This is a genomic window from Gordonia malaquae (genome assembly GCF_037148075.1).
GTDB lineage: Bacteria > Actinomycetota > Actinomycetes > Mycobacteriales > Mycobacteriaceae > Gordonia > Gordonia malaquae.
In genome coordinates this window covers 621,367-731,611 of the sequence record NZ_JBBCUB010000001.1, presented here as the reverse complement: position 1 = coordinate 731,611, position 110,245 = coordinate 621,367, and the positions used below count along the sequence as shown (strand labels likewise).

The 110,245-nt window shown below is 66.1% G+C and carries 123 protein-coding genes, 1 tRNA gene, 1 other RNA gene, 2 pseudogenes and 1 riboswitch (2 of these 128 running past the window's edge); of the genes and pseudogenes, 54 read left to right on the top strand and 73 right to left on the bottom strand.

Annotated features, from left to right (window positions below; translation table 11 throughout):
• Window positions 1-423, bottom strand: partial view of a glycoside hydrolase family 43 protein gene (locus WFK36_RS03625; RefSeq protein ID WP_336789752.1) — the 5' portion only. Its footprint begins 537 nt before the window's first position; only the first 423 of its 960 coding nucleotides appear in the window; it begins with the start codon at window positions 421-423; its stop codon lies beyond the left edge, outside the window.
• A gap of 47 nt (window positions 424-470) precedes the next feature.
• Window positions 471-911: a VOC family protein gene (locus WFK36_RS03620; protein WP_336789751.1), complete on the bottom strand. Its 441-nt coding sequence runs from the start codon at window positions 909-911 to the stop codon at window positions 471-473.
• Window positions 912-955: 44 nt separating this feature from the next.
• Here WFK36_RS03620 and arr point away from each other — a divergent pair, with 44 nt between their 5' ends.
• Window positions 956-1,366 carry an NAD(+)--rifampin ADP-ribosyltransferase gene (arr, locus tag WFK36_RS03615; protein WP_336789750.1) on the top strand — a complete coding sequence of 137 codons (411 nt, stop codon included), beginning with the start codon at window positions 956-958 and terminating at the stop codon, window positions 1,364-1,366.
• A gap of 11 nt (window positions 1,367-1,377) precedes the next feature.
• On the opposite strand, the gene WFK36_RS03610 is transcribed toward arr, so the two are convergent.
• The 8 genes and pseudogenes from WFK36_RS03610 to WFK36_RS03575 all read right to left on the bottom strand — a co-directional run bounded on the left by WFK36_RS03610 (window position 1,378) and on the right by WFK36_RS03575 (window position 7,586).
• Entirely contained in the window at window positions 1,378-2,055 is a 678-nt protein-coding gene (locus tag WFK36_RS03610; RefSeq protein ID WP_336790945.1) for a glyoxalase superfamily protein, read from the bottom strand.
• A pseudogene (locus WFK36_RS03605) lies at window positions 2,041-2,523 on the bottom strand (peptide-methionine (S)-S-oxide reductase); the annotation flags it as partial. The pseudogene WFK36_RS03605 and the gene WFK36_RS03610, both read right to left, overlap by 15 nt.
• Window positions 2,524-2,990: 467 nt before the next feature.
• Window positions 2,991-3,344 (bottom strand): DUF1801 domain-containing protein, encoded by a 354-nt coding sequence (locus WFK36_RS03600; RefSeq protein WP_336789748.1) that lies wholly within the window; start codon window positions 3,342-3,344, stop codon window positions 2,991-2,993.
• Window positions 3,345-3,650: 306 nt separating this feature from the next.
• Complete coding sequence (locus WFK36_RS03595; RefSeq protein ID WP_336789746.1) at window positions 3,651-3,989, bottom strand: VOC family protein; 339 nt, start codon at window positions 3,987-3,989, stop codon at window positions 3,651-3,653.
• A gap of 111 nt (window positions 3,990-4,100) precedes the next feature.
• Window positions 4,101-4,310, bottom strand: a complete 210-nt coding sequence (locus WFK36_RS03590) for a hypothetical protein (RefSeq protein WP_336789744.1) — start codon at window positions 4,308-4,310, stop codon at window positions 4,101-4,103.
• On the bottom strand, window positions 4,307-5,119 hold the full coding sequence (locus tag WFK36_RS03585; protein WP_336789742.1) for a Rossmann-fold NAD(P)-binding domain-containing protein: 813 nt from the start codon (window positions 5,117-5,119) through the stop codon (window positions 4,307-4,309). The genes WFK36_RS03590 and WFK36_RS03585 overlap by 4 nt, the downstream gene beginning before the upstream one ends.
• Window positions 5,120-5,252: 133 nt before the next feature.
• Window positions 5,253-6,332, bottom strand: coding sequence for a redox-regulated ATPase YchF (gene ychF / locus WFK36_RS03580; RefSeq protein ID WP_336789740.1), 1,080 nt, complete (start codon window positions 6,330-6,332; stop codon window positions 5,253-5,255).
• Window positions 6,333-6,338: 6 nt separating this feature from the next.
• Complete coding sequence (locus WFK36_RS03575; protein WP_336789738.1) at window positions 6,339-7,586, bottom strand: AI-2E family transporter; 1,248 nt, start codon at window positions 7,584-7,586, stop codon at window positions 6,339-6,341.
• A gap of 49 nt (window positions 7,587-7,635) precedes the next feature.
• Here WFK36_RS03575 and WFK36_RS03570 point away from each other — a divergent pair, with 49 nt between their 5' ends.
• The 4 genes from WFK36_RS03570 (at window position 7,636) to WFK36_RS03555 (ending at window position 11,614) form a co-directional block, all read left to right on the top strand.
• The gene (locus tag WFK36_RS03570) at window positions 7,636-9,126 is read left to right on the top strand and encodes an AlkA N-terminal domain-containing protein (RefSeq protein ID WP_336789736.1); all 1,491 of its coding nucleotides are present in this window, start codon (window positions 7,636-7,638) and stop codon (window positions 9,124-9,126) included.
• Complete coding sequence (locus WFK36_RS03565) at window positions 9,123-9,644, top strand: methylated-DNA--[protein]-cysteine S-methyltransferase (protein WP_336789734.1); 522 nt, start codon at window positions 9,123-9,125, stop codon at window positions 9,642-9,644. The genes WFK36_RS03570 and WFK36_RS03565 overlap by 4 nt, the downstream gene beginning before the upstream one ends.
• A gap of 47 nt (window positions 9,645-9,691) precedes the next feature.
• The gene (locus WFK36_RS03560) at window positions 9,692-10,747 is read left to right on the top strand and encodes a DNA recombination protein RmuC (protein WP_336789732.1); all 1,056 of its coding nucleotides are present in this window, start codon (window positions 9,692-9,694) and stop codon (window positions 10,745-10,747) included.
• A 63-nt stretch (window positions 10,748-10,810) separates the two neighbouring features.
• Window positions 10,811-11,614, top strand: coding sequence for a DUF6542 domain-containing protein (locus tag WFK36_RS03555; RefSeq protein WP_336789730.1), 804 nt, complete (start codon window positions 10,811-10,813; stop codon window positions 11,612-11,614).
• 10 nt (window positions 11,615-11,624) lie between these two features.
• On the opposite strand, the gene WFK36_RS03550 is transcribed toward WFK36_RS03555, so the two are convergent.
• Genes WFK36_RS03550 through WFK36_RS03540 form a run of 3 tightly spaced genes read right to left on the bottom strand, consistent with a single transcriptional unit; the run spans window position 11,625 to window position 14,205 of the window.
• A complete protein-coding gene (locus tag WFK36_RS03550; protein WP_336789728.1) occupies window positions 11,625-12,161 on the bottom strand; it encodes a nucleosidase in 537 nt (178 codons plus the stop codon).
• A 1-nt stretch (window position 12,162) separates the two neighbouring features.
• Entirely contained in the window at window positions 12,163-13,086 is a 924-nt protein-coding gene (locus WFK36_RS03545) for an SDR family oxidoreductase (RefSeq protein WP_336789726.1), read from the bottom strand.
• A gap of 30 nt (window positions 13,087-13,116) precedes the next feature.
• Window positions 13,117-14,205 (bottom strand): N-acetylmuramoyl-L-alanine amidase, encoded by a 1,089-nt coding sequence (locus tag WFK36_RS03540; protein WP_336789724.1) that lies wholly within the window; start codon window positions 14,203-14,205, stop codon window positions 13,117-13,119.
• Window positions 14,206-14,328: 123 nt separating this feature from the next.
• Here WFK36_RS03540 and WFK36_RS03535 point away from each other — a divergent pair, with 123 nt between their 5' ends.
• Window positions 14,329-14,769 (top strand): TIGR02611 family protein, encoded by a 441-nt coding sequence (locus tag WFK36_RS03535; protein ID WP_336789722.1) that lies wholly within the window; start codon window positions 14,329-14,331, stop codon window positions 14,767-14,769.
• Between the two features lie 8 nt (window positions 14,770-14,777).
• Here WFK36_RS03535 and WFK36_RS03530 read toward each other — a convergent pair whose 3' ends face one another.
• Together WFK36_RS03530 and trhO are read right to left on the bottom strand one after the other, a co-directional pair.
• On the bottom strand, window positions 14,778-15,806 hold the full coding sequence (locus tag WFK36_RS03530; RefSeq protein ID WP_336789720.1) for a CobW family GTP-binding protein: 1,029 nt from the start codon (window positions 15,804-15,806) through the stop codon (window positions 14,778-14,780).
• Window positions 15,803-16,645 (bottom strand): oxygen-dependent tRNA uridine(34) hydroxylase TrhO, encoded by an 843-nt coding sequence (trhO, locus tag WFK36_RS03525; RefSeq protein ID WP_336789718.1) that lies wholly within the window; start codon window positions 16,643-16,645, stop codon window positions 15,803-15,805. Before trhO ends, WFK36_RS03530 begins: the two co-directional genes overlap by 4 nt.
• Before the next feature lies 1 nt (window position 16,646).
• Here trhO and WFK36_RS03520 point away from each other — a divergent pair, with 1 nt between their 5' ends.
• Window positions 16,647-17,408, top strand: coding sequence for a hypothetical protein (locus WFK36_RS03520; protein ID WP_336789716.1), 762 nt, complete (start codon window positions 16,647-16,649; stop codon window positions 17,406-17,408).
• Window positions 17,409-17,463: 55 nt separating this feature from the next.
• On the top strand, window positions 17,464-17,799 hold the full coding sequence (locus WFK36_RS03515; protein WP_008375698.1) for a histone-like nucleoid-structuring protein Lsr2: 336 nt from the start codon (window positions 17,464-17,466) through the stop codon (window positions 17,797-17,799).
• Between the two features lie 72 nt (window positions 17,800-17,871).
• Here the strand turns inward: WFK36_RS03515 and WFK36_RS03510 are convergent, their stop codons facing one another.
• Entirely contained in the window at window positions 17,872-18,564 is a 693-nt protein-coding gene (locus tag WFK36_RS03510; RefSeq protein ID WP_336789714.1) for a TetR/AcrR family transcriptional regulator, read from the bottom strand.
• 63 nt (window positions 18,565-18,627) lie between these two features.
• Here WFK36_RS03510 and WFK36_RS03505 point away from each other — a divergent pair, with 63 nt between their 5' ends.
• The 4 genes from WFK36_RS03505 (at window position 18,628) to WFK36_RS03490 (ending at window position 22,357) form a co-directional block, all read left to right on the top strand.
• A complete protein-coding gene (locus WFK36_RS03505; RefSeq protein WP_336789712.1) occupies window positions 18,628-19,383 on the top strand; it encodes an SDR family oxidoreductase in 756 nt (251 codons plus the stop codon).
• Window positions 19,384-19,407: 24 nt separating this feature from the next.
• The gene (locus WFK36_RS03500; protein ID WP_336789709.1) at window positions 19,408-19,734 is read left to right on the top strand and encodes a nuclear transport factor 2 family protein; all 327 of its coding nucleotides are present in this window, start codon (window positions 19,408-19,410) and stop codon (window positions 19,732-19,734) included.
• 76 nt (window positions 19,735-19,810) lie between these two features.
• A complete protein-coding gene (locus WFK36_RS03495; RefSeq protein ID WP_336789707.1) occupies window positions 19,811-21,589 on the top strand; it encodes an ABC transporter substrate-binding protein/permease in 1,779 nt (592 codons plus the stop codon).
• Between the two features lie 6 nt (window positions 21,590-21,595).
• A complete protein-coding gene (locus tag WFK36_RS03490; RefSeq protein ID WP_336789705.1) occupies window positions 21,596-22,357 on the top strand; it encodes an amino acid ABC transporter ATP-binding protein in 762 nt (253 codons plus the stop codon).
• Window positions 22,358-22,367: 10 nt separating this feature from the next.
• Here WFK36_RS03490 and WFK36_RS03485 read toward each other — a convergent pair whose 3' ends face one another.
• Genes WFK36_RS03485 through WFK36_RS03460 form a run of 6 tightly spaced genes read right to left on the bottom strand, consistent with a single transcriptional unit; the run spans window position 22,368 to window position 27,646 of the window.
• Window positions 22,368-23,291 (bottom strand): hypothetical protein, encoded by a 924-nt coding sequence (locus WFK36_RS03485; protein ID WP_336789703.1) that lies wholly within the window; start codon window positions 23,289-23,291, stop codon window positions 22,368-22,370.
• Complete coding sequence (locus WFK36_RS03480) at window positions 23,288-24,133, bottom strand: Cof-type HAD-IIB family hydrolase (protein WP_336789701.1); 846 nt, start codon at window positions 24,131-24,133, stop codon at window positions 23,288-23,290. Before WFK36_RS03480 ends, WFK36_RS03485 begins: the two co-directional genes overlap by 4 nt.
• Before the next feature lie 9 nt (window positions 24,134-24,142).
• Window positions 24,143-24,859, bottom strand: a complete 717-nt coding sequence (locus tag WFK36_RS03475; protein WP_336789699.1) for a (2Fe-2S) ferredoxin domain-containing protein — start codon at window positions 24,857-24,859, stop codon at window positions 24,143-24,145.
• Window positions 24,856-25,647, bottom strand: coding sequence for an ABC transporter ATP-binding protein (locus WFK36_RS03470; RefSeq protein ID WP_336789697.1), 792 nt, complete (start codon window positions 25,645-25,647; stop codon window positions 24,856-24,858). Before WFK36_RS03470 ends, WFK36_RS03475 begins: the two co-directional genes overlap by 4 nt.
• Window positions 25,644-26,645 carry a FecCD family ABC transporter permease gene (locus WFK36_RS03465; protein ID WP_336789695.1) on the bottom strand — a complete coding sequence of 334 codons (1,002 nt, stop codon included), beginning with the start codon at window positions 26,643-26,645 and terminating at the stop codon, window positions 25,644-25,646. Before WFK36_RS03465 ends, WFK36_RS03470 begins: the two co-directional genes overlap by 4 nt.
• Window positions 26,646-26,680: 35 nt before the next feature.
• On the bottom strand, window positions 26,681-27,646 hold the full coding sequence (locus tag WFK36_RS03460; protein WP_336789693.1) for an ABC transporter substrate-binding protein: 966 nt from the start codon (window positions 27,644-27,646) through the stop codon (window positions 26,681-26,683).
• 34 nt (window positions 27,647-27,680) lie between these two features.
• Window positions 27,681-27,880, bottom strand: a riboswitch (cobalamin riboswitch).
• A gap of 31 nt (window positions 27,881-27,911) precedes the next feature.
• On the opposite strand from WFK36_RS03460, the gene WFK36_RS03455 reads away from it, so the two are divergent.
• Window positions 27,912-29,060 carry a CapA family protein gene (locus tag WFK36_RS03455; protein WP_419717337.1) on the top strand — a complete coding sequence of 383 codons (1,149 nt, stop codon included), beginning with the start codon at window positions 27,912-27,914 and terminating at the stop codon, window positions 29,058-29,060.
• Here WFK36_RS03455 and WFK36_RS03450 read toward each other — a convergent pair.
• Window positions 28,943-30,064, bottom strand: coding sequence for an iron-containing redox enzyme family protein (locus tag WFK36_RS03450; RefSeq protein WP_336789689.1), 1,122 nt, complete (start codon window positions 30,062-30,064; stop codon window positions 28,943-28,945). The genes WFK36_RS03455 and WFK36_RS03450 overlap by 118 nt on opposite strands.
• Before the next feature lie 159 nt (window positions 30,065-30,223).
• Here WFK36_RS03450 and WFK36_RS03445 point away from each other — a divergent pair, with 159 nt between their 5' ends.
• The 5 genes from WFK36_RS03445 to WFK36_RS03425 are packed head-to-tail and all read left to right on the top strand — an operon-like array spanning window position 30,224 to window position 32,685.
• Entirely contained in the window at window positions 30,224-30,805 is a 582-nt protein-coding gene (locus tag WFK36_RS03445; protein WP_336789687.1) for a hypothetical protein, read from the top strand.
• Window position 30,806: 1 nt separating this feature from the next.
• Entirely contained in the window at window positions 30,807-31,511 is a 705-nt protein-coding gene (locus WFK36_RS03440) for a HemK2/MTQ2 family protein methyltransferase (protein ID WP_336789686.1), read from the top strand.
• Window positions 31,508-31,726, top strand: coding sequence for a CDGSH iron-sulfur domain-containing protein (locus WFK36_RS03435; protein ID WP_336789684.1), 219 nt, complete (start codon window positions 31,508-31,510; stop codon window positions 31,724-31,726). The genes WFK36_RS03440 and WFK36_RS03435 overlap by 4 nt, the downstream gene beginning before the upstream one ends.
• The gene (locus WFK36_RS03430; protein WP_336789682.1) at window positions 31,723-32,334 is read left to right on the top strand and encodes a DJ-1/PfpI family protein; all 612 of its coding nucleotides are present in this window, start codon (window positions 31,723-31,725) and stop codon (window positions 32,332-32,334) included. Before WFK36_RS03435 ends, WFK36_RS03430 begins: the two co-directional genes overlap by 4 nt.
• 33 nt (window positions 32,335-32,367) lie before the next feature.
• Window positions 32,368-32,685: a GlsB/YeaQ/YmgE family stress response membrane protein gene (locus tag WFK36_RS03425; RefSeq protein ID WP_336789680.1), complete on the top strand. Its 318-nt coding sequence runs from the start codon at window positions 32,368-32,370 to the stop codon at window positions 32,683-32,685.
• On the opposite strand, the gene WFK36_RS03420 is transcribed toward WFK36_RS03425, so the two are convergent.
• A complete protein-coding gene (locus tag WFK36_RS03420) occupies window positions 32,682-33,320 on the bottom strand; it encodes a response regulator transcription factor (RefSeq protein ID WP_336789678.1) in 639 nt (212 codons plus the stop codon). The genes WFK36_RS03425 and WFK36_RS03420 overlap by 4 nt on opposite strands.
• 74 nt (window positions 33,321-33,394) lie before the next feature.
• Here WFK36_RS03420 and WFK36_RS03415 point away from each other — a divergent pair, with 74 nt between their 5' ends.
• The gene (locus WFK36_RS03415; protein ID WP_336789676.1) at window positions 33,395-34,051 is read left to right on the top strand and encodes a PAS and ANTAR domain-containing protein; all 657 of its coding nucleotides are present in this window, start codon (window positions 33,395-33,397) and stop codon (window positions 34,049-34,051) included.
• 7 nt (window positions 34,052-34,058) lie between these two features.
• On the opposite strand, the gene WFK36_RS03410 is transcribed toward WFK36_RS03415, so the two are convergent.
• The gene (locus WFK36_RS03410) at window positions 34,059-34,526 is read right to left on the bottom strand and encodes an SRPBCC family protein (protein WP_336789674.1); all 468 of its coding nucleotides are present in this window, start codon (window positions 34,524-34,526) and stop codon (window positions 34,059-34,061) included.
• A 179-nt stretch (window positions 34,527-34,705) separates the two neighbouring features.
• Between WFK36_RS03410 and WFK36_RS03405 the strand changes: the two genes are divergently transcribed.
• Window positions 34,706-35,077, top strand: coding sequence for a hypothetical protein (locus WFK36_RS03405; RefSeq protein WP_336789672.1), 372 nt, complete (start codon window positions 34,706-34,708; stop codon window positions 35,075-35,077).
• A gap of 6 nt (window positions 35,078-35,083) precedes the next feature.
• Here the strand turns inward: WFK36_RS03405 and WFK36_RS03400 are convergent, their stop codons facing one another.
• The 4 genes and pseudogenes from WFK36_RS03400 to WFK36_RS03385 form a co-directional block, all read right to left on the bottom strand.
• Complete coding sequence (locus WFK36_RS03400) at window positions 35,084-35,839, bottom strand: SigB/SigF/SigG family RNA polymerase sigma factor (protein WP_336789670.1); 756 nt, start codon at window positions 35,837-35,839, stop codon at window positions 35,084-35,086.
• A 182-nt stretch (window positions 35,840-36,021) separates the two neighbouring features.
• On the bottom strand, window positions 36,022-36,447 hold the full coding sequence (locus tag WFK36_RS03395) for a ChaB family protein (protein WP_336789668.1): 426 nt from the start codon (window positions 36,445-36,447) through the stop codon (window positions 36,022-36,024).
• A 51-nt stretch (window positions 36,448-36,498) separates the two neighbouring features.
• Window positions 36,499-37,349: pseudogene (locus tag WFK36_RS03390) on the bottom strand (SDR family oxidoreductase).
• Window positions 37,350-37,385: 36 nt separating this feature from the next.
• On the bottom strand, window positions 37,386-37,940 hold the full coding sequence (locus WFK36_RS03385) for a hypothetical protein (protein ID WP_336789666.1): 555 nt from the start codon (window positions 37,938-37,940) through the stop codon (window positions 37,386-37,388).
• 205 nt (window positions 37,941-38,145) lie between these two features.
• On the opposite strand from WFK36_RS03385, the gene WFK36_RS03380 reads away from it, so the two are divergent.
• From WFK36_RS03380 to WFK36_RS03365, 4 genes are all read left to right on the top strand, one after another.
• Entirely contained in the window at window positions 38,146-39,192 is a 1,047-nt protein-coding gene (locus WFK36_RS03380) for an ABC transporter substrate-binding protein (RefSeq protein ID WP_336789664.1), read from the top strand.
• Between the two features lie 135 nt (window positions 39,193-39,327).
• Entirely contained in the window at window positions 39,328-40,707 is a 1,380-nt protein-coding gene (locus tag WFK36_RS03375; protein ID WP_336790943.1) for a CitMHS family transporter, read from the top strand.
• A 30-nt stretch (window positions 40,708-40,737) separates the two neighbouring features.
• A complete protein-coding gene (locus WFK36_RS03370; RefSeq protein WP_008375718.1) occupies window positions 40,738-42,387 on the top strand; it encodes an ATP-binding protein in 1,650 nt (549 codons plus the stop codon).
• Complete coding sequence (locus WFK36_RS03365; RefSeq protein WP_336789661.1) at window positions 42,380-43,039, top strand: response regulator; 660 nt, start codon at window positions 42,380-42,382, stop codon at window positions 43,037-43,039. The genes WFK36_RS03370 and WFK36_RS03365 overlap by 8 nt, the downstream gene beginning before the upstream one ends.
• A gap of 18 nt (window positions 43,040-43,057) precedes the next feature.
• Here WFK36_RS03365 and WFK36_RS03360 read toward each other — a convergent pair whose 3' ends face one another.
• The gene (locus WFK36_RS03360) at window positions 43,058-43,630 is read right to left on the bottom strand and encodes a TetR/AcrR family transcriptional regulator (RefSeq protein WP_336789659.1); all 573 of its coding nucleotides are present in this window, start codon (window positions 43,628-43,630) and stop codon (window positions 43,058-43,060) included.
• Window positions 43,631-43,695: 65 nt separating this feature from the next.
• Between WFK36_RS03360 and WFK36_RS03355 the strand changes: the two genes are divergently transcribed.
• Window positions 43,696-44,268, top strand: coding sequence for a dihydrofolate reductase family protein (locus WFK36_RS03355; RefSeq protein ID WP_336789657.1), 573 nt, complete (start codon window positions 43,696-43,698; stop codon window positions 44,266-44,268).
• A 19-nt stretch (window positions 44,269-44,287) separates the two neighbouring features.
• On the top strand, window positions 44,288-44,863 hold the full coding sequence (locus WFK36_RS03350; RefSeq protein ID WP_336789655.1) for a dihydrofolate reductase family protein: 576 nt from the start codon (window positions 44,288-44,290) through the stop codon (window positions 44,861-44,863).
• Here WFK36_RS03350 and WFK36_RS03345 read toward each other — a convergent pair.
• From WFK36_RS03345 to WFK36_RS03325, 5 genes are all read right to left on the bottom strand, one after another.
• Window positions 44,845-45,192, bottom strand: coding sequence for a thiamine-binding protein (locus tag WFK36_RS03345; RefSeq protein WP_336789653.1), 348 nt, complete (start codon window positions 45,190-45,192; stop codon window positions 44,845-44,847). The two genes, WFK36_RS03350 and WFK36_RS03345, sit on opposite strands and share 19 nt — an antisense overlap.
• A gap of 4 nt (window positions 45,193-45,196) precedes the next feature.
• Window positions 45,197-46,402: an acyltransferase gene (locus tag WFK36_RS03340; protein ID WP_336789651.1), complete on the bottom strand. Its 1,206-nt coding sequence runs from the start codon at window positions 46,400-46,402 to the stop codon at window positions 45,197-45,199.
• 112 nt (window positions 46,403-46,514) lie between these two features.
• The gene (locus WFK36_RS03335; protein ID WP_336789649.1) at window positions 46,515-46,793 is read right to left on the bottom strand and encodes a hypothetical protein; all 279 of its coding nucleotides are present in this window, start codon (window positions 46,791-46,793) and stop codon (window positions 46,515-46,517) included.
• 69 nt (window positions 46,794-46,862) lie between these two features.
• Window positions 46,863-47,351, bottom strand: a complete 489-nt coding sequence (locus tag WFK36_RS03330) for a carboxymuconolactone decarboxylase family protein (RefSeq protein WP_336789647.1) — start codon at window positions 47,349-47,351, stop codon at window positions 46,863-46,865.
• 2 nt (window positions 47,352-47,353) lie between these two features.
• Window positions 47,354-48,463, bottom strand: a complete 1,110-nt coding sequence (locus WFK36_RS03325) for an NAD(P)H-dependent amine dehydrogenase family protein (RefSeq protein ID WP_336789645.1) — start codon at window positions 48,461-48,463, stop codon at window positions 47,354-47,356.
• Window positions 48,464-48,544: 81 nt separating this feature from the next.
• Between WFK36_RS03325 and WFK36_RS03320 the strand changes: the two genes are divergently transcribed.
• Window positions 48,545-49,141 (top strand): DUF1707 SHOCT-like domain-containing protein, encoded by a 597-nt coding sequence (locus WFK36_RS03320; protein WP_336789643.1) that lies wholly within the window; start codon window positions 48,545-48,547, stop codon window positions 49,139-49,141.
• Between the two features lie 16 nt (window positions 49,142-49,157).
• Here WFK36_RS03320 and WFK36_RS03315 read toward each other — a convergent pair whose 3' ends face one another.
• The 3 genes from WFK36_RS03315 to WFK36_RS03305 form a co-directional block, all read right to left on the bottom strand.
• On the bottom strand, window positions 49,158-50,813 hold the full coding sequence (locus WFK36_RS03315; protein WP_336789641.1) for an ABC-F family ATP-binding cassette domain-containing protein: 1,656 nt from the start codon (window positions 50,811-50,813) through the stop codon (window positions 49,158-49,160).
• Window positions 50,743-51,504, bottom strand: coding sequence for a cytochrome c oxidase assembly protein (locus WFK36_RS03310; RefSeq protein ID WP_336789639.1), 762 nt, complete (start codon window positions 51,502-51,504; stop codon window positions 50,743-50,745). Before WFK36_RS03310 ends, WFK36_RS03315 begins: the two co-directional genes overlap by 71 nt.
• Before the next feature lie 142 nt (window positions 51,505-51,646).
• Window positions 51,647-53,092: an MFS transporter gene (locus WFK36_RS03305; RefSeq protein WP_336789637.1), complete on the bottom strand. Its 1,446-nt coding sequence runs from the start codon at window positions 53,090-53,092 to the stop codon at window positions 51,647-51,649.
• A 96-nt stretch (window positions 53,093-53,188) separates the two neighbouring features.
• On the opposite strand from WFK36_RS03305, the gene WFK36_RS03300 reads away from it, so the two are divergent.
• The gene (locus tag WFK36_RS03300) at window positions 53,189-53,899 is read left to right on the top strand and encodes a TetR/AcrR family transcriptional regulator (protein WP_336789635.1); all 711 of its coding nucleotides are present in this window, start codon (window positions 53,189-53,191) and stop codon (window positions 53,897-53,899) included.
• Here the strand turns inward: WFK36_RS03300 and WFK36_RS03295 are convergent.
• Window positions 53,883-55,259 carry an aminotransferase-like domain-containing protein gene (locus tag WFK36_RS03295; protein WP_336789633.1) on the bottom strand — a complete coding sequence of 459 codons (1,377 nt, stop codon included), beginning with the start codon at window positions 55,257-55,259 and terminating at the stop codon, window positions 53,883-53,885. The genes WFK36_RS03300 and WFK36_RS03295 overlap by 17 nt on opposite strands.
• A gap of 130 nt (window positions 55,260-55,389) precedes the next feature.
• Between WFK36_RS03295 and WFK36_RS03290 the strand changes: the two genes are divergently transcribed.
• A complete protein-coding gene (locus tag WFK36_RS03290; RefSeq protein WP_336789631.1) occupies window positions 55,390-55,854 on the top strand; it encodes a GNAT family N-acetyltransferase in 465 nt (154 codons plus the stop codon).
• An 80-nt stretch (window positions 55,855-55,934) separates the two neighbouring features.
• On the opposite strand, the gene WFK36_RS03285 is transcribed toward WFK36_RS03290, so the two are convergent.
• Together WFK36_RS03285 and WFK36_RS03280 are read right to left on the bottom strand one after the other, a co-directional pair.
• On the bottom strand, window positions 55,935-56,213 hold the full coding sequence (locus WFK36_RS03285; protein ID WP_008375743.1) for a hypothetical protein: 279 nt from the start codon (window positions 56,211-56,213) through the stop codon (window positions 55,935-55,937).
• 1 nt (window position 56,214) lies between these two features.
• Window positions 56,215-56,535 carry a hypothetical protein gene (locus WFK36_RS03280; protein WP_161897315.1) on the bottom strand — a complete coding sequence of 107 codons (321 nt, stop codon included), beginning with the start codon at window positions 56,533-56,535 and terminating at the stop codon, window positions 56,215-56,217.
• Window positions 56,536-56,756: 221 nt separating this feature from the next.
• On the opposite strand from WFK36_RS03280, the gene WFK36_RS03275 reads away from it, so the two are divergent.
• A complete protein-coding gene (locus WFK36_RS03275) occupies window positions 56,757-57,098 on the top strand; it encodes an HNH endonuclease (RefSeq protein WP_336789625.1) in 342 nt (113 codons plus the stop codon).
• Between the two features lie 55 nt (window positions 57,099-57,153).
• Here the strand turns inward: WFK36_RS03275 and WFK36_RS03270 are convergent, their stop codons facing one another.
• Complete coding sequence (locus WFK36_RS03270) at window positions 57,154-58,002, bottom strand: 3-hydroxybutyryl-CoA dehydrogenase (RefSeq protein WP_336789623.1); 849 nt, start codon at window positions 58,000-58,002, stop codon at window positions 57,154-57,156.
• 173 nt (window positions 58,003-58,175) lie between these two features.
• Between WFK36_RS03270 and WFK36_RS03265 the strand changes: the two genes are divergently transcribed.
• The 4 genes from WFK36_RS03265 to WFK36_RS03250 are packed head-to-tail and all read left to right on the top strand — an operon-like array spanning window position 58,176 to window position 61,819.
• Window positions 58,176-58,961 carry a hypothetical protein gene (locus WFK36_RS03265; protein WP_336789621.1) on the top strand — a complete coding sequence of 262 codons (786 nt, stop codon included), beginning with the start codon at window positions 58,176-58,178 and terminating at the stop codon, window positions 58,959-58,961.
• 40 nt (window positions 58,962-59,001) lie between these two features.
• Window positions 59,002-60,276: an MFS transporter gene (locus tag WFK36_RS03260; RefSeq protein WP_336789619.1), complete on the top strand. Its 1,275-nt coding sequence runs from the start codon at window positions 59,002-59,004 to the stop codon at window positions 60,274-60,276.
• Between the two features lie 17 nt (window positions 60,277-60,293).
• On the top strand, window positions 60,294-60,803 hold the full coding sequence (locus WFK36_RS03255; protein ID WP_008375751.1) for a nitroreductase family deazaflavin-dependent oxidoreductase: 510 nt from the start codon (window positions 60,294-60,296) through the stop codon (window positions 60,801-60,803).
• Window positions 60,800-61,819, top strand: coding sequence for an LLM class flavin-dependent oxidoreductase (locus WFK36_RS03250; protein WP_336789617.1), 1,020 nt, complete (start codon window positions 60,800-60,802; stop codon window positions 61,817-61,819). Before WFK36_RS03255 ends, WFK36_RS03250 begins: the two co-directional genes overlap by 4 nt.
• 1 nt (window position 61,820) lies before the next feature.
• Here the strand turns inward: WFK36_RS03250 and WFK36_RS03245 are convergent, their stop codons facing one another.
• The 5 genes from WFK36_RS03245 to WFK36_RS03225 form a co-directional block, all read right to left on the bottom strand.
• Window positions 61,821-62,366 carry a YdeI/OmpD-associated family protein gene (locus WFK36_RS03245; RefSeq protein WP_336789615.1) on the bottom strand — a complete coding sequence of 182 codons (546 nt, stop codon included), beginning with the start codon at window positions 62,364-62,366 and terminating at the stop codon, window positions 61,821-61,823.
• A 25-nt stretch (window positions 62,367-62,391) separates the two neighbouring features.
• A complete protein-coding gene (locus WFK36_RS03240) occupies window positions 62,392-62,793 on the bottom strand; it encodes a hypothetical protein (protein ID WP_008375754.1) in 402 nt (133 codons plus the stop codon).
• Window positions 62,790-63,701, bottom strand: coding sequence for a LysR family transcriptional regulator (locus tag WFK36_RS03235; protein ID WP_336789612.1), 912 nt, complete (start codon window positions 63,699-63,701; stop codon window positions 62,790-62,792). Before WFK36_RS03235 ends, WFK36_RS03240 begins: the two co-directional genes overlap by 4 nt.
• 8 nt (window positions 63,702-63,709) lie before the next feature.
• Window positions 63,710-64,510: a hypothetical protein gene (locus WFK36_RS03230; RefSeq protein ID WP_336789610.1), complete on the bottom strand. Its 801-nt coding sequence runs from the start codon at window positions 64,508-64,510 to the stop codon at window positions 63,710-63,712.
• A gap of 123 nt (window positions 64,511-64,633) precedes the next feature.
• Window positions 64,634-65,923, bottom strand: a complete 1,290-nt coding sequence (locus WFK36_RS03225; protein ID WP_336789608.1) for a glutaminase — start codon at window positions 65,921-65,923, stop codon at window positions 64,634-64,636.
• A 125-nt stretch (window positions 65,924-66,048) separates the two neighbouring features.
• Between WFK36_RS03225 and WFK36_RS03220 the strand changes: the two genes are divergently transcribed.
• Complete coding sequence (locus WFK36_RS03220) at window positions 66,049-66,579, top strand: Ltp family lipoprotein (protein ID WP_336789606.1); 531 nt, start codon at window positions 66,049-66,051, stop codon at window positions 66,577-66,579.
• A 13-nt stretch (window positions 66,580-66,592) separates the two neighbouring features.
• Here WFK36_RS03220 and WFK36_RS03215 read toward each other — a convergent pair whose 3' ends face one another.
• From WFK36_RS03215 to WFK36_RS03200, 4 genes are all read right to left on the bottom strand, one after another.
• Window positions 66,593-68,338, bottom strand: coding sequence for a hypothetical protein (locus WFK36_RS03215; RefSeq protein ID WP_336789604.1), 1,746 nt, complete (start codon window positions 68,336-68,338; stop codon window positions 66,593-66,595).
• A 38-nt stretch (window positions 68,339-68,376) separates the two neighbouring features.
• Window positions 68,377-68,574: a hypothetical protein gene (locus WFK36_RS03210; protein ID WP_336789602.1), complete on the bottom strand. Its 198-nt coding sequence runs from the start codon at window positions 68,572-68,574 to the stop codon at window positions 68,377-68,379.
• Between the two features lie 49 nt (window positions 68,575-68,623).
• Complete coding sequence (locus tag WFK36_RS03205; RefSeq protein WP_336789600.1) at window positions 68,624-69,028, bottom strand: ankyrin repeat domain-containing protein; 405 nt, start codon at window positions 69,026-69,028, stop codon at window positions 68,624-68,626.
• A gap of 442 nt (window positions 69,029-69,470) precedes the next feature.
• Window positions 69,471-70,004, bottom strand: a complete 534-nt coding sequence (locus tag WFK36_RS03200) for a hypothetical protein (protein WP_336789598.1) — start codon at window positions 70,002-70,004, stop codon at window positions 69,471-69,473.
• Between the two features lies 1 nt (window position 70,005).
• On the opposite strand from WFK36_RS03200, the gene WFK36_RS03195 reads away from it, so the two are divergent.
• Together WFK36_RS03195 and WFK36_RS03190 are read left to right on the top strand one after the other, a co-directional pair.
• Complete coding sequence (locus WFK36_RS03195; RefSeq protein WP_336789596.1) at window positions 70,006-70,227, top strand: hypothetical protein; 222 nt, start codon at window positions 70,006-70,008, stop codon at window positions 70,225-70,227.
• Window positions 70,220-71,686 (top strand): hypothetical protein, encoded by a 1,467-nt coding sequence (locus WFK36_RS03190; RefSeq protein WP_336789594.1) that lies wholly within the window; start codon window positions 70,220-70,222, stop codon window positions 71,684-71,686. Before WFK36_RS03195 ends, WFK36_RS03190 begins: the two co-directional genes overlap by 8 nt.
• 175 nt (window positions 71,687-71,861) lie before the next feature.
• Here the strand turns inward: WFK36_RS03190 and WFK36_RS03185 are convergent, their stop codons facing one another.
• The 5 genes from WFK36_RS03185 to WFK36_RS03165 all read right to left on the bottom strand — a co-directional run bounded on the left by WFK36_RS03185 (window position 71,862) and on the right by WFK36_RS03165 (window position 76,666).
• The gene (locus tag WFK36_RS03185) at window positions 71,862-73,037 is read right to left on the bottom strand and encodes a hypothetical protein (RefSeq protein ID WP_336789593.1); all 1,176 of its coding nucleotides are present in this window, start codon (window positions 73,035-73,037) and stop codon (window positions 71,862-71,864) included.
• 103 nt (window positions 73,038-73,140) lie between these two features.
• Window positions 73,141-74,136 (bottom strand): NADP-dependent oxidoreductase, encoded by a 996-nt coding sequence (locus WFK36_RS03180; RefSeq protein WP_336789591.1) that lies wholly within the window; start codon window positions 74,134-74,136, stop codon window positions 73,141-73,143.
• Window positions 74,133-75,077, bottom strand: coding sequence for a polysaccharide deacetylase family protein (locus tag WFK36_RS03175; protein WP_336789589.1), 945 nt, complete (start codon window positions 75,075-75,077; stop codon window positions 74,133-74,135). Before WFK36_RS03175 ends, WFK36_RS03180 begins: the two co-directional genes overlap by 4 nt.
• Window positions 75,078-75,168: 91 nt before the next feature.
• On the bottom strand, window positions 75,169-76,116 hold the full coding sequence (locus WFK36_RS03170; protein ID WP_008375766.1) for a helix-turn-helix domain-containing protein: 948 nt from the start codon (window positions 76,114-76,116) through the stop codon (window positions 75,169-75,171).
• 477 nt (window positions 76,117-76,593) lie between these two features.
• Window positions 76,594-76,666: transfer RNA gene (locus WFK36_RS03165), tRNA-Ala, on the bottom strand.
• A 230-nt stretch (window positions 76,667-76,896) separates the two neighbouring features.
• Here WFK36_RS03165 and WFK36_RS03160 point away from each other — a divergent pair.
• Window positions 76,897-78,435, top strand: coding sequence for an HNH endonuclease signature motif containing protein (locus tag WFK36_RS03160; RefSeq protein WP_336789586.1), 1,539 nt, complete (start codon window positions 76,897-76,899; stop codon window positions 78,433-78,435).
• Window positions 78,436-78,450: 15 nt separating this feature from the next.
• On the opposite strand, the gene WFK36_RS03155 is transcribed toward WFK36_RS03160, so the two are convergent.
• Window positions 78,451-79,167 carry a DsbA family protein gene (locus tag WFK36_RS03155; protein WP_336789584.1) on the bottom strand — a complete coding sequence of 239 codons (717 nt, stop codon included), beginning with the start codon at window positions 79,165-79,167 and terminating at the stop codon, window positions 78,451-78,453.
• A gap of 72 nt (window positions 79,168-79,239) precedes the next feature.
• Window positions 79,240-80,883, bottom strand: coding sequence for a phosphoglucomutase (alpha-D-glucose-1,6-bisphosphate-dependent) (gene pgm, locus WFK36_RS03150; protein WP_336789582.1), 1,644 nt, complete (start codon window positions 80,881-80,883; stop codon window positions 79,240-79,242).
• 66 nt (window positions 80,884-80,949) lie between these two features.
• Between pgm and WFK36_RS03145 the strand changes: the two genes are divergently transcribed.
• From WFK36_RS03145 to WFK36_RS03130, 4 genes are read left to right on the top strand one after another with little or no spacing between them, the layout of a single operon-like run.
• Window positions 80,950-81,579, top strand: a complete 630-nt coding sequence (locus tag WFK36_RS03145) for an alpha/beta hydrolase (RefSeq protein WP_336789580.1) — start codon at window positions 80,950-80,952, stop codon at window positions 81,577-81,579.
• Window positions 81,576-82,448 (top strand): ABC transporter ATP-binding protein, encoded by an 873-nt coding sequence (locus WFK36_RS03140; RefSeq protein WP_336789578.1) that lies wholly within the window; start codon window positions 81,576-81,578, stop codon window positions 82,446-82,448. The genes WFK36_RS03145 and WFK36_RS03140 overlap by 4 nt, the downstream gene beginning before the upstream one ends.
• A gap of 3 nt (window positions 82,449-82,451) precedes the next feature.
• A complete protein-coding gene (locus tag WFK36_RS03135; RefSeq protein WP_336789576.1) occupies window positions 82,452-83,510 on the top strand; it encodes an ABC transporter permease in 1,059 nt (352 codons plus the stop codon).
• On the top strand, window positions 83,507-83,851 hold the full coding sequence (locus WFK36_RS03130) for a DUF488 domain-containing protein (protein WP_336789574.1): 345 nt from the start codon (window positions 83,507-83,509) through the stop codon (window positions 83,849-83,851). The genes WFK36_RS03135 and WFK36_RS03130 overlap by 4 nt, the downstream gene beginning before the upstream one ends.
• On the opposite strand, the gene WFK36_RS03125 is transcribed toward WFK36_RS03130, so the two are convergent.
• Complete coding sequence (locus WFK36_RS03125) at window positions 83,812-84,396, bottom strand: QsdR family transcriptional regulator (protein WP_075052056.1); 585 nt, start codon at window positions 84,394-84,396, stop codon at window positions 83,812-83,814. The two genes, WFK36_RS03130 and WFK36_RS03125, sit on opposite strands and share 40 nt — an antisense overlap.
• 144 nt (window positions 84,397-84,540) lie before the next feature.
• Here WFK36_RS03125 and WFK36_RS03120 point away from each other — a divergent pair, with 144 nt between their 5' ends.
• From WFK36_RS03120 to WFK36_RS03110, 3 genes are all read left to right on the top strand, one after another.
• A complete protein-coding gene (locus WFK36_RS03120) occupies window positions 84,541-86,202 on the top strand; it encodes a long-chain fatty acid--CoA ligase (RefSeq protein WP_336789572.1) in 1,662 nt (553 codons plus the stop codon).
• 373 nt (window positions 86,203-86,575) lie between these two features.
• Complete coding sequence (locus WFK36_RS03115) at window positions 86,576-88,594, top strand: PhoX family protein (protein ID WP_336789570.1); 2,019 nt, start codon at window positions 86,576-86,578, stop codon at window positions 88,592-88,594.
• A 43-nt stretch (window positions 88,595-88,637) separates the two neighbouring features.
• Window positions 88,638-89,663, top strand: coding sequence for an alpha/beta hydrolase family protein (locus tag WFK36_RS03110; protein ID WP_336789568.1), 1,026 nt, complete (start codon window positions 88,638-88,640; stop codon window positions 89,661-89,663).
• Between the two features lie 265 nt (window positions 89,664-89,928).
• Here WFK36_RS03110 and ssrA read toward each other — a convergent pair.
• Window positions 89,929-90,301, bottom strand: a transfer-messenger RNA (tmRNA) gene (ssrA, locus tag WFK36_RS03105).
• 121 nt (window positions 90,302-90,422) lie between these two features.
• On the opposite strand from ssrA, the gene WFK36_RS03100 reads away from it, so the two are divergent.
• Window positions 90,423-92,174, top strand: a complete 1,752-nt coding sequence (locus WFK36_RS03100; RefSeq protein ID WP_336789566.1) for a CocE/NonD family hydrolase — start codon at window positions 90,423-90,425, stop codon at window positions 92,172-92,174.
• A 22-nt stretch (window positions 92,175-92,196) separates the two neighbouring features.
• On the opposite strand, the gene smpB is transcribed toward WFK36_RS03100, so the two are convergent.
• From smpB to WFK36_RS03065, 7 genes are read right to left on the bottom strand one after another with little or no spacing between them, the layout of a single operon-like run.
• A complete protein-coding gene (gene smpB, locus WFK36_RS03095; RefSeq protein ID WP_008375784.1) occupies window positions 92,197-92,670 on the bottom strand; it encodes an SsrA-binding protein SmpB in 474 nt (157 codons plus the stop codon).
• 24 nt (window positions 92,671-92,694) lie between these two features.
• Complete coding sequence (ftsX, locus tag WFK36_RS03090; RefSeq protein WP_008375785.1) at window positions 92,695-93,600, bottom strand: permease-like cell division protein FtsX; 906 nt, start codon at window positions 93,598-93,600, stop codon at window positions 92,695-92,697.
• Between the two features lie 31 nt (window positions 93,601-93,631).
• Window positions 93,632-94,318 carry a cell division ATP-binding protein FtsE gene (gene ftsE / locus WFK36_RS03085; RefSeq protein WP_008375786.1) on the bottom strand — a complete coding sequence of 229 codons (687 nt, stop codon included), beginning with the start codon at window positions 94,316-94,318 and terminating at the stop codon, window positions 93,632-93,634.
• A gap of 29 nt (window positions 94,319-94,347) precedes the next feature.
• A complete protein-coding gene (locus WFK36_RS03080) occupies window positions 94,348-94,791 on the bottom strand; it encodes an Rv3103c transmembrane domain-containing protein (protein WP_336789561.1) in 444 nt (147 codons plus the stop codon).
• The gene (locus WFK36_RS03075) at window positions 94,788-95,705 is read right to left on the bottom strand and encodes a mechanosensitive ion channel family protein (RefSeq protein ID WP_336789559.1); all 918 of its coding nucleotides are present in this window, start codon (window positions 95,703-95,705) and stop codon (window positions 94,788-94,790) included. The genes WFK36_RS03080 and WFK36_RS03075 overlap by 4 nt, the downstream gene beginning before the upstream one ends.
• A 9-nt stretch (window positions 95,706-95,714) precedes the next feature.
• Window positions 95,715-96,827 carry a peptide chain release factor 2 gene (gene prfB, locus WFK36_RS03070; protein WP_205329192.1) on the bottom strand — a complete coding sequence of 371 codons (1,113 nt, stop codon included), beginning with the start codon at window positions 96,825-96,827 and terminating at the stop codon, window positions 95,715-95,717.
• Between the two features lie 4 nt (window positions 96,828-96,831).
• Window positions 96,832-97,200 (bottom strand): hypothetical protein, encoded by a 369-nt coding sequence (locus tag WFK36_RS03065; RefSeq protein WP_336789557.1) that lies wholly within the window; start codon window positions 97,198-97,200, stop codon window positions 96,832-96,834.
• Window positions 97,201-97,250: 50 nt separating this feature from the next.
• On the opposite strand from WFK36_RS03065, the gene hisN reads away from it, so the two are divergent.
• Window positions 97,251-98,048 (top strand): histidinol-phosphatase, encoded by a 798-nt coding sequence (gene hisN, locus WFK36_RS03060; protein ID WP_336789555.1) that lies wholly within the window; start codon window positions 97,251-97,253, stop codon window positions 98,046-98,048.
• 2 nt (window positions 98,049-98,050) lie between these two features.
• On the opposite strand, the gene WFK36_RS03055 is transcribed toward hisN, so the two are convergent.
• Window positions 98,051-98,710 (bottom strand): MBL fold metallo-hydrolase, encoded by a 660-nt coding sequence (locus WFK36_RS03055; protein WP_336789553.1) that lies wholly within the window; start codon window positions 98,708-98,710, stop codon window positions 98,051-98,053.
• A gap of 138 nt (window positions 98,711-98,848) precedes the next feature.
• On the opposite strand from WFK36_RS03055, the gene WFK36_RS03050 reads away from it, so the two are divergent.
• The gene (locus tag WFK36_RS03050; RefSeq protein WP_008375793.1) at window positions 98,849-100,216 is read left to right on the top strand and encodes an acyl-CoA dehydrogenase family protein; all 1,368 of its coding nucleotides are present in this window, start codon (window positions 98,849-98,851) and stop codon (window positions 100,214-100,216) included.
• 31 nt (window positions 100,217-100,247) lie between these two features.
• The gene (locus tag WFK36_RS03045; protein ID WP_205329197.1) at window positions 100,248-101,468 is read left to right on the top strand and encodes an acyl-CoA dehydrogenase family protein; all 1,221 of its coding nucleotides are present in this window, start codon (window positions 100,248-100,250) and stop codon (window positions 101,466-101,468) included.
• A gap of 57 nt (window positions 101,469-101,525) precedes the next feature.
• On the opposite strand, the gene WFK36_RS03040 is transcribed toward WFK36_RS03045, so the two are convergent.
• Window positions 101,526-101,966, bottom strand: a complete 441-nt coding sequence (locus tag WFK36_RS03040) for an Lrp/AsnC family transcriptional regulator (RefSeq protein WP_336789549.1) — start codon at window positions 101,964-101,966, stop codon at window positions 101,526-101,528.
• A gap of 80 nt (window positions 101,967-102,046) precedes the next feature.
• Between WFK36_RS03040 and WFK36_RS03035 the strand changes: the two genes are divergently transcribed.
• The 4 genes from WFK36_RS03035 (at window position 102,047) to WFK36_RS03020 (ending at window position 105,162) form a co-directional block, all read left to right on the top strand.
• Window positions 102,047-102,745, top strand: coding sequence for an AzlC family ABC transporter permease (locus WFK36_RS03035; protein WP_336789547.1), 699 nt, complete (start codon window positions 102,047-102,049; stop codon window positions 102,743-102,745).
• Window positions 102,738-103,064 (top strand): branched-chain amino acid transporter permease, encoded by a 327-nt coding sequence (locus WFK36_RS03030; protein ID WP_336789545.1) that lies wholly within the window; start codon window positions 102,738-102,740, stop codon window positions 103,062-103,064. The genes WFK36_RS03035 and WFK36_RS03030 overlap by 8 nt, the downstream gene beginning before the upstream one ends.
• An 82-nt stretch (window positions 103,065-103,146) precedes the next feature.
• Window positions 103,147-104,529: a lipase family protein gene (locus tag WFK36_RS03025; protein ID WP_336789543.1), complete on the top strand. Its 1,383-nt coding sequence runs from the start codon at window positions 103,147-103,149 to the stop codon at window positions 104,527-104,529.
• 9 nt (window positions 104,530-104,538) lie between these two features.
• On the top strand, window positions 104,539-105,162 hold the full coding sequence (locus WFK36_RS03020) for a TetR/AcrR family transcriptional regulator (protein WP_336789539.1): 624 nt from the start codon (window positions 104,539-104,541) through the stop codon (window positions 105,160-105,162).
• Here WFK36_RS03020 and WFK36_RS03015 read toward each other — a convergent pair.
• The 4 genes from WFK36_RS03015 to WFK36_RS03000 are packed head-to-tail and all read right to left on the bottom strand — an operon-like array spanning window position 105,159 to window position 109,759.
• Window positions 105,159-107,042: a propionyl-CoA synthetase gene (locus WFK36_RS03015; RefSeq protein WP_336789537.1), complete on the bottom strand. Its 1,884-nt coding sequence runs from the start codon at window positions 107,040-107,042 to the stop codon at window positions 105,159-105,161. The genes WFK36_RS03020 and WFK36_RS03015 overlap by 4 nt on opposite strands.
• A gap of 45 nt (window positions 107,043-107,087) precedes the next feature.
• Window positions 107,088-108,620, bottom strand: a complete 1,533-nt coding sequence (locus WFK36_RS03010) for a hypothetical protein (RefSeq protein ID WP_336789535.1) — start codon at window positions 108,618-108,620, stop codon at window positions 107,088-107,090.
• A gap of 10 nt (window positions 108,621-108,630) precedes the next feature.
• A complete protein-coding gene (locus tag WFK36_RS03005) occupies window positions 108,631-109,056 on the bottom strand; it encodes a hypothetical protein (RefSeq protein ID WP_336789533.1) in 426 nt (141 codons plus the stop codon).
• Window positions 109,057-109,087: 31 nt separating this feature from the next.
• Window positions 109,088-109,759, bottom strand: a complete 672-nt coding sequence (locus tag WFK36_RS03000; RefSeq protein ID WP_336789531.1) for a hypothetical protein — start codon at window positions 109,757-109,759, stop codon at window positions 109,088-109,090.
• 137 nt (window positions 109,760-109,896) lie between these two features.
• Between WFK36_RS03000 and WFK36_RS02995 the strand changes: the two genes are divergently transcribed.
• A protein-coding gene (locus WFK36_RS02995) for a dioxygenase family protein (protein WP_336789529.1) crosses the window boundary here: on the top strand, window positions 109,897-110,245 show its start. 551 nt of this gene lie beyond the right edge of the window; the window shows 349 of its 900 coding nt (coding positions 1-349); it begins with the start codon at window positions 109,897-109,899; the stop codon falls past the right edge of the window.

Below are 110,245 nucleotides of genomic sequence, written 5' to 3'. Positions count from 1 at the left end.
GCTCCCCAAACCTGGGACCGACGCGTGACCGTCGCCGGTGCCCGGCAGGAGGAAGCAGCAGAACGGCACGGGATAATCGGCGATCTTCGTCCAGTGGACGCGGTCGCTGCTGCGTGCGAACCCGATGTTGGCACCGTTGGCCGTCGTGTAGGTGATGTAGTACTCGCCCGCTGCACTCCGGAAGATGCTTGGATCACGGACCCGTCCCGTCGGTGGGCGGTAGGCCGACTTCTGCAGCAGCGTGAAGTCGGTCGCGTCGCCGGACTCGTACACATCCATCACTCGGTCGGACGTGTTGCTGAACGCGACCATCGTGTACTTCCAGCCTGCGGCCTGACTGGTCGCAGGGAGCGCCGACAGCAGGCTGATCGCGATGAGCAGCGCCGTAGCGAGGGCAGTCGTGTTCCGAACGATTCGCGTCACCCGTCGTAGTATTCGCGATCGATGTCGATTCGGCCAGGCCCGAATCGTTACCGTTCGCGCGTGAGATCCTCGGCGAGCATCACGATGATGCCGCTCGGGCCGCGCAGATAGGCGAGTTTGTACACGTCCTGGTAGTTCGCGACACCACGCAGCGGATGGCACCCGTGCCGGGCCGCTATCGCCAGCGCATCGTCGATGTCGTCGACGGAGAACGCCACACGGTGCATGCCGATCTCGTTCGGCAGAGTCGGCGCAGTCGGGATCGCGTCGGGGTGGATGTACTCGAACAATTCGAGTCGCCCGTGCCCGTCGGGGGTCTGCAGCATTGCGATCCGCGCATGATTGCCGTCGAGCCCGACCGCGGTGTCGGCCCACTCCCCGCTCACTTCGTCGCGCCCCAGCAGCGCCAGACCGAGGTCGGTGAAGAAGGCGACGGCGGCGTCGATGTCGTCCACGGCGATTCCGACGTTCTCGAACTTGATCGGCATGCCGACCACGGTACCGCCGAACCGTCCTCGGCTACCCTGCGATCATGGACGACGTACTGGACGCGGGACCGTTCTTCCACGGCACCAAGGCCGATCTGCCGGTGGGCGGTGCTCTGACGGCCGGGCGACGCTCGAACTATCGTCCCGAGATCGTCATGAATCACATCTACTTCACCGCGCTCGTCGACGGCGCAGGCCTGGCTGCCGAGTTGGCCGCGGGCGACGGCGAACCCCGCGTCTACCTGGTCGAACCGACGGGTGACTTCGAGAACGACCCGAACGTGACGGACAAGAAGTTCCCCGGCAATCCGACCCGGTCGTACCGCAGCACCGAACCGTTGACCGTGGTCGACGAGGTGACCGACTGGACTCGTCTATCGCCCGAAGCACTGCAGGCGTGGCGAGATCGGCTCGCCGAAGGCATCGCCGACGGTACTGCTCAGATCATCAACTAGGTGGCCACCGATCACTCTGCGGATTCGCAGAATCTCAGTTCATTGCCGGACGGGTCGGTGAGCTGAATCGTCGGGCCGCCGGGAGCGTCGCGATCGATCCCCGGGCGCAGTCGCCGATGCGGGCGCGTGCCGAGATCGGCATGGAAAGCGTCAGCGTCGACGATCGGGATCCATACGACGGAACCAGGTGTTCCGTCCCCATGGTGTTCAGACAAGTCGAGGACGGCCGAGCCTCGTCGGATTCGCATGTACAGCGGCAAGTCCGGCTCGAAACGGTGCTCCCACTGGACGTCGAACCGCAGATAGTCGACGTAGAACTCGCGTGCCGCCGCCTCGTCGAACATCCGGAGAACGGGCACCGGAGCACCGACACCGAGCGGTTCCCGCTCTGAGACGACGTAGTCACGCGTGATCCCGGCTGTCGCCTCGGCCCAGGCGCTGCCGGTCACCCGCTCCTGGTGTGCGTCGAATGCGGCCCGGTCGACGAATCGCTCCGACACCGACCACACCAGTGGATCGTCGGTCGGTTCGACGTCGAACGCCAGGCAGCCGGGCTCGGCGCGTGTCAGTGCCACGTGCGCGGGCAGATGTCTCCGGACACGCTCGGCCTCGTCGGCTGTGGTGCAGACCAGTCGGCCGGTGAGTACGACGAGGTCGGGCGTGGAAACGTTGACGCGATACTTGTCCAACAGTTCTCGTGGCAGGTGGCACGAGTCGTCGGGGCAGCGCGCGAGCCGGTCCTGATGCTCGTCCGCGCTGCGCACATAGTTCGTGAGCGGCAGTACTTCGACTGCGATGAGCGCAGCGTCGTCGCGTGCGGTGATGAACGCCCGAGCGAGGTCGAGGTGCCCTGGATTCTCCGAGTACAGACCTGTTCGGTACTTCACCCCGACGTCCGGTCCCTGCCTGTTGACGCTGTACGGATCGATGATCTCGAACAGGTACGTCATCAGCCGGTCGACGCTCACCACGGCAGGATCGATGCGAATCCGCACGCATTCGGCGTATCCGTCGTAGTCGCCGTCGAGCGAGTCGCTCGTTCCGTTGGCCCTGCCCGCCTCGGTGAACACCACTCCCGGCAGAGTCTCGACGAACGCCTGTACTCCCCAGAGACATCCGCCCGCGACGTAGAGTTCCTCAGTCGCGGTGTCGTCCATACCCCCGATGGTACGGCCGCGGCTTCGCCGATCACCCGATCGTGTAAACATCCCCTGCCCGTTCGCGGCAAGAGTGGCCATGAATTCACGCGCCTGGCACAGATACGAAAGCACGTACTGGGCCCCTGTCGCCGGGATCTCGATAGACCGGATGTGCACGAACATCGGCCGCCACATCCTCATCGTCGATCGTCGCGAGGTCTGCCGCGATCGCCTGCACTTCTGCCGCGCCCAAGGCCCGCTCGAACGGCAGGTACCCGTAGTCGGTATCGGTGACCGCCCCCGCGAACAGCCATACCGCCTACAACGGACAACCTTGTGGATCAATCTGCCCCGCACACGCCTCTGTCCACAGGCCCATGATCAGCGGAATCGTTCGCGTGCAATCACTCAGACGGAGTCGAGAAAGGTGGCCCGGGCGTCGCGTCGACGGCCCGGGCCACCCGGGTCACCGATCCCGAAACACGTCAGTCGACAACCGACCGGACGATCTCGGCGATCCGCCGCTCAGTATCGGAGTCCACGGTTTCGAAGAACCACGCCGCAGGCATCAGCAGCCCGTCGGCGCCACCCGCCGACTGAAAGCGGGCCTTCTCGGTGATCGCAAGGTTCAGACGGTCGTCATTACGCAGTGTGACCAGGGCCGGAGTGCTCGCCGACGCTGCATACGCAGGCATCCCGTACCAGATTCGCGGCTTCAACTCAGGCGCGGCAGCCATGATGACAGCGTGAACCCGCTGGACGATCGAGCGCCGAGGCTCATCCATCTTCGCGATCTTCTCGATGACCTGGGTGAGGTTCTTCTGGTCTTTCGACGACATGGCATGTCCTCTCGTGTCGGCCGATGCGACACATCGGCACGCTGAAGTCGGCGCAGATCAGTGCGCCGCACTCCATCCGGACATGTCCTGAGTGGCTCAAGCCTCTCCGAGATGATTCACGTGCTCGACACGTGGAAGTGCTGTCGGCGGCCAGACACCGCCGGAACCAGGATATCTGAGTGTTTCGGATGCCGATCGCTCTTCCCGTGGCGCAGATCAAACGCCCCTTCGGAACAGGCCTCACGCAGCGCCCAGAGGAGCAATTGCAGCAATCTGCTCCCCAGCGATGTCCCTATGAGGCTCGGCTCAGACGTCGCCAACGACGTTGATTCGGTTGCCCGCCGGATCGGCGAACACCGCGAATGCCATCGCGATCTCGGGTATCTCCACTCTCCTCGCAATGACCGCGCCACCTGCGGCCTCCACCTGCGTCAATGTGCCGTCGATGTCCGAGACCCTGATCACCGGACGCGGTTCGCGAAGGTCCTCACTGCGTGGGACTACCTCTCCGTAAATCGCTCCAGGCCGCGGCTCGTTCGCGTACGCCGTCTCCGGCGACCAACCGAACACGCGACCATAGAACTCCCACACACCCTCGACGTCGTCGGCTGGGATCTGTAGCCACGTCACGAGATTCTGATCCATACCGCGATGCTAGCGACCTGAACCCTGGTCAGTTCGTGCGTTCAAGCGGGCAGACCGGACTCGTGTCCGCCTGACACTCGCCGCGCGTTCAGGCTGGTCGGCCTGAACGGCTCAGCCGAGCATGCTCGCGAACGACATGCCACCCTGGACCTTTCGACGCATCGGCTGCAGACGCTGTGCCTCGTAGCGACGAAGGGCGACATGCACCGCGTCACGATCGTTGCCGGCCAGCGCTGCGGCGGGCTCCCCGAGGGGACCGCCGATCGCGTCACCGATCGCCGCCGCGTCGGCGACGTACTCGGTGATGGGTGTGGCGATCACATCGTGGTCGCCGAACGCCTTGGTGAGGCCGCTTCGCCACGGCTCCGACCCTTGCGGGCGCGACGTTGCATCGTCTCGTACACCTCGTCGGGAATGGCCGTGGTGCGTGGCGTGTGCAGGACCTCGTCGCCGTCGATCGCGCCGATCTCACGGAGCAGGTCGTTGTGGCTGGTGTCGAACCACGCCCATCCGTACCGCGGGATGGTTCCGTCCCCCTGCACCATCGGGTACAGCGCGAGCAGTTCGGGTCCGCCGGATTCGAAGTCGACACGGTAATCCTTGCCGTTCACCTCGGGCGGGAAGTCTGACTGGCCGAGCCACACGATGTAGCCTGCGTAGTTCGCGTATGGATGATGAGCGGCGACGTGCCGTCGGACTACGCTGCGGTAGCCGTCGGCGCCGATCAGGACTCGCGCGGCGAACCGCCGTCCGTCATCTGTGATCGCCCACGCCGACTCGTTGTCCTCACCGACCTCGATCACGTGAGCACCGTCTATGAGGGTGATGTCGGGGAGTTCTTCGGCGGTAGCGCGAAGCGCGGTATAGACGTTCCACCACGGGTGCGGGTACGGGCCCTGCCGCAGCGAGTCTTCACCCAGATGCTCGATGACCCGCGTCGACAGCTCAGTCCCCACCGCGGCGTCGAGGTCGGTGCGACCCAAGCCGATCGCCACCCCGCGCTGGGTGCGTCCCCGAGTCCGTTCGAGGACCGTCACCGGCCGCTCACGCGCTGCGAGGGCGATCGCGGTGGTCAGTCCGGCGAGAGAACCGCCGACGATGATGGTCTCGACCAAGTCTGGCTCGGACACGAAGTCTCCTTGACGTAGAGCGCGGACGGCGCTCTCGCCGTCGACATCCACCATGCCGAGGATCCGTCGGCGTATACAGGTTCGCCCTCTACCCCCTACAGGCGACCTCTCGAAGCCGACGGTACGAGGACGCCTACACGTTGAACCGGAACTCGACCACGTCGCCGTCGGCCATGACGTAGTCCTTGCCTTCCATTCGGACCTTGCCCGCGGCCTTGGCGTCGTTCATCGAACCGTAGGTGTCGAGGTCGTCGAAGGAGACGATCTCCGCCTTGATGAAGCCCTTCTCGAAGTCGGTGTGGATCACGCCTGCCGCCTTGGGAGCAGTGTCGCCCTGGCGGATCGTCCACGCGCGAGCTTCCTTGGGGCCTGCCGTCAGGTAGGTCTGCAGGCCGAGGGTGTGGAAGCCTGCGCGCGCGAGCTGGTGCAGGCCTGCCTCGTCCTGACCGATCGACTCCAGAAGTTCCTTGGCGTCGTCCTCGTCCAGTTCGAGGAGCTCACTCTCGACCTTCGCGTCGAGGAAGACGGCGTCGGCGGGAGCGACGGCCGCACGGAGCTCGCCCTTTCGCGCGTCGTCGGTCAGCACACCCTCGTCGGCGTTGAAGACGTACAGGAACGGCTTCGCGGTCAGCAGGTGCAGCTCACGGACCGACGACAGGTCGAACTCGCCCTTCACCGAGAACAGCGTCTTGCCGTCGTTCAGGTAGCCTTCGGCCTTCTTCGCGGCATCGAGCAGGACGGCGAGATCCTTGTTCTTGCGTGCATCCTTCTCCAGACGCGGCAGCGCCTTCTCGAGTGTCTGCATGTCGGCGAGGATCAGCTCGGTCTCGATCACCTCGATGTCGGCGAACGGATCGACGCGGCCGTCGACGTGCACGACGTCGTCGTCGGAGAACACGCGGACCACCTGGCAGATCGCGTCCGCCTCGCGGATGTTGGCGAGGAACTGATTGCCCATGCCCTCACCGACCGAGGCGCCCTTCACGATGCCCGCGATGTCGACGAACGACACCGTCGCAGGAAGGATTCGCTCGCTGCCGAAGATCTCCGACAGCCGCGTCAAGCGGGCGTCGGGCAGTTCGACCACGCCGACGTTGGGTTCGATGGTCGCGAACGGGTAGTTCGCGGCCAGCACGTCATTACGCGTCAACGCGTTGAAGAGGGTCGACTTTCCGACGTTGGGCAGGCCGACGATTCCGAGGGTAAGACTCACGGGAGGTCAGTCTATCTGGCGCTCGGCGGCCTTCGCCGCCGCCTCGGCGTCTTCCTCGGCTATCTGTTCACCCGCGGCCTTCCCCACCTGCTCCAAGATGTACCGCAACGCGACTGCGAGGCACGACGCAGCGGGCACCGCGAGGAAGGCTCCGGTGATGCCGTACAGCGATCCACCGAGCGTCACCGCGAGCAGCACGATCACCGCGTGGAGGTCCATCGACTTCGCCTGCAGCCACGGCTGGAGGACGTTGCCCTCCAGCTGCTGCACCACGAGGATGATCGCGAGCACGATCAACGCCTTCGTCAAACCGACCGAGACGAGCGCGATGAGCACGGCGAGGGCGCCCGCAACGAACGCACCGACGATCGGGATGAAACCGCCGATGAACGTGATGACGATCAACACGCCGGCCAGGGGGACGTTCAGCACGAGAAGACCGATGCCGATCAACGCGGCATCGACGAAGCTCACGATCGCCTGCGTGCGAATGAAGCCGCCGAGGGTGTTCCACATGCGCATCAGCACCTCGCCGATGTGCGAGGCGCCGTGCTTGACGCCCATGGTCCGATTGAGCCACGGGATGAAGCGTGGCCCGTCCTTGAGGAAGAAGAACACGAGCACGGCCGTCGTGAACAGCGTGACAAGGGCAGAGGTCGCGACGCCGACACCGTTGAAGACACCCGACGCGATCGTCGACGCACTCTTCTGCAGCTTGTCGGTGATCTCGTCGACCATCGACGAGATCTGCTCGTCGCCGACGTTCAGCGGCGGGCCCTGCGCCCAGTCCTGAACCTTCTTCACGCCGTCGACGGCGGAGTTCGCGAGCTCCGGGGCCTGATCGACGATCGACGGGACGATGAGTCCGATAACGCCCGCGACCACACCCAGCCCGAGCAGGACCACAAGAACCGTCGCCGCTGCCGCCGGCACGCCTTTGCCGCGCAACCAGCGAACGGGAGGCCACAGCACTGTCGACACGACGATCGCGAGAATCACCGGCAGCAGGACCACCCAGAACTTCGCGAGCAGCACCATCAACGCGTAGAGGAACGCGAGGACGAGGAGCATCTGCAGGCAGACCGTCGCCGTCGACCTCAGCCCGGCCAGGAACACCCGACCGCGTGTCGGGTGCCGACCCTCTCTCAGATCGTCGGCCGCAGGGGTTCCGGCCTGGTCAGCTGGCTCGTTCTGCTCGGTCACGCCCACATCGTCACACAGACCCCCGACAAAAGCCGGGCGGCGCACCGTCATGTCTGTTTTCCGCTAGACACGGTCCTCGTCGCACCGGCATCGTGGAGTGGTGATCAGCACAACACCCCGACCGCCGCGGCTCGACTTCGACAGGTGTTACCGCGCGCTCGCCGCCCGGGACACCCGGTTCGACGGTCAATTCGTGACCGTGGTGCACACCACCGGCATCTACTGCCGGCCGTCGTGCCCGGCGCGGACCCCCAAGCCCGAGAACGTCGACTTCGTCCTGACGGCGGCGGCCGCGGCCGTGCGGGGGTTTCGCGCATGCCGGCGTTGCCTGCCGGACGCGACTCCCGGCTCACCGCTGTGGAACACCGACGCAGACCTCGCAGCCCGGGCGATGCGGCTGATCGCAGACGGTGTGGTCGACCGCGCCGGAGTCGGTGGGCTAGCCACTGCTCTCGGCTACACCGAACGCCACCTCAGTCGGGTCTTGACCGCCGAACTCGGCGCGGGCACGGTGGCGCTGGCGCGCACACACCGAGCGACGTCGGCGCGCATCCTCCTGACCGGTACCGACATGTCGATCACCGACGTCGCCTTCGCTGCGGGATTCTCAAGTGTTCGACAATTCAACGACACGATTCGTGAGATGTACGCAGCCACACCGACAGCCCTTCGTGCCTCCGTCAAGAACGGATCGCCACGGAGGTCGACGGCAGGCGACGGGATCTCCCTCAAACTCCCGTTCCGCAAGCCGTACGACGCCGCCTGGACTCAGTACGGGCTCGCATCGCACGCAGTGCCGGGCCTGGAGCATTGGGACGGAACCACGTACCGCCGCAGCCTGTCACTTCCGCACGGTCCGGCAGCGGTGCGGCTCACGTTTCACGACGACCACATCGCGGTCCGCTTCGATCATCTCGACATGCGCGATCTCGGAGCCGCGGTCAACCGCATCCGCAGGCTCTGCGATCTCGACGCCGACCCGGTCGCCGTCGACCGCATGCTCGGCGCCGACCCGATGCTCGGTCCGCTCATCGCCGCGAATCCCGGCATCCGAATTCCCGGAAGCGTCGACGGCCCGGAGACGCTGATACGTGTGATGATGGGCCAGCAGGTGAGCGTCAAAGCCGCACGCACTCGGATCGGAGCCCTGGTGGCGGCACTCGGCGAACCGCTCCCGTGGGACGACGAACATCTGACCCACCTCTTCCCCGCCGCCGAAGCGATCGCCGCCGACGGCCCGCGGGTCCTGACCGGACCCGCCCGCTCGATCGCGGCTATCACCGCGGCCGCGCACGCCTGTGGACAACACATGGAACTTCATGCGGGGGCCGATGCGTCCAACTTACGAGCGGACCTGCTGCGCCTGAGCGGCGTCGGCGACTGGACCGCCGACCAGGTGATCATGCGAGTGACGGGCGATCCGGACGTCCTCACCCGATCCGACCTGGTGATCGATCGGGCTCTCGCCGAACTCGGTGCGGCCCCGGAGATCACCGGAGCATGGCGCCCCTGGCGGTCGTACGCGTCGATGCACCTGTGGCGCAGACAGCTCGCTCACTTGATCGACGAACCACAAGGAGAACTCCCATGACGACCACCTCTCGGACGCTCGGCTGGGCCGGCGTAGACACCCCGGACGGACGTTTCACTGCGATCTTCGACGAGGACGGCGTGGTGTACGCATCCGGATGGACCGACGACCCCGCATACCTGCACAACCTCGTCGCGCCGTCGTTGCGCGGCGACGCATTGGAGGACCGCGACGGGCGCGAGGTGATCGCAGCCGTCGAGGCGTACTACGCGGGAGACCTCGACGCCCCGTCGCGCATCCGGGTCCGCCAGATGTCGGGCCCATTCCTCACCGCGGCGTGGGCCGCCCTCCGCCAGGTGCCCGCGGGTCCTCCGGTCACCTACACCGAACTCGCCGAGCTCGCAGGCAACCCGGCGGCGATCCGCGGCGCGGCATCGTGCTGTGCTCGAAACGCCGCAGCACTGTTCGTGCCGTGCCACCGGGTGGTCCGAATCGGCGGAGCACTCGGCGGCTTCCGCTACGGGCTGGACGTGAAGCAGTCCCTGATCGACCGCGAGGTCGCCGCCGCAGCAGCCTGACCTGCAAAGGCGACGAAATTGTCAGAGGCGGGGTCCATGATGGCCGCATGACTACGACAGCAGCCGTCATCGGGCCCGTCTGCCTCGTCATCGGCGCACTTCTCGGGTGGTGGGCACGCGGTGCGGCGGGTCATCGAGACGTCGGTGCACCATCGGCCGACATGGTCGCGCCTCTGCGCGACACGCTCGGACAGTTGTCCGACGAACTGCGTCGATCCGAACACAACCGGGTCCACGCGTTCGCCGGCCTGAGCGAACAGGTTCGTGGGATGCAACTGACGTCGCACCGCTTGCACGAGCAGACGGCGCGCCTCGCGGGTGCTCTCCAGGCCCCGCAGATCCGCGGCAGGTGGGGCGAGATCCAGCTCGAACGGGTCGTCGAACTCTCCGGGATGTCGCGGCACTGCGATTTCTCGACGCAGGTCCACGGGCAGACTGCCGACCGGGTGGTCCGCCCGGACATGGTCGTCCACCTCGCGGGCGGACGAACCATCGTCGTCGACGCCAAGGTGCCGCTGCAGGCGTTCCTCGATTCGACATCGGCCGGCATCACCCCCGAAGCTGCTCGCGACAAGGCGGTGCGCCACGCCCAAGCAGTCCGCGCTCACATCAACTCGTTGTCGGCGAAGGCCTACTGGTCCGCGCAGACCAGTTCCCCCGAGTTCGTCGTACTGTTCCTTCCCGGCGACGGCGTGCTCGACGCCGCGATGCAGCACGATCCCGAGTTGCTCGACTACGCCTTCGCCCGTGACATCGTTCTCGCGACACCGGGCACCCTCATCGCATTGCTGCGGACCGTCGCCCTCGGCTGGCGTCAGCACGCGATGGCCGAGGACGCCGAGCAGATCCAGACGCTCGGTCGGGAACTGTACCGGCGAATCGACCAGGTCCTCGGCCATCTCGACAAGGTCGGGTCGGCTCTCCGACGATCCGTCGAGAGCTACAACTCGGCGATCGGCGCGGTGGACACCCGGCTGGGCGTCACCGCTCGAAAGTTGTCGGAATTGGAGGCACTCGCCGTGTCCACCGGACAGACGACGTCTGACCGGACCCGACTGAAACCAGTGGACTCCACGGTGAGATCCGTGTCACCGCGCACATAGTTTTCAGGAAACTCACGGGCTCGGATGAGGTGGGTGAGCACGCACAACCGGTAACGTCTAGGTGTGTTTCCCCGATCGCTCGCAGGCTCGGCCCTGCCCGCAGACCAGCAGTCCGTCATCCCGTCGGTCCGCGGTCTGCCCTGGTGGGGTGCCGTCCTCCTCGCAACGGGCTTCACTGTGGTCGGAGCCGTCATCAGCGCGGACTCGACCCCTCCGCTGGGCCGAGTCTTCAAGGTCTTCCTGGTCGTCGGCGTTGTGCTCGCTGCGCTCGCCGTCCGGCGGCGGGCATTGTTCACCGCCGCGGTCCAGCCTCCGCTGATCGCTTTCATCGTCGGCATCGTGGCCCTGTTCAGCCAGCATGAGGGCGGCACCGACAAGAAGACGATCATTCTCAAGGTGGTCCTCCCGATCGCGACCGCGTTCCCGTGGATGGTCATCGCGTTCGTCGCGGCTCTGCTCGTCGTGCTTGTGCGACTGTTCTTCACAGGCCCCGAGAGCAAGCGGCCGTTCGGCGGTGTGGAGGGTCTCAAGAAGCGACTCGCAGGCGGAAAGGCAGCCAAGCCCGCCCCCGCCAAGCGGAAGCCGACCACCGACCGCACCAGCACCACCAAGGCCAGGGCGGACTCCCGACCTCAGAAGCCCGGCCGCGCACCCCGCTCGGCAGCGCCCTCCGAGAGAGTCCCGGCCAAGGCCGCCGCTAAACCGGCACCGCAGCCGCAACGCCGCCGCCCGGCACCCGAACCCTCACCTGCCGAACGCACTCGGGCCACGCCCCAGAAGATCCCTGCGTCGCAGCGTCGGACGGCCGGTCAGCAGCTGCGTGAGCGCGGCCAGATCGAAGACCTCGCGGCCGGGCTCGACGACTGAACAGGACAGTTCAGACGTTCGAACACAGCCACCGCGCGAGATCGCGAGCAGCCGCTTCGACGGCCTTCGGCCAGTCCATCGCCGTGTCGTCCGCCTGGTCGCTGACAACTTTCACCAGGGTCAGCGGAATGTTGTAAGCGTCGCAGACGTGAGCGAGAGCCGCGCCTTCCATGTCGACCAGATCAGCTCGCGCCGCCAACACCGACCGGTGAGCCGCATCGGTGACAAACGTGTCACCGGTCGCGAGAACAGTCCCATCCCCGCCAGTGATCTCCCACCGGTCCGTCATCGGGTAGCCGATGGCGGTGAGCTCGGCGGAGCTGATGTCGTGCTCGACGACAGCCGATGGCAGGTACAGGCCTGCGTGGTGATCGTGCAGAGCACCCGCCGTCCCGATGTTGACGACCGACGTGTGGCTTCCGCGTTCGAAGGCTCGCGTCAACGCGATCGTGGCACGTACCTTGCCGATGCCGGTGATCAGGACATCCATGCCCGCCGGAACATGCGCGGCCTCGGCCTTCGTCGCAGCGACGACGAGCAGCGACACGTCAGTCGACCTGCCCGACACCCGACAGGCGCGAGAGATGATCGAAGCGATTGTTCGCGATCCGCATCGCAACCTCGTACGGCAGCGCGAACTTGCGTGCCCACCAGTATCCGAACCGGACGTCGAAGGACGTGTACACCATGTACGTGTTCTTGGTGACCCCGCGGATGATCGCCGCAGCGGCCTTTTCCGGAGTCACCGCGATCTTGTGGAATCCGTCGACCTGCTTGGCGACTCGCGGGTCGCTGCGATCGAGGCCGACGATCTCCACCGTGCCGACGAGCGGTGTGGCGACGCCGCCCGGGCAGACCAACGAGACACCGATTCCGTGCCTGCGCAGGTCGTATCGCAGTACTTCGGAGACTCCGCGGATACCGAATTTGCTCGCGCTGTAGGCGCTGTGCCACGGCAGAGCGAGCAGACCTGCCGCTGACGAGACGTTGACGAGCTGGCCGCCGCTCCCCCGCCGGACCATCTGGGGCACGAAGCACTCGATCACGTGGATCGGGCCCATCAGGTTGACGTCGACGATCTTGCGCCAGTGGCGATGCTGCAGGTTCTCGACGGTCCCCCACGCCGAGATGCCCGCGACGTTCATGACGACATCCATCACCCCGACTTCGGCGTCGACGGCGCGCGCGAACGACGCGACCCATTCGTAGTCGGAGACGTCGCCCGCCGAGTGGTACGCGACCACACCGCCATGCCCGGCGACCTCGGCGACGACCTCGTCGAGTGCGTCGACCTGGAGGTCGGTGAGCACGAGTCGGGCGCCCTCACGGGCGGCGGCGACCGCCGTCGCCCGTCCGATGCCGCTCGCTGCACCGGTGATGAGGACCGTCCGTCCGCGTAGCGACGGAACGGGTGTGCGGACCCAGAACAGTTCGCGGACAGCGGTCAGGCGTCGACCCAGGTTGAGACCCATGCCACTGAGCCTACTCACGGCCTGCGGCGATCAGATCGGGAGCTTGCCGCCGAACACCGCGTAGACGACGGAGAGGATCGCTTTGAGGACGTCGGCGGTCACGTCCTGGCCCTGCGTCATCAGGATGCGCTGTGCCTCCTGGGGACTCTTGGCCTTGGTGATCTGGTCGATCAGCGGGCCGATGGCGGCGAGGCCCGCGAGGTCGACGCCGGATGCGGAGTCGTCGGCCGGAGCCTTCTGATCGGAGGGCGTCACTCCGGTGTTCGAGTTGTCGGTCCCCGGCGCTGGAACCGGCGCGGTCGGGTTGGCCGAGGCGCCCTTGCCTCCGACGTACGAGGTGATGCCGTTGGTGATGGCCACGGCGTAGCGCGCCGCGCCTTGCGGCGACGCCAGAGCTGCGGCCTCCACCGGGTCGGACAGGTTGCCCATCTCGACGAACACCGCGGGCACACGAGTGAGGTTGACCGCGGCGATGTCCGAGCGGGTCTGAATGCCGTCGACTGCGCCGGCGTAGTTCGCCGGACTGAATCCGGCGCTCTTGAAGGCGTCACGCATGGTGTTCGACGCCTTGCGTCCCTCACCCGACTGAACCGAGTCGACGGCCTTGTCGAGGATCGGCAGCGTCGGCACGATCATGTGGAAGCCGGCCTTGCCCGCATCTGCTCCAGTGCTGGTCGAGTCGGCGTGCAGGCTGACCGCGACGTCGGCGCCTGACCGACTGGCGGCCTCGGCGCGTTCGTCCACGCAGCCGCCCCAACCGGTGTCGTCGTTGCGGCTGAGGACGACGCGGGCGCCCTTGCTCTCCAGCGCCGCCTTCACCAGCTGGGCGACGTCCCAGTTGATGGTGTGCTCGGCCTTACCCGTGACCGACGTGGCACCGGTCGTCTGGCACTCCTTCGTGCCGCCGCGACCGTCGGGAACCTGCTTGCCGAGGTCGTGGCCCGCCGCCGAGCCCTGATGTCCGGGATCGAGGAAGATCGTCTTGCCGGTAAGCGCCTTGGCGGTCGGAGTCTTCGGCGCGGCATCGGAGTTCGGTGCGACAACACCGAGCACGAGGGTCGTCGAGGCGACGAGCGAGGCTGCCGCGATTGCTCCGCGGCGAACACGTACAGCGTTCATCGGCGCTGGTTCCTTCCATACGACACATCAGTGGTCACACTGATCACTTGCGTAACAGTGAACCAGTAGTCGAGGGTCGCTGTCGAACGGGAACTCTTCGCGATCGGAAATCGTTAACGTGCCGTGACCAGACCACTCGATTCATCCGAGAAGCGTGAGAAGCCCGGCATGTTCTCGCGTCTCGGCACCAGGTACCAGCACCTTCGGCACAATCATCGGTATGGATTCGTCCTTCGATATGTGACGATCACCGTGGGAATCCTCGTCACCGCGGCAGGCGTGGTGGCCATCCCGTATCCCGGCCCCGGTTGGGCGATCGTGTTCCTCGGCCTGCTGATCCTGTCGCAGGAGTTCGAATGGGCCGCCCGTCTCCGCCACTGGATCATGTCCAGGCTGACCGAGTTCTATCGCCGTTTCATCGACGGCAACCGTCTCGCGCAAGTGGCCCTCGGCATCGCGACCTGTGCCATCGTCCTCGCCACGCTCTGGGTGACCAATGCACTCGACCTCGCAGCGGGCTGGGTCGGCGTGGAGGCCGCCTGGCTGGACTCGCCGATCTTCTGACAGCGGAGTCAGGCGAGGTGTCGCGTGAGATGCAGAATGCCGTGCTCGTCGTCGGCGTCACGACCGAGCACTCCGGCGAGGGCCGCCTCCGCCGATGCGACGTCGAGCCCTGAGCCGATCACCACGAGAGACGTCGCGGGTCCAAGGTCGCCCCACGGTTGCCGCGAGACCCGGACGACGCCCCCGACTGCTTGGATCACGTAGGCCTGGTCGGCGTGACCGGGAAGGTCGACCAGAACGGTGCCCTTGATCCGGTACGCCCCGGCCGGCGGACGTTCGAGGAATCGTGCAAGGCGGCGCGGGTCGACGGGACCGACTCGGTCGAGCGACACCGACTCGAACTCGGCGTGCAAATGCGAGTGGTCGTGGTGGTCGTCGTGCAGCAGTTCGTCGAGTGAGAGCTGCCGCGGGCCGTCGTCCATCGGGCGGTCCGGAGCATCGTCGAAGAGCAGGCCCGGATCGATCAACGCATCGCTGACGCTGATCAGCGACGCCGTCGAGTTGACTTCGCGGACCACGTCGCGGACGCGTGCCATCTCGTCGCCGTCGACCAGGTCGGCCTTGTTCAGAACCACCAGGTCCGCGACGGCGACATGCCCGCCCACCATCGGATGTCCGGCAATCGTCGAGAGGAACTGCGCGGAGTCGATCACATAGACGAGTCCGCCGTACGACGCCGTGGCCGACCGGGCTGCCAGCACCAGTCTGATGAGTGCAGGCGGCTCGGCGATTCCGCTGGCCTCGATGAGTATCGCGTCGAGGCCGACCTCGGCGGCCGAAAGAGCTGCGATCGCGTCCCCGAGGTCCTCGGCGTCGGTCGTGCAGCACATGCATCCCCCCGGGAGGCTGACAGTTCCACCCGACGCACCCGACACGAGCAGAGAATCGATGTCGACCGAGCCGAAATCGTTGACGAGCACGCCTATTCGTCGACCACCCGCATTCCGCAGAACATGATTGAGCAGTGTCGTCTTACCCGCGCCGAGGAATCCTGCGAGGACGACTACCGGGATGTGACGCTCGTTGCGACCAGTCACGTGGCGCAGCTGACACACAGAACCGCCAGGTCCCGGCCGTCGCGATCGGGGTGATTCACCACATTCGACGTCGGTTCGCCGCATTCGACACACTTGCCGATCACAGCGGGCGAACCGAAATCGACAGTCATTCTCTTGTCGAAGACATAGAGCGACCCTTCCCATAGCCCGGAGTCTGCGAACCGCTCGCCGTATCGGACTATTCCACCGTCGAGTTGGTACACCTGAGAGAATCCCCTGTTCACCATCAGGGCGCTGAGGACCTCACAACGGACACCGCCGGTGCAGTACGTGACCACCGGCTTGTTCTTCAGGTGATCCAGTGCGCCGCTCTCGAGGAGCGGAATGAAGTCCCGAGTGGTGTCGATGTCGGGAACGATCGCGTCCCGGAATCGACCGATCTGAGCTTCGATGGTGTTTCGACCGTCGAGAAATGTCACCTCGTCGCCACGCTCGGCGACGAGTTGGTGGAGTTCGTCCGGCGACAGATGCGTGCCTCCTCCGATCACCCCGTCGGAATCCACCCGGATCTCGTCCGGGGCGCCGAACGTGACGATCTCTGGTCGCGTCTTGACCGAGAGTCGAGGGAAGTCGTCCCCCACTCCGTCTGACCATTTGATGTCTGCGTTCTTGAACGCGGGGTACCCGCGGGTCGCTTTCACGTAGCGTTTGACGTCGCGGATGTCGCCACCCACTGTTGCGTTGATGCCGTGGGATGACACGATGATTCTGCCGCGCAGGCCGAGCGAGGAGCACACGGAGTGCTGCCACAGGCTGATGGCCTCCGGGTCGGGCAGCGGCGCGAACACATAGAACAACACGATTTTGGGAGTCGCCACAGTGCAAGGGTACGGATCCCGCGGCGCGATCGTCAGCGTCGCCCTCTTCGGAGCGCTCAGCGTCACACTCTCCGGCTGCAGCCTGCTCAGCGAGAACGCCGGACCGAACCGGATCGTCATCCCGAGCACCGACGAGCTGTCGACGGAGACCAAACCCGCGTCGATCTCGGCGACGGCGGCGTCCCGATCGAACGACAACACGGTGCCGTCCGAGTGGAGTTACGAGCGGGTCATCAAAGGCGCTCCGCGAGTGAGCAATTCAGACTTCCACGAGGGCGCGACCACTGAGGACGGCGAACGTCAAGACGTGTCGGGTTATCACTTCTCCTCATCGGATCGCAGCATCAGGTGTTCTACCGGGAACAATGGGGCCGATGCGCTCGTCTGTTTCTCCGACGATGTCGAAGGCCCCCTCCAGGCGCCTGCAGGTGAAGACGCGGCGTGCAAATGGGACCGAAACCTGGTTGTCCTCTCCGGCGAAGGCGTAAGCGAGGGAGGATGTTCGAATCGCTATCCGGTGCTCTACCGCACCCCGACGATCGCTCCGGGATCTGCCATCACCATCGATCGCTTTGCGTGCCTGTCCGATGCCGAAGGTCTCTATTGTGTCGAATCCGGTTCCGGTTCCGGATTCTCGGTGACGTCGGACGGATTCACCTCGATTCGCGCCGCGGATAGAGCGCCGGAATCACTCACCGGGGTAACCGACCAATCATCCGAATCACCGTCTGCCTCCTCTTCGACGGTCGTCCCGACCCGCTGAAAGTGTGTAGAGTAGGCGCTGAATAGCAGCCTGAATTCGCGGTGAGAGGAAACCAATGGCAAAGAAGACCGTCATCAAGATCGTCGACGACATCGACGGCGCAGAACTGGACGATAACGAGTACGAGACCGTCCGCTGGAGCATCGACGGCAAGAACTACGAATTCGACACCTCCCCTGCCCACGCCGAAGAATTCCGCGATCACGTCGCAACCTACGTTGCGGCATCGCGCGCGGTGAGCCGTGGACCCCAGCGCCGCACCGCCGCTGCAGCACGACCGGCCGCGAACACCCGAGTGATCCGAGAATGGGCGAATGCGAACGGCTTCACCGTGAGCGATCGCGGCCGAATCCCCGCCGATGTCCTCGCCGCCTACGAAGCCGCCAACTGACACTGCGCTGTAACGAACGAACGCCTCGAACCAGTCCTGGTTCGAGGCGTTCTTCTGTTCACCCACTCACGGTCAAGCCTGCGCGGCGATGAGCCGATGCAGCCATTCCACAAGGAGCGAGGTCTCAGGTCTTCCGAGAATCGACGGATCCGTTGACGCGAGGCGCGCGACTCGGAGCACCGCGTCCCGGTCGTCGGTCGACGCGGTCCCGGCCCCGGTGATGCCCGCGAGTACCGCATCCCGAACCGCCGCAGACAACTCCGAATCGGGTCGGCCCTGAATGATCTGCCGCAACGTGACGCCGATATTGGTGGCCAGCACATGCGCCGCGGCCTGCTCAGCAGAGACCACGAGCAACCCCTGCGCCGCTGCCCGCTCAGTGATCCCGCGCAGGAGTTCGGTCGGCCTCGCCTGAGCCGCGGGCGCGTATCCGGGCCGCACCTTTCCGTACATCAACGTGTAGAAGCCGGGGTTGGCCAAACCGAACCTCACGTGTGCATCCCAACCGTCACGCAGGTCGAGGATCGGGTCCCCACTCGGCTCGGCGGCCCCTTTCTCCGCCAGATACAGGTCGAATCCCCGCTCCACCACGGCGTCCACGAGGCCCTGTTTGTTGCCGAAGAAGTGATAGAGGGTCGGCATCCTCACCCTCACCCGATCGCACACCTCGCGCAGCGAGAAGTCCTCACCGGGTGACGACGCGATGAGGTCGGCTGCCGCGTCCAGCAGCCGTTCCCGTGTATCGCCTCGCGAATTCTCTGTCATGCCGCTACAGTAGTCCTGTATCGACGATATGTTGATACATACCAACGCTATAGGGAGGCTGCCATGCAGAAGCGAACACTCGAGGGACAGGCCGTACTCGTATCCGGTGGAGGAAAGAACCTCGGAGGTCTGATCAGTCGGCAGGCCGCCGCGGCCGGAGCCGACGTGGCGATCCACTACAACAGCGAGTCGTCGCGGGCCGAGGCCGAAGCGACGCTGGCCGCCATCGAAGCGTCCGGACGCACCGGCGTGCTGCTGACCGGCGATCTCACCGATCCGAGTGCGGTGACCCGACTGTTCGACGACGCCAAAGCGGCCCTCGGTCGGATCGACGTCGCCGTGAACACCGTGGGCAAGGTCCTCCGCAAGCCGATCGCCGATACGTCCGAGTCCGAGTACGACGAGATGTTCGACGTGAACTCGAAGGCCGCCTACTTCTTCATCAAGGAGGCCGGCCGCACTCTGAACGACGGCGGAAAGATCATCACCATCGTCACGTCGCTGCTCGCCGCCTTCACCGACGGATATTCGACATACGCGGGCGGAAAGAGTCCGGTGGAACACTTCACGCGTGCCGCCGCGAAGGAGTTCGGCGGTCGCGGGATCTCGGTCACTGCGGTCGGTCCCGGCCCGATGGACACTCCGTTCTTCTACGGTCAGGAGACACCCGAACGTGTCGCCTTCCACAAGTCCCAGGCGATGAACGGGGAGTTGACGAGAATCGAGGACATCGCTCCGATCGTGGAGTTCCTCGCGACCGACGGCTGGTGGATCACCGGCCAGACGATCTTCGCCAACGGCGGCTACACGACCCGCTGACACCCACAGATGAAGGGAGACACCATGACGAGCGAGATTCCTGCCACCGTCACCGAGTTCGTCGACGCGGTGAACAGACACGATGAGACGGCCGTGCTCGACGCCTTCACCGACGACGGCTTCGTCGACGACTGGGGGCGGATCTTCCCCGACCGCGCGTCGATCAAGGCGTGGAGCGACGTCGAGTTCATCGGCGCGAACGGCACCATGACCGTCACCAGCACCGCCGTCGATAAGAACACGGTGACGGTCATCGCCGATTGGCGCAGTTCTCACGCCAACGGCCTGTCGTCGTTCGTGTTCGATGTCGCAGGCGACAAGATCGCGTCCATGACAATCCGCGAGGGGTGATCTGAAACTCGGGGTTTCGCCTCACTCTGACTTTAAGTCGTCGGGTCGGACGACAGGACAGCTATTCTGACGAACCATGACTGTCCTCTCCTCGGCCCGACGACGCCTGTCGTCGTCGCCGTCTCGACGCCTGTGGTTGCCACTGCTGATCGTGGTGCTCCTGATCGGCGCTCTGACCGCCTGCGGTTCCTCGTCCGATTCAAGCGACGGTGACGACGCCGGCCTGTGTGCGCCTCCCGGTGTGAACAGTGCGTCCGCGGCACCGACGAACCTCGCCAAGAGCGCTCAGGCACCCGACAAGTTCACAACGGCGAACGTCACCCCGCTCGACCAGATCAACACGTCGGACCTCGGGCTGATCAACAACGGGAAGATCATCGTCGGCACTCTCGGTGACGCACCGCCGAGCATCTGCGTCAACAACGACAAGCAGTACACGGGCATGGACAACGAGATGCTCCGTGCGATGGCCGACAAGCTCGGCCTGCAGGTCGAGTTCGTCGGCACCGAGTTCTCCGGCCTCCTCGCCCAGGTCGCGGGAGGACGGTTCGATGTCGGCTCGTCGTCGATCACCACGACCGACGAGCGTCGGAACACGGTGGCCTTCACCAACGGCTACGACTTCGGGTACTTCTCGCTCGCAGCCAAGGTCGGGGGCCCGATCAAGGGTTTCGGCGACCTCAGCGCGTCGACCCGCATCGGCGTGGTGCAGGGCACCGTCCAGGACGACTACGTCGTCAACACGCTGAATTTGAACCCGGTGAAGTTCCCCGACTACGCGACCGCGTACGCGAACTTGAAGTCGGGCCAGATCGACGCGTGGGTCGCGCCGAGCCAGCAGGCCGAGGGCACTGTTCAGCCGTCCGACGGCATCGGCATCCTCGAGAACACCTTCAGCATCAACAACTTCACCGCCTGGGCCGTCAACAAGGGCAACCCGAAGCTGGTGGAGGCGCTGAACAGCGCCCTCGACGCGATCATCGCCGACGGCACGTGGGCCAAGCTCTACCAGGACTGGGCGCCGCGGACTCTTCCCGCCGGCTGGAAGCCCGGGTCGAAGGCCGCGCCCGCGCCGAAGCTGCCTGATTTCGAAGCCATCGCGAAGGCGAACGAAGGCAACAAGGAACAGGCTCAGGAAGTCGCCCCGAAGGGCACGCTCGCGCAGTTGGGCGAGACGTTCTTCAACGGAGAGGCGTTCCGCAAGGCGATTCCCGACCTGTTCACGACCGGCCTCCCGAACACCCTGAAGATCGCGTTGACATCCGGCATCATCGGCACCGTGCTCGGCATGCTGCTCGCCGTCGCGGGCATCTCCCGGACTCGCTGGCTGCGCTGGCCGGCCCGGGTCTACACGGACATCTTCCGCGGTCTGCCCGCCGTCGTCGTCATTCTCATGGTGGGTCTGGGATTCGGTCCGGTCGTCCAGAACCTCACCGGCGGCAATCCGTTCTGGCTCGGCTCGATCGCGCTCGGCCTGCTCGCCGCCGCCTACATCGGTGAGATCTTCCGGTCCGGCATTCAGAGTGTCGAGGCCGGGCAGATGGAGGCGGCACGCGCGCTCGGCTTCTCCTACAGCTCGTCGATGAACCTCGTGGTCATTCCCCAGGGCGTCCGGCGGGTGCTTCCGGCCCTGATGAACCAGTTCATCGTGCTGATCAAGGACTCGTCGCTGATCTACTTCCTCGGACTCACGGTGATGCAGCGCGACTTGTTCGCGGTCGGCAAGGACTTCAACGCGGGAAGCGGCAACCTGACACCTCTGCTCGCCGCGGGCCTGCTGTACCTGATCCTGACAGTCCCGTTGACGCACCTGGTCAACTACATCGACAAGCGCCTGCGCGTCGGAAAGGCCTGATTCCTCGTGAGCACATCCACCACTCCGCTCGCGGCTACCGAGGCGGCGGTCTCTCTGACCGGCAAAGACCTTCACCTGGCGTTCGGTGACAACAAGGTGCTGCGGGGCGTCGACATCCAGGTCGACGCCGGTACGACGACAACTGTGATCGGCCCGTCAGGGTCGGGCAAGTCGACCCTCCTGCGAGTCCTGAACCGTCTCCACGAACCCCAGCAGGGCGACATTCTCGTCGACGGCCGGTCCGTTCTCGGCGACAACCCGGACGAGCTCCGACGGCGCATCGGCATGGTGTTCCAGCAGTTCAATCTGTTCCCCCACAAGACGGTGGCGCAGAACGTCGCCCTTGCGCCGCAGAAGCTGCGCGGGCTCGGCAAGGACGAGGCGTACTCGCTCGCCCTCGAACAGTTGGACGCCGTCGGCCTCAAGCACAAGGCCGACGTCCGGCCGTCCACTCTCTCCGGTGGACAGCAGCAGCGTGTCGCCATCGCACGTGCACTGGCGATGCGGCCGCAGATCATGTTCTTCGACGAGGCCACCAGCGCCCTGGACCCCGAATTGGTGAAGGGCGTCCTGTCGCTGATGGCGGAGCTGTCGAAGGAGGGCATGACGATGGTCGTCGTCACGCACGAGATGGGCTACGCCCGCGACGTCTCCGACAACGTGCTGTTCATGGACGAGGGACGAGTCGTCGAGACCGGGACGCCGGAGAAGTTGTTCACCGCCGCCGAGAGCGAACGCCTTCAGACGTTCCTGTCGCAGGTGCTCTGATCTGGGGCGTTCACCGCACGGCCGCGGTGAACGCCTCCGACCGGTAGAACGGCGCGAGCCTGCGTCGAAGGGCCGCTTCGATGAATCCGTGCCTGTCGATCTGCGCGATCACGTGCGGGCCGAAGCGGAGCGCCTCTTCGACGAGGTCGTCGTAACCCACGCCCAGTTCGGCGAGGAGTTCGTCGAGAGGCGTGTCGCCGTACGCCTCGAACACTTCGTCGACGCCTTCGGACAGCAGCGCCGCGAAGTAGTCGGTGTCGCGGAACGTCCGCCAGAACTCGAAGATCAGGACGACGACGTCTTCGACGTCTCCCGGTTCGACGAGAGTGCTCATCTCGCCGATGCTCTGATCGGCATTCGCCGCCCAGAGATCGCGGATGGTGGCGACGACGAGTTCGTCGGAGTCGGCTTTGTTCGCTTGCAACACGAATCGAGCGCCGCGACGCGTCACGTTCTCGACCGTCCCGTCGACCAACCGCCCGAGCTTCTCGGGCAGTCGTGACGAATCGACGGCGCGGTGCATCACGTCGACGGCGGCGTCGACTGTCGCCGGGCTGTCCAGGATCCGCTCGACGAGGCGTCGGGTGATGCCGAGGTCGGCGACGCCGGTGGCGAGGTCGTCGAAGTGTTTGCGATCGATGATGTCCGAGAGTCGGAGGTCGTCGTTCCGCGAATGCGCGTACAGCCGGGCCGCGACCTGCCCGACGAGTTCGGGGATGGCGCCTTCGACGGGGAATGCGATCGCGTATTTGTGGGCGACTGCTTTGATCATGTCGCGGGACACCGCTTGCGACAGCGTCAGGTGCGACGCGTCGGCGAGGAACGACGTGATCTCCTCGCGCGCCAGTTCGGTGAACGCCTGCGGATCGGCCAGCTGGCCTCGCAGGTACTCGACCTGCGCCTCGAGGAGCCGGGCTGCCAGGTCGTCGGTCATGCCTGAACTCTACCCAGCAGGCCCGTGAGCACGGTGACGACGCCGTGCTCGACGTTGGACGGCGCGCGGTGGCGGGCGGCGGCGGCGACCGTCGGGTGCGCGTTGGCCATCGCATACGAGCCGGCGGCCTCGCCGAGCATCTCGAGATCGTTCAGGTAGTCGCCGAACACGACGGTCTCTTCTGCGCTCACGCCGAGTTCACGCTGGAGACTGCGCACACCGACGGCCTTGTTGACGCCCTGCGCCGTGATGTCGATCCAGTGCTCCCCCGACACGACCAGGCTGTGGTGTTCGCCGAGCGGCGCGAGCACGTCGCGCGCGGTGGCCGCGGCATTCCCGAAGTCGTAGATCGCGATCTTCACGACGCCTTCGGGGTGCGCGGCGAGATCGTCGACGAGTGCGAGCTCCGCGCAGTACTCGGCAGCGTGCACGGCGAACGCCGGGTCGTCCGACTCGACGATCGCGCCGGCCACTCGACACAGGATCGCGCGGATGCCGCGGCCTCCGGCGTTGGCCTCACGGATGGTGTGGACGACGCTGGCGACGAAGTCGGGTTCCATCGTCGTCGAGTGCAGGAGTTCACCGCGGTGCATCGTCACGCCGCCGTTCTCGGCGACGTACGACAGCGTGTGCGGCACTGCATCGAAGAGCCTTGCGAGGCTTTGGTACTGCCGGCCGCTGGCCGGGACGAAGGCGATCCCCCTGGCCGTCATCTCATCGAGTAACGGCCAGAATCCGTCGGGGACGTCTCCGTTCTCGTCGAGAAGTGTGCCGTCCATGTCGCACACGACGAGCCGGACTCCATGGGACGAGCCGCCGCCGTCCGCTGTGCTTCCTTCCACGTCTCGATCCTATCGACGCCGCGGCGCGGACCATCGAGTGATCGGTGCGCCGCCGACGAGGTGCTCGTCGACGAGTTCATCCACTCGATCGGACGTGAGCCCGGCGTACCAGGTGTCGTCGGGATACACGACCGCGACAGGGGCCTGGTTGCACGGGAACATGCACCCGGTCAGCGTCACGAGGACGTCGTCGTCACCGAGCCCCCTCGCGTCGAGTGCCTCGGCGATCGCGTGCTGGGTCTCTCCGCTTCCCTGCGCCGAACACCTCGGACCTCGACAGAGCAGCAAGTGCCGGTTGAACGCCGGAACCTCCTGCCACGCCGGTGAGGTCAAGGGCGCCGTGGTGGCACGAGCGGGCGTCCCGCCGTGATCGATCGCCTCGACTAGAAGCCCTGCGTAGCCGGAGCCCTCCGACAGCGGTCGACCGATGCGCACGTCCGGTGGGTCGGTTCGCGTCCGAAGCCAATGCCCGATCACCCGCCGAAACCACGCGTCGGTCTTGCGGTCGATCACGGTCTGTCCGCTGACGACGAGCACTGTGGTCGCACCCGCGGCGGCCGCGTCGTCGAGAGCGTCGACGACGGTGGACTGCCCTCCGAGGACCGCGGTGCGAACAGTGATTCCGGGGAATCGGCGTCGGGCGTGTACCAGCGCCGCGGCCACCTCGTCGGCCGGATCGCCGCCCCGGTCGGTGGGTGCAGTGACGACGACCCAGTCCGCCGTCACCGTTTCGGCCCGTCGACGGTGCCGCAGGTGATGATGAGCGGTCTTCCGCTGCGCGGGTGTGCGACGACCTCGGCGTCGAGACCGTACACGTCGGCGAGGAGTTCACTCGTCAGGACCTCGTGCGGCGGGCCCTCGGCGACCAGCGCACCATGGTCGAGGATCACGAGTCGGTCGCAGAACTCCGCCGCAAGCGACAGATCATGAAGTGCGACGAGCGCGGTGCGCCCACTCTGTCGGACTCCGGCGAGCAGGTCGTACGCGGCCGCCGGGTCGAGGTGGTTGGTCGGTTCGTCGAGTACAAGCACCTCGGGACGTTGAGCGAGCGCCCGCGCGACCTGCGTCCGTTGCCGTTCTCCTCCGGAGAGCGTCTGCCAGGTGCGAGAACGCAGGTGGCTGATGCGCATCGCGGCGAGGTGATCGTCGACGTCGGCGACGCTCGAGGGCACCGCCCAGCCTGTCCGGTGCGGGATGGCGCCCAGCCCGACCACCTGTTCCACGGTGAGGTCGAGTTCGGTCGCCACATGCTGCTCGACGACGGCGACTCGTCGTGCGTACTCCCGGCGACCGAACTCCTCCACCGGCTGCCCGTCGATGCAGACCGTCCCCGACGACGGCCTGCGCCATCGGGCGACCAGCGAGAGCAGTGTGGTCTTGCCCGACCCGTTCGGCCCGATCAGACCGGTCACCGCCCCGGAGGGTGCAGTGCACGAGACCCCGTCAAGGAGAACCTTCGACTTCACATGGACACTCGCATCGATCACGCGGATCTCCGGAGGATGCTCGTTCACGCGGCGCCTCCTCTGCGCCGGAGCAGCCACACGAATGCAGGCACGCCGATCACGGCGGTGACCAGACCCACCGGGATCTCCTGGTGCGCTACGACGGTTCTGGCCAGTACGTCCGCCCAGACGAGCAGGAGCGCCCCGACCAGCAGCACCACGGGCAGCAACCGCACGTGCAGAGGCCCGACGATCATCCGCGCCGCGTGCGGCACCACCAAACCGACGAATCCGATGATCCCGCTGTGCGCCACCATCACCGCGGTGCAGACCGACACGATCGAGTACAGCAGCCACCTGGTGGCGGTGACGTTGACACCGAGCGACGTGGCACTGCGCTCACCGAATGCGAACGCATCGAGGGTTCTCGACACCAGCACGATCACCGCGGCGGCGACCAGGACCACGGTCAGGAGCAGCGGCATCGTCGACCAGCGTGCACCGGCCAGCGATCCGAGTGTCCAGCGCATGACCCGATCCGCGGCTCCAGTGTCGGCCCGCAGAATCATGATCGCGCTGAGGGCCGCGCCGGCTTGGGCGACGGCGACACCCGCCAGGATCAACCGGCCCGGCAGCAACGCGCCGGTCCGAGTGGTCGCGATCGCGAACACGGTGAGCAACGCCAGCATCGCTCCAGCGAATGCCGCGACCGACACCGCCGGACCGCCTGCCAGCCCGGCGACAGTGGTTCCGAGCGTGAGGACGGCCGTGGCGCCCACAGACGCCCCGGACGCGAGTCCGAGAATGTACGGATCGGCGAGGACGTTGCCCGTCAACGACTGCAGGACGGCCCCGCACAATGCCAGCCCGGCCCCCACCACCGCGCCCTCGACCACGCGGGGCAGACGCAGATCCACCACGATGTAGGCGGTGTTCGCATCAACACCCGACCCGATCCCGAACTGGCCCGCGACGGCTCGATACACCTCGCCGAGTCCGATGTCGGCCGAACCCGCGAACACCCCGACGCCCATGCTCACCACGAGCAGAACTGTCAGACCGACCATCCAGCCGAGGTAGGCCGAAGCCGATCTCGTGACGGTCAGCGCTTCGCCAACTGTTCGGACACGGTCACCGCCCCGTCGATGAGGCGGGGTCCCGGTGTGCTCGTCGAGAACGGCAGCACGACGAAAGACCCGGCCTTGACTGCCTTCAGATTCTTCAACACCGGATCGTTCTCCAGGTAGGTCCGCTTGGCCTGTGCCGTGTCCCACGAGGCGTCGGCCAGCACGATCACGTCCGGATCCGCCCGAACGACGCTCTCCCAATCCCCGTCGGCCCAGTTGCCGTCGATGCCAGCGAACACGTTTCGGGCGCCGACCGCGTCGATGATCAACTGCGGGCCGCCCTTCCCACCGCCGACGTAGGGCGTGGTGGTTCCACTGTCGTACCAGAAGATCGACTTGCCACGCCCGGCCGCTGACGCCTCGACGGCCGCGAGTTCGTCACGCATCCGTTCGTTGACCGCGTCTGCCTCATCCGTGCGGCCGAACAGCACACCGTTGTCGGAGGTCTCGCCGGCGATCGCATCCCACGACGACTCGGCACGCTTGGTCTTGTCGTTGCACGCGAACGGCGACACGTAGGTGGCGATGCCCAGAGCGTCCAACTCGTCCTGGCTGCCGAGAGCCTTCTCGTCGAACGCCGTGCCGTACGACGCGAGGAGCAGATCGGGCTTACGCGTGATCACGGTCTCGCGGTCCGGGAACTCCTTCGCGAGCACTGGAATCTTGTTGTAGGCCTGCTCCCACTGCGGCGCGATCGTGTCGTCGAGATATGCGGTGCCTATCAGCTGTTCACCTGCACCGATCGACAGGGCGGTCTCGGTCGCTCCTTGGTTCAACGTGATCGCGGCCTTCGCCGAGGCGCTCAACGACACTGTCCGGCCGCAGTTCTGCACGGTGATCGCGCCCGACGTCGTCTCGTCACCGCCGTTCGTGCTTGTGCAGCCGGCCAACAACAACGACATCGCGGCGATCGAGGCGCCGACTGTGAAACGGGTACGCAAAGTACGCCCGCCTTCCATTACTCGTGGAAAACCTATTCGGGGGTCGGTCACGGCCGGTCTCCTGGCTCAACAGGGTCTACCGGCGGAACAACCTTCCCGGGCGCTGCCCAGTGGCTGAAGACGTTGACTTCTCGGTCCCGCCGGACCTGCTCACAGTGGCGAGTACCGCGCCGGTTTCTCACCGGACTTCCCGAACACCGTGACGTCGGAGTGATCGTACCCGAGTTACACCGTTCGACGGCTTGCAGCGGTCTGCGCAACCGGGTTGGATGTTCGGGTGCGATCGGGACGAATCGGCTTCTGTGCCGTGATGATGACGGCCGTGTCAGCCGTCGGCGGAAGCGCCGCTCCGCTGATGTTGCAGTCGGTCGACAGCGCGGCGTTCGCAGCCGAGACATCCCCTGTCCCGACCGAGCAGAACGTTCCGAGCACCAGGACCATCACGATCAGCTGGGTCGGTGACAACATCCTCGGCACCGACAAGGATTTCGGCGGGGGCACCCTCCCCGAACTGTGGGCCCGCGCAGGCAAGTCTCCCGACTACTTCTTCCAGAACGTGAAACGTTACTTCACCGCGGACGATCTGACCGTGGCGAACTTCGAGGTCGCCCTCACCGGCGAGCGCCGCGAGCGGTACAAGGGCGACGGTGAGACCTACCACTTCTACGGCGACCCCGCGGTCGCCGAGTCGCTGCCCGCCGCCGGGATCGACGTCGTCACATTGGCCAACAATCACACCTTCGACTACGGCCAGGCGGGCTTCGACGACACCACTCGCGCGTTGGACGCCGTCGGCGTCGATTACGTCGGAACCGGCCACGAGTCGGAGGGCTCGACGTACGACTTCCGCGTGATCCGCGATGTGAAGGGTGTCCGGGTCGGACTCGTCGGCTATCAAGCCTGGGCCGACACCGTGCCATTCCGTGCCAAAGTCCGCACCGACTTCTCAACCCTCCGGGCGGAGGGTGCACAGGTGGTGATCCCGTTCTTTCATTGGGGAATCGAGGCGGAGAATCGGCCGTACGAGGTGCAGACCTCACTCGCCGAGTTCGCGATCGATCAGGGCGCCGACGCCGTCATCGGCACACATCCGCACGTGCTCCAGTCGATGTCGACGTACAAGGGCAAGTTGATCGCCTACTCGCTCGGCAACTTCTCATTCGGCGGCAACACCAACCCGTCCGACAAGCGCACCATGATCCTGCAGACTCGCCTCACCGTCACCGGCGAGCGAGTGTCGGGATCGGAGTACCGGGTGATCCCGACCCGCCTGTCGCGCGACGCCGGATTCAACGACTACGTGCCGACGCCGTACCGCGGTGCCGAGAAGGCCGAGACGCTGGAGTTCATCAACGAGATCTCCCCCGACCTGCACGGTCGGATCGGAACCAGGTTCCGACCCGTGGAGTCCTGACCCATCAGAGGCTCGCCCGTCTCCCACGCGGTGGTGAAGGCGGCGTCCAGACGGTTCTCCACCACCTGCAACGCTCTGATCCCGAACAGCACGTCGTCGTGCAGGGACGGCTCGTCCGCGAGCAGGGAGGCGACCACCTCGTCTCGCATGACGATTTCGTGGACGGCATCGGCCTCGACGTGCTCGCGGTAGAAACATCGTGCGGGTTCGGGGGCGTCGATCCGGTCGAGTCCGGCGAGCAGCCAGGCCGATCCCACCGGCGACGTCACCTCGGTGGCCGCGAAATGTCCGACCGTCGCGCCGCGCCGTGAACGACGAAGCCCCAGGCACGACATCAGATTGACCGGTGCCAGAACCACCGCCGGGGCCGCGTCCAGATACGCCAGGTAGCCGTCGTCGAGGTTCATCGACGACAACAGTTCGGCGAACAGTTCCTGATGCACGCGTTCGCCTCGACCGGCTCCGTACTCGTCGTACTCCACCGCGACGAACGCCGCCTTCGCCGTACGACTCAGTCGCGGGATCGCCCACGCGTGCGGGTCCGCCTCCTTCAGGTGATACATGGAGCGAGCCGCGAAATAGTCGTTGAACTCGTCCTCGGTGCCGTGCCTCTTCAAGTGCGCGGTCACGCCCGACGGCACAGCACGCGCCAGGGCGCCCAACTGATCGTCCGCAGATCCCTCACCGAGGAGCTGAGCCGCCTCATCGGCGACCGCGTCGAGGAACATGTCCTCCAGACGGGTTCGCGCACTGATGACGGCGGGATCCCACTCACAGTCTCGTCCTGCGTCGGACCACCCACGATAGTGCAGTTCGTGGCATACGAGGAGCGCGAGCTGAACGTCCTCACCCCATGGATCGAGGTCGTCCGGGACATCGATCGCCGTCGGCGCATCGCCTGTCGATGCACGAACCGCATTCACGATGCGCTTCGACACCGGGCCGCGAGAATCGGGCAGCGAACGTTGAGCGCGGCGTGTCGGTGTCTGGGTCTGTCGAGTCACGATTGGTCACCTGCCTGTGGTTTCGGGAGCCGGACCGCCGATGACCGGGTACCCGGTCGTGCGGGGCTCCAAACCAGGATTGACTCCGGCTCGTTCCGGGTACCCCAGGATCACCACAGTTTCGCACCGACGAGCGCCGCACGAACGCAAGGAGGTTCCATGAGAGACACCGCGCTGCTTCACCGCTCCGGAGTTGTCGTATCCGGGGAGGCCGTCGTCGACGCCGACCACCTCCCGATCCGCTCGGGACCGGTCACGGTCCGCCTGTCCAAGGCTCTCGGGCTCCCCGGGTTGCTGCCCGACACTGTCGGGGCCGCACTACGATTCCCCTCGGTCGGCTGGGACCTGGTGATGTCCGGGCCCGAACGACGGATCGCGGGGATTCCGGTGATGCGGCCCGCGCTCCACTGGAACGAGGTCCCGCTGACGGCACACGGACAGTTCCGATACCGCGGCCGAACGTGGCGAGTGTCCGGCCGACTCCGCACACCGCAGGTCGGCGCAGGCCTTGATCTCGAGAGCCTCGGTCGTGGACTCGCACACGCTCCGGCAGTCCTCGAACTGACCGGAAGCCCACACGGACGGCCGAGTGTGCCGTTGGGATCAGTCGAATTCGGAGGCGAGCCGGTGACCGACGACGTCGCCGAGTTCGATTCGACGTCGGTCCCCGACGACATGCGGCCTGTCCGCGACTGGTGGGACGACCTGCGGCATGCCGCGTATCGCGGGCGGAACGGCTGACATGGCATTCCCGCTGACGTCGCCGGACGCGTCCGTCGCACCGGGGAACGATCACGAGGTCTACCGCCCGCAGGAGGACACCGATCTCCTCATAGACGCGTTGTCATCGGTCGACCTCTCCGGTGCCACGATGCTCGATCTGTGCACCGGGTCGGGTGCGGTGGCGATCGCGGGTGCACTCCGGGGAGCCGCGGTGACCGCGGTGGACTCGTGCCCGCACGCGGTGGATGCCACGCGCCGCGCTGCCACCCGCGACGGGGTGGACGTCGCTGTCATGTGGTCCGATCTGACTGCAGTGGACCAGACCGGATTCGACCTCGTCACCTGCAACCCCCCGTATGTTCCGACACCCCCGGGAACGGAGTCGTCCGTCGTCGGACCGATCCATGCGTGGAACGCCGGGCCGGACGGTCGAGCCGTGCTCGACGTGGTCTGCGCGATACTTCCCCGGCTGTTGGCGGAGCACGGCACAGCGCTGATCGTCCAGTCCGAGCTCGCAGGCGTGGACACGTCCGTGGCGGCGCTGCGAGATGCCGGGCTGCGGGCGAAGGTCGTTCGTGAACGGCTGATCCCGTTCGGGCCGGTCGTCGAGTCGCGTCGCGCACTCCTGATCCGAGACGGCCTGCTCGACTCCACGAGCGACAAGGAGTCGATCGTCGTCATTCGCGCGCAGCGCATTCCCGGGTCGGCGGGGACGTCGACATGACGCACGCCGACGGTGCGGCGCGCCGGGTCAGGGTAGTACCGAAGGGACCGATCCTCGTCGAGGGACCGGTCGACGTGGAATGCGCCGACGGCTCCACCATCCACTGTGACCGATTCAAAGTAGCGATCTGCGCGTGCGGGCTCAGCGCGACGGCACCGTTGTGCGACGCGAGCCACCGTCGGCGGATCAACCGTGAGGAGAGGAGAAGGCGATGACCGACGACGACCCGATCTATGAGGACTCCGCACCACAGGCGCCTCCGGCCGGCAGGCCGCTCGACGGGGCGGTGGTGGCGATTCTCGCCACCGACGGCGTCGAGGAGATCGAGCTGACGGCGCCTCGGGAAGCCGTGGAGCGGGCAGGCGCTCGAACGGTGCTGGTGTCCCTTCACGACGGCGAGATCCAGGCGTTCCACAAAGACGTCGAGCCTGCCGGGCGCCACCCCGTCGACAAGGTGATCACGGACGTGTCGGTGGCCGATTTCGACGCGCTGATACTCCCCGGCGGAACGACGAACCCCGACAAGCTGCGCCAGAACGTGCACGCCGTCGACTTCGTTCGAGGATGCATGCACGCGGAGAGACCGACGGGGGTGATCTGCCACGGCGGGTGGACTCTCGTCGAAGCCAATGTCGTCGCGGGACGCACCCTCACCAGCTACCCGAGCATCAGAACCGACATCCGGAACGCGGGAGGCACAGTGGTCGACGGCGAAGTCGTCGTCGACGGTGGGCTCGTGTCCAGTCGAGATCCAGATGACCTTCCCGCGTTCTGCGCCAAGATCGTCGACGTCTTCCGGTTGAACTGTCGCAGTTCCGGGTAACCCCACTTGTCCAACAATCAAGGAGGTACTGCCATGTCTGATGTTCAACTCGCGGCCGTCGACGTTCTCGCGAAGTCGTCGACGTTCACGTCCGTCGGCTGGATCGGCTACATCATCATCGGAGGTCTCGCCGGCTGGCTGGCGAGCAAGGTGATGGGCACCGATGCCCAGATGGGGCTGCTGGCGAACATCGTGGTCGGCGTGATCGGCGCTCTGCTCGGCGGGTTCCTGCTGAGCTTCTTCCTCGACACGGCCAGCGGCGGAATGTGGTTCACGTTCTTCACCGCACTGCTCGGATCGATCATCCTGCTTGCGATTCTGCGAGCCTTCTCCGGAAGGCAGGTCCGCTAGGGTCTCGGCTGGTCGGGCACAAAGCCGTGCTGTGCGCCCCACAGCACGGCTTGTACCCGAGTGGACACTCCGATACGGCGGTAACACGTGCGGATGTAGGTCTTGACGGAGTTGATCGACAGTCCCGTTCGACCCACGATGTCCGCATTGCTCAGGCCCTGTGTGATGAGGGCCAACGCCTCGGCCTCACGTTGAGTGAGGCCTTCTTCGCGTCCCGGCCAGTCCCCCGCGGTGGACACCGCGGTCTCCGCTCGGCCCGGGAACACTCGAGGAGTGTCGTCGGCTCCGTGGATCTTCTCCAGCGCGTCGACCAATTCGGCGGCCGGCAGCTTCTTGGACAGGAAAGCGGTGGCGCCGTTCTCCAGAGCCGCTGCCACCGTCGGCTCCGAGACCTCCCAGGAGTACACCACCACCCGGCCCACCTTGTTGTTCGTCAGCAGCGTGTCGATCGTCTGCCGATCGGCGGGCGGGTTCGCGAACGAGTCGTACAGGGCGATGTCCACCGGCTCCGAGACGTCACCCGAGGTGGACAACGCCTGCACACTCACCCGGTGTGAGTACAGCCTGAGCATGGTCGCAAGGCCTCTGACGACAACGTCGTAGTCGTCGATGATGGCTACCCTGATCGGTCCCATAACTCAACCGTACCCACCCTGGATACACCCCTGAGGGTGAGCCGCTTAACCCCCGCACTCTTTATCGTCGGATCGTGCAACGACAACTCGACCACCCGGCCGCCGAGCATCCGGCGTTCCGGTACGGCCGATTCTGGTACTACCGGGACGAGGACCGCTGGGAGTGGTCCGATCAACTCGCCCGACTGCACGGTTACGAGTCCGCGGAGGCGGTCGCCCCCACGATCGACCTGCTCCTCGCTCACAAGCATCCCGACGACAGGGAGCGTGTGGCCGATCTGATCGAACGAGTCCGGAGTGCGGGCGAGCCCTTCAGCAGTCAACATCGCATCGTCGACCGGCTCGGGTCGGTCATCCCGGTGATTGTCGTCGGCGACCTCATGCACGATCCCGAGGGACGTCGGCGCGGAACCTTCGGCTTCTACGTCGCGGCGTCGGCAGACGGCGACACCGCAGACGGGAGCGGTTCGCGGGGCCGCATGGACATCGACGAGATGGTCCGTCGACGCGCGACGATCGAGCGGGTGAAAGGCGCGTTGATGCTCGCCTATCGACTCAACGCTCAGCAGGCATTCGATCTGCTCGTCTGGCGTTCACAGGAGTCGAATGTGAAGCTTTACGCGCTTGCAGCGGCGATCGACGCCAGGCTCGCCGACGTCGACCTGCCGTCGCGGGCGCGCTCCAGCGTCGACCGCATCGTCCTCAGCGCGCACGAAGACGTATCGCCGTGACGGTCCTCTAGTCTGTCGCGGCCTGAGCCGCGAGCCTCGACAGAGTGTCGTGAAGGTCTCGCTCGGAGACGAGAGGAAAGCCGACCTTCTCCAGAAGGCTCTTTTCGGTCACCTTCGACCAGTCGTAGGTGTGGCGGACCAGAGTCTCGTCGGGACCTTGCGACTCGAGTTCCCAAACCCATTCCCAGCCGGGCGGCTCGGTTCCCGCCGGGGCCGTCTTCCACGCGAGCAGCTTGTCTTTGACGTATCCGGTCACGTGGTTGTCGGTCTGGTACTCCCCACCCATGTGGGAGCCTTCCATGTTCATCGTGAAGACGTCGCCGACGTGTTGGATCCGGTCGGCGTGATCGACGCCTCTGATGAACCCCGATCCGTCGAGCGACTGGTGCCGCTCGGGGTTGCTCAGCACGTCGAATACACGATCGACCGGTGCGTCGATGACTCGTTCCACTGTCACACTCGTTTGATCGCTCATGACTCCACCGTGCCGAAACTCGGCCGACTCGGCAACCCTCCACGACCGATGTTTGACTCCACGGCGACCGGGTACCCGTATTCGCAAGGCGAACAGTCCTGCCAGGGAAGGAGTACCGACATGGACATCTGCAAACTCTGCGAATGCACGTCGATCGCAGCGCTCAGAGGACTCCCGTCATGACCGCCGACGGCACACCCGGTCTCGGTGACGACGGCATCGACGATCCTGTCGAGGCCCACGCGCCGGCCGCCAGTGTCCGACCGCTCAAAGCGATGGGACTCGTCGGATACGGACTGTTGCTGCTGGCATTGGCGTTCTTCGCGATCACGCTCGTCGCCGCCGGTTTCGACTGGGCGTTGACGCCGTGGGTGATCGCGACGGTGGCCTGCGGGATCGCCGGGCTGGGATTCCTCGCCGCAGTGCGCGTCACGCTCGCGCGACACCCGGCCCACGACCGTCCGCAACACGACCCGCTGATCCCCGAGGTTACTGAGGAGGAGGCGCTCGACTACGAGCAACACCACCACGGGCGTCCCGACACCCGGTGAGGCCGGTCAGGCCGCGGTCAGTTCCTGCCGCAGGTCGGCGATCGATTTCCGGAGCAGTCGAGACACGTGCATCTGGGACAGCCCAGTCCGTTCGGCGATCGCGCTCTGCGACAGGTCCTCGAAGTACCGTAGGCCGAGGATCCGACGTTCACGATCCCGAAGCCGCGCGAGGGCCGGCCTCAGGGCGTGCGTGTCGTCGACGACGTCGTAGCGCCCGTCGACGTCGCCGATCCGCTCGGACGACGGCCTGTCGCAGTCGCCCGCAGGACTGTCCAACGACACCGTCGAGGACGCAGCCGATGCGAGGCGCGCTTCGTCGATGTCGGCGACGTCGACGTCCAGTTCTGCGGCGAACTCCGCCCGCGTCGGCGATCTCCGCAGCTGATGTGTCAGCTGTGCCTCGGCAATTCCCATCCTCAACGCCAACTCCTTGACCCGCCGAGGTGTTCTGAGCATGGCGGTCTTGTCCCTGAAGTGGCGTCGGACCTCTCCCATGACCGTCGGCACGGCGAACGACAGGAAGTCGGCGCCGCGTGAGGGTTGGAACCTGTCGACGGCCTGGATGAGACCGAGTCGCGCGACCTGTACGAGGTCGTCGTGACTCTCCCCGCGGCCCGCGAACCGCTGGGCGATGTGCTGTGCGAGTGGAAGGCTCTCCACCACCGCCCGGTCGCGAAGGGCGGCGCGTCGCGGATCGTCGTCGTTCAGAGTGTCACGTTCAGCGAGGAGATCGCTCACGTGGTCGTACTCGTTGTCCTTCATTCCTGAGCTCCTTCTGACGTCGACCGCAAGAAGGCTGACGCACATGGCGTCGCCTGCTGTGCGGTGATGTGAATGCCCGGACGCACGCGGCGTCTCAATGGCACGGAACTCGGCTGGTGGTTGAACCGAGTGACATCGACGCTACTCTTCGCGGGGGCGTCTCGGAAGGAGTTCGACCGAAATCAGGACCGTTTCGAACGGTCTGCGGCTTTGCGGTTCGCCCGCTCGATCGCATTCACCAGTTCGGCCTTGCGCATCGTCGATCGTCCGCGGATGTCGAGATCGCGAGCCACCTGCATGAGGTGCTTCTTCGAGGCCTCCGCGTCGACGCCTCCATGGCTCTCGCCGGAGGCGTCCGGGCCACCGCTCCGATCACGCTCATCGGATGGGCCCCGCTTCTTCTTCGCGACCCACCGGTCGCCGACTCTCTCGTACGAGTGCTTCAGCGCGCTGTAGGCGACGCGATGCGCGGACTCCTCCGAGCCGTACTCTTCGAGCGCACTGTCGTGCGCCTCGGCGAATGTGCGCTGCGCCTTCTTCGGCGATCTGGCGACGGTGTCGGGCAGTTCACTCTTCCGGGGGCGGCCCTTCTCATCTGTCTTCGGCATCTGACGTCATCCTCCTCATTCTCGTGGGTGAGTGCCGGCGACGCGTGTCCGTCAACCGGGATGGGTCTCTCCGCCGATGGGCGCCAGCACTTCACCCGTGTAGTACGACGACAGCTGGGGCGCGGCGAAGAAGACGTACGACGGGGCGATCTCGTCCGGCTGCGCGGCCCGACCCATCGGGGCCTGCTCGCCGAAGGTCTCGACCTGGTCGGCTTGCAGAGTCGCCGGGATCAGCGGAGTCCAGACAGGTCCCGGCGCGACGCAGTTGACTCGGATCTGCCGGTCCATCAGCGCCTGAGCCAGCGACATGGTGAACGCGTGGACGGCGCCTTTGGTAGCCGAGTAGTCGATGAGAGTCTTGTTGCCGCGCAGCCCGTTGACCGACCCGGTGTTGATGATCGCTCCGCCCGGTGTCAGGTGGTCGAGCGCTGCCCGGGTGGTGTGAAAGCAGCTGTCGATGTTCACCGCGAACGTGCGCGACCACTGCTCGTCGGTCAATTCCGACAGGTCGTCCACCGGCGCCTGGTAGGCGACGTTGTTGACCAGGATCTCGAGTCCGCCGAGGTCAGCCACAGTGCGTTCGACCACGTCGGTGCACGCGTTCCGGTCGGCGAGATCACGGCGGTACGCGACGCCGCGTCAGCCTTCCGCCTCGACGAGTTCCACCGTCCGGCGCGCGTCGTCGTCTTCGGAGAGATAGGCGATGGCGACGTCTGCGCCCTCTTTTGCGAACGCGGCCGCCACTGCTCGTCCTATGCCGGAGTCACCGCCGGTGATGAGGGCTCGGCGACCCTCCAACAGCCCTCTCCCGACGTAATCTCTCATCGAGTCTTGGGCTGCTCGCTCATCGCATCGGTGTGGCCCGGGTACGGGATCGTCTGATCGTCGTCGTGATTCGTCATGCGAGACGGGTTCCCCACGTGCGGGGCAGGGAAACATCAGGCGATGTCTGCGCACACCCCGGTGGTCTGTCCGGCGACCACATTGCCGCCTCCAGTGGCCCGATCGACGGCGTCGCAATCCAATGCCCCACGCACGTTGGTGCGGGTGAGAGTCGCGGTCCGCGCCGACGAGATCTCCAGCGAGCCGCGAACCGTCGTCGCCCGCACGGTCACCGTGTTCTCAGACCGGATGGAGAGGGTGCCGCCGACCGTTGACCCGACGACCGTCACCGGGCCCGACGCGATGATCTTCGCCGAACCCGTCACCGTGACGTTGACGAGCTTGACGACCCGTTGTCCGTCGAAGGCGACGTCGTGGTCGATGGTTCCACCGGTGAGCACACACGCCTGGTCGCCTTCGGTCCGACCACGGGCTTTGCACAGCTCTTCCGCGCGTGTGTTCGGGGTCTCCTGACGAGCCGTCGGCGCGGCCGTCTCGGTGACGGTCACGGTGTCCGTCTCCTTCACTTGACCTGCGATGTCGTCCCGTCCGCACGCGGCGGTCCCCAGAATCATCGTCATCAGGGCCACTGCACCGACCAGGCGTCGCATCTCATTCCTCCCGAGCGGTCCCCGCGCCGCCCGTCGGCGCGTTCTCGGTCCAGACGTTACCTGTGACCGTTCGTGTCGGCGTACCCCTACAGGGTCGGACCGGCGACGAACGTTGTCCGCTGCTCGACAGTCGCTCTCAATACGCTCCCTCTCGAGGGTGATGCCATCCCCACCGAATCAGTCCGACAGGCAGGAAGAACCCACCATGCGGAACTCGCGCATAGTCGTCGTCATCACGGCCATCGCCGCCCTTCTAGCAACGACGGTGGGATGTGCCGCGTCGAACGACGACACGGCGGGCGGTACTCACGTCTTCGCCGAACCGGAAGCCGGCGCGTACCCGGTCACGTTGCAGCACGCATACGGATCGACGACGATCGACGCTCAGCCGAAACGAGTTGTTGTCATCGGGTGGTCGGGAGCGGACATCGCCGTCGACCTCGGGACTGTCCCCGTTGCGCAAGGCACCGCCGCCAGCAGCGCGGGTGGCTCCTATTATCCGTGGTTCAAGGAGGCTGTTGAGAAGCTCGGTGCACCCCTGCCCGCGGTCGACGAATCACTGGAACGTGGCGAGGTAGACCTCGAGTACGTGCTGTCTCAGCAACCCGATCTGATCCTGGCGGTCAACTCGGGAATCACTGAGAAGGAGTACAACCGACTGAGCGAGATCGCACCCACCGTCGCCTTCCCCGGCGAAGCATGGTCGGCATCGGCGGAGGAGCACGTTGAGATCATCGGCAAGGCCCTCGGTCGTCCCACCAAAGCCGCAGAGATCCGACGGGACTTGACCGCGACCCTGGCACGAACAGGCGCCGACCATCCCGAACTCGCCGGAAAGACATTCATCAGTGGCTTCGCGCCCGGCGACGACGGGCAGTCGATCGTCTTCTCCACCACCGACGCACGCGTGCAGACGCTCGTTGAACTCGGCATGCGTCCGCTTCCGGCGGCCGTCGACCTGCAGCATGCGGCAGGCGACCCGAGCAGCTTCAATGTGAGCCTCGAGCAGTTGCTCCCGCTTGCACCAGATCTGTTTCTCACTGTGTCGACCCGCGCGGAGCTCGACGAGGTGGGGCGGACCCACACCGCCTTCGCGCGATGGGCGCCGATCGCCGACAACCGCGTCGCCCTCATCGAGGACAAGAACGTGGGCCTCGCGTTCTCCACCGCGACACCGCTGGGCCTCCGATGGGGGCTCCCTCAGATCGTGTCCGCACTTTCGGCTGCAGCGAAAACCCCGGCACGCCCCTGATCTGCGGTTTCTCGTGCGAGCGAAAAGCTCAAAACGAGACTTACGAGCACAAGAGTGACTGTGATCGGCATTACTCTCAGACTCGTTCTCGAGCCCGCGTCACTCCCGATGCGGAATGGACGAATCGAGACGACGATGCTGGTAGCCCTCGGCCTGGGGATGGTGGCCGTGTTCATGTTCCTCATCATGACCAAACGTGCGACGCCGGTCGTCGCGCTGATTCTGGTCCCGACCGCATTCGGCCTGTTCGCCGGCGCAGGTCTGGGCATCAGCGACATGATCTCGGACGGGATCAAGGACCTCGCTCCCACAGCCGCGATGCTCTTCTTCGCGATCATCTTCTTCGGCATCATGATCGACGTCGGCCTGTTCGACCCGATCGTGCGGGCGGTCGTTCGACTCGTGCGAAACGACCCTGCTCGGTTGGTCGTCGGAACCGCGGTCCTCGCGGCCGTCGTATCCCTCGACGGCGACGGATCGACGACGTTCATCATCGTCACGTCGGCATTGCTGCCGTTGTACATGAAACTCGGGGTGAGCCCCGTGGTCCTCACCGTCGTAGCGGGACTGGCGAACGGGACGATGAACATCCTCCCCTGGGGCGGCCCGACAGCTCGTGCGGCATCGGCGTTGAAGATCGACGCCGCGGACGTGTTCGTGCCGATGATCCCGGCGTTGGTCGCGGGCATGCTTGTTGTGCTCGCGTTCTCGTACCATCTCGGTGTGATGGAGCGACGCCGCGTCGGCCGCCTCGAAATCCGCGAATCGGTGCTCGTCGGCCACGCGGTCAGCGGTTCGTCGACACCTCCGACGGGAGGCTCCGGAACGGTCGAGGCCGGTGGACCGTCCGACGGCGGCAGTGCGTTCTCCGGCGTCCTCGACCCGAATCGTCCGACCCTGCGGCCACGCCTGCTCTGGGTCAACGCCGGCCTCACGGTCGCGCTGCTCGCGGTGCTCGGCGCCGATGTCGTCTCGATTCCCGTGCTCTTCATGATCGCGTCCGGCCTGGCTCTGGTGATCAACTTCCCGCACGTCAAAGATCAGCAGGAAGCCATCACGCGCCATTCCTCGTCGATCGTGTCGGTCGTCGCCATGGTGCTCGCCGCCGCCGTCCTGACAGGCGTCTTCACCGGCACCGGCATGGTCGACGCCCTCGCACACTGGCTGACCGGAGCCATCCCCGACTGGATGGGCCCACACCTGGCGATCGTCACCGGCCTGTTGTCGATCCCCATGACTTTCTTGATGAGCAATGACGCGTTCTACTTCGGCGTGCTGCCAGTGCTCTCGGAGACTGCGTCGAAGTACGGCATCGACCCGGCAGAGATGGCGCGTGCGTCGATCACCGGCCAGCCTGTTCACATGCAGAGTCCCTTGGTCCCCGCGATTCTGCTGCTGGTCGCTCTCGCCGCTGTCCCCCTCGCCGACCATCACAAGAAGGTGCTCTGGCGTGCAGCGGTGGTGTCGGTGACCATGCTCGTCGTCGGCGTTGTGGTCGGCGTGATTCCCTTCTGACGCCCACGCACACCGCATACCCTGACACTCATGGCTGACGACTCGCGCCCGGTCCGCAGGATCGGGCGCCTGTCGTTGGTCGCGCAGATCCTGCTGCTGCAGATCGCGGTGCTCGCCGTCAGCCTGACTGTCGGATTCGGCTGGCACATCAGCACCGTCGACGACGATCTCCGCGAGGAGTACGCCGAGAGAGCACTGGCTGTGTCACACACCGTGGCAGGCGATCCCGACGTTCAACGCATCCTGTCAGGTCTGCAGGGCTCCGATCTCGACGCGCCCGCACTGCGACGCGGCGTGCTTGCGAAGGAGGCAAACGACGTCGCATCCCGGACCGGCGTACTGTTCGTCGTCATCGCCAACCGCGACGGTTACCGCGTCGCCCACCCTGATCCCGCCGAGATCGGCAGGCATGTGTCGACCGATCCAACATCGGTGCTCGACGGCCGCGACGTCCTCGACACCGACCGTGGCACCCTCGGCGAATCGGTGCGAGGAAAGACAGCAGTGTACGACGAGCACGGCCAGGTGATCGGCTTCGTGTCGACCGGCATCTCCACCCAGCGCGTCGCCGACGCCACTCGCCGCGACATCCGGATCGTCGTCGGCCTTGCGGGCACGGCACTCGCCGTCGGAATCGTGGGATCGGCTCTGCTCGCCCGCCGATGGCGGCGGCTGACTCTCGGACTGCAGCCCGACGAACTCGTCGATTTGGTTCGCGATCAACGTGCCGTCCTCCACGCGCTCGCGGACGGCGTGGTCGCCGTCGACTCCGTCGGGCGACTACGGATGATCAACCCGCAGGCCAGAGAACTTCTCGGCATCGTCGCGCCTCTCGGCACCGACCGCGACGCTCTCGGATTGTCCGCTCGTGTCCGCGAACTGCTCGACCACGAGCAACCGGCGCCGCTGCCGGCCACGGTCGGTGACCGCATCGTTCTCGTCACTTCGCACCGTGTGGAGGCCGACGGTCGTGACCTCGGCATGGTGCTGTCGGCGGTCGACCGGACCGATGTCGAGAACCTGACGCGAGAACTCGACGCGATCCGGTCGATGAGCGACGCATTGCGCGCGCAACGTCACGAGACCGCCAACCGGTTCCACGTCCTCGCCGGACTCCTCCGTCAAGGCGACATCGATGAGGCCGCCGACTACCTCGCAGAGGTCTCCGGCAGCCGCGGTCGGGCAGGGCTCGACGGGCTCGCGAACGTCGAAGAACCGCACCTGCACGCGTTCATCGACGCCAAGGCTTCGACGGCCCGCGAACGAGGGATCGAGATGACACTCGGCCCTCAGACCTGGGTACATGGCGTCCTGTCCGATCCGGCTGCCGTCGTCACAGTCGTCGGCAATCTCGTCGACAATGCGATCGATGCGTCGACGCCGGGTGGCAGAGTCGACGTCGAGCTCCTCACCTCGGCGGACACCCTGTGGGTGACCGTCGCCGACAGTGGAGCCGGCATCGTCTTCGATCCGCCCGAGAGCGTGTTCACCGAAGGTGTGTCGTCGAAGGACGGCGAGTCGGTCCCTGGCGGCCGCGGGATGGGCCTGGCCCTGGCTCGACAGTTGTGTCGACGAGACGGAGGCGACCTCCGACTCGTCGATGCAGGTGGTGCAGGATCGGAACAGGGTGGTGCGGTGTTCGTGGCGGAGATGAAGAAGGCGATGATCGACGATGACTGACGGGCTTGGCGTGCTTATCGTCGACGACGACTTCCGCGTGGCACGACTGCACGCGTCCATCGTCGAGGCGTTGCGCGGCTTCCACGTGGTCGCGCAGGCGGGGACTCTCGCCGCGGCTCGAGAGGCCGTCGCCGACAACGAGGTGGACCTAGCTCTGCTCGACGTCCATCTCCCCGACGGATCCGGTATCGACCTGGCTTCCGAGTTGGTGTGCGACTCTTTCATCGTCGGCGCCGAGTCGGACAGTGCGGCGGTTCGGCGCGCGACGCGTTCAGGCGCACTGACGTATCTGATCAAGCCGTTCGACGACACTGAACTGGCTCGCCGACTCGCCGGTTACGCGCAGTACCGCCGACTGCTCTCCGACGGACTGGTCGACCAGCGCCGCGTGGACGAAGCTCTGGCCGCCGTGCGGTTCGGGACAGTGGGGCGGAATCGGGACGGACACGCGTCGCCGACAGAGAGCACCGTGCTCGCGCTGTTCACCGACCGTGACACCGTCCTGTTCGCCGACGACGTGGCCGACACAGTCGGCATAGCGCCGCCGACTGCCCGACGGCACCTCGCCCACCTCGTCGCAGCGGGGCGACTGCGCATGACACTGCAGTACGGCGGCACCGGCAGACCCAGACAGGAGTATCGACTGCCCTGACTCGGGGCGCCGACGGTGTCAGACGGCGAGCGCTCGTCGTACCAACTCCTCGACGACTGCATCGACCTCTGACGTGCTGAGCAGGTCTGGCAGCGTGAGCAGCTCCAGAATCAGCCAGTTGAGCGCGAGATACAGGATCAGGACCGACTGCTCGTCGCCCGGCAAGCCCGACGCGGCGTGATTGGCCTGATTCTCATTGATGTCACGACGGATTCGCGCCGTGAGCACCCGTTGCAGTTCAGGTCGGCGAGCCGACTCCAGGCGCAGTTCGAGCAACGCCAGTTGCCCCGAACCGAACGCGGTCACCCGGTCCACCAGTTCACGCATGATCTCGGTGTAGCGCTCAGTGGTACGCGGTCCTTCCAGGGTGCCCGCGACGGTCGCCTCGTCGGGCAGCAGCCTGTCGTAGACGCGGCCTCCGATCTGCGTGAAGAGGTCGTCGCGGCTGGCGAAGTAGTTGGACGCGGTGCCGTTCGGCACCCCCGCCTCGGTGTCGACCGCACGGAAAGTGAGCCCTCTGGCACCCGCGGCGGCGAGCACCTCGATCGCGGCGTCCACCAACGCCGTTCGGCGTGCATCGTTCTTCCTCATTGACACCACTCCAGATGTAGTACTACGTTCAGATCACTTCATTCATAGTAGTTCTGGGAGGTTCCATGCGAAAGCTCATCTACTACGTCGGCGCATCTCTCGACGGATTCATCGCCGGACCCGAGGGAGAGATCGACTTCCTGCCCGTCAGCGAGGAGTTCCTCGGATGGATCGGAGACCGATACCCGGAGACTCTCCCGACCCACGTCCGACGAGCGATCGGCATCGACGATCGGCCGAACGCCGCGTTCGACACGGTGGTGATGGGTCGATCGACATTCGAGCCGGCTCTGACGATCCCGACCACCCGCCCGTACGGGCATCTCCGCGAGTACGTCGTCTCGACCACGATCACCGTCGACGATCCCGAGGTCGAGGTGGTGCGCGACGACCCGACCGCCCTGATCCGGTCCTTGAAGGCCGAACCCTCCGATTCGCACATCTGGCTCGCGGGCGGCGGCAGGCTCGCCGCGTCGCTCCTGCCGGAGATCGACGCCTTGGTGATCAAGTCGTACCCGGTGATCGCAGGCGGCGGCACTCCGATGTTCGCAGGCGGATTCGATCCGACGGCCTTCACCGTGACCGATCGTGAGCACTTCGAGAACGGCACGGCAGTTTCGTGGTTCGATCGTCGGTGAACACCGACGAGAGGAACACATGGCGCGTCAACTGGTCTACACGGGATTCATGTCGATCGACGGGATCGTCGATTCCCCCGGCGGGGTGGCGGAGGGCCACAGCGCAGGCGGTTGGGTGCCGCGCACACCGTTCGTCCCCGAGGCTTTTGCGCTCAAGGGGGCCGAGCTCGCCGAGACCTCGGCGCTGATGTTCGGCCGGCGCAGCTACGAGGCGTTCGCGCCGATCTGGTCGACCTCCGCGGACCACGCCGCCTACCGAGAAGTGCCCAAGTTCGTGGTGTCGTCCACCCTCGACCGCGGTTCGCTGATCGACGGCTGGGGTGACATCACCGTGCTGCGCACCGTAGACGACGTCGCCGCTGTGAAGGCCGGCGACGGCGGCGCGATCTTCATCCACGGCAGTGCAGAACTCGCTCGCGGCTTGTCGGAGGCCGGCCTGATCGACCGGTACAACCTGCTGGTCTTCCCGGTTCTGCTCGGCGAGGGCAAGAGCATCTTCAGCCGTGCCGCCCAGACCGGTCAGACCCTTCGGCTCCGAGAGTCGGAGGCCTACTCGAACGGAGTCCTCAAAGCGGTCTACGACGTAGAACGCTGATCGGAGAGTTCCGCCTCCACCCGATCGATCTTGCCGTCGATCTCCCCGGTGTGGCCGGGCCGGACGTCTGCCTTGAGGACCAGCGACACCCTCGAGCCGTAGCGTCCGGCCTCCTCGGTGGCCCGCTTGACGACGTCCATCACCTCGTCCCAGTCGCCCTCGATCTCGGTGAACATGCTCGAGGTCCGGTTGGGCAGACCGGAGTCGCGAACCACCCGGACCGCCGCAGCGACGGCGTCGTGCACACCGCCGGAGTCGGTGTCGGCGGATCGGGAGACTGTCGGGTCGGAGGGCTCACCGGACGGCGCTACGGAGAAGGCGACGATCATGGTCTCAAGCGTGGGACACGGACCGCCGACGACGCAAGCGCGGCAGCGGAATCCGGTCACGGGCGACGACCCACTTGCTCACCGGCGTACGAAGCAGGAGATCAACGAGCACCAGAGACAGCGCGAGGGTCGCGACGACCAACAGCACTGAGCGGATCGTCGCCGAGTTCGGGAACCAGGTGAACAGCGCGTCGAAGTACCCCGCGCGGGCGAGGACATCGAGGATCAACGGGTGGACTGCGAACACGCCGAACGCGCGCAATGTCGCCGCCGACACGGCACGCGCCCCGACTCTGCGCCCTGACTGTCTCATGCCGTCCCACCACATCGCGCCCATCCACAGCAGGACCAGACCGCTCACCAGCCACGGGAGGAACACCGGGTTCCAGGGTGTGGTGGCGCCGTCGGGGAGACGGCCGGGTCCCGAGGTCGCCAGAAACCACCCGATGCTGAACGATGCGCCGACCACCGCGGCCAGGACGACGCCGACGGCGTGCTCGCGGAGCCACGCTTCGAGAGGCGCGCGGTGATAGGCCGCGACGGCGCCGATCGCGATGAACAGCGCGTACATCGGAAGCGTCTTCCACAGGTGCTGGTAGACGACGTCCCACACCGGACCGGACGGCCGCGGCAGGTACTGATAGATCACGAACATCGTCCCCTGGATCACTGCTCCGACACCGAGGACCAGCCAGGGCCGGTGTGCCGTGCGGTCCATGACTGCCGCGATGAGCGGAAAGAACAGGTAGATCTGCATCGAGATCAGCAGAAAGTACAGCTGGTATTTGGCTTCACCGGTGATCACCGACCGACCGAGGTCGTCCGCAAACTGTCCGACGCCGGGGAACGGGTTGTCGGTGCCGAGGAGATGATCGGTGACCGTGTAGATGAGCGTCCACGCGAGGTACGGCCAGACCACCAGCCCGAATCGACGACGCCAGAACTGGATGGGCGTCATCGTCTTGCCCTGCATCGACAGGACCAGTACGAACAGTGTCACGGCGACGAACCCGTATCGGGTCAGATGCAGGAGGACTCCGACGAGACCTGCGGCCCGGAGGGTGTCGGGACCGTTGTTGATGCCGTTCACACTGTGCGCCACCACCACGCCGGTGAACAGGAGCACCCGCACGAAGTCGGCGGTCAGGGCGCGGGACGGGCGTCCCGCGCGTGATCCGACAGGCTGCCGGTCGATTACTGCCTGCTCCACAGCCGGCACCTCCGGAAATCGTCTTGCTCGCCCCCGCGTTCAGCAACCCCCGTCGCCGGGAGTCTACAAACCGTTCCTGGCAATCATTCACAGGAACCGCGGGCGGACGCGCTCAGCGAGGTGCGCGGGCGCCGACTCCGATCGCCGCGTAGCGGTCGACGACCCAGGCGGCGACGACGATCGCGCCGAGATGACCGAGGACGTCGAGCATCCGGTCGGAGTCGGCTGCGGCGTCGAGGACCCGGCCCGCTCCGGCCCCGACGAGGTATCCGACCCAGGCTCCGACGACACCCAGCAGCACCACCCACGCCGCGGCACGACGATGAACAGCGGCTGCGATCGCCGCGAAGAGCAGACCGATGACAGTGACGGTGATCGTGGGAAGGAGCATGCCTTTCATGCTCGTCCGGGCAGCCGCCCGTGACATCGGGGCGATCCCCGAGGGATCCCCTGATTTGTGCTATCCGGCGACGTGGCTCGGAAGAACGCACACCTCATCGAGTCCGAGAACACGATTGAGGCGACCGAACGACAGCCACGAGCCGAGGCACATGGACAGTTCGACGATCTCGGTGTCGGTGTACTGCGCTCGCATCCGATCCCAGAACTCGTCGTCGAGGCCGTGGTGGTCGGTGGCGAACCGTTCGGCGTATTCGGCGGCCAGTCGCGCGCGGTCGTCGAACGCGTCGGTGGTGCTCCACGCCTGCACCGCCGTGTCGAAATCCGCCTCGACTTTCACCCCGTCGCGGTCGGTGCGGAAGTCTTGGCAGAACAGGCAGCCGTTGATCTGGGCGATGCGCAGCCTGGCGGCCTCGAACTCGCGCAGTCCGAGCGTCGTGTGTTCGTAGACGCTGGTTGCGAGTCGTGCCGCAGCCGGCCCGATGCCGGGGACCATCTCGCCCCACACGTAGCCGATCGGGTCTTTGCCTTGAGGGATGTCGATGAACATGGTCACTTCTTTCGTCGGTGGAGGTAGGTGCTGGGCGCCAGGGGGACGTCGAGTCCGTCGTAGAGATCGGGGTCGGCGTCGCGTAGCCACGAGATCGCGTTGACAAGACGATTCGCGGCGGTCGCGTTTCCGCCTGCCGACCGATTGCCGCCTTCGTCGGTGGCCTCGACGTTGATCTCGATCCTCGGTCGACCTTCGACGATCACCCGATGGGCGCCGTCACCGCCGTCGGCCGGCATCGGCCAGTCGTGCGCCACATCAGCGGTGATGCGTGTGACGTGCTCGACGACGATCAGCGGTTCGCCGTCGACGATGCCCTGGACCTCGAATCGCAATGCGCCCTGTGTACCGTCGGCGAACTCTCCGAGCGCTGTCGTGACGGTCGCGGTGAGCGGCTGGCGGTCGACGACTTCGCGGAGTTCGTCGATCTCGACGCCGAGCGCTCGCGCGATGAGTCGGATCTGGCCGCCCCACACCATCGACGGGACGCCCGGCATGACCATCGGCGGGTCGTAGTCCATCGGCTGGCCCATGCCGACGATGTACCGGACGGAGTCCTCGGCGTCGTACGTCGAATAGTCGAAGATCTCCTGGCACCGGATCTGATCGATCTCCGATCCGAGTCCGCTGACGAGGGCGGGCAGCAAGTCGTTGCCCCACCCGGGGTCGATGCCGCTGACGAACAACGACGCCCGGCCGTCTCGGCATGCCTTCGCCACCGGGTCACGCACTTCCGGCGGCGCGTTGCGGTGATCGTAGAGCGCGTACACGGACGAGCTCACGACAACGGCTCCCGCTGTGAGCGCGCGGATGATGTCGGCGACGGCGTCATCGGGTCGAAGCTCACCGTTCGCGGCGTACACCACGGCACCCGCGCCGTCGAGTGTTGCGAGGGCGGCGTCGACGTCACGAGTGGCAGTGACGGCGAGGTCACGTCCGGCGCCCGCGAGCTCACCCGCGTCGCGGCCGTCCTTCGCTTCCGATGACACGATCACCGCGGTCAGTTCGAGTCCGGGGTGAGCGGCGACGGCCCGAATCGCGGCCCGCCCGACGTTGCCCGTCCCCCACACGACAACCGGGATCGGAGAATAGAACACGTTACTGTTCGCCATGTGTATGGAGCATAGGCTCTCACCTGCGTCGCCGTCGCCCGTTTGGTCGGCCTGGCGCACGATCACGCTAGGGTGAGGCTCATGGGCACCGAAGACGACGACGTCCGCGTCGGAAACCCCGAACGAGAGCGAGTGATCAGCCTCCTCAACGACGCGTTCTCAACCGGATACCTCGACATCGCAGAGTTCGAGGAACGCACCAGCGTCGTCTATTCGGCGCGGACGCGTGGAGAGCTCAAACCACTCGTCGCCGACCTGCCGAACGGGTCCGCCCTGTTCCACGGTTCAGCGATCGCCGGATCCGCGATCAGCGCCCCTGGTCCGCTTGTCGGCGGTGGGCAACCGCTCGAGCTGAACATCGACTGGGACACAGTCCGAAAGAAGGGGTCGTGGCAGGTACCGCCGCGACTGTCGGCGAGGGGCTCGATGGGCAACCTGCACATGGACGTCCGCAGGGCGGCGTTCACAACGGCGGTCGTCGAACTCGAACTCCAGGTCTCGGCGAGCACAGTCAAGCTGCGCCTCGGCCCCGACCACGAGGTCCGCTATGACGAACTGTCCACATCGGGATGGTCGGACGTCAAAGACAAGGCGGGACCTCCGGCTCGGCCGGGTGGGCCGGTGATCATCGTCCGCGGTTCCCTGTCTGCGGCGTCGTCGTTGTCGATCCGCCGCTGAAGTAGACGACCAGCCGTCAGAGTTCGGCGACGCGTCCGTTCTCGACGTGCCAGCGCCGGTCGACGTTGACGTTCGCCAGCATCCGGCGGTCGTGTGTCACGAGCAGGAGCGCACCGTCGTAGGACGCGAGGGCCGATTCGAGTTGTTCGATGGCGGCGAGGTCGAGGTGGTTGGTCGGCTCGTCGAGGACAAGCACATTCGTTCCTCGCGCCTGCAGCAGTGCGAGTGCCGCTCGCGTCCGTTCCCCCGGCGACAGATCGTCCACCGCGCGGTCGACGTGATCGGCTTTGAGACCGAACTTGGCGAGCAGAGTCCGCACATCGGCAGTCGTGCAGTCGGGCACGAAGCCCTCGAACCGCGCGGCCAGGGGTTCGTCGCCGGTGAAGAGGCCACGAGCCTGATCGATCTCGCCGATCGCGACGTTGGCGCCGAGCGCCGCCGAGCCCTCGTCCGGTTCTGAGCGTCCGAGAATCAGGCGCAACAGCGTCGACTTACCGGCTCCGTTCGGCCCGGTGATGCCGATGCGCTCACCGGCGTTGACCTGTACCGACACCGGGCCCAGAGTGAATTCGCCCTGCCGCATCACTGCCTCGTTGAGGGTGGACACCACCGAACTCGAACGCGGCGCCGCGCCGATAGTGAACTCCAGGACCCATTCCTTACGCGGTTCGACGACCTCCTCGAGCCGCGCGATCCGGCTCTCCATCTGCCGGACCTTCTGCGCCTGCTTCTCACTCGACTCGGTCGCCGCCTTGCGCCGGTTCTTGTCGTTGTCCGGCGCCTTCTTCATCGCGTTCCGGACCCCCTGGCTCGACCACTCGCGCTGTGTTCGTGCACGCGCGACGAGGTCTGCCTTCTTGTCTGCGTACTCCTCGTACTCCTCGCGCCGGTGCCTGCGGGCGACTTCGCGCTCTTCGAGATAGCTCTCGTACCCGCCGCCGTACACGGTGTTCGTGTGCTGCGCGAGATCGATTTCAAGCACCCGGGTGACGCTGCGCGCCAGGAACTCGCGATCGTGGCTCACCAGGACCACGCCGCCCCGCATTCCGCGCACCACGTCTTCGAGGCGTTCGAGGCCATCGAGGTCGAGGTCGTTGGTCGGCTCATCGAGCAGGACTATGTCGAACCGGGAGCACAGCAGAGCGGCGAGTCCGACACGTGCGGCCTGCCCGCCCGACAGGCCCGTCATCAGCGCCGACTCCGGGGCCACGTCGCCGGTGTCGAGGCCGAGGTCGGCCAGCACGGCGGGCAGCCGTTCGTCCAGATCGGCGGCACCGGTCGCGAGCCAGTGATCGAGCGCGGCCGCATACACGTCGGCTGCATCGGCGGGAGCGTTCTCGTCGCCGAGGACGGCGGCCGCAGTATCCATCGCCCGTGCAGCGGCAGCGCACCCTGTACGACGCGCCACGTACTGCCCGACGGTCTCCCCCGCCACCCGCTCGTGCTCCTGTGGAAGCCAACCGACGAACGCATCGCTCGGCGCACGCGACACCGTTCCCGCCAGCGGCGCCAACTCCCCGGCGAGGATTCGCAATAGCGTCGACTTGCCCGCACCGTTGCTTCCGACGACGCCGACCACGTCGCCCGGCGCAACGGTGAGGTCAAGCCCCTCGAACAGGATGCGGTGCGCGTAGCCTCCGGCGAGATCCTTGGCGACGAGGGTTGCAGTCATGGGATTCATCGTCCCACCTCGACTTCAGGTATGTGGCACCACACCGTCGGACGGCTGCGACCCTGAACAGGCCCGCGCCCCCGCCGATCGACATCAACAGCGCGCCGTCGGCATTCGAGGCGCCGCCCCACCCGAACCCGGCGGCGATGACCGCGCCCACCACGACCACTCCGGCACTCGCCAGCCAGGCGGCGTTCCGTCGCACGGATTCCGCTGGGACAGAAGCGCCTGGTCCGATCCCGAGCACCGCCGAGTAGAAGGCTCCACCGCACACCGCCATGTACAGCGCCACGGCGACGTGGGCGGCGACCGATCCGCCGATCATCGCCATGATCGGCGTGAGCAGCATCAGTGCCATCGACAGGACGTACTCTGCGACGGTCCACCCGACGGACCGGTGACCGTGAAGTCGGCGAAGCATGAGCACCACTTGGCGGGCTCGACGACGATCGTCAGGTGAGCATGAGCGCAGGACCAGCCGGACAGGGCGGGCCAGCACGATGAACGCCGGGGCCACCATCATCCCTACGATGTGGCCGACCATCACCGCGGGACCGTAGGCTACGGCGAGGGTCGACCATGCGACACCCGCCGTGCCGATGACGAAGAACCAGAATCTGCGCGCCGGCCACCGGACTCCGCCGGCCTGCGACGCGACGACGCCGTACGCCAAGATCGCTGCGAGGCTCACGACAACGGCCACCATAGTCATGTGCGACGCCGCGTCTGAGACTCCACCGAACGGGTCGGTTCCCCCATGATGGCCGTGGGCGTTCACACAATCAGCAGATCACCTCCGCACGGCATGCCGCAGCGGTATCGACGATCGCCCGTCAGTGCTCGTCGACTGTCGTGGCATCGGTGAGTGTCAGGGCGCCCCAGGTGGCGATCACTCCGACCACGACCGCGAGCACCGCATAGGTGACTCGTTCGCCGTCGAAGAACGACTGGACGAGTTCAGTGCTCCACCCGCCGACAGGAAGGTTGGCGGTGACCAGTGCAGCGATCATGGTGCCGATGAGCGCGGTTCCGACACTCGTGCCGACTTCCTGCGCGGTGTCGTTCAGCGCGGCGCCGATCGAGGTGCGGTTCTCCGGCATGGCGTCGACGAGCGCGACCGCGCAGATCGTCATCACGGTGCGGAGTCCGATGGTCATCAGGACCATGCTGATCGCGATCACGAGATAGCCGTGATGCACGCCCCACGCCATCGCGGCGAGCGCAGTCGTGAGGAAGCCCGCACCGACCAGGCATGCGATCCGATGCCCGAACCTCTTGGCGAGATACTCCGAGAACGGGGTGGCGACGATCATCGTGACGATCATCGGCAGATTCGCCAGGCCCGCACGCACGGGGCTCCAGCCGAAGGCGTACTGGAAGTGCAGGATGAGGCCGAACATGACACCCGCCATCGCGATCGAGGTGCCGACCTGGGCGATCGCTGCACCTCGCACCGTTCCGGTGGAGAAGAGGCTCAGGTCGAGCATCGGCTCAGCAGTGCGCCGTTCGTGCCGCACGAATCCGACGCCCGCCGCGATCGCGGCGACTGCGCAGCCCCACGCCCACGGCGAGGTCCATCCGTGTTCGACGCCCGCGGTGAGCGTGTAGCAGCCGAGACCGATGGCCAGGATGCTCAAGGCGGCGCCCGGCAGATCCAACCGATCGGATGTGAGGTCTTCGCGTCGGTCTGCGGGCACACCGAGTCGGACGCCGATCCAGGCGACCAGCGCGATCGGTGCGTTGACCAGGAGCAACCACTCCCAGCCGACATGGGCGAGGGCGGTGCCACCGAGCAACGGTCCGAGGATGAAGCCACTCATGCCGACGATGATCATCAATGTCATGGCTCGCATGCGGAGGGCCTGGTCGTCGAACAGTCGGAAGACGAGCGAGTTGGTGATGGGCGCCATCGCCGCTGCGGCCAACCCGAGCAGCGCGCGCAGAGCGATCAGTTCGCCGGTCGAGGTCACAGCGACCACACCGATGCTGATGACGCCGAAGGCCGCCAGCCCGACGAGCAGGACTCTGCGTCGGCCGAGACGGTCGGCCATCGCCCCGGCGGTCAGCAGAAGCCCGCCGAACGTCAACGAGTAGGCGCCGGACACCCACTGCAGCGCAGTGGTGCCGCCTCCGAGGTCTCGACCGATGGTCGGCAGGGCGATCGTGAGGAGCGTGTTGTCGACCATCTCTACGAAGAACGCGAGACAGAGGGCGAACAACGGAATCCATGCCGCGCGAAGCGACGTGTAGGTGCGTGGGGAGTCGGTGGTGGTGGCCATTGGCGATCCCTCCTTTCGTATCGAACAGCGTTCGGTTATCGAACGATGTTCCATACGATAGAACAGCGTTCGATAGGATGCAATGCAGGAGGATCAATGACTGCCGCACACAGCACACCCGCGACGAAGGCGACCGGACGACGACGCGCGTCCCACTCGATGGAGACCGTGATCGGCGAGGCCGTGGCCATCTTGGACGAGGCGGGCGAACCGGCGTTGACGTTCCGCGCGCTTGCCGCACGCCTCGGCGGAGGCGTGGCCAGCATTTACTGGTACGTCCAGAACAAGGACGAACTGCTCGACCGCGCCACCGACCACGTGCTCGGCGACGTGCTCGCGGCGACCGAGGAGTTCGTCGACACCGACGACCCGATCGCCGACGTCCGGCGTGTGGGCGTCGCACTGTTCGACACCGTCGCCGATCGGCCATGGCTGGGCGGCTATCTGATGCGCGACACCGGAGTGCAGCCGAACGGACTCGCGCTCTACGAGACGATCGGGCGTCACGTGATGCGCCTGGAACTGAATCCGCGCGACACCTTCCACGCCGTGTCGGCGATCCTCGGTTTTGTCATCGGCACCGCGACCGACCTCGGGCAGCAGATCCCGAAGGAAGTTCTCGACGGCACCGTGACCGGCGAGGAATACATCAGACGGTTCGCGGACCAATGGCGAGCACTCGATCCGCAGGAGCACCCGTACATCCACTACATCGTGGACGAGTTCGACGGCCACGACGACCGCGACCAGTTCACCGCGGGTCTGGATCTGCTTCTCGACGGCCTACGACTCAAGTCACAGCGCTGAGACGACGCACCCCTTCATCGATTTGTGCCGGCGTGGCAGCTCCGAAGGAGAATCGAAGAAACGATGCGGGCGGCTCGTCGACGAAGAAGTGCCGGCCGTCGCCGACGAGCACCCCCGCGGTGTCCGCCGCGGCGCACACAGCAGTCGAATCAACCCCGTCGGGCAACCGCGCCCAGAGGTGAAGACCACCCCTGGGAACGATCGGAATCCTCAGCTCAGGCATTGCCGCGCGAAGGGACGACACGAGGGCGTCACGCCGAGCGATCAGCTCAGGCCGTATGCGTTTGAGGTGCCTCGGCCACGCATTCGACGTCAGCAGACTCACCGCCGCCTCCTGCATGAGAGGCGCGACGCAGAGGTCGTCAGCAGTCCTCGAGGCACGGAGTCTACGACCGGCAGGCCCCCTGGCGATCACCGCACCGACCCGCATGCCGGGCGACACGGGCTTCGACAATGTCACAATCGTCACGATGTGGCCGTCAGGGTCGAGCGCAGACAGCGGAGCCGGCGTCACCCCCTCAAGGCACAGGTGCCGTGACCAGTCGTCCTCGACGAGGAACGCGTCGTGTCGACGGGCGAGTTCGACGACTTCCAACCTGCGCTCGGCCGTCAAGACCACACCTGACGGATTCGCGAAGTTCGGCTGCAGGTAGACAACCCGCGCCCGTGTCCGCTCCAACGCGTCGGCGAGAGCATCAACCCGAACTCCGCCGCCGTCCGAGGGCACGGACGCCAGTCGCAGACCAGCACTCTGCGCCGCGATGATCGCCCCGGGATAGGTTGGGCTCTCGGTCAACACCGTGGCCCCAGGTTCCGCCAGAGTCCGCAGCACAGAGACGAGCGCCTGCTGGCCACCGGACACCACAAGAACATCGTCGGGATCGGCGCGGAAGTCTGCGGCGATCACGCGCCGGAGCTCTGGCAGGCCGGTGGAGTCCGTCATCGTCCATGCATGCGGAGACTTCGCGGCACGCGCAGTGATCCGGCGAATGTCGTCATTGGGTTGCAACTCAGAAGCGAGATAACCCCACGAGAGCGGGATCTTCCCGCCACCCCCATAGCCGCCGAGTTTCGACGCGCGTCCTTCGTCGACGCGCTTCGACCCCAGTGCCTGAGACTGCCAGGCGAAGTCTGGATCAACATTCGGCCCGGCTTCGGCGACGAACGTGCCCCTCCCCGGCTCTGAGCGCACCAGCCCGTGCGCGGCGAGCTCAGCCAAAGCAGCAGAGACAGTACCCGCGCTGGCGTGAAGCGTCGACGACAGCGTGCGCACTCCCGGAAGCTTGTCGCCAGCGTTCATCGTCTTGATCCGCCCCCTGAGCAGGTCGGCAATTTCAGACGACCTGTTACTCTCAATCATGAGACCAGTAGATAACGTTACTGCGAAATTCGCAAGTCCGTTACCTCGCCTTCGCGGCCCGCCGATTGTCGTTCGCCCACTTCATTCACCTGACGCGCGATTCCGCGCCGAATCTTCACAAGGAGCCCTCATGGCGAACACTTCCACAATCACCATTCGACCCCTGCTCGTCTCGGACGAGGCTCGTTGGCGCGATCTGTTTCGCGAATACCGCGAGTTCTACCTACTACCCGAGTCGGAGGCCGTCGTGTCGACGGCATGGGGCTGGATGATGGACCCTCGGCACGAGTGCAACGGACTGGTCGCGGAGTCCAACGAGACAGTCGTCGGTTTTGCACATCACCGGCGATATTCGTCGCCGTACACCGCGACCACCGGGATCTTCCTCGACGATCTGTTCACTGTCCCAGCGGCACGAGGACAGGGCGTCGGGCGCGCGCTGATCAACCGGCTCACGGACATGGCGGCTTCCGAGGGGCGAGCCGCGGTCCAGTGGGTGACGGCTGAGGACAACCTCCAGGCCCAGGCGCTCTACGGCACCTTGGCAAGCCGCACGAAGTGGGTGACGTACGAGGTCCAACTCACGAGTCAGTGACGTGACTGTCGGTCGGCTGCGCACATCGGGCTTGCCGCAGCCGACCGCAGATCGCTGCCGGGGAGGCTTCTCGGAGGAACCTAGAGCGCGTCGAGACGATTCCCGAGTTCGGTGTATTCGGGAAGCCACCCGCTGCTCGCCGCGATCTCGCACAACGGCCCGGTCGGGAGAAACCAGAACCTCACGTCGGCCAAGGACGCGACGTCGCCCGACCGCAGCGCTGCGGCCCGCTGGTCGAGGATTCCGACGAGCTCGTCGCTGGTGTCGAAAGTCGACTGCCACGACAGGTCGTGCGACCGACTTCGAACGATGTCGGCGGTCTCCTCGACGACGTCCGCGACGGCCCTCAGATCGGTCACGCTACGAGCCACCTGCCAAGCCGATCAACCCGAGCGCCACGAGACCGACCGCGACGGTCGAGACAACGACTCGGGTTCGACGCCGACGCGCACGGACGAACGTCACTCCCCAGATCGCGGCGAGAATCAGCAGAGCCACGGTCCACATCAACCATTCAACCGTCAGAGCGAACGAATTGCTGGCATCAAGCGATCCGCCCGGCGTTCGCTTCGCGCTCCACCTCATCAAGACGACGCCTCCGGTCGACGCGCCGATCACTGTGGATCCACCGACCGCCACCGCAGTCGAGACTCTGCCTGCGAGGTCGCGTGCGGGTTCCATGGCGGTCGAGTCTATGTCTTCCCCCTCCCGACCGGCCGCTTGGGGAAGCTGTTCGACCGGCACGTCGCCGGTCGCGGGCCTTGGTCACGATGGCTGCGTGATGGGCGCCGAGCAGGGCGGCCATCCATGGATGGCCGTCTGCGCTCGGCCTTCGCCCACACGGTCGTCGCGGTGGTGACCGCGCGGGCGGTCGTCCTGAGCGACGCGGCTACCGTCGAACAATGCCACCTCGCCCCCGCGCCGCCAGATACGCTCGCCGCCGGAAACTGCGGATGGCGCAGAAGGATCACGATCTCACCGCAGAACAGTGGGCATCACTGCAGGACGAGTGGGGCGGGTGCGCATATTGCGGCGCGGCAGGGCCCGGGCTGCAGAAGGACTGCATGCTGCCCATCTCGCGCGGTGGCCGATACACGCTCGACAACGTCGTCCCGAGCTGCCGTTCGTGCAATTCCAGCAAGTGCAACGCCGAACTCACCACGTGGATGCGTCGCAAGAAGCTCGACGAACGGCTGTTCCTCGAGCGGCACTACCTCATCCGCCAACGCCTGACCGAGGCCTGACAGCACAAACGCCCGAGCCGACTTGACGGCTCGGGCGTTGATGCGCAGGGTTCCTCTAGCTGTAGTCGTAGAACCCGCGGCCGGTCTTGCGGCCGAGGCGTCCGGCGTCGACCATGCGACGAAGGAGTGCCGGGGGCGCGTAGTGCGGCTCGGCGAACTCGGCGTACAGCGATTCGGCGGCCGCCAGGCAGATGTCGAGTCCGACGGTGTCGCAGAGGGTCAGCGGACCCATCGGGTAGCCGCAGCCGCCCTTCATCGCGGCGTCGATGTCCTCGGCGCTGGCGTAACCCGAGTCGTACATGCGGATCGCCTGGCACAGGTACGGGATGAGCAGGGCGTTCACGATGAAGCCCGAGCGGTCGCCGGCCTGGACCGTGGTCTTGCCGAGGACGTTCTTCGCGTACTCGGTCACCGACGCTGCGGTCTCCGGAGCCGTGGTGAGTGCCGAGATAATCTCGACCAGCGGCATCACCGGAACCGGGTTGAAGAAGTGGACACCGACCACGCGCTCGGGATGAGCGGTCGCAGCAGCGATCTTGATGACCGGGATCGACGAGGTGTTGGTCGCGAGGATCGCATTCTCGCTCACGACGGCGTCGAGCTTGGCGAAGATGTCGTGCTTGATGGCCTCGACTTCGGGCGCGGCCTCGATCACGAGCTCGCGGTCGGCGAACAGGTTCACGTCGAGGGTCACGGTGACGCGCGCGATAGCGGCGTCGGCGTCCTCCTGCGAGATCTTGCCCTTGGCGACGCCACGGCTGATGGACTTCGAGATGCGCGCCGCTGCCGCGTCGGCGAACTCCTGCTTGGTCTCCAGCACGAGGACGTTGCTGCCGGCCTTCGCACACACCTCGGCAATGCCTGCACCCATGGTGCCGCCGCCGATAACGCCGATGAGATTCACATTGACTCCAAACCGTCACGGGCCGCCGTCGGACGACCGGGATTCTTGCTTCTCGCCTGACAACAGTAGTGCCCGCATCCCGACTGCTTCAGTTCGGAGGGCTTGATCAATACCCCCCTGGGGTATATGTTGATCTCAGTGTCCACCCGGACACGCCACCGAAGGAGAAGGCAATGAGCACAGGTCACGACCACAATGCGCACGCAGCACACTCGACCACTCCGGGCGGCGTCCTCGTCGCCGACGCCGGACTCCGCCTGGTCCTCGGCACCACGATCGCGAGCGCAGGCCGACATTCACTCGAGTTCACCGTCGTCGGCGGCGACGGCACCCCGGTCACGGACTACGTCGAGCAGCACGACAAAGACCTGCATCTGATCGCCGTCCGACGCGACCTCGCAGGCTTCCAGCACGTTCACCCCGTCCGCGACGCCGCAGGCGTGTGGCGTACCGACGTGGACCTCACCGCGGGCGTGTGGCGGATCCTCGCCGACTTCACCGCGGCCTCGATCGGTCGCGGAGTCACGCTGGGCGCCGACCTGTTCGTAGCCGGAGAGTTCACGCCGGAGCCGCTGCCCGCCGTCTCCTCCGCAGTCACGGCGGACGGCTACACGGTGATCCTCGACGGCGGACTGACACCGCAGGAGGGCCGGACGTTGACGTTCCGCGTGGAGCGCGACGGAGCCCCCGTCACCGATCTCGAGCCCTACCTCGCCGCCTACGGGCACCTGGTGGCCCTGCGTTCAGGCGACCTGGCGTACCGGCACGTGCACCCCGACGGTGCACCCGGCGACGGAGTGACCGAGCCGGGACCCGCAATCACCTTCCACGCGACCGCGCCCTCGGCAGGCGACTACCGGTTGTTCCTCGACTTCAAGCACAACGGCACGGTTCGGACCGCTGAGTTCACGGTCTCGGCCGAGACTCCCCCTCACCACGGTCACCATCACCACCACTGACCCTCCGTCCCCAGCACTAGAGACTCGAAAGGCCCACGTCATGGCACTGTTCGCGATTCGCGACTACCGGCGGCTGTTCGGCGCGCAAGTGATCGCGCTGTTCGGCACCGGGCTCGCGACCGTCGCCCTCGGGCTCCTGGCGTACGACCTCGCGGGGTCCGATGCAGCGGCTGTTCTGGCCACTGCGCTGACCATCAAGATGGTCCTGTACGTCGTGATCGCGCCGATCGCCGCGGCCTACGTGGACCGCCTCCCCCGCCGCGTCTTCCTCGTCACGCTCGACGTGATCCGGATGGCGGTCGTCGTGGCGTTGCCGTTCGTCACTCAGGTGTGGCAGGTGTACGTGCTGGTGGCGCTCCTGCAGGCGGCGTCGGCTGCGTTCACTCCGACGTTCCAAGCGGTGATCCCCGACGTCGTCACCGACGAGGCCGACTTCACCCGCGCGCTCTCGGCGTCCCAGGCCGCCTACACGATGGAGAGCCTGCTCAGCCCGGTCCTCGCAGCCGTCGCCCTCACGTTCATGTCGTTCAACACCCTGTTCGTGGGCACCGCCGTCGGGTTCGGTGTCTCTGCGCTGCTCGTCCGGGCCGCGACCGTGCCGAACGCACGACCCACCGCGTCGTCCGGCGCCCTCGAGAAGATCGTCGCGGGCGTCCGCACCTTCACCCGCACCCGTGAGCTCCGCGGCGTCATGGCGTTGAACCTGGTGGTCGCGTCGGCAGGCTCGATCGTGGTCGTGAACACCGTGAACCTCGTTCGCGACCGACTCGGCGGCGACCAGGCCGGCGTTGCGTGGATGCTCGCGGCGTCAGGATTGGGCACACTCACGGTCGCACTCGTCTTGCCGAGGATCCTCGATCGGCTCGACTCCGAACGCCCGGTGATGATGACCGGTGCCGCCGTGCTCGTCGTCGCCACCGCGGTTGCGGCCGCCGCGGCAGTGACCGGCACGGCGTCCACCCCGCTCATCGCCATTCTCTGGTCAGCGATCGGCGCAGGCATGGCGGCGATCGTCACTCCCACCGGTCGGGTGATCCGCCGCGTGGTCGATGCCGACGCCATCCCCACCGGGTTCGCCGCACAGTTCTCCCTGTCGCATGCGGCGTGGTTGCTCGCGTACCCGATCGCCGGGTGGATCGGCGTGTCGGCAGGCCTCGAGATCGCCTGGCCGATTCTCGCCGCGTTAGCCGCGATCGGGGCCGTCGCCGCGGTGATCGTCTGGCCGACCGGCCGACCGCGCCCGGTCCGGACCACAACACCCGTGGTCGACGCGGAACTGGTGGGTGCAGCCTGCTCCTGTTGCCGTGCGGTTTAAGCGCATACGCTGAGCAGATGACATCTCCGCAACCGTTCCCCGACGTCCGGTGGGGCGCCGAGAGCAGTGTCCTGCGAGCTCCGATGGTGAAGTTCGCGTCAACGGCCGCCGGGTCGGCGACGATCAAGGCGCTGGCCCCGCTCGACCGTTGGGTGCTCGGCAAGACCCGAGGCCGGTTCACCGCACTCGGGCCAATCGGCGCACCGACGCTGCTGCTGGCGACGACGGGCGCGAAGTCCGGTGCGCGGCGGGTCCAGCCGCTCCTCTACTACCGCGAGGATCCGGACATCTTCGTCATCGGGTCGAACTTCGGCGGCGACCGGCATCCCGCATGGACGTACAACCTCCTTGCCGGCGGACCGGCGTCGGTGATCATCGGCGACGAGATCCCCGTGACGGCGACCCTCATCGACGGTGCAGACCGCGAGCGGGTCTTGGCCGGTTTCATCGAATCGATGGCCGTCTACCAGACGTACCTCGGGCGCACGGACCGCGAACTCCGCATCTTCCGATTGACCGCGGCGTGAGCATCGAGTTCGGGCTCGACACGTTCGGTGGAGTGACGATCGACGACGACGGCCGACCCGTTGATCACCCCACCGTGATCCGCGACCTCGTCGAGGACGGTGTCGTCGCCGATCAGGCGGGCCTCGACTTCTTCGGGGTCGGCGAGCACCACCGACCCGATTTCGCGGTGTCGAGCCCCGAGATGGTCCTGGCCGCGATCGCGGCTCGCACCTCGCGCATCCGCCTGGGGTCTGCGGTCACCGTGCTCAGCTCCGACGACCCGGTCCGAGTGTTCGAGCGGTTCGCGACATTGGACGCCGTCTCGAACGGTCGTGCCGAGATCGTCGCCGGACGCGGGTCGTTCATCGAATCGTTCCCGTTGTTCGGCTACGACCTCGCCGACTACGACGTCCTGTTCGACGAGAAGCTCGACCTGCTGTCACGTCTTCTGCGGGAGAAGCCCGTCACCTGGGAGGGCACCACGCGGACGGCACTGACCGACCAACGCGTGTACCCGACGACCGCGAACGGCATCCCGACCTGGGTCGGCGTCGGCGGGACTCCAGAGTCGGTGGTGCGGACCGCGCAGTACGGGTTCAACCTGTTCCTGGCGATCATCGGCGGACCTCCCGATCGCTTCGCCGCCTACATCGATCTGTTCGACCGCGCGCAGGACCAGTACGGCACGCCGCGGGCAAAGGTCGCCGTGCACTCGCCGGGCCTGGTCGCCGACACCGACGACCAGGCTCGCGAGCTCGCCTACGACGGCTGGTTCGCGACGCGCACCACGATGGGACGCGAGCGCGGTTGGCCCCCGCCGACGCCGTCGGACTTCGAGAGCGAGATCGTCGACGGCTCGTTGTACCTGGGTTCCCCGGAGACCGTCGCGACGAAGATCGCCCGCACACTCTCGGTGTTGAAGGTCGACCGATTTGATCTTAAGTACGACCAGCCGGTCCCGCACAGCGTCCAGCGCCGTTCCATCGAGTTGTACGGCGACCAGGTGATCCCGCTGGTCAAGGACATGCTGGGCTGATTCACGCTCGCAAGTCGGCGACCGCTTTGGCGATGAGAGCGGCCCGACGATCGGGAGTCCGTGCCTTCAGGATCTGAAGGATGATCGTGTAGCGGTCCGACCGACCGAGCCGGTCGAACGCGGCGAGCGCGTGCGGGTCCGCGGCAAGCGCAGCAACAAGATCCACGGGTGCCTCGGCAGTCCGCTGGGATTGATAGGCGGCGTCCCACCGACCGTCGGCCTTCGCTCTGGCCGCCTCCGCGTATCCCGCGGGCCGCACTCGGCCTGCGGAAGCGAGCGCGTCGAACTTGTCGACGTTGATCTTCGACCATGAACTGGTCGGCCGTCTCGGCGAGTAGCGCTGCAGGAACGCGTCGTCGTCGTGCGACTTGCGCTGTCCGTCGATCCAACCGAAGCAGAGGGCGCCGTCGAGCGCGTCGGCGATCGTGATGCCGGGGAGCGTCGAGCGGGCCTTCCTGATCCGCAGCCAGGCGTCGGGCGCCGTGCTGTGGTTGTCGTCGAGCCACGCCTCCCACTCGTCGCCGGACGTGAACTCGAGGATCGTCATCGCGCAAGGATAGGTCGATCAGTCTTCACATACCCGACGTTCGGCAGTTCTTGGCGGCCCTGCGCAACTCCTGCGCCTCGGCTTGCCCGAAGTCCCAGGGCATGGCCATCTCAAGCGCGGCGAGGACATCTGCATGCGACGGCGACTCGTGATGTGAAGCATCCGCGAGGGCGCGGTGATATCCCTCGATCGCAACGACCGCTGCAGTGGGGTCCGTCCGCCACAACCAGGCGAGGATCACGCCTGCCGGGTCTCCCGCATTGAAGAAGCCCGCACGGGCGAACTCACCGAGCGGGTCGCCCGCCGCCTGCAGGGGCGACCTCGCCCTGAACCTCGAACGACGGACCGATGTCTCGGCCTCCCACGACCAGAACGTGGCCAGCAGCAAGTCCACGACCTCTTCGGGCACCGCCACGTCGCGACTCACTCGGCCTCCCAGGACGACTTCACTTCATTCGCCAGCATCTGTGCCAGCATCGCCACCCGCGGACGCGCAGCTAGGAGTGCACTCGATGCCGCGAGGAAGATCGTGTTGATCGGCGGTTCTGCCACCTCGTCGATCCGCACCAACCGTCCAGCGTTCACGTCATCGGCGACGAGGTAGCTCGGCAGGACGGTGATCCCCAACCCGGCCACGGCAGCTGCACGAATCGACGTCAAGTCGGGAATCGTCATGACCGGGTCGAACCGCGGTTCCGACTCGAAGACGGCGTTCCAGTAGCGCCGGATGATCGCCAGCTCCCGGTTGTACGCGATGAGCGGTGCGGCGTCGATCCGCGAGAACGGAGCCCTGGCCAGTCCGAATTCGGGAGCGCCCACCAGCCAGAACTCCTCGTCAGCCAGCGGCCACGAAGTGATGTCGGCACCCCTCGGTCGGACGGTTGTGATCACGAGGTCGAGTTCCCCCGCCTCCAGCCTCGACATGAGATCTGCCGACTCACCGAGCGCGACATCTATCCGGGGAAGTCCAACACGAATCCTCGACAGCGCGGGCAGGACGTGAAGCGCGACGTACTCGGGAGGGCCGCCGAGCGTGACGGGCCGACCCGACGGGTCGCCCGCCCCGGACCCTCGAATCACCCGCTCCACGCTGTCGATGTGATGCACGGTCTGCACGACGATCTCGTGCCCGGTCGGCGTCGGTGACACTCCGGCCGCCGTTCGGACAAACAAAGGCTGCCCGAAATGCTCCTCCACCAGGCGGACGTGGTTGGTGACCGTCGGTTGGGAGATGCGCAGCCGGCGCGATGCCGCGCTGAACGACCCGGTGCGGTACACCGCGACCACCGTGCGGAGATAGTCGAGCGGCAACCGCCTGTCGGGGCTCGAGCCCATACCCGCCGTCACAGTTCGGTCTGGTCCGAGCCGACGAGGTACGCCCGTGGATCGATTCCTCTGCGCTTGGCCGCCGACATCCGACGGAATCCCTCGATGGCGCGCTCGCACATGTCGTCGAGTGCCAGAGGAGTCGATGCGACGGCCTGACCGAAGCGCACCATGCCCGGCCGAAGCGCGGCGGAGAGCCAGCGGTAGTCGCAGTACCTGTCCTGGTCGTCGCAGATCGCGACTCGTCGGGCCGCTGACACATCGCCGAGATCAACGCGGGACCAGTCGAGGTCCCATCCCGCTTGACGCAGGTACAGCTGGACGAATGCTCGCTCCACTCGGCGATCGCCTCCGACTGTGCCACTCGCGTAGGCGAGGTTCGCCCAATGTTCGGCAGCGAGGTCGCAGACCGCATCGCAGGACGGCAGCGCTGGACGTTCGTGTGCCATGTGGTCGAGGACCGATCTCAGCATGTCGAGCGACGACACGTCCGCGGTGCTCAGAAGGTCCGCCCGCTGAGCGCAGTCGAGGAACACCTGGCGGTGCACTCGCTCCAGATGTGCAAGATCGAACGGACCCGCGTACACCCATGGATCGCGTTCGATCTCGGTCATCCGCAGCGCGGTGGTGCGGCGTTCGTACGCGTGCCCGTGCACGTCACGAGCGGCGCGTGCCATCTCCTCGGCGAGCGCCAGTTCCCCTGACGCCACCCTCCTGACCGCCATCTCGTCGTCTGCGGTCAGAGGCGTGGCCGCGAGGCAATGACCGACCGCGACGTTGACCGTGATCACATCGGCGACAGAGGCTGCGTGCGTCATCTTCAGTACCCCGATCCTGGCCGACCCTGTGTCGACACCTCTGTGAGTAGCCGAGCAACAGAGTGGCCGCCAAACCGGAGCATCAGGATTCTGATAGCCGATATACGAAGTCTTTCGATGAGCTCAGTCGATGGTCTCGCGCGGAACGAGATCCTCCCGGCGCCCGACGACCGTCACGCGCCCGCCGTCACCGGGGTCCGGATCGGGAAGCACTCGGTCCGGGTCGATCAGATAGACGTCGTGGCCGTCCAGGGTGAGTCGCCGTATCGCTTCCAGAAGCATGCGTCGCCCCACGTCGCCGACCGTGCTGACTCGTAGCAGGCTGATCGCGACCCGTTTCTGCGCGGGCGGGTCGTCCTCGAATTCACGGAGGATTCGTTCGGCGCCGGCGAACCGGATGTCGCCCTGGAGTGACACGACGACGACGGCATGTGAGCCCTTGCCGAACACTCGGCGCCCACGGACCACCGACGGGCCTGCCGGCGGCACATCCATGAGGTGCATGCCCATGTCGGAGGTGAACCGGCGGAACAGTTCAACTCCGCGCACGCTGTTGCCGTGCCGGTCCAGCCGCGGGGAGAAGGTGGCGATGCCCGCCTGTCCCGGCAGTGCGCCGATCAACCCGCCCGCGACGCCGCTCTTCGCCGGTATTCCGACCCGTGTCATCCAGTCGCCCGCCGCGTCGTACATCCCACACGTCGCCATCACACTGAGCGTCTGGCGCACCACGGCCGGCGGCACCACCGGCGCCCCGGTCACCGGGTTCACGCCTCGATTGGCGAGCGTCGCCGCCATCAACGCGAGGTCGTCGACGGTGACCGCGAGCGAGCACTGTCGGGTGTATCCGGTCACCGCGACCAGCGGGTCCTCATCGATGATGTCGTTGGCGCGCAGCATGTTCGCGAGGGCCCGGTTTCGGTACGCGGTCCGGATCTCCGACTCGAAAACAGCTTCGTCCATTTCGAGTCGCCGGCCGGCGAAGGCGCTCAGACCGTCGACGATCCGATCGAACCGGTCATGCGGCGCGGCGCCCCGCGGACCGGCAAGTGTGTGCGCGGTGATCGCACCCGCGTTGATCATCGGATTCAGCGGCCTGCCGGTGATCGGCTCCAACGACATCTCGTTGAACGCGTCGCCGCTCGGCTCGACACCGACTTTGTCGAGGACCTCGTCGAACCCGCGGTCGGCCAGCGCCAACGCGTACACGAACGGTTTGGAGATCGACTGAATGCTGAACGACGCGTCGCCGTCGCCCTGCGAATACCGCCGCCCGTCTTCGGTGCAGAACGCGACCGCCAGACGGTCCGGGTCGGCGTTCGCCAACTCCGGGATGTAGTCGGCCGTGGCGCCCGACTGGTCGGCCTCCACGGATCGGAGGGCTTCGGCGAGGTAATCCGGAATCGGCGAGCGCACACTCGCAGGCTACGGAGAAATCAGGACCACTGCGAGACGTCCGCATCCTGCGTCACTGTAGGCCGGTCGGACGTATTCGGGGAGTACTCCGCATCAGGTCCGTCCGCCGCGGGGACGATCAGGTGATGAACGTCCGATTCGCCGCCGTGCTCGGCGTTGCGTCCGTGATGATCCTCGTCGCCGGATGCGGCTCGGGCGACGACACGTCCGCCGCTCCACCGTCGGTAAGCACCGTCACCGCGACGGTCACGGAAACGGAGACCGAAACCTCCACCGTCGCTGTCTCGCCGACCACCACCGCCGATAAGACACCGCAGGCGACCCGGACCACGGAACCCGTCGACGAGACCACCACGGCACGTGGCGGATTGACCACGTCGCAGAGCAACGCGGTCGGCAAGGCCTGCGAATACCTCGACATCTCCGCGTTCTCACGGCAGGGACTGATCGATCAGCTCGAGTACGAGGGCTTCAGCACGTCCGACGCCGCCTACGCCGTCGACTACGTCAGTCCGAATTGGACCACCCAAGCGAAGAAGAAGGCCGCTGAGTACATGGGGATCAGCCCGTTCTCGCAGCAGGGCCTCATCGATCAGCTCGTCTATGAGGGCTTCACGCAGGCACAGGCCGAAGCGGGTGCGGCCAGTCAGTTCTGACGTGTGACGCCCGTCAGGGGATCTCGGGGTACACGGTGATCGTCGAAGGCTGCTCGGTCACGGCGAACGGCCGTCCCGATGCGAAGCCGGTGGCGCCCGGCAGCACGAGCGGCCGGACGTCGCCGACGAGCGGAAGCAGGGTGATGCCTGTCGTCCCGGTGAGCGCGAACGCCAGGTAACGATCGGAGTAGCCGACGCACGTCGCACCCGCCGCGACCACGTGGTTCGGGTCGAGTTGAGCGCCGACATCGACCGGGCGTCCGTCGTTTCGAGCGACGACGACCCTGGCAGTGTCGTCCAACGTGACGACGAACGGACCGCACGGCGGGCCTGTCGCCGCGCCGCCTCCAGTAGTGCCGATGACGTCGCCGCTCTCGGAGAGGATGAACGTCTCCTGTGCCGGCCTGCGCACGCTCGACTTTCCCACCTGTGTCACCCCGTCGGCGCCGCCCGTCCACCGACCGTCGGTGGCGGAGTACCGGACCCGAGTGATCTGCGTGCGTTCATTCGACGCCCCCGCCGAAGCAAATGTGAAGGTCAAGTGTGCGGTGAAGTCCGGTTTCGGAGTCCACTCTGGAATCGCCGGAGCGGCGGGTTCGGTCGGCGAGTACACGACGACCGCACGCGCACCGCCACTGGTGTTCGAGACGGTGTTGACGAGCATTCCGTCGACAAGATCGAGCAGTCCGTTCACAGGACGCCAACTCCGCCCGTCAGATGCGAGCACGACGTCAGGCAGTGCGACCCAGTCGGTGCCGGACCCGAGGCAGTCGTAGGAGCTCTGAGCTGCGCCCGACAACCGTGCACCGGTGCTCGTCGACACCACGCCGTCCGGTGTCAGCAACCAGTCTCCGCACACCCGGGGAGGTCCGTTGGTCGAATCGCCCTCCCAGACGACACGGCCGCCGTCCGTGCGGACTCGATAGCGCGATGGCCCGGCATCAACCTGCCCGAAGGGTTCCGCGAACAACGTCTCCGGACCACCGCCGATCACTCGGACTCCGGCGCTGAGCGTCTCCACAGTGCTGCCGTCTGCCGCGTGAACGGTGGTGACTCCATTTGACCGCTCCGTCGCGAATCCGGCGGCGAGCAATGTGACTGCGCATTCACAGTCGGCCACGACCTCGCCCGAGTCCGCGTCACGGACTCGCCGATGATTCGTCGACGGTAGATATGTGACGACGAGCGGAGCCACCTTCTCACGCGGACTCGTCAGGTCGTCGACGACGTTCTCGTCGGCTGGAACGCGCCACTTCTCGTCGCCGTTCGCGGAGACGACGCGTTGGTCGCCGTACTGTCCGACTACCCACCCGTCGGCGAGAGCGGTCGGCCCGATGCCGCCCTGAGACGCAGGCACGTCCGTCAGGTGGACTCGAGCTGCCGATTCCAGGTCGACCGCGTAGAACCCTCCCCCGATCTGGCATCCGAGCACCCCCGACCGAGTGCGCGCGCAGGCGTCGAAATTACCGTCGAAGTCGGTGCCGACGGTTCGGCCGGACGCGTCTTTGATGGAGTACCGGTAGGTGGTTCCCGTGCCGGCCGCGAGCATCCACCGCGAGTCGGACGCAGCGACGAGCCGTCCGGGGCCGGCGAACAACTCCGCGGGCGGACGAGTCCAATCGCCTGCACTGTCGGACGCGCGAGAACCGCGTGGCTGCGGTCCGTCGTCCAGCACGACGACGGCGACCAACACTCCGATGATCGCCAGTGTCGCCGTCACGAACCACCGATGCTGTCGCCCCCACGAGATGACCCCCATGACTGGACTATCGAAACACGGCCCGCGGACGCTACGGCCTAGACGAAGCCTTCCTCGACGAGTTCACATCCTCTCTCGGTGATGGCATGCCGCTGACCGGAGCCTCCGACCACACGGCTCCAACTGCTGACGATCAGTCCATCCACTTCGATCGACATGTTGAACCCGCCGTACATTCCCGGATACGCGAACCGCATGCTCGGGAGCGGCTCCACGGCGATGACTTCGCTGGCCACTGGCCGGAACCGCACTGGTTTGAGTCGCTGGGTCCGATCTGCGATCAGGTCAGCCAGATGTCGATCCCAGGCGGGCATGCTTTCGCTGTTCGGTGTCCCCTATCTCAGGTACATCCAATGCCGCGAGGAGATGATCGTGGCCATGCTTCCTCGCGATGTCGACCGGACGATCCCCGGCTGCGTTCCGGAGGGACCGCCATGCTCCGCGCCGGATGAGCTGCACAACGACCTCCACCGGCGCACCATGCCACGCCGCCTGATGCAGCGGAGCACACCAGGAGTCTCCGTTGATCCGCCACTGGTTCGGTGTCAGCTGGCCCTCCGAATCTAAGATTCTGAAGACTTCGTCCCAGTTCCCAACCTTCGCGGTATCGGCAAACCGGTCAGCGCTCGCCAGGTACTCCGGCCCCAACACGTGAGTGTCGATGATGCCGGGCCATTCGTTTTCAGCCATCCGATCTCTCATTTGCTGCGCCCATTTCACCCGTTCGGGTGGCTCCGTCCAAGCCGTAGCCGCGCCTCCGACGGGCAGCGACGCTGCGGAAGTGACATCCGTGGGTGCGCGCCGCGGTTGCCGGACTTGTCAGAGCCAACGACTAGTATTCCGGGTGTCCAATAGGACCACGCGCGCTTCGTAAGGAAATCCAGTGACTGAACCGAGCACCCCGGACAAGGCCAAAGATCGATTCACTCAGGCCGCCAGCAGTTTCGGCCGGTTCGCTCGAGAGAAGTCCACACTGGTCGCCGCCCAGACCGAAGTCATGTTCGACTCCACCAAGGAACTCGCGAGCGACACCGTCGACAAGCTCACCGCGGACAAGCCGGACCCCTACATGGAAGCAATCGCCGAGTACAACGCAGCCTTCACTCAGATGAGCGACGAGGGCCTCGCCCTGCTACGACAGCGCGAGCGGTCTTCCGATCTGATCGGATTCGTTGAAGTGCTCATCAACAGTATTGCGAACACCCCGAAGTCCTTCTCCACTGATTTCGACGAGATCCAGGTTCACCGAGCGAATTTCGTCGACGCAGAGGAGTTCGCCCGCAAAGATCTGGAAGCCGCGCGAGCTTCGGCTGCCGGTGCCGGTGCCGGAGTGAGTGCCGGCGTGGCGATTGCGAGCGTCGCCCCCCTCGGCGGCGATGTGGATTGCAACGACCTTTGGCACCGCGTCCACCGGAACTGCCATCTCCTCACTGTCTGGAGCTGTCGCATCGAAAGCTGCGCTGGCCTGGCTCGGCGGCGGTGCGATCTCCGCGGGCGGCGGGGGCACCGCCGCGGGAACCACACTGCTTGCGCTGGCCGGGCCGATCGGTTGGACGGTGGCGGGTGCCACACTCTTGACATCGATCGCGTTGTTCACGAAGAAGAAGTTCGAGAATCGGGAAGCGAGGCAGGAGGCCATCTTGGGGATACAGAGGAACACCGCCACCGTGCAGCGTTTGGACGCCCAGCTGGGGAATCTTCTCGACCGCACAGTTGGCCTGCGCGAATCATTGTCGATCAGTTACTCGACGGCGCTCGTGATGTTCGGCACCGACTTCACCGACCTAGAGACCTCCCAGCAGAGGCAGCTCGCGGCGCTGGTCAACAACACCAAGTCCTGCGCGGCACAGCTGAGCCGACGAGTCGCCCTCGACGACGCCAATGAGTGACCAGGCGGCGACGGCGAATTCCACCGCGAAGACTGGTCAGGAGCAAGCAGTCGCCGCGTGGATCGACTATCTGAACCAGGCACGGCTAGACAGGCTCATTCGGACTTTTCGACAGCAGGACGTGCACCTCGCCGCAGCGGTCGGCAGTATTAACGACGCCCTTCTCGAAATCAACAAGGTCGTCGCAAGCAACCGCGGCGGCACCAAGGGCATGCATGGCTTCATCGCGGAGGTTGCCGAGGTCGGCATCGGCAATGCACGGGACCTGATCGTCGGCCAGGAAGCCCGCTACGAGTGGGTCGACGACAACGGCCCGATCGACCTTCTGAGATCCGGCGTCGGCATCCAGCAGAAGTTCTATGCGGCCGGCGGTAGGTTCGGGTTGGGCGCGGTTGCCGAGCACTTCGCCCGATACCCCGACTACATCGCGAATGGCAATCGATACCAGATACCGAAAGACCATTACGAAACGATCCGCGGGTTGCTTCGAATGTCCGAGCAGGACGCGAGCGCACTGTCTCGTTCTGCAGAGGGTCCGTCGTTCCGTGATTGGAAACGTGTCCAAGAATTTTTCGCCAACGGCGCAGTCCCCTTTGAATCTCTTGAACCCGCGCACCTGGATTACCGTGAAGTCCAACAGGGCACATACCGTGAAACGCTGCAAGCCGAAGAAGCCTCGGTGCGCAGGACTTATCAGACGCGCCGGGACGCCGCCCACATGGCGAGCAGGCCGTCCATCGCTGAAGCGGCGAAGGCGACCGGAGCAGCTGCAGCAGTCGAGGGCTCCGCGGCATTCATCACGGCGGTCCTCGCCAAACGCCGAGCGGGAACGAAACTATCGGACTTCGCCGCCGACGATTGGGCAGAGATCTCAGAGCAGACCGGTGTCGGCTTTGCGACAGGCGGAGTTCGCGGCCTGAGCGTCTACGTACTCACGAACTTCACCGCCAGCCCCGCTGCGGTCGCCAACGCAGTCGTCACAGCCGGGTTCGGCATCGCGGAGCAAGCGAATAGATTCCGGTGCGGCGAGATCTCCGAGGTCGAGTTCATCGAGAACGCCGAGACTGTGGCGCTGGAAGCCTCCGTCAGCGCGGTGTCGTCGCTCATCGGGCAAGCAATCGTCCCCGTGCCGGTCGTCGGTACAGTGATCGGCAATACCGTCGGAATGCTGATGTACCGGACCGCCAAGGAATCGCTGTCTACGCGAGAAGCCGCGATCATCGCGCAGTACCTCGAAGAACAGCGCACCCTCCGGGCACAGCTCACAGCCGAACACCAAGAGTTGATCGATGAGCTCAATGCCGCGTTGACCACGTACCTGGACCTGCTCGAGCGGGCGTTCTCACCCGATATCGGCACTGCTCTCGCAGGTTCGATCGATCTGGCTCGCGTTCTCGGCGTCTCGGACGACGAGATCTTGGACTCCGACGACAAGACTCTCGACTATTTTCTTCTCTGACTGAGCAATCCGCCCGCCCATCGGCAGAACGACCCAGTTCAGGCGGCACAACGAACAGAACTACAACGGCGACCAGCACACCGGTGATCGCTAGTGCCACTGTCACGAACCAACGATGTTGCCACCCCACAAGATGACCCCCATGACTGGACTATCGACACGCGGCCTGGGGACGCTACGTCTCCTCGTCCATTTGAGTCTCCTTGTCCATTAATCGCGCTCGGAACCCGCGGGCGAGGACCGCGGACCCGAACCCGGTGCCGCCGGTGAACTCGCGTCCCCACCGGACGCCGCTGAGGTCGTAACCGTCGCGCAACACGTCGTCGTGCGCTTCGGTCAGGATGACCCGGTCGGACGAATATGCGAACTCGTAGACCTGCCACCTGGTGCCGGTGGAGAACCGGTGGAGTTGGTCGGGGTTGATGTAGTCGGCGAGCACCGAGTCGAACGGGACACCGCCTTCCTCGACGCGGACGGCGAAGAGCTCGATGCTCCCGCCGTCGCCGTCGCCGACGGTCTCGACTCCGGTGACCGTTGCACTGCGCGGACGGTCGTAGATCGCGGGGAACGGCCGCAGATTCCCAACGATCTCCATCCAGGCCAGAACACCCGCGGCCCCCACCGCGAGGATCGACAGCACCTGTGCCCACCAGGGCCAAGGCACAAGAAACGCCGCAGCAGGAAGCCCTGTCGCGACACCGGCCAGGGCCGCCAAGGTCACGACGAACATTCCCCAGTTCGGGCGGGCGCGGTCTGCCGCCGTTGGATGGTCGGTGTGCGGGTCAGTCAATCGGTCGCGGAACCCTCGGGCGACGATCTCCGATCCGTACCCATCCGTTCCGTCGACGTCGGTGAAACCGCGGACGTCGCCGAGGTCGTAGCCGTAGCGCCGGACGTCGTCGTGCGCGCCGGTGAGAATCACGCGGGTCCGGCTTGCTGCGAACTCGTACACCTCCCACCGCGATCCGACGCTGAACCGGTGCCGATCGTCGACGTGGACGCGGTCGGCGATCACCGACTCGAACGAGCCGCGCGCGGTATCGACTCGGACGTCGAACAGCGTGCGCGGACCGTCGGTGTGCATGCCCGTGATCGTCGCGGGCCGGGGCCCACCGTAAATCGCTGGGAATGGTCGAAGTCCGTTGTCGAGCGATGCCCAGCCCAGCAGCGCCGCCGCCGTCGCGACCACCGCTGCGACCAAACGCGCCCACCACGGCCATGACAGGCCGAACGCTAGCGCCAGAACCACAATCCCGAGAAGGACACAGCGACCGGCCGCGCACAGCGCGAACCTCGCCACACGTCGATCTCGCTCGCGCGGAGATCGAGACGCCTTTCCGGTGCTCCTCATCTCCGGATCGTAACGCCAGGTGATTCGTGTCCGCCTCCACTGACGTCGTCGGCGAACGGGGTCAAGGGCTCGTTATCGGTGGAGCGATGGGGAGTCGAGCCGCTCACGTCAGATCGATGACCGTATTACCCAGCTTCCCATCGCCGCTCAACAGCGAGGCGAACCCATCTGCGACGGACTCCAGGCCGCTGAACCTCGTCGTCTCCGACGCGAGGCGGCCGGACTCCACCAGCGGAACCGCCTCGGCCAGGAACGCCGCCCGCATCTCCAGGTGGTCGGTGACGAGCATCCCCGTCATCGACAGACGCCTGGTGATGATCTCGGTGAGGTTCCGCGGAGCCGCAGGCCCGCGCGTCCCATACGTCTCGATCATCCCGCAGGAGACGATGCGTCCACCGACGTTCATCGTCGCCAACGCCGCCTCCAGGTGACTGCCGCCGATGTTGTCGAAGTAGACGTCGAGGCCGTCAGTCGCCGAACGGACCGCCGAGACGAGATCGCCGGCGCGGTAGTCGATCGCGGCGTCGACACCAACGACGTCGGTGAGATACCGGCATTTGTCGGCGCCACCGGCAGATCCGATTACCGTGCCAGCACCTCGGCTCTTCGCCAACTGAACGACCGCCGATCCCACGGCGCCTGCAGCACCTGAAACCCACAGCACGTCGTCAGACCTGAACTCCGCGACGGCGAGTCCGACGAACGCGGTGAGCCCGGGAGCTCCGAGGACCCCGAGCCAGGTCTCGGGAGGAACCGCGTCGGTGGGCTCGATGAGCGAGGCGGTCGCGGCATCGACGACGGCCCGGTCTCGCCACCCGCCCGAGTGCAGCACCCAGTCCCCGACCGTCAGCCGCTCGTCTGCCGTCTCGATGACTCGGCCGACGGCTCGCGACTCGATGACGTCGCCGATCGCAAACTTCGGCGCATAGGTGTCTGCCGTCAGTCGCGGAATCATCGACGGATCGATGCTGAGCGCCGTCGACTCGACTAGGACGTGCCCGGCCCTCACCGAGGGGACGGCCCGCTCGACGATCTCGAAGCCGCCGAAGTCCTGTCGGTTCGCGGGTCGACGAGCCAGAATCACCTCGCGCGCGATCACGTCCACGACCAGTCGGCGATGGTGCCGCCCGCACGGGTCGACATCCGCGAGATCAGGTCGTCGTACACCGCGAACGGACTCTCGCCGTCGGCGAGACCGGTTGTCAGCACGCTCGCCATTCGCTCGTCGCTGATCGTCGTGGGAACGTCGATTCCGACGGTGGCAGCCAGCCGCTGCAGATGATTGCGGAATGCGGGCGTCACCGGCGTCATCACCCGATTCACTGGGTGGCTCATCGCGTCGTCGAGGCCGACGAACTCAGCCCCGGCCTCCCGAAACCGGGCGAGGATCTCCGCGATGCAGTCCTGTGCGATCGACGTCCCGTGAATCAGCCAGATCAGAGGTGCCTCGGTCCCCAGGATCCGATACTGAGCCTCCGAAGTTCCCTTGAGTCGACTGACAGCCGCCTCGATGTACGACGCGCGGAGCATGCGCGCAGCGTCGTGATCACCGCCCTCGACCGCTCGCCAGTAGGGCGCTATCCAGGCGAAATCGCCGAACCACGCCGTGATCGGCGCGTTCACATAACCTGCCGATGAGAGATGGTCCTCGACGCGTCCACGCTTCTCCTCCGAGTCGCCTGTCATGTCCATCGCATACCTGAAGTACTTACGGGGAGCCTTCTCGATGAGGTCGCCGACGAAGTCTTCGGACCGTTTGATGTCGTCGACATACTGCTCGCCAGTGACCCAGTTGAGGCACGCATGACAATGCGTGTGGTTTCCGAGGTGGTGGCCCGAATCGACCCACCGGTCGAGGACTTCGCGATTCGACGGATCGTCCTCGAGCGGTGCCGTGTGCGCGAACCCGTACACCCCGTTCACGCCGTTGTCCGCGAACGCACCGAGCAGCGCGTCCGTGACGCTCGACGCGGAGTAGCCGCCGGGCATCGGCGTCCCGTCCCACAACAGCAGTTCGTCGACTGTGATTGCAATCTTCATGCCCCCGACTGTGCCTCCTGTCACACGGCATGATCTGCTCCACGACGCAGAGAAATTGACCCTGCACGCACGGAACCGAACGTGCGGAGTCCTAGACGCTCGCGGAACGGCGGAGATCAGTCGGCGTCATTCCGTAGCGGGAACGCACCGCTCGGCAGAAGACGGGGTAGGTGGCGAACCCGCACAGTGTCGAGATCGCGGTCAGCGACGTGTTCGCGAACCGCGGATTGGTCAGGGCGGAATGGGCGAGTTCCAGACGCCGCGCCCGTATTAGCTCGGAGACCGTCGAGCCATCGGCCCGCACCACCGACTGGACATGACGCACCGACCAGCCGATAGCCGCCGCGATCACCGTCACTGACAGATCGGGATCGCCGGCGTGGTCGTGGATGTAGTGACGGACGGCCTGCGCGACGGCGTCGCGGTGCTCGTCGGAGTCGACGGCCGCCTCCGCCGACGCGATGGCGCACAGATCGAAGACTCGCTCACACGCCGACTCGAATCCGCGCACCGCCAACGCCGTCCGCTGCTCGGTGAGAGCCGTCAGCATGGAGAACGCGACCCCAGCCAGCCCGACCCGACCATCGACGACGAGCGATCCAGTGGACGGCAGCAGGTGCTGCACGCTCGATGAGGGAGCGAGCAGACTGATCGCCCCGCTGACCTCCGTGTGCTCGCAGACGATCGGCTGGTCGAGCGGTACGACGGCGATCTCGCCTGGCGACAATCGGATACGGCGCCCGGCCTGTTCGACAGTCAGCCGACCCGAGGTCACCGCTACGATCTCGACGGTGTCCTGTTCGTCGCCGCTGATCGCCGCACGGTCACGGACGAGCCGTTCCGGGGAGCCTGTCCACTCGACGAGACGGTGCCGCTGAGTCGCCTGCCACCTCAGCCTTCCGGTGTAATCGGCACCCGGAGCACTCACCGTGAACCTCCCATGCAGACGTGACACCTCGGCCTGCCACTCCGTGACGGCACCACCGGCGAAATCGCCGATCCGATAGCCGGCGGACAGACCGTTGTCGGGGACACTCACGAGCTCACCTCCGTGCAGCAGGGCTCCGATGACGCAGTGTGTTCGGTTCTTTCCCGACCATTCCGCTCAGCTCTGACGCTAACATCGGCCCATGCAGACCAGGGGAGCGATTCGCGCGCGATCGCGCTGGTCACCACGGCAGTCGGAACTGCGGATCGGCAGTTACTCTCGTCGCCGACGAAACGTTCGCAACCCCACCGTCGGTCGCGGCAGCGCAGGAGGGAGGTGATCAGACCGCCGTCGGACTTGAACTGCTCGGTGCCGAACGGACTGACTCCGCTGGCGCATCAGCATCTCGGCAGAAATCTCCCGAGGCCCGCTCATCGCCAGTCATGAGAACGACCTGTTGCCACGCACCTGGGACGCGACTCGCCCACGTGGACGGAGCGAGGCCATCACGCTGCGGAGCAGCGGAATTCCCGGCTCATCGACAACTAAAAAACCCGCCTCGACCGAAGTCGAAGCGGGTTTTCGAAGTGGAGCTAAGGGGACTCGAACCCCTGACCCCCACACTGCCAGTGTGGTGCGCTACCAGCTGCGCCATAGCCCCGTGTTCACTTGTTCACACCCAGGTCGTTGCCTTTCTGAGTGCGCTAGCTAAGTTACCGTACCGCCTTCGCAGCGACCAAATCCCCTGGACCAAGGCTCGACACCACCTCGGGCGAGCACCCAACCCCGTCCCCAAGTGAATCGAAACTAAGTTCGATCAAACTATTGCTTCTGTCGCAAATCGGACGTAACATAGAACATACATTCGATCAAGCGAAGGGGGCGGCCGCGATGAACGCCACAACGTCCGATGATCGGGTCGATCTCAATGCACTCGGCACCGAGTCGGCCGGGAACGACTTCGACGACATGGGTGCGTACCGCACCCTGTGGGCCGCGGAGTCGAACTTCATGTGGCGTCGCCTGCAGCTCGTGATCTCCGTCCTCAACCGTCGGACTGCCGGTATCGAAGGAGACGACTCTGAGTCGGATCGCCTGCTTCTCGACGCCGAGACGGTGCTCGGCGCCGAGGTGGCGGCGCTCATGTCTATGTCGGACGGCGCGGGCCGGACCGTCGTCGACACCGCGTTGGAGGCACGAGACCGCCTCGTGCACGTCGCAAACCTGCTTCGCGACGGCCTGATCTCCGTCGCGTCGTTCCGCGAGATCATCCTGCAGTGCAAGGCGATCGTCGAAGCCGACGTCATGGCAATCGTCGATGCGGAGATCGCGACCGAGATCCGTGGGAGCGGCCCCGTCTCGAAGACCGACGCGTCATCGATTGCACGCCGCCACGTCGCCGAGACCGACCCCGACGCCGTGCGTGACGCCCGGCAGGCGCGCGGCAAGGGGGTGGCGGTGTCGCATGACGGCGACGAGTCCGTACTGACGATCGCCGCCGACGCGGAGCAGGTCCTCCTCGCCAAAAAGGCCGTCGAGGCGTCCGCCGCCGAACTGACGTGCGCCGACGACTCCCGTTCGGTCGGTGCCCGCCGCGCCGACCTCGCGATCGCACGCCTCACCGGCGGCGAGTTCGCGTGCAACTGCGGCAACCCCGAATGCCCGGCCACGGCGACCGACGCCGAGGTGGCCGAGCGATTCGCACGAGTCGTCGTCCACGTCGTCGCGGATGCATCGACACTCAACGGCGAGTCGGACAAGGCCGGGTGGATGGACGGATACGGCGTGATCGACGCCCACCACGTGCGGGAAGCCGCTGCGCGGCCGGACGCCACCGTGCGCCCGCTCGACATGGCGGCGATCGCCGACAACCCGGCCCAGGCAGGCAACCCGTACCGCCCGACAGCGGCGACGGACACCGCCGTCCGCGCCGTTCACGGCACGTGCTCTGTGCCCGGTTGCGCCCGGGCCGCGTGGTCGTGCGATCTCGACCACGTCACCGAGTACAACCATGCCGACCCCACGTCGGGCGGTGCCACTTGCCCGTGCAACCTGGCCCCGAAGTGCCGCTTCCACCATCTGGTGAAGACATTCGTCGACGGATGGCTCGACGACCTCGTGACCGATGCCAACGGCGTCATCTGGGTGGAGACCGTCACCCCGTCCGGACAGTCCGTTCGGACACGTGCCGCCAACCAATGGCTCGTCCCCGACCTCGGGCTGCTCCCCTGCAGGCACGGCGCACCCGTCGAGCCCGGAACGCCCGACCGATCGGAGCCTCCACAGCGTTCCGCGACCCGGGCCGCGACCAAACGCGCCTACCGCATGCGACTCCGGTCGCAGCGTCGCTTCGCACGCGCATGCGCCGAAGCCGAATCCAAAGTCCTCGCCGGAAAGGAGTTCAACAGCGCAGGCGAACCGCCGTTCTGACTACGACTTCTCCGACTACGACTTCGGCGGGTTCGCGATCAGGTCGTCGAGCCATGCTGCCTTGTCGTCAAGATTCTCGACGATCGTTCCCGCGGACAGGACGCGTGGCGTCACAACACCCTCGCGGGTCGAGTTCCGCAGCTGCCCGGCCGACGCATCGGCCATCTCACGAGCTTCCCCGACCAGAGCGCCTCCGGAGATGCATTTCTGCGTCGCAGGCGTCGCACCCGCAGCAGCCGCAAGGCCCGCGATGTCATAGTTCGACGGATCAGACTCGGCCTTCGCGAACAGCTGAGAATGCAGCTTCCAGAACACATCACGGTTGTCGTTCCGAGCCACGCACAGAATCGCACCCGCCCCGCGTGACGAGAAGTCCCCCGACTTCGACTCGCCGTCCAGAATGTTCAACACGTGGTAGCGGACACGCAGCTTCCCTTCGGTGACCTTCGCCTGGATCTTGGCGCCCGAGTTCGCTTCGAACGCCTTGCAATGCGGACAGCGGAAGTCCTCAAAAACGTCGATCGTCTCCGGAGCAGTGCGCTCACCGACGATGAACGACGCATTCTCGGCAAGAACCGAGTCGTCGATCGGCGGCAACGGCTTGAACATCTGCCACAGGATTCCACCCACGACCGCCACGACCACTGCCAGACCGACACCAATCAGCGCATACGACGTCTTGCTCGACGTCGACTTCGGCTCGTACTTCGTGTTCTCGCGGCTCGTGCTCACGACTACGACTGTAGCTGCCTCTCGACTGCGCTCGAGGAGCAGAGACTGCGCTCGAGGAACAGCGAAGGCCGATCAGTCAGCGAGAACGGAGTCGACGAGGGCCTGGGCCTGTTCCTGGACCTGAGCGAGGTGGTCGGGACCGTGGAAGCTCTCGGCGTAGATCTTGTAGACGTCCTCGGTGCCGGACGGGCGGGCGGCGAACCAGGCGTTGTCGGTGGTCACCTTGAGCCCGCCGATGGCGCGACCGTTGCCCGGTGCCTCGGTGAGGATCGCCGTGATCTTCTCGCCTGCCAGCTCCGTCGCCGACACCTGGCTCGACGACAGCGCGCCGAGCTTCGCCTTCTGCTCCCGTCCAGCCGGGGCATCGATGCGCGCGTACGCCGATTCGCCGTACTGCTCGGCGAGCTCGACGTACCGCTCCGACGGGGTCTTCCCGGTCACGGCGAGGATCTCGGAAGCCAGCAGGTTCATGATGATGCCGTCCTTGTCCGTGGACCACGGACGGCCGTCGACGGTCAGGAACGACGCTCCTGCGCTCTCCTCACCGCCGAATCCGACAGTGCCGTCGAGCAGGCCGTCCACAAAGAACTTGAACCCGACCGGAACCTCCAGCAGTCGCCGTCCGAGACCTCCGACCACTCGATCGATCAACGACGACGACACAAGCGTCTTTCCGACCGCCGCGTCCTCCAGCCAGCCGTCGCGGTGCGAGAACAGGTAGTCGATCGCGACGGCGAGGTAGTGATTCGGGTTCATCAAACCTGCGTCACCGGTCACGATGCCGTGGCGGTCGGCGTCGGCGTCATTGCCGGTCGCGATGTCGAACTCGTCGCGACGCGAGATCAGCGACGCCATCGCGTTCGGCGACGAGCAGTCCATCCGGATCTTGCCGTCGGTGTCGAGCGTCATGAACCCGAACGCCGGATCGACCCGAGGGTTGACGACGGTGAGCCCGTCCAGACCGTAGAAGTCTTTGATCTCCGACCAGTAGTTCACAGATGCGCCGCCGAGCGGGTCGGCGCCGATCTCCACGCCCGCCGCAGCGATCGCGCCGAGATTGACGACCTCGCCGAGAGCGGTCACGTACTCCCCCGAGAACGGGTACTCGATCACCAACTCCGAATCGCGAGCCCGCTCGAACGGGATCCGCTGCACATCACGCAACCCGTTCTCCAGGATCTGGTTCGCGCGCTCGGCGATCGGATTCGTGATCGGCGTGTCCGCCGGTCCGCCGTTGGGCGGGTTGTACTTGAATCCACCGTCGGCGGGCGGGTTGTGCGACGGAGTGACGACGATGCCGTCGGCCTGCACGCCTGGGTTCTCGGTGTTGAACCGGAGGATCGCACGGCTCACCGCCGGAGTGGGCGTGTAATCGTCGTCGACCGCCGTGAACGTCGTGACGCCGTTGCCTGCGAGCACTTCGATGGCCGACCGCCACGCCGGCTTCGACAGCAGATGCGTGTCGAAGCCGATGAACACCGGTCCGTCGATCCCGGCACGCTCCCGATGCTCGACGATCGCCTGCGTCATCGCCAGCACGTGCGCCTCGTTGAACGACCCGTTCACGCTGGTGCCGCGATGCCCGGACGTGCCGAACGCAACCCGCTGCCCCGGATCGGACGGGTCAGGCTTCACGTCGTAGTACGCCTGCTCCACGGCGGCGACGTCGATCAGGTCCTCGTCGCGGGCAGGGGTTCCAGCTCTCGGGTGCGCCATGGGAACGATTCTGCCATCGACGAGTCGCTATTGTCGGAGCAGAAGGGCCAAGCGAACTGGGGGCAAATGTTCACGCGAATCCAAGGTCGGACACCCGACCTCAACGTTCTCGTTCTGCCGGGAGGCACGGACTTCAGCTACCGGCCGTTCTCGCCGTGGCAGGGGTCGGCCGTGCGGATGTACCCGTTCACCGCGTCTATCCGCGCGACGTTCGGCAGCCGCGTGCGCGTCCACCAGGCGCAGTACCGCGTCTACGGCTGGAACGGCGGTCAGGCGAGCCCCATGCCGTACGCACGACACGCTCTCGAGGTCCTGACCCGCGAGAATCCGGACACCCCGGTCGCCGTCATCGGGCACTCGATGGGTGGTCGGATAGCCGCGCAGCTCGGCGACGACGAGCGAGTGACCGACATCCTCGCGCTCGCACCGTGGTGGCAGTACGCCGATTGGCGGCAGATCCACGACGGCGCGCGTGTCGTCGCGGTTCACGGTGAAGCCGACACGGTCACTTACCCGGCGCGCACTGCCAAAGGCATCGCCGAGCTCGCCGACCGCGGCCTCGACGCCACCTACATCGGCGTCCCCGGAGGCGGACATCCGATGCTCGACCACGTCGGGTTGTGGCACTCCGAGGCGCTTGCGTTCGTCCGGCACTCGCTCCAACGAGCGCGTGTCCTCGACGAGGTGACCGCGTGACAGCACAACACGGCTGGACGTCCACCGTCCCCGCCCTGACCGGACTCGGACTGGCCCGATCGTTCGGCGGTCACCAAGCCGTCGCGCACGCCGACATCGCTCTCTACTCCGGCCGGATCATCGGTCTCGTCGGACCGAACGGTGCAGGAAAGACCACCCTCCTCCTGATGCTGGCGGGCCTTCTCGCCCCGGACCGCGGTGAACTCCTCCTCGCGGGCGCACCCGCTGACCCGAAGTCGCTCCGCGCTCGCATCGGATGGATGCCCGACGTCTTCGGCACCTGGGAATCGTTGACGCCCCGCGAGATCCTCACCGCCTTCGGGCGCCTGCACGGCGCCGACAAGGCCACCGCCGACCGGCGCGCAGTGGAGCTCCTCCACCAGGTCCACCTCGTCGAGTTCACCGACCATCCCGCATCCGGCCTTTCTCGCGGTCAGAAGCAGCGACTCGGACTGGCGCGTGCACTGGTCAACCGGCCGCAGATCATCCTGCTCGACGAGCCCGCATCTGGCATGGACCCACGCTCGCGCATCGAACTTCGATCTCAGCTCCGAGCACTGGCCGACGCCGGCGCCGCCGTCGTCGTCTCCTCGCACATCCTGAGCGAGCTCGAAGAGATGGTCGACGACGTCGTGATGATGACGGGTGGCGCGACACGCGGAACACCCGCCACGGCCGCACCACGATGGCGTATCCGCCTGGTCGGACAACCCGCCGACCAGGCGTCGTACATCGACCTCCCCGACGACGAGTCGGCCGCGAAGCACCTCGCAGGCCTCGTCGCCCAAGGCGCGCCGATCGCCGATTTCAGTCGTGTCACCAGTGGCCTCGAACAGGCCTACCTCGACCTCGACGCCGACAGGACCTGACCCATGAACCTGCAGGCAGTTCTCACCCTCGCCGGACTCGAAGTCCGTCAACGCATCCGCTCGACCCGCTGGCAGATCACCGCCGGGATCCTCTTTCTGCTCGTCAGCATGTTCATCCTCGGTTCGCTGTACCTCGTGGTCGGGATCGCGGGCGCCACCTATCGCGACTGGTCGAGGAACCTCCTCGACATCACGCTCGGCATCGTGTTGTTCCTCGGCGTCGCGGCCGCGCCGACCTTGAGCGCCACCTCGATCAACGGCGACCGTAGGGACGCGACACTCGCACTGGTCCAGGCCACCCCGATCTCCTCGTGGGACATCGCGATCGGCAAACTCATCGGGTCGTGGCTCGCCTCACTCGCCCTGATCGGCGTGGCTCTCCCCTATCTCCTGTGGGGTATCGCGACGAGTCGCACCTCGCTCGTGTTCGGTGTGCTCGCCGTGATCGTGACCGCGTTGATCATGCTCGGCTACTGCGCCATCGGGCTCGGCTTCTCCTCACTGACCAACCGCCCGGCGGCGTCGGCGATGCTGACCCAGGCCACCGTGCTGTTCCTGCTCATCGGCCTGCCGATCGGCTTCGGGTTCACCTACCCGCTCGTCGCGCAGGACCACCGCGTGGCGGTCACGCACTACGACTACACCTCGTCATCGGTTCCCTCGAACTGCACCCTCGTGATGAAGGACAAGGAGTTCTACCACACCGAGTACACGTGGTGGATGCTCGCGCCCAACCCGCTGCTCATCGTCAGTGACACCGTTGCGGGCGGCATCAGCGACTTCCACGACGGATCGAACGCAGGAGGCGCCGGGCTCTTCTCGTACCTGCTGTCCGCGGCGAGGACCGGTCCCGAGGTGGCCGATGAGAAGTGCAGAGACCATCAGGTGTATTCCTCCGGCCCATTCGACGACGACGAGGACTGGTCGGCCCAGAACGTCGGCCGCAGCTGGTACATCGGACTGGCCATGACGCTGGCCATCGGCGGTTTCGGCCTGTGGGTGGCCGCCCGCCGTCTCCGCGTACCGGCGGGGAAGCTCGCGCGAGGGGTGCGTGTCGCATGAGTGTGACCGTCGCCCGCGTCTACGATCCCCCGACCGCCGACCGGGTGTTCGTCGATCGACTCTGGCCACGCGGCATCCGGAAGGACGACCCGCGCATCGGCCGGTGGTGCAAGGACGTCGCCCCGTCGAACGAACTGCGCAGTTGGTATCACGCCAACCGCGACCAGTACGAGGTGTTCGCGGCGCGCTACCGCGAGGAACTGGCCGGCGATCCGTCGGCCTCAGCGTTGGGCGAGTTGCGAGAACTCGCATCCGCCGGCGACGTCGAGATCGCCACCGCGGCGAAAGACGTAGAGCACAGTCACGTTCCGGTGATCGTCGCCGCGCTCAGGAGTTCATGAGCGTTCACCCCGAGTAGCGCGCCGCACGCCTGACCCACTTTGACCGCGTCCGGCTCCTCGCCGGTGATTACATTCGCGTAGACGAACGTCTCGGTGATCCGGACCAGGATCAGCGCCAGGTCAGGCGTCGGAAGCGGGGGTGTGAGGCGGCCTGCGGCCACTTCGTCGTCGATCACCTCGGTGATCCGCTCGACGATCCTGGGTTGCACTCCTCCGGCCTGTGTCGTCATGACGCGCAGCGCACGTTCGGGTTCACGGCTGAAGAACAGTCGGATGTGATCGGCGGTGTTCGCGAGTGTCGCGAACTCGACCATCAACGACGTGATCCGTGCCGCGCCTTCGCCGCGCGACCGGCGGATCGCCGCCTCCATCGTGCGCGACGTCAGACCCCAGATCACTTCTCCGAGCAGACCGTCTCTGCCGTGAAAGCGCCGGTAGACGGTGCTGCGGTTGACGCCGGCCTCGGTCGCGAGTTCGCCGACCTCGATGCGTTCACCTGCGATGAATGCCCTCGTGGCAAGTGCCACCACATCGTTGGACGTCACCCGACCGGCCTCACATTCCATCGTCTGCACCATTTCTCAGGAATGGTGCGCGGTTTCTGGTCTAATGTTGCAAACTAGCCGATGGAGAAGTGAAGCCGCTCACTTTCCGGCGAACCTATAGTCCGGTCCATCCGGACGGCGCGAATGAAGGAGACTCTCTTGATCCAGACCACGATGCAACGCGGAGCGCTGACGATTCCGAGCCTCGTCGAGTACAGCCGCCGCATGTTCCCGGAGGCGGCCATCCAGACCTGGACCGGCGAGTCGCTGCGCTCCCAGTCGTTCGCCGAGATCGCCGACACCGGCGCTCAGATCGCGCACGCGCTGACCAAGCTCGGTGTGGAGCGCGGCGATCGTGTCGCCACGTTCATGTGGAACAACAACGAGCACCAGGCGATCTACGCGGGCGTCCCGTCGATGGGTGCGGTCCTGCACACCCTGAACCTGCGACTCTCCCCTGAGCAGGCCGTCTTCATCATCAACCACGCCGACGACAAGGTGATCTTCGTCGACGCCACCGTCGCACCGATGCTCGCCGCGTACCTCCAGGGCACCCCGAAGGTGCAGCACGTCGTGGTGGTCAACGGTCCCGCCGACGCCATCACCGCGCCCGAGGGCATCACCGTCCACCAGTTCGACGAACTGATCGCAGGCGAGCCGACCACTTTCGAATGGCCGGACGTCGACGAGAACGACGCCGCCGTGATGTGTTACACGTCGGGCACCACCGGCGACCCGAAGGGCGTCGTCTACTCCCACCGCAGCATCTACCTGCACTCGCTGATCGTCACCACGACGATGGGCATGCGTCTGTCGAACGCCGACAAGATGCTGGCGATCGTCCCGATGTTCCACGTGATGTCGTGGGGTCTGCCCTACGCAGCCATGATGTGCGGCGCGACGCTGATCATGCCCGACCGCTTCCTGCAGCCCGAGCCGCTGCTGCAGATCATGGATGCCGCGAAGCCGACCCTGGCCGCTGCCGTCCCCACGATCTGGGCCGGCGTCTCGGCGATGCTCGACGCGAAGCCGCAGGACATCAGCCATCTCCGCGAGGTCGTCGTGGGCGGTGCGACCGTGCCGCCGTCGATGATCAAGAAGTTCGACAGTTACGGCGTCACCATCATCCACGCGTGGGGCATGACCGAGACGTCGCCGCTGGGCACCGTCGCCCGTCCCCCGGTGAGCGCCACCGAGGAGAACGAGTTCGCGTACCGCGTCACCCAGGGCCGCTTCCCGTCGCCCGTCGCCGCCCGCCTCATCGGCGACGACGGCACCGAGCAGCCGTGGGACGGCGAGTCCGCCGGTGAACTCGAAGTCTCGGGCCCGTGGATCACCGGCGCCTACTACGACCCGGCCGGCAACGTCACCGACGAGTCGAAGTTCAACAACGGCTGGCTGCGCACCGGCGACGTCGCGACCGTCACTCCCGACGGCTTCATGACGATCGTCGACCGCGCGAAGGACATGATCAAGACCGGCGGCGAGTGGATCTCGTCGGTGGAGCTCGAGAGCATCATCGCGTCGAACCCGACGATCGTCGAGGCCACCGTCGTCGGTGTGCCCGACGCGAAGTGGGACGAGCGCCCGTTCGTCCTGGCGGTCGTCCGCTCCGAGGAGGACGCCGACATCGACGCGCAGCGCAAGTACCTCGAAGATCTGGTTCCGAAGTGGCAGATCCCCGAGCGCTGGTCGTTCGTCACCGAGGTCCCCAAGACCTCGGTCGGCAAGTTCGACAAGAAGCGCGTCCGCAAGGAGTACGCCGAGGGCGACTACACCGTGCTCGGCGAACCCGACAACGGCTGAGATCCGTCCTCAGGTTGACGTTGTAGCGTGAATCCTGCGATACAACGCTCAATCGAGAGGAGAACCTCATGTTCGATCAGGCTCTGTGGGATGCGATCAACAGCCACGACGGGCTGCTCGGCGTCCTGACGCTGATCTTCTCCGGCGTCAAGTAGCGACCACGATTCACTGCTCCCCGGGAGTTGGACTGACAACAGTTCGCTCCCGGGGAGTTGTCGTATCCGTGGGAACGACTTGAGCCGAAGCCTGACGGCTGCGCCGCGTTCGTCTGTCGTTCAATCGGACGAAACCATCGCGTGAACCGGCATGCCTAACGTCACCGGAGTATCCGCCAGCCCATAGCGGACCCAGCACTCTGAGTGAAGGCATCTCCATGCGTATCCCGTTGCAGTTGTTCACCATCGGCGGAGCGGACGTCGGCCGTTCGGCCCGGTCCCGCACCACCTGCAAGTACAAGTGCGGCGAGGCGTGCTGGCACGAGCCCGGCAACAAGAGCGACAACCCCTATTTCCGAGACGTCGCCCGCACAGCACTGTCGCGTCGCACTGTGCTGCGCGGCACCGTGGGCGCCGTCGTCGCGGTCGGCGCCACGTCGATGCTCGCCGCGTGCGGCGACGACGGCGGCAGCACAGCGTCGAGCGGCCCCCTCGAAGGCATGCGCTTCGACCCCGTCACACCGAACACCGACGACGCCCTCCGCATCCCGAAGGGGTACCAGCAGAAGGTCGTCATCCGGTGGGGCGACCCCGTTCTGCCCGGAGCCCCGGAGTTCAACTTCGACGAGCAGACCCCCGAGGCGCAGGCCAAACAGTTCGGCTTCAACAACGACTTCGCCGGCCTCATCCCCATCACCGGGGAGAAGGACAAGTACTACCTGGTGGTCAACCAGGAGTACACGACCGAGCAGTTCATGTTCCGCGGCTACAAGGAGAAGGAGCCGACCGAACAGCAGGCGCGGATCTCGATGGCCGCGCACGGCATCACGGTCCTCGAAGTCGCCGGCTCGTCGAAGGACGGCTCCCTGACTCCCGTCATCGGACCCCGCAACCGTCGCATCACCGCCGACACCCCGTTCCGGCTCACCGGTCCGGCCGCAGGCACGGACCTGGTCAAGTCCAAAGCCGACACCGCGGGCACGACGATCCACGGCACCATCGCCAACTGCTCGGGCGGCATCACCCCGTGGGGCACCATGCTGTCCGGCGAAGAGAACTTCCCCGACTACTTCTCAGGTTTCGGGAAGGTGACCGACAAGACTGCGTCCGAACGTCTCGACCGGTACGGCTTCGAAGAAGACGCCGACTACCACCAGTGGAGTCGATACGAGTCGCGCTTCGACCTCGAGAAGGACCCCAACGAGGCCAATCGCTTCGGATACGTCGTCGAGGTCGACCCGACCGACCCGAAGTCGACTCCGCTCAAGCACTCCGCGCTCGGTCGTCTCAAGCACGAGTCGGCGAACATCCACGTCACCGCCGACGGCACCGTCGTCGCCTACACCGGAGACGACGAACGCTTCGAGTACATCTACAAGTTCGTGTCCAGCCGCAAGATCAAGGACGGCGACCTCCGACACAACATGGGCATCCTCACCGAAGGCACCTTGTACGTGGCCGAGTTCAGCAGCGAGAAGCCGGTCTCGGTCGACGATGCGGCCGGTTCCGGTCGCTGGCACAAGCTGATGACCGTCGCCGCCGACGGCTCTGCGACCTCGCACATCAAGGGCATGACGGCCGCCGAGGTCGCCGTGTTCACCCGACTGGCCGCCGACAAGGCGGGCGCCACCAAGATGGACCGCCCTGAGGACATCGAACCGCACCCGACCAACGGCAAGGTGTACTGCGCGCTCACCAACAACACCAAACGCGGCGTCGACGGCAAGCCCGGTCCCGATGCAGTGAATCCGCGCAACGAGAACAAGAACGGTCAGATCCTCGAGATGACCGACGATCACGCCGGAGAGACCTTCACCTGGGACCTGCTCCTCGTCTGCGGCGACCCCAACGAGGCAGACACCTACTACGGCGGGTTCGACAAGACCCAGGTCAGCCCGATCTCCTGCCCGGACAATGTCGCGTTCGATCCTCACGGCAACCTGTGGATCTCCACCGACGGCAACGCCCTCGACAGCAATGACGGCCTGTTCGCCGTCGCCCTCGAAGGCGACCGTCGCGGCGAGACCAAACAGTTCCTCACCGTGCCGCGCGCCGCCGAGACATGCGGTCCGATCATCGGGGACAAGCGTGTCATCGTCTGCGTCCAGCATCCCGGCGAGGAGGACGATCACTCGGCGGACAAGCCGTTCTCGCACTGGCCGGACGGCGGCGACTCGCAACCGCGTCCGGCAGTCGTCGCGGTGTGGCGTGACGGCTACGGTCCGATCGGCGGCTGACCAGGGGTCTGATGCACCCGAGTCCGCAGACTAAGCTCACACTGTGAGCCGCAGGAAGAAACTGACGCTGGCGGCGATCGGCACCATCGTGGCGCTGGTCCTCGGCGTCACAGTGTGGGTGCTCGTGGCGAACGACTTCAAGTTCCACGAGGAGCGCGTCACCATCCAGGGTCCGCGTGGTGAGCTGCACGGTGTCCTCGCCCGACCAGCGGCGTCGAGCGGCCCATCCGGGCTGGTGGTGTTCGTGCACGGTGACGGCCCTGCCAACGCGAGCCGCGACGACGCCTACAAGCCACTGTGGGACGCCTTCGCGAAGGCGGGTTTCGCCAGCCTCTCGTGGGACAAGCCCGGCGTCGACGGCGCCCCCGGCGACTGGCTCGATCAGTCGATGCAGGATCGGGCCGCCGAAGTCGACGCGGCGATCGCTTGGGCGCACACACGCGACGACATCGACACCACGCGTATCGGAGCGTGGGGCGTCAGCCAGGCGGGTTGGGTGCTCCCCGAAGTGGCCCGAGCACGGCCTGACCTACGGTTCATGATCCTCGTGGGCCCAGCCATCAACTGGCTGCGCCAGGGCGAGTTCAACCTGCGCGCAGACCTCGCCGCGGCGGGAGCGTCTCCCGACCGCGTGGCGTCCGAGTTGGGGCGTCGTGCCCGCCAGATCCAGCTCTTGAAGGCGGGAGCCGACTACGCGACGTATCGCGCGTCCGGGGTGGACCCCGATCCGATGACCGCCGAACGGTGGGGCTTCGTCTCGCGGAACTTCCGTTCGGACTCCACCGCCGACATCGCACGCATCTCGATCCCGACGCTGCTGATCCTCGGCGGTCGTGACCGGAACGTCGACGTCGCCGAGACCGAGCGCGTCTACCGGGCGACGATGCCGCCGAACACGTTGACCGTCAAGGACTTTCCTGACGGAACGCACAGCATGACGCGCAACGACATCGAGTACAACCCCGACGATCTGCGGGCCCTCGGACGCACGATCTTCGCCCCGAGGTCTATTTACGTGCCGGGTTACCTGGACGCACTCCGAGTGTTCGCCAAGCGGCAGGCGGGATGACACCGACGTGATTTACTGTGTCATCCGAATGATTCACCCAGACTAGGTAAAGAGGTCTTCATGTTCGATCAGTGGCTGTGGAACACCATCCAGGACAATCCCCACGTCCTCGAGGCTCTCACGCACGTCTTCTCCGGCGTGCAGTAACTCGACGCCCCTTCCGCAAGGCGCCCTCCGACCTCCCCGGGTCGAGGGCGTTTTGTCGTTCCGCAGGTGCCCTCGCCGACGAGAAAACCCCCGACCTGACGAGCAGGTCGGGGGCCTAGAGTGGAGCCGCCGGGAATTGAACCCGGGTCCTCCGTCACGTCAATGGGGCTTCTCCGTGTGCAGTCCGCTATGTCTCTACTTGGATCTCCCGGTCTCACGAACAAGCCGGGATGACGATCCCAGTCGCTGTTTGTTGTCCTGTCGCCGTCCGCGACCGGCGACGACAGTGAGTTCCCTAGCTGATGCCGGCATCCGGTTCCGGGAACTTAGAACCGGGCCGACAGACTAGCCTCGTTGATCAAGCAGCGAGTGCGTAGTCGCGCTGATTGGAATCGGCGCTTAATTGGTTGCTGCGACGCTTACGGTGGTCTCTAGCCTGCACCGACACGCTTCCCCCACCTCGATGCACGTAGTCGAAACCGATCGGCCCCTAGGTGGTGTCCCCCGTTTCCGGCGGACATCTAATGATAACCAACCTGCCGGGAAGAATCATCCCGTTATTCTCCATGCCCGGTGTCGCAGTCGGTTTCTCCTTGAGACCTGGGTAACGTCATGTGCGTGACGAGAACCAGATCACTCTGTATCCGTGCACTCGCCGCGCTCGCTGTCGTTGCAGTCAGTGCGACGGCGTGGCCTGGACCGGCTCACGCGCGTCCCCAGGCCGTCACCATCCAGACGCTTCACTTCGACGCGGGCGGCGGGTGCGACATCGTCGGCGACCTGTACACACCGTCCTCGGCGACTCGTTCGACGCCCGCGTCTGCGATCTTGACGACAAACGGATTCGCCGGATCGAAGGACGACCTCACAGGCTCGGCACTGATGTTCGCCAAGCGCGGGTACGTGGTCCTCGCCTACTCCGGACTCGGGTTCGGCGGCTCCGGATGCCGCGTCACGCTCGACACCCCGTCGATCGACGGCAGAGCCGCGTCGAAGCTCATCAGCTATCTCGGCGGGTCGAGTGGAATCGCCTACCGCGACCGATCGCATCGAGCCCCCGCAGCTCCCGTCAGGAACGTCCGGCTCGACGACCGCGGTTCGGACGGACGACACCACGCGTACGATCCACGGGTCGGCATGGTCGGCGGATCGTACGGCGGCCAGATCCAGTTCGCGACCGCCTCAGTCGACCCGCGCCTCGACACGATCGTCCCGATGGCGACGTGGAACGACCTGTCGTACTCCGTCTTCCCGAACAGCGTCGGCCAGACCCGGGGCGTCACCACGGCAACCCCGGGCGCCGCGAAGATCAACTGGGGCATGACGTTCGCCGCAGGCGGAATCGTCTCCGGCGTGACCGACCCCGCCGTCACCCCCGACCGGCTGACCGGATGTCCGAACTTTCCGCGCGAAGTGTGCGACGGGGTGGTCGAGGGGATCACGTCCGGCGTTCCCGAGCCGCGAGTGGTCGACAGGCTCCGAGCCGGATCGGTCGCCCGATATCTCGATCGGGTCCGCATCCCGACCTTGCTGATCCAGGGGCAGAACGACACACTCTTCAACCTCAACGAATCTCTCGCGACGTACCGCGGTCTGCGCGCCAACGGGGTGCCGACCGGACTCATCTGGTACTCGGGTGGTCATTCCGGTCCAGCCGCCCCCGGCGATTTCGACGAGAAACGCCCTGATCCCGCCAGGCAGTACGTCGCGCGACGGCAGATCGAGTGGATCGATCACTATCTCGCGGGCTCACCGGGGTCGACCGGGCCGACGTTCGCCTACTTCCGCGACTGGGTGTCGTACCGAGGAGACGCGGCTCCGGCGTATGCGACATCGGCCGAGGTCGACCTCGATTCCACCGTCACCTACCCGTTCGTCGACCGGACTGCGCACTTCACCACCCCGCCGTTCGGCCTGCCGACCACGGGCGACTCTCCCGACGGCCTCAAGTTGATCACCGCCCCGAGCCATGACGTCCCCGGCACGTTCGCACGTTGGGACTCGGCGCCTCTTCGAGGATCGACCGACGTCGTCGGTGCCCCGACCGTCAAGCTCCGACTGCGGACGAACGTCCGTCCGTTCGCACCTGTGGCGGACCGGCTGGTCGTGTTCGTGCGCATCCAGGACGTCGCGCCGTCGGGGCAGGTGACGACAGTGGGCGACCAAGTCGCGCCGACCAGGATCGCCGACCCCACCCGCCCGGCCACGATCACCGTTCCAGCGTTCGTCCACCGGTTCGACCGCGGCCATCGAATTCTAGTCCTGGTGTCCGGCGGTTCGACGAACTACCGCGGCGGCTCCGTCCCGGCGCCGGTCACGATCACCGCGGGCGCGCAACAGACGCTCACGCTGCCCATCCGCTGACCTCGTCAGCTCGGGTGAGCGCTCACATGCCCTTCACGCGGCGGCCGATGGTGCGCTCGACCTCACGCTTGGCCGTTCGCTCGGCGATGTCACGGCGTTTGTCGTGCGCCTGCTTACCGCGTGCAAGGGCGAGTTCGAGCTTGGCGTGACCATCGGAGAAGTACATCTGCAGCGGGACCAGCGTCAAGTTGCCGTCACGGATCTTCCCGATGAGATTGTCGATCTCGCGCCGGTGGAGCAGCAGCTTCCGTTTGCGCCGAGGTGCGTGGTTGGTCCACGTTCCGCTGCCGTACTCCGCGATGTGCAGACCGTTGATCCACACTTCGCCGTCGTCGATCGTCGCGAACGCGTCGACGAGAGACGCCTTACCCTCGCGCAGCGCCTTCACCTCAGTGCCCTGCAGCACCATGCCGGCCTCGTACGTGTCCAGGATGGTGTACAGGTGCCGAGCTTTGCGGTTGGTCGCGATCACCGCTTTGCCCTTCTCTCTAGGCACGATTCACCTCCTGATCACTCGTGTTCATTCGCGGACGTAGACGCGCAACGTGCCGTAGGCCGTCAGACCCGCCAGCAGGATGCCGGACAGGACGAGCCACGGAGAGACGAACCATACGTCGGCCGTCGTGATGCGCGCCAAGATGTTCACACCGTAGAGGTCTTCGAGCGCTTTGTCGAAGAAGAATATCTTGGCGAGGAACAGGCCGCCGATCGCGAGGAGCGCGCCGACGACCGCGGCGACCACCGCTTCCAGCAGGAACGGCAACTGCGTGTACCACCGCGTCGCGCCGACGAGCCGCATGATCGACACTTCCGTCTTGCGGGTGTACGCCGCTATCTGAACGGTGTTGACGATCAACAGGATCGCCGCGACGGCGAGGACCGCGGCGATCGCGAACGCGGCGTTCCGCGCGCCGTCGAGCACACTGAAGATGCGTTTGACGAGGTCACGTTGATCAAGGACACCGTCGACGCCCTCCGCCCGAGAGAACTTGTCGAGCACGTCGCCGAAACGACTCGGGTCGTCCATTCGGACGCGGAGCGCACCCTGGTACGCCTCCTTGCGGATGAAGTCGGCCAGTTCAGGAGAATCCTTCTCCCACGCCGCCTTCGCCGTGCGGAACGCCTGATCCTGGCTGATGAACGTCACCGAACCGACCCCGGGCTCGGCTTCGAGATTCGTCCGGAGCGTCGTGCACGGTGCGGACAGGCAGTTCGGGTCGGCCTTCGTCACGGCGTCGTTGATGAAGAACTGCATCTCGACCCGGTCGAGGAAGATCTTCTGGCTCTTGTCGGCCATCTGGATCACCAGCATTCCGCCGCCGAGCATGCCGAGGGTGATCGCGGTGGTCAGAACCATCGCGACAGTCATGGTGATGTTCCGCCGAAGTCCGTTGAGGACCTCGCGGATGATGAAGTTCGCGCGCATGAGGTGCTTGTCTCTCCTGTCTACGGTCGGCTCAGCCGATGCCGTACACGCCGTAGTCGTCGTTGCGGACAAGGGAACCGTTGTTGAACTCGACGACGCGACGGCGCATCGAGTCGACGATGTGCCTGTCGTGCGTGGCCATCACGACCGTCGTGCCACCCCTGTTCACTCGGTCGAGGACGTCGACGATCTCCTCACTGGTCTCGGGATCCAAGTTGCCCGTCGGCTCGTCGGCCAACAGCAGAGCCGGACGGTTGACGATCGCGCGGGCGATCGCCACCCGCTGCATCTCGCCACCGGACAGTTCCTGCGGCATGCGGTTCGCCTTACCCGCGAGTCCTACGTACTCGAGTGTCTCCGGCACCGCCTCGCGGATCGTCGACGCCGGCTTCCCGATCACTTCGAGCGCGAACGCGACGTTGTCGGCGACGGTCTTCTGCTGCAGCAGGCGGAAGTCCTGGAACACGCAGCCGATCGACTGTCGCAGCTTCGGGACCTGACGTCCCTTGAGCTTGTTGACGTGGAAGTCGCCGACCCACGTGTCGCCCGACGTCTGCCGGTCCTCTTTGAGAAGCAGACGGAAGAACGTCGACTTGCCCGAGCCGGACGGGCCGATCAGGAACGCGAACTCGCCCTTGTCGATCTCGAGCGTCAAGTCCGAGAGCGCGGGCCGGGTCGACTTCGCGTATTGCATCGTCACATTCGACAGCTTGATCACGCTGACCAAGTGTACTGATGATGCACCCGTCAGCGACCGGTGCTGGTCTCCGGCGTCGTCGTGTCGGTGTCCCGGTCGGCCGTCGGAGTGGTGCTCAACCGGGTCTCGGCGGGTGCCGATCGGCGTGGATTCGCCGGCTCGTCCGTCGTCGACGTGTCGGTCGGCTCCGTGGTGTCCTCGGTGGTCGTCGGCGTCGATTCCTCCGTCGATGTCGGCGCTTCGGGTTGTGTGGTCTCCGGAACCGGTGTCTGCCGCGTCTGCGTCACCGGTGCGGTCTTGTCCTCCGGCGGGTTGTAGTGCCCGGACGAGAACCCGTAGAACGCCAGCAGGCCGAGCCAGACTGCGCACAGCACAAGCGTCGTGGTGCGCAGTCTCGTGTGGTAGACGTGCCGCATCCGATGCGCGAGCTTCTCCAGGCGGGTCTGGGGTTCGACGGGCACCGGATTGCGCCCGCTCGGTGTCGGGTCGATCATTCCGCGCTCCCCTCGGTCAGGTCGTCGGACGCAGTGGCCTCGGCGGACGTGGCGTCGACGCCGTGCTGCCAGAGACCGAACACAATCTCCGACCGCAGCGCGCGACCGACTCCGAACTGCTGACCGGGCAGCGTGCGCGCGACGATGCGGACGGTCAACGAATCGAGTTCGAGGTTGATCACGCCCAGCGGCGTCGGTTCGTCGAGCAGCAGGCGATGCCATTTCGGGTCGGCGTAGAAGCGGCGGCCCACCTCGCGAAGGGTCTCGTTGACCACGTTGATGTCGGCGTCAGCGGGGACGGGGACGTCGACGACGGCTCGCGCCCAGTCCTTCGACAGATTCGTCGACTTGATCATCTGGCCGTTGGGGACGGTGATCAGCTCGCCGTCCGAACTGCGCAACCGCGTCGCGCGGAGAGTGACATCTTCAACGGTGCCCTCGGCGTCGCTGCCGGACACCGACAGCTTCACGACGTCGCCGTACCCGTACTGGTGCTCGGCGATGATGAAGAAGCCTGCCAGCACATCTTGCACGATGCGTTGTGCACCGAAACCGAGCGCGGCGCCGAGCACAGCACTCAGTCCCACGAGGCTCGATGTGGTGACCCACGACGACAGCAGTCTCAGTCCCACCACGACGACGACGATGGCGATGAGAGTCCAGGCCACGACGTCGACGAGTGCCCGACGATGCTTCATGTCCTCGGACTGGACGATGTCGTCGCTGTTCTCGAAGCGCGTCACCGTGCGCTGGGAGTACTTGTCTGCGGCCCAGCGGATGCAGCGGACCAGCAACATCGCTCCGACGATCCACAACAGGATGCTGACGAAGTCGACGGCCAGCCATTCTTCCCACTTCCGCATCCACGATGGGAGCCCGAGAGTGTCGACGAGGTACGTGACCTGCGGCTTCATAGGCGAGCCCTACGCGTTCTCGTCCATCCGCCAGCGGATGCCCGCTTCGATGAAGCGGTCCAGGTCGCCGTCGAGGATGGCGCTCGGGTTGTTGCTCTCCACGTTGGTCCGCAGGTCTTTGACCATCTGGTACGGCTGCAAGACGTACGAGCGCATCTGGTTGCCCCAGCTGGCGCCGGTGTCGCTCTTGAGGGCGTCCATCTGGGCGCGTTCCTCAAGACGCTTGCGCTCGAGGAGCTTGGCCTGCAGGACGCGCATCGCGGCGGCCTTGTTCTGCAGCTGACTCTTCTCGTTCTGACACGTCACGACGATGCCCGTCGGAACGTGGGTCAGGCGGACGGCCGAGTCGGTCGTGTTGACCGACTGTCCGCCGGGGCCCGACGAGCGGTAGACGTCGACACGCAGATCGTTCTCGTCGATGTCGATGTGGTCGGTGGTCTCGACGACGGGCAGCACCTCGACCTCGGCGAACGACGTCTGTCGTCGACCCTGGTTGTCGAAGGGGCTGATGCGGACCAGGCGGTGGGTGCCCTGCTCCACAGAGAGAGTCCCGTACATGTAGGGTGCCTTGATCGCGAAGGTCGCCGACTTGAGACCTGCTTCTTCGGCGTACGACGTGTCGTACACCTCCACCGAGTGACCGTGCTGCTCAGCCCACCGGATGTACATGCGCATGAGCATCTGCGCCCAGTCGGCAGCGTCGACGCCGCCCGCACCGGAACGGATGTTGACCAGGGCCTCGCGCGGGTCGTACTCACCGGCGAGCATGGTCTTCACTTCCATCGCGGCGATGTCGCGCCGCAGGTCGGCTCGCTCGGCGTCGGCGTCGGCGATCGCGGCGGCCTGGTCGTCGCCCTCTTCGGCTTCGGCGAGTTCGTAGAGAACCGGCAGATCGTCGAGCCGTGACCGGAGTTCGGTGACGCGCCGCAACTCACTCTGGGCGTGGGACAGCTCGCTCGTCACCTTCTGCGCGTGATCCTGGTTGTTCCACAGGTCCGGATCGGACGCCTGCATCTCCAACTCGTCGATACGGCGGCGGAGTTCGTCGAGATCCACCACTTTCTCGACCGTGGTCAAGGTGGCGTCGAGCGATTCGAGGTCGGCAGAGGCTTCGGGATGCACCCGGTCAGCCTACCGAGTCGGAGAGGGTCCCGAAACGCCAGGTGGATTCCTCTTTACCGGGCTTGTACACGACGGGCCGATCTTCACCCGGCCTCGGCTCGACAGCTCCGGACGGCAGGACCACGCGCCCGTACACTTCAATCCCCGGCGCATCCGGACCGATGATCGTTCCTGCGATGGTGCAGGTTCGGGCGCCGTTCCGGTCCATGGCGCCGCTGGCCGCACTTGTGATCGTCATCGTGCCGTCGACGAATCCGCGGCCGGCCGAGGCCATGCCGAACCCACCCGCCGGACCGTTTCCGCGTGACACTTTCAGCAGGATCACACTCACGATCAACAGCGCGGTGAACAGGACGAGTATCCACGACGGCATGGCCTCACCCTACCGTCGCGGCCTGCGTACTTTCTCGGTAGCGTTGCCGCGTGGCCACTGACTCCGCAGGTTCCGAACACGCGTCCGATCTCGCCCTCGCCCTCGAGCTCGCGACTGCCGCAGACGCTCTGACTTCCACCCGCTTCGGCGCACTCGACCTCCAGGTCGATTCGAAGCCGGACCTGACTCCGGTGTCCGACGCCGATCTCGCCTGCGAACGACTGTTGCGGGACCGGCTCCAGCACGCCCGGCCCGACGACGCCGTGCTCGGCGAGGAGTTCGGCGGCGACCAGGTGCTGCAGGGCCGCCAATGGGTGATCGATCCGATCGACGGCACCAAGAACTTCGTCCGCGGCGTCCCGGTGTGGTCCACGCTGATCGCTCTGCTGGTCGACGGCGTTCCCGTTGTGGGAGTGGTCAGCGCGCCCGCATTGAATCGGCGATGGTGGGCGTCGGCGGGTGCGGGTGCGTTCACCTCGCACGACGGGGTCGAACGCTCGATCAGCGTCTCGAAGGTCGGCGACCTCGCGTCGTCGTCACTGGCGTTCTCGAGCCTCTCCGGCTGGAAGGACCTCGGAATCCGAGATCAGTTCATCGACCTCACCGACAGCGTGTGGCGGGTCCGCGGGTACGGCGACTTCTTCAACTACTGCCTCGTGGCCGAGGGTTCGGTTGACGTGACCGCCGAACCCGAGGTGTCCCTGTGGGACCTCGCTCCCCTGGACATCCTCGTCCGCGAGGCCGGCGGGCGGTTCACAGCCCTGGACGGGAGCGCCGGGCCCGCAGGCGGCAGCGCCGTCGCGTCGAACGGGCTGCTGCACGACGAGGTCCTCGCCGCTTTGCGATGAGCTCAGAGCTCGACGGCCTCGCCGACCGGGAGGACTCGGTAGTCCGTGCCGTCGGGCGCCATCTCGGAGAGACGTGCGTTGTGGACGGCACGACCGGCGTCTGACTGGACGGCCTGGTGGATGCCGAAAGCGATCCGCGGATTCACGGCACGCAGGTAGTCGATCGGCTCGCTGATCTTGAGCCACGGCGCAGCGGCGGGCAACGCGAGGACGTCTATGCGCTCGAACGGGATGTACAGGCTGTCGCCGGGGTGGCAGAACGCACCGGGTCGGCCGTCGACGTCGAGGACGTACGAGATGTTGTCGATCACGGGCAGTTCAGGGTGGATCACCGCGTGTCGCCCTCCGGTGCCGCGCACGGTGAACGCTCCGACGGTGAGGAGTTCTCCGGGCCCGATCACCGACCACCGACCCGCATCGTCGCGGGCGTTGAGTTGCGCCGCGGTCTGCGGGTCGGCGTACCGGACGGCGTCGGGGTTGGCCTCGACGAGTGCGGGCAGGCGCGCGGGGTCGGCGTGATCGGGATGCTGGTGGGTCACCAGAATCGCGTCCAGCCCAGTCAATGTCTCGAATCCGGTGGAGAAGGTCCCCGGGTCGAAGAGGACCCGCGTCCCGTTGTGCTCGACGAGGACGCAGGAGTGTTCGAGGTGAGTGAACAGCATGTTCTCGACGCTACTCGTCGCTGCCCGAGACGACTTCGCCATTGACGCGTGACAACTTTCTTACCGCGGAGTAAGGTCAGTTCTTACTACGGAGTAAGAACTCCGCCGGTCCGTTCACTCGACACATCTGGTGAGGAAATGACAACCAACACCGAGCCCCGCGACACGTCGTCCGTCGGCAACGCACCCCACAAGCGCAGCGCCATCGGAACCGCGATGCGCGTCCTGACCGCCATCACAGGATCCGATCTGGCCGAGAAGTACGGCCTGCGCGAACCGATCAACCGGGTGGCCTACGAAGCCACGAAGACCGGCTTCAAGACCCTCGGCGCAGCGAACCGCGCGTTCACGCAGGTCGCGGGCGGCGGCAAGCCGCAGCGTCCGGCCACTTCGTCCAAGGGATTCTTCAACCTGAACCCCGACGACGAGCAGGCGATGATCGCCGAGACAGTCAAGGACTTCTCCACTGAGATCCTGCGTCCGGCGGCGTACGACGCGGACAACGCCGCGACTGCGCCGGAGGACATCCTCAAGCGTTCGGCCGAGCTCGGCATCACGATGATCAACGTGCCCGAGGAACTCGACGGCGCAGCCACCGATCGCAACGTCGTCACCAACGCGCTCGTCGCCGAGGCCATGGCCTACGGCGACATGGGCCTCGCCGTGCCGTTGCTCGCACCGAGCGGCGTCGCGACCACGCTGACCAACTTCGGCAGCGACGGCCAGCAGCGCACCTACCTCCCCGACTACGCGGGTGAGAACGTCCCGACGTCGGCCGTTGTCATCGCTGAGCCGCGTCCGCTCTTCGACGCGTTCGCGCTGCAGACCAAGGCCACCCGCGCCCCGAGCGGCTACCGCCTCAACGGCGTGAAGAGCTTCGTGCCCGCCGCAGGCAGCTCCGAGCTGTTCATCGTCGGCGCACAGCTCGACGGCCGTCCGGCCCTGTTCATCGTCGAATCCGACACCAAGGGCCTGTCCGTCGAGGCAGACCCGGGCATGGGCCTGCGTGCCGCAGGCATGGGCCGCCTGATCCTCGACGACGTGTCGGTGCCCGCCACCGCATTGCTCGGCGAGGTCGAGGGTGACGAGGCAGCCGCCGCGTACCGCGACGTGGTGCGCCTGTCGCGCCTCGGCTGGTCGGCTCTCGCCGTCGGCACCGCGACCGCGATGCTCGACTACGTGGTCCCCTACGTCAACGAGCGCGAGGCCTTCGGCGAGCCGATCTCCAACCGCCAGGCCGTGGCGTTCATGGTCGCGAACATGGCCACCGAGATCGACGGTCTGCGTCTGGTGACGCTCCGCGGCGCGTCACGCGCCGAGCAGGGACTCTCGTTCGCTCGCGAGGCCGCGCTCGCTCGCAAGCTGACCATCGACAAGGGCCTGCAGATCGGCCTCGACGGCGTGCAGCTGCTCGGCGGCCACGGCTTCACCAAGGAGCACCCGGTGGAGCGCTGGTACCGCGATCTGCGCGGCGCGGGCATCGGCGAGGGCGTCATCGTCCTCTGACGGACGACGACCTGAGAAGGAGCAGCCTCACATGGCAATCAATCTTGAACTCCCGAAGAAGCTCGAGCCGACGATCGACCAGGCCCGCCAGGCGGCCCTGCAGATCTTCCGCCCGATCAGCCGCAAGTACGACCTCGCCGAGCACGAGTACCCGGTAGAGCTCGACACCCTCGCCAACCTGTACAACGGCCTCGCCGCCGCAGGCCAGGCCGGCGCGGGAGCCGCAGGCGGCCGTGGCGACGCGAACAAGGAACGTCCCGAGGGCTACAACGCCAACGGCGGCAACATGCAGTCCGTCCTCAACGCCCTGTGGGCGTCGTACGGCGACGTGGGCCTGATGCTGTCGATCCCGTACCAGGGCCTCGGCAATGCGGCCATCGCCGCCGTCGCCACCGACGAGCAGATCGAGGAGATGGGCGGCGAGGTGTGGGCCTCGATGGCTATCACCGAGCCGAGCTTCGGGTCCGACTCGGCGGCGGTCACTACCACAGCGGTCCGTGACGGCGACGAGTACGTGCTCAACGGCGAGAAGATCTTCGTCACCGCGGGTTCGCGTGCATCGCACATCGTGGTGTGGGCGTCCGTCGACCGCAGTCTCGGTCGCGCTGCGATCAAGAGCTTCGTGGTCCCCCGCAAGCACCCCGGCGTGACGATCGCTCGTCTCGAGCACAAGCTCGGCATCCGCGCGTCCGACACCGCCGTGATCCGCTTCGAGGACTGCCGCATCCCCGCGACGTTCCTACTCGGCTCGCCCGAGGTGGACGTCAAGAAGGGCTTCGGCGGGGTCATGCAGACCTTCGACAACACCCGCCCGATGGTGGCCGCGATGGCCGTCGGCGTCGGACGGGCCGCCCTGGAGGAGCTGCGCAAGCTGCTCGAGGACGCAGGCATCGAGATCGACTACGACCGCCCTGCAGCAGATCAGCCCGCCGCCGCGGCCGAGTTCATCCGCCTGGAGTCCGACTGGGAGGCCGCGTATCTCCTGTCGCTGCGCGCGGCGTGGATGGCCGACAACAAGATGCCGAACTCGCTCGAAGCCTCGATGAGCAAGGCGAAGGCCGGACGCACCGGCACCGACGTGACCAACAAGGCCGTCGAACTCGCGTCGACGCTCGGTTACTCGCAGCGCACGCTCTTGGAGAAGTGGGCCCGTGATTCGAAGATCCTCGACATCTTCGAGGGCACCCAGCAGATCCAGCAGCTGATCATCGCGCGTCGAGTGCTCGGCAAGAGCAGTTCAGAACTGAAGTAGCAGCACCCGTTTCGCACAGGAGGACCTCACCGACCGGTGGGGTCCTCCTGCATTCGGTCACGAGCTGCCCTTGAGGACTTTCATAGTCATCCTGGAGTCGAGCCGGGCGATCGCCGGGTCGCCCATGAGATCGGCCGTCACCCACCGCTCGTATTCCGCGGTGTCACGCACTCGGACGCGGATCAGGTAGTCGGGCAGGCCGAACATTCGACGCAGTTCGACCACGCTGTCCATGGCCGCCACCCGACTCTCGAAGTCGCGGACCGTCTCCCAGTCTTTTGCCACGAGCTCGGCGTTGACGATCACCTCCAACCCGAGCCCCATCGCGTCGTGATCGACCACCGCGGAGTAGCCGCGGATCACCCCGTCGGCTTCGAGACGTCGGACTCGGCGAAGACATGGCGCAGGCGTCAGGCCCACCCGTGAAGCCAGTTCCTGATTCGTCACGCGGCCGTCTCGCTGCAACTCTTTGATTATGGCTCGATCTAAAGCATCCACGGTTAGATCATTGCTCAAACGTCCACCATCGCGCCAGAACAAGACAGCACATTGCGGGCGAGAATTCCTAGAATTGCTACATGAAGATCGTTCGACTCCTCGAAGGCCTGCCGCCGGCCGCGAAGGCTGCGGGTGTGGTCTGGCTCGGCCTTTTCGCGCTTGGCCTCGGGTTCGGAGTCCTCACGCGCACAACGGGATTCGACTGGTGGGTGGCGCCGGTCATGTCGGCGGTCATATTCGCCGGGTCGGCCGAGTTCATCCTCGTGGGGCTCTTCGCAGTCGCCACTCCCCTCGCGGTGATCGCCGCGACCGCGGCCCTGGTGAACTCCCGACACCTCTTCTACGGGCTGTCGTTCCCGATCCACAAGCTTCGTGGGCGCGGCGCCAAGACGTACGGCGTGTACGCACTCGTCGACGAGGCGTACGTGATGGCGACATCACCCGCGGGCGGCGCATGGTCTGGTCGTCAGCTGCTGTGGACCCAGGCGGGCCTGCACGTCTCGTGGGTGCTCGGCGCGCTCACCGGGTCACTCGCCGGACCGACACTGCTCAGCGGTCTGTCCGGGCTCGACTTCGTCTTGACCGCACTGTTCCTGATCCTCGCCGTCGACGCAGTGGACGCGTCCCGCGACGCAGCGACCGCGACGATCGCCGTCGTCGCGGGTGTCATCGCCCATCTGATCGCACCCGAGGCGATGCTGATCGTCGCGATCTCCCTGTTCACCGTCGGAATCCTGCTGCGCTACGCAGCGAAGGAAGGAGCGCGCTCGCATGCCTAGCACCGCCTACCTGCTCTCGGCGATAGCCGTCACGGCGGCGATCACGTTCGCATTGCGCGCCGCTCCGTTCGCATTGCCGCAGAGCATGCGCGACACTCCGGCAGTCAAGTTCCTCCGCACCGCGATGCCCGCCGGCGCCGTGCTCATCCTGGCGTTGTACTGCCTGCTCAAAGTCGACCTCGGGTCGCCGCGACACGGCTTCCCGGAGACGATTGGCGCCGCGGTGACGATCGGCGTCCATCTGTGGCGCCGAAATCTGCTGCTCTCGCTGGTTCTCGGCACTGCGACGTGCGTGGTTCTGAGCTCCGTCACCTTCTGAGCCTCTTGTGCGCTGAAGCACACCGGCGTATTCTCCTCTCAATTCTGAAATGTTGATGTTTCACAATGAAGGGGAGAACGTCATGCGCGTGAAGAAGGCGATCGCATACCTGGTCGCAGCCGCCGCTGGAGTGTCGCTCATCGCGGCCCCGGTGGCAGCCGCACCGTCGTCCGTCCGGGTGGCTCCGGCGCCATTGGTGCCGCTGCCGCAGGAACTGGACTCGAGTTTCTATCGGCCCGCCCAGTCGCGAGTCGCCGCGGCAGCCCCCGGCGAGATCCTCGGAGCTCGCCGAATCAACGCGGCGAACTTCGGCGTCGCACCGCTCAACGTCGACGCCTGGCAGCTGTCGTTCCGCTCCACCGACACCAGCGGACGGGCGATTCCCGCCGTCACCACGATCCTGAAGCCGCGCGGCACGACGAAGGGCCCGCGCAAGGTGATCTCCATGCAGATCGCCGAGGATTCGACCGCGGGCTACTGTTCGACGTCGTACGCGATCCAACACCTGAACGCGAGTCCGCTGCTCGGTCAGGTCGTGGCGCCGGCCGAACTGTTGGTCGGACAGGGTTTTCTCGCGCAGGGCTACGCACTCGTCCTGCCGGACCATGAGGGGCCGAACCACGCCTATGCCGCGGGTCCGCTCGGCGCGCGGATCACGCTGGACAGCCTGCGGGCCGCCAAGCAGTTCGCCCCGTCGACGATCACCGACGCCTCGCCGATCGGCCTGTACGGCTACTCCGGCGGCGCCATCGTGACTGGCCACACCGCCGAATTGAAGCAGTCGTATGCGCCCGAGCTGAACATCGTGGGCGCCGCGGAAGGCGGCGTGCCCGCCGACCTGGGTTCGCTTCTGCGCACCGCGCAGAACGGTGCCACCAGCGGCTTGGTGCTCGGCGCCGTCTTCGGCCTGGCTCGCGAGTACAAGTACTTCGACTCGTTCCTCGACCGTCGGCTGAACCCGCTCGGCAAAGGCCTCCGCGACCTGAAGGGTCCACTCTGCGTCCAATACCAGGCCGCGACGTTCCCGTTCCTCAACAACATAGGACTCATCGACTGGCCCGGCGGCGCGCTCAACGCGCCCAGCGTCAAGCGGCTTCTCTCCGACACCCGAATGGGACGCGCCCGCCCAGACATGCCGATGTACATCTGGAACTCGCAGCTCGACGAGATCGTCCCCGTCGGCCAGGTGAACACTCTGGTGAAGAAGTACTGCGCCGCCCCCGGGCCGTCGATCACCTACACCCGGGACCACCTGTCCGAGCACATCATCGGTGAGGTCGCCGGTGCGCCGATGGCGTTCCTGTGGCTGAAGGACCGGCTCGACGGGAAGCCCGCGACGCCGGGCTGCACCACTCGCGATGAACTGTCGATGGCGACCGACGCGAAATGGTGGCCCACGTTCTCCCGCACCATCGGGACCGACCTCGCCGCACTGTTCGGCGCGGCGATCGGGCGTGGCAAGTAGTTTGGATGAGTGACCGAGTCCAGGAACTATCGAGGACAGTCCGTCGACGACCGCCGCCGACTGCGCCGCGCCAGGTTCCTGGACTCGGGCCTGCAGCTCTTCGGAACGCAGGGATATGCGGGGACGTCCATCCCCGCCGTGTGCAAACACGCCGCATTGTCGTCGCGGCAGTTCTACGAGGTGTTCGCCGACAGGGAGGATCTCCTCAAGGCGCTGTACGACGAGACGCAGGACGCCGCGATGGCCGCGGTCTCCGACGCCATCGCCGTCGAACTCGAGAAGCAGTCCACTCTCGAGGAGATGTTCGGTGCGGGAATCACGGCGTTTGTCATGTACTACGCCGACAGCCCGCAACGCATCCGCGTGAGTTTCATCGAGGTGGTCGGCGTGAGCCCGGGCTTCGAGGCTCACCGTCGCGAACGTCGGCTCCAGTGGGCCTCGTTGCTGGCCGCAGTTTCTGAGCGCGGCGCGCAGCAGGGCATGGACGTCACCGCGTCGGACCCACTCGCGTGGGCTGCCTACCTGGGCGCGGTCAACGCCGCCATCGTCGAGCATTCGGAGGATGCGTCGACCACCGTCGACGACGTGATGCGTGTGATGCGCCGGATGCTCAGGCCCGGCGTGCTGGGCTAGCGACGGCTCAGCTGCTCCACCAGCGCATCGAGCACCGACGCGTCTTCGATCGTCGACGGGACCGCGTACTCCTCGCCGTCGACGATCTGCCGCATCGTCTTGCGGAGGATCTTGCCCGAGCGAGTCTTCGGCAGTGACGCCACCACGGTGACGTCACGGAACGTCGCGACCGCCCCGATCTCGTCGCGCACCCGCTGCACGAGTTCGGACCGCAGAGTGTCGTCGTCGATGTCGACGCCCGCCTTGAGGACGACGTACCCGCTCGGACGCTGGCCTTTGAGATCGTCGTGAATCCCGATGACGGCGCACTCGGCGACGGCAGGATGTGCGGCCACGACGGCCTCGATGCTGCCGGTGGACAGTCGGTGACCGGCGACGTTGATGACGTCGTCCGACCGTCCCAGGACCACGACATAGCCGTCGGCGTCGATGAATCCCGAGTCGCCGGTGAGGTAGTAGCCCTCAAAGGTGTTCAGGTACGACGCACGGAACCGATCCTCGTCACGCCAGAGTCCAGCGAGGGTGCCGGGCGGCAGCGGTAGCCGGATCACGATGTTGCCTTCCCCGCCTGCGGCCACCGCTCCGCCGGTCGCGTCGACGATTTCGACGTCGTACCCGGGCACCGGCACAGTCGGCGATCCCGCCTTGATCGGCATCGGCTCGAGGCCCCGGAGGTTGGCGGCGATCGCCCAGCCGGTCTCGGTCTGCCACCAGTGATCGACCACCGGCACACCGAGCACCTCGGACGCCCAGGTGTAGGTGTCGGGGTCGAGCCGCTCCCCCGCCGCGAACAGGGTACGCAGCGTGGACGTGTTGTACTCGGCGAGTTCGGTCGCGTCGGGGTCTGCCTTGCGGATCGCGCGGATCGCGGTCGGCGCGGTGAAGAGTGCGGCCACCTGGTGCTGGTCGATCACCCGCCAGAACGCGCCTGCGTCGGGCGTTCCGACCGGCTTGCCCTCGTACATGACGGTTGTGGCGCCGACGAGCAGCGGCCCGTAGACGATGTAACTGTGGCCGACCACCCAGCCGACGTCGGACGCCGTCCACCAGACGTCGCCCGGCGAGATGTCGTAGACGTTCCGCATCGACCACGTCAGTGCGACCGCGTGGCCGCCGTTGTCACGGACCACGCCCTTCGGCTTCCCCGTGGTTCCCGAGGTGTAGAGGATGTACAACGGATCGGTGGCCGCCACCTCGACGGGAGCAGCGGGCGACGCTGCCGCGCGCTCGGCGTCCCAGTCGAGCCAGCCGACGTAGTCAGACGCTGAACCGGGCACCTCGGCCCGGTCTTTCACGATCACCGTGCTCGGCGCGGAGGTCGCCTGGTCTATCGCGGCCTTCACCAGCGGGAGGTACTCGACGACGCGGCCCGGCTCGAGACCGCCCGACGCGGTGATCACCGCGACCGGCTCTGCGTCGTCGATCCGGGTGGCGAGTTCGGGCGCTGCGAATCCGCCGAAGACCACCGAGTGGACTGCACCGATGCGGGCGCAGGCGAGCATGGCGATCGCCGCCTCCGGGATCATCGGCAGGTAGATCACCACGCGGTCGCCCTTGGTGATGCCCTGCGCCGCAAGCACTCCCGCGAACGCCGCGACCTCGTCGAGCAGCTGCGCGTAGGTGTACGTCCGGACGGTGGACGTCATCGCCGAGTCCCAGATCAAGGCGACCTGATCACCTCGGCCCGATGCGACGTGGCGGTCGAGCGCGTTGGCCGACGTGTTCAGCGACCCGTCGGGGAACCATCGGTAGATCGGCGGGTTCGAGTCGTCCAGCGCACGCGTCGGCGGGGTGATCCAGTCGACCCCGGCCGCGGCCTCGAGCCAGAAGTCGTCGGGGTGATCAATGCTGCGAGCGAAGGCGTCTGCGTAGGATCCCATGTCGCCACCGTAGTGAATGCGCGGTGACGGCGGTCACTTGCGGCCCTATTGCCCGCAGTGCACGTCCTCACAGAGCACCGCGACCGCTCGCCGCATCACTTCGACGGCAAGATCCTGATCGACGTTCGCCACCCACGTCTCGCTGGTGAGTTCCGGCGAGACGATCACCAGCAATCGGATGTTGTCGGATACTTTCGCCACGACCAAGTGCTGAGCGAACGTCCGGTCGGCCGGTGGTCCACTGATGAGCATGGACACACCGAGCGCCTTCTGGGCACCGCTGATCTGCGCGATGTCGGACTTCACCGCGAATCCGCGGACTCCGGACGGATCTGCGAATGCCATCGCGTGCTGTGCTTCGCCGACTCCGAATCCTGTGCCGGGCGGAACTTCGAAGCCGAGCACCGTCACGAAGGTCCGCGTCGAACGGAAGACCTCGACGTGGATGGCGGCTGTGTCGGCAACCGAGATGGCCGGCACGCTACCGTCCGCGTCTGCGGCCCTCACGTCGAGATCTGTCGGCCATGGCATGTCTGCAATCCGGCGGAGACGCTCCTGACCATCGGACCACCGCGCGAATCCTTCTGGCGTGGGTACCGCTGCGAGGTTCCGCACTACTGAGGACGGTGCCGTCCGAAGGACGGCGCCCACTGCGCCAGTGAGATACGCAGCGGCGATCACTGAGGTTGCCGCGAACACCGGCGGACGAGGGAAGTCGGTCATGGGTGCGTCGACAAGCGACACACCCGGCGTATCAGGTGCGTCGGATTCGTTCGTGTCCTCGATTGGTCTCAGAACGATTGTTATCAACTCGTCAATGTCCGCCGCAACGTCCTCCGTCGGATGAAAGTACTCGTTGTCGCCGGTCCACCCGGCGTGCACTCGAGTCCTGTCGATCGCCCACGCGTCCCATGTCTGATGCTCGGCGAGGACGACCAGCTGCCCGAAATCGGGCCACTCCGACCGATCCAGTTCAGGCGCTTGAGGAGCGTCCGAGGCGAACACGTTCATCTCATCCATGTCGGGGTCTGTCCAGCGGATGAGCCTGTCGTACACCGTGTGCACGTTCGACACCGAGAGAATGCCGCACCAACCCATGTAGTCCATGAATCCGTCGTGGAGATCGGTCGCGAACGTGCCCAGCACCGGAACCGCAGTGTCCCACCAGTCGGGTATCGGCCCGGTGTACGGCGGGCCGCCTATCCACAGTTCGCATCGGTCGTCATGACGATAGTGGTCAAAGATGTAGATCATCACGATCTCAGTCGTCCCGAAGTCGGGCGCATTCCGGTGGTTTCCGAACTCGAAATCCTTGAGGTAGTGATACCGAGCAGCACTCTCCGCAACCCAGATATGTCGCAGCTCTCGTTCGAGAAGGTCCGCGACGCGCGGCAGTCTGGGTGCGCCTCTTCTCCACTGTTCGGCCACACGTCGGCGCATCTCGGCGTCGCATTCACCGACCACATCCGCCCAGCCATGCGGAATGCCGCTGATCGCTTGCGCTTCAGTCGGCGTCGTCGCTATGGCCCCATCGCCGATTCGTTGGGCGACACTGCGCCGCACTTCGTTCACATCCATGTCAGCTCCTCTATCCGACCTGCTCGACGACGAACCCCAGCAGGATCACTGACGTTCCGCCGATCTCGCCGACGATGAGGGCGACCATCGACGCGGTCATCATCGGCGACTTCGGATGCAGTTGGTTCTCCGTGTCGCGGAGGGCGCCGTGCAGGCAGTACGACGCGATCGCGGTGACGAAGAAGAACACGACCACGACCAGCGCGACGAGGTTCACGGCCGTGCTCCACGCACTGAACTGAACGAACACGCCGAGCATCGCCGTCGCGAACGAGTACATGAGCGCGGCACGGTGCGCGATGTCGACGTAGATGTGCGCCGCGCCGTCCGGACTGCGCATGATCTGCGCGAACTTCCACACACCGAGAACCAGCGCCCACAGGAAGATCACGCCGGCTGCGATCAGCGCGACCTGCGTCGCGAGAGTCAGAGTCATGCCTCCCACTCTTTCACGACAACCCCGCCGATCACCCCACACGCGGTTTGCGCCGGACCACCCCCTCCAGCGGCGATCTGGCGGCCACCCAGGCGCCGGCGTCGGCGTCCACCCACGTCGCGAGCTCAACCGCCGCCCTCAGATCGCCGAGCAGGTCACGGCGATGGATCGGCTCATGATGCGCCGCTCGGTTCCGCACGGTCACAAGCCCCGACAGGTGCCGCTCGACCCGCGCCCGGCGGTCCCTGACGTCGCGATACCCGTTCGGGAACGCCCTGTTGAGCGCCGGAACCCACAACGTCGTCAGGTACCGCTCCGCTACGATGCAGCGCCAGAATCCGAATCCGAGTTCGGCGACGACCTTGCCGCGGAAGTCCGACCCGCCGGGCCCTCGCTCCACAGCTCTCATCGCCCGCTCCAGATCGCCGAGATGGCGATCGTCGAGGGGGATCGTGTCGAACCAGGATGAGTCCCCTCGCCTGCCCGCCCACGCCATGAGCTGTCCGTCCATCGCATTCCGGACGGTCACCTCCACCATCGCGACCGTGACCAGGATCGCGGCAGCCGCCACAGAGTTCCAGTCGTACAGGCGCAGAGCCGCGTGCTCGTCACCCCGCGTGACGAGCCGATAGGACCGCAGCCGCTGGGCAGTCACGGCCCGCCCGATCGCATCGTCCCACTCCATATCCATTGCCGTCGACATGTCCCCCGACCCCCCGAATCGATTCGATCTGCCCTGAACATAGCTCGCACCTCTGACAATCATTCCCCGTATTTGAAAGTTGAAATGTTTGGAGGTATAGTCATTTCAACTTTGAAACAATTGCTCGGAGGTCTTCGATGACAGCTGCACACAGCACCACCGCGCTGGCCGACGCGACTATCCGCGCCGATCACCCGTTCGCACGCCATCTCGTCCACGCCGCAGCCGTCGCCGCGGCGACGCCCCACCGTGCCTGGACTCCAGACGACGGACCCCTCCCCGCGCTGTACCTGTCCCACGGAGCGCCTCCGACCTTCGAGGACGCCGAGTGGATGCGCCAATTGCACGACTGGTCGCAAGCTCTGCCCAGGCCCCGCGCGATCCTCATCGTGAGCGCGCACTGGGAGTCGGACGAGCTCGGAATCACCAGCACTGCGCCGACCGAACTCGTCTACGACTTCGGCGGCTTCGACCCGATGTACTACC

Excerpts from the sequence above, each read along its gene's own strand:
- WFK36_RS03005 (WP_336789533.1), bottom strand. The coding sequence starts at position 109,056 with ATGACTCTGACTCTCGCGACGCAGGTCGCGCTGATCGCAGCCGGCGTG.
- WFK36_RS03365 (WP_336789661.1), top strand. The coding sequence starts at position 42,380 with ATGACTGACGGGCTTGGCGTGCTTATCGTCGACGACGACTTCCGCGTG.
- WFK36_RS03130 (WP_336789574.1), top strand. The coding sequence starts at position 83,507 with ATGAGTGTGACCGTCGCCCGCGTCTACGATCCCCCGACCGCCGACCGG.
- WFK36_RS03350 (WP_336789655.1), top strand. The coding sequence starts at position 44,288 with ATGGCGCGTCAACTGGTCTACACGGGATTCATGTCGATCGACGGGATC.
- WFK36_RS03500 (WP_336789709.1), top strand. The coding sequence starts at position 19,408 with ATGACGAGCGAGATTCCTGCCACCGTCACCGAGTTCGTCGACGCGGTG.
- WFK36_RS03260 (WP_336789619.1), top strand. The coding sequence starts at position 59,002 with ATGGCACTGTTCGCGATTCGCGACTACCGGCGGCTGTTCGGCGCGCAA.
- WFK36_RS03100 (WP_336789566.1), top strand. The coding sequence starts at position 90,423 with ATGTGCGTGACGAGAACCAGATCACTCTGTATCCGTGCACTCGCCGCG.
- pgm (WP_336789582.1), bottom strand. The coding sequence starts at position 80,883 with ATGGCGCACCCGAGAGCTGGAACCCCTGCCCGCGACGAGGACCTGATC.
- WFK36_RS03055 (WP_336789553.1), bottom strand. The coding sequence starts at position 98,710 with ATGCTGTTCACTCACCTCGAACACTCCTGCGTCCTCGTCGAGCACAAC.
- WFK36_RS03330 (WP_336789647.1), bottom strand. The coding sequence starts at position 47,351 with ATGTTCATCGACATCCCTCAAGGCAAAGACCCGATCGGCTACGTGTGG.
- WFK36_RS03145 (WP_336789580.1), top strand. The coding sequence starts at position 80,950 with ATGTTCACGCGAATCCAAGGTCGGACACCCGACCTCAACGTTCTCGTT.
- WFK36_RS03355 (WP_336789657.1), top strand. The coding sequence starts at position 43,696 with ATGCGAAAGCTCATCTACTACGTCGGCGCATCTCTCGACGGATTCATC.
- WFK36_RS03220 (WP_336789606.1), top strand. The coding sequence starts at position 66,049 with ATGAACGTCCGATTCGCCGCCGTGCTCGGCGTTGCGTCCGTGATGATC.
- WFK36_RS03595 (WP_336789746.1), bottom strand. The coding sequence starts at position 3,989 with ATGGATCAGAATCTCGTGACGTGGCTACAGATCCCAGCCGACGACGTC.
- WFK36_RS03030 (WP_336789545.1), top strand. The coding sequence starts at position 102,738 with ATGCCTAGCACCGCCTACCTGCTCTCGGCGATAGCCGTCACGGCGGCG.
- WFK36_RS03050 (WP_008375793.1), top strand. The coding sequence starts at position 98,849 with ATGACAACCAACACCGAGCCCCGCGACACGTCGTCCGTCGGCAACGCA.
- WFK36_RS03425 (WP_336789680.1), top strand. The coding sequence starts at position 32,368 with ATGTCTGATGTTCAACTCGCGGCCGTCGACGTTCTCGCGAAGTCGTCG.
- WFK36_RS03560 (WP_336789732.1), top strand. The coding sequence starts at position 9,692 with ATGACTACGACAGCAGCCGTCATCGGGCCCGTCTGCCTCGTCATCGGC.
- WFK36_RS03245 (WP_336789615.1), bottom strand. The coding sequence starts at position 62,366 with ATGACGATCCTCGAGTTCACGTCCGGCGACGAGTGGGAGGCGTGGCTC.
- WFK36_RS03375 (WP_336790943.1), top strand. The coding sequence starts at position 39,328 with ATGCTGGTAGCCCTCGGCCTGGGGATGGTGGCCGTGTTCATGTTCCTC.
- WFK36_RS03545 (WP_336789726.1), bottom strand. The coding sequence starts at position 13,086 with ATGGGTCTCAACCTGGGTCGACGCCTGACCGCTGTCCGCGAACTGTTC.
- WFK36_RS03515 (WP_008375698.1), top strand. The coding sequence starts at position 17,464 with ATGGCAAAGAAGACCGTCATCAAGATCGTCGACGACATCGACGGCGCA.
- arr (WP_336789750.1), top strand. The coding sequence starts at position 956 with ATGGACGACGTACTGGACGCGGGACCGTTCTTCCACGGCACCAAGGCC.
- WFK36_RS03255 (WP_008375751.1), top strand. The coding sequence starts at position 60,294 with ATGACATCTCCGCAACCGTTCCCCGACGTCCGGTGGGGCGCCGAGAGC.
- WFK36_RS03300 (WP_336789635.1), top strand. The coding sequence starts at position 53,189 with ATGACTGCCGCACACAGCACACCCGCGACGAAGGCGACCGGACGACGA.
- ftsX (WP_008375785.1), bottom strand. The coding sequence starts at position 93,600 with ATGCGCGCGAACTTCATCATCCGCGAGGTCCTCAACGGACTTCGGCGG.
- WFK36_RS03430 (WP_336789682.1), top strand. The coding sequence starts at position 31,723 with ATGACCGACGACGACCCGATCTATGAGGACTCCGCACCACAGGCGCCT.
- WFK36_RS03175 (WP_336789589.1), bottom strand. The coding sequence starts at position 75,077 with ATGAAGATTGCAATCACAGTCGACGAACTGCTGTTGTGGGACGGGACG.
- WFK36_RS03445 (WP_336789687.1), top strand. The coding sequence starts at position 30,224 with ATGAGAGACACCGCGCTGCTTCACCGCTCCGGAGTTGTCGTATCCGGG.
- WFK36_RS03540 (WP_336789724.1), bottom strand. The coding sequence starts at position 14,205 with ATGAACGCTGTACGTGTTCGCCGCGGAGCAATCGCGGCAGCCTCGCTC.
- WFK36_RS03035 (WP_336789547.1), top strand. The coding sequence starts at position 102,047 with ATGAAGATCGTTCGACTCCTCGAAGGCCTGCCGCCGGCCGCGAAGGCT.
- WFK36_RS03190 (WP_336789594.1), top strand. The coding sequence starts at position 70,220 with ATGAGTGACCAGGCGGCGACGGCGAATTCCACCGCGAAGACTGGTCAG.
- WFK36_RS03235 (WP_336789612.1), bottom strand. The coding sequence starts at position 63,701 with ATGGGCTCGAGCCCCGACAGGCGGTTGCCGCTCGACTATCTCCGCACG.
- WFK36_RS03410 (WP_336789674.1), bottom strand. The coding sequence starts at position 34,526 with ATGAGCGATCAAACGAGTGTGACAGTGGAACGAGTCATCGACGCACCG.
- WFK36_RS03045 (WP_205329197.1), top strand. The coding sequence starts at position 100,248 with ATGGCAATCAATCTTGAACTCCCGAAGAAGCTCGAGCCGACGATCGAC.
- WFK36_RS03370 (WP_008375718.1), top strand. The coding sequence starts at position 40,738 with ATGGCTGACGACTCGCGCCCGGTCCGCAGGATCGGGCGCCTGTCGTTG.
- WFK36_RS03185 (WP_336789593.1), bottom strand. The coding sequence starts at position 73,037 with ATGAGGAGCACCGGAAAGGCGTCTCGATCTCCGCGCGAGCGAGATCGA.
- WFK36_RS03400 (WP_336789670.1), bottom strand. The coding sequence starts at position 35,839 with ATGAAGGACAACGAGTACGACCACGTGAGCGATCTCCTCGCTGAACGT.
- WFK36_RS03010 (WP_336789535.1), bottom strand. The coding sequence starts at position 108,620 with ATGGATGTGAACGAAGTGCGGCGCAGTGTCGCCCAACGAATCGGCGAT.
- WFK36_RS03420 (WP_336789678.1), bottom strand. The coding sequence starts at position 33,320 with ATGGGACCGATCAGGGTAGCCATCATCGACGACTACGACGTTGTCGTC.
- WFK36_RS03335 (WP_336789649.1), bottom strand. The coding sequence starts at position 46,793 with ATGCTCCTTCCCACGATCACCGTCACTGTCATCGGTCTGCTCTTCGCG.
- WFK36_RS03120 (WP_336789572.1), top strand. The coding sequence starts at position 84,541 with ATGAAGGAGACTCTCTTGATCCAGACCACGATGCAACGCGGAGCGCTG.
- WFK36_RS03215 (WP_336789604.1), bottom strand. The coding sequence starts at position 68,338 with ATGGGGGTCATCTCGTGGGGGCGACAGCATCGGTGGTTCGTGACGGCG.
- WFK36_RS03405 (WP_336789672.1), top strand. The coding sequence starts at position 34,706 with ATGACCGCCGACGGCACACCCGGTCTCGGTGACGACGGCATCGACGAT.
- WFK36_RS03305 (WP_336789637.1), bottom strand. The coding sequence starts at position 53,092 with ATGGCCACCACCACCGACTCCCCACGCACCTACACGTCGCTTCGCGCG.
- WFK36_RS03565 (WP_336789734.1), top strand. The coding sequence starts at position 9,123 with ATGACGACCACCTCTCGGACGCTCGGCTGGGCCGGCGTAGACACCCCG.
- WFK36_RS03320 (WP_336789643.1), top strand. The coding sequence starts at position 48,545 with ATGGGCACCGAAGACGACGACGTCCGCGTCGGAAACCCCGAACGAGAG.
- WFK36_RS03230 (WP_336789610.1), bottom strand. The coding sequence starts at position 64,510 with ATGACGCACGCAGCCTCTGTCGCCGATGTGATCACGGTCAACGTCGCG.
- WFK36_RS03395 (WP_336789668.1), bottom strand. The coding sequence starts at position 36,447 with ATGCCGAAGACAGATGAGAAGGGCCGCCCCCGGAAGAGTGAACTGCCC.
- WFK36_RS03295 (WP_336789633.1), bottom strand. The coding sequence starts at position 55,259 with ATGATTGAGAGTAACAGGTCGTCTGAAATTGCCGACCTGCTCAGGGGG.
- WFK36_RS03115 (WP_336789570.1), top strand. The coding sequence starts at position 86,576 with ATGCGTATCCCGTTGCAGTTGTTCACCATCGGCGGAGCGGACGTCGGC.
- WFK36_RS03575 (WP_336789738.1), bottom strand. The coding sequence starts at position 7,586 with ATGACGGTGCGCCGCCCGGCTTTTGTCGGGGGTCTGTGTGACGATGTG.
- WFK36_RS03315 (WP_336789641.1), bottom strand. The coding sequence starts at position 50,813 with ATGACTGCAACCCTCGTCGCCAAGGATCTCGCCGGAGGCTACGCGCAC.
- WFK36_RS03000 (WP_336789531.1), bottom strand. The coding sequence starts at position 109,759 with ATGTCGACGGCAATGGATATGGAGTGGGACGATGCGATCGGGCGGGCC.
- WFK36_RS03385 (WP_336789666.1), bottom strand. The coding sequence starts at position 37,940 with ATGCGACGCCTGGTCGGTGCAGTGGCCCTGATGACGATGATTCTGGGG.
- WFK36_RS03065 (WP_336789557.1), bottom strand. The coding sequence starts at position 97,200 with ATGCCGTCGTGGATACTCGTCCTGTTCACCGCGCTGTTGATCGTGAGT.
- WFK36_RS03275 (WP_336789625.1), top strand. The coding sequence starts at position 56,757 with ATGCCACCTCGCCCCCGCGCCGCCAGATACGCTCGCCGCCGGAAACTG.
- WFK36_RS03280 (WP_161897315.1), bottom strand. The coding sequence starts at position 56,535 with ATGGAACCCGCACGCGACCTCGCAGGCAGAGTCTCGACTGCGGTGGCG.
- WFK36_RS03075 (WP_336789559.1), bottom strand. The coding sequence starts at position 95,705 with ATGAAGCCGCAGGTCACGTACCTCGTCGACACTCTCGGGCTCCCATCG.
- WFK36_RS03495 (WP_336789707.1), top strand. The coding sequence starts at position 19,811 with ATGACTGTCCTCTCCTCGGCCCGACGACGCCTGTCGTCGTCGCCGTCT.
- WFK36_RS03510 (WP_336789714.1), bottom strand. The coding sequence starts at position 18,564 with ATGACAGAGAATTCGCGAGGCGATACACGGGAACGGCTGCTGGACGCG.
- WFK36_RS03080 (WP_336789561.1), bottom strand. The coding sequence starts at position 94,791 with ATGATCGACCCGACACCGAGCGGGCGCAATCCGGTGCCCGTCGAACCC.
- WFK36_RS03135 (WP_336789576.1), top strand. The coding sequence starts at position 82,452 with ATGAACCTGCAGGCAGTTCTCACCCTCGCCGGACTCGAAGTCCGTCAA.
- WFK36_RS03380 (WP_336789664.1), top strand. The coding sequence starts at position 38,146 with ATGCGGAACTCGCGCATAGTCGTCGTCATCACGGCCATCGCCGCCCTT.
- WFK36_RS03160 (WP_336789586.1), top strand. The coding sequence starts at position 76,897 with ATGAACGCCACAACGTCCGATGATCGGGTCGATCTCAATGCACTCGGC.
- WFK36_RS03600 (WP_336789748.1), bottom strand. The coding sequence starts at position 3,344 with ATGTCGTCGAAAGACCAGAAGAACCTCACCCAGGTCATCGAGAAGATC.
- WFK36_RS03205 (WP_336789600.1), bottom strand. The coding sequence starts at position 69,028 with ATGGCTGAAAACGAATGGCCCGGCATCATCGACACTCACGTGTTGGGG.
- WFK36_RS03290 (WP_336789631.1), top strand. The coding sequence starts at position 55,390 with ATGGCGAACACTTCCACAATCACCATTCGACCCCTGCTCGTCTCGGAC.
- WFK36_RS03620 (WP_336789751.1), bottom strand. The coding sequence starts at position 911 with ATGCCGATCAAGTTCGAGAACGTCGGAATCGCCGTGGACGACATCGAC.
- WFK36_RS03440 (WP_336789686.1), top strand. The coding sequence starts at position 30,807 with ATGGCATTCCCGCTGACGTCGCCGGACGCGTCCGTCGCACCGGGGAAC.
- WFK36_RS03265 (WP_336789621.1), top strand. The coding sequence starts at position 58,176 with ATGAGCACAGGTCACGACCACAATGCGCACGCAGCACACTCGACCACT.
- WFK36_RS03360 (WP_336789659.1), bottom strand. The coding sequence starts at position 43,630 with ATGAGGAAGAACGATGCACGCCGAACGGCGTTGGTGGACGCCGCGATC.
- WFK36_RS03505 (WP_336789712.1), top strand. The coding sequence starts at position 18,628 with ATGCAGAAGCGAACACTCGAGGGACAGGCCGTACTCGTATCCGGTGGA.
- WFK36_RS03485 (WP_336789703.1), bottom strand. The coding sequence starts at position 23,291 with ATGACCGACGACCTGGCAGCCCGGCTCCTCGAGGCGCAGGTCGAGTAC.
- WFK36_RS03345 (WP_336789653.1), bottom strand. The coding sequence starts at position 45,192 with ATGATCGTCGCCTTCTCCGTAGCGCCGTCCGGTGAGCCCTCCGACCCG.
- WFK36_RS03025 (WP_336789543.1), top strand. The coding sequence starts at position 103,147 with ATGCGCGTGAAGAAGGCGATCGCATACCTGGTCGCAGCCGCCGCTGGA.
- WFK36_RS03015 (WP_336789537.1), bottom strand. The coding sequence starts at position 107,042 with ATGGGATCCTACGCAGACGCCTTCGCTCGCAGCATTGATCACCCCGAC.
- WFK36_RS03465 (WP_336789695.1), bottom strand. The coding sequence starts at position 26,645 with ATGGTCGGTCTGACAGTTCTGCTCGTGGTGAGCATGGGCGTCGGGGTG.
- WFK36_RS03435 (WP_336789684.1), top strand. The coding sequence starts at position 31,508 with ATGACGCACGCCGACGGTGCGGCGCGCCGGGTCAGGGTAGTACCGAAG.
- WFK36_RS03325 (WP_336789645.1), bottom strand. The coding sequence starts at position 48,463 with ATGGCGAACAGTAACGTGTTCTATTCTCCGATCCCGGTTGTCGTGTGG.